Source organism: Bartonella sp. P0282, assembly GCF_048452985.1.
Lineage (GTDB): Bacteria > Pseudomonadota > Alphaproteobacteria > Rhizobiales > Rhizobiaceae > Bartonella > Bartonella choladocola.
In genome coordinates this window covers 230,686-346,028 of the sequence record NZ_WTFO01000002.1, presented here as the reverse complement: position 1 = coordinate 346,028, position 115,343 = coordinate 230,686, and the positions used below count along the sequence as shown (strand labels likewise).

The 115,343-nt window shown below is 45.3% G+C and carries 95 protein-coding genes, 3 tRNA genes and 1 pseudogene (2 of these 99 only partly in view); 37 read left to right on the top strand and 62 right to left on the bottom strand.

The genetic code is table 11. The features are described 5' to 3' along the window. A protein-coding gene (locus GQS64_RS06880; RefSeq protein ID WP_198231081.1) for an O-acetylhomoserine aminocarboxypropyltransferase crosses the window boundary here: on the bottom strand, positions 1–141 show its start. 1,143 nt of this gene lie to the left of the window's left edge; only the first 141 of its 1,284 coding nucleotides appear in the window; it begins with the start codon at positions 139–141; its stop codon lies beyond the left edge, outside the window. A gap of 1,065 nt (positions 142–1,206) precedes the next feature. Between GQS64_RS06880 and rplM the strand changes: the two genes are divergently transcribed. Beyond that, entirely contained in the window at positions 1,207–1,671 is a 465-nt protein-coding gene (gene rplM / locus GQS64_RS06875; protein WP_077992103.1) for a 50S ribosomal protein L13, read from the top strand. Positions 1,672–1,673: 2 nt separating this feature from the next. After that, the gene (gene rpsI / locus GQS64_RS06870) at positions 1,674–2,162 is read left to right on the top strand and encodes a 30S ribosomal protein S9 (protein WP_077992101.1); all 489 of its coding nucleotides are present in this window, start codon (positions 1,674–1,676) and stop codon (positions 2,160–2,162) included. Positions 2,163–2,249: 87 nt separating this feature from the next. Here the strand turns inward: rpsI and GQS64_RS06865 are convergent, their stop codons facing one another. After that, entirely contained in the window at positions 2,250–2,615 is a 366-nt protein-coding gene (locus GQS64_RS06865) for a response regulator (protein WP_077992099.1), read from the bottom strand. A gap of 74 nt (positions 2,616–2,689) precedes the next feature. Between GQS64_RS06865 and GQS64_RS06860 the strand changes: the two genes are divergently transcribed. Both GQS64_RS06860 and GQS64_RS06855 read left to right on the top strand, forming a co-directional pair. Next, on the top strand, positions 2,690–2,983 hold the full coding sequence (locus tag GQS64_RS06860; RefSeq protein WP_077992097.1) for a DUF3572 domain-containing protein: 294 nt from the start codon (positions 2,690–2,692) through the stop codon (positions 2,981–2,983). Continuing rightward, positions 2,974–4,293 carry a DNA polymerase IV gene (locus GQS64_RS06855; protein WP_198231080.1) on the top strand — a complete coding sequence of 440 codons (1,320 nt, stop codon included), beginning with the start codon at positions 2,974–2,976 and terminating at the stop codon, positions 4,291–4,293. The genes GQS64_RS06860 and GQS64_RS06855 overlap by 10 nt, the downstream gene beginning before the upstream one ends. A 329-nt stretch (positions 4,294–4,622) precedes the next feature. Here GQS64_RS06855 and GQS64_RS06850 read toward each other — a convergent pair whose 3' ends face one another. The 6 genes from GQS64_RS06850 to GQS64_RS06825 form a co-directional block, all read right to left on the bottom strand. Beyond that, positions 4,623–5,027, bottom strand: a complete 405-nt coding sequence (locus GQS64_RS06850; RefSeq protein WP_198231079.1) for an SUF system Fe-S cluster assembly protein — start codon at positions 5,025–5,027, stop codon at positions 4,623–4,625. Then, the gene (locus GQS64_RS06845; RefSeq protein ID WP_198231078.1) at positions 5,020–6,261 is read right to left on the bottom strand and encodes a cysteine desulfurase; all 1,242 of its coding nucleotides are present in this window, start codon (positions 6,259–6,261) and stop codon (positions 5,020–5,022) included. Before GQS64_RS06845 ends, GQS64_RS06850 begins: the two co-directional genes overlap by 8 nt. An 11-nt stretch (positions 6,262–6,272) precedes the next feature. Then, on the bottom strand, positions 6,273–7,553 hold the full coding sequence (gene sufD / locus GQS64_RS06840) for a Fe-S cluster assembly protein SufD (RefSeq protein WP_198231077.1): 1,281 nt from the start codon (positions 7,551–7,553) through the stop codon (positions 6,273–6,275). Continuing rightward, a complete protein-coding gene (gene sufC / locus GQS64_RS06835; RefSeq protein WP_198231076.1) occupies positions 7,546–8,319 on the bottom strand; it encodes a Fe-S cluster assembly ATPase SufC in 774 nt (257 codons plus the stop codon). Before sufC ends, sufD begins: the two co-directional genes overlap by 8 nt. A 58-nt stretch (positions 8,320–8,377) precedes the next feature. Next, entirely contained in the window at positions 8,378–9,889 is a 1,512-nt protein-coding gene (sufB, locus tag GQS64_RS06830) for a Fe-S cluster assembly protein SufB (protein WP_077992087.1), read from the bottom strand. 174 nt (positions 9,890–10,063) lie between these two features. Continuing rightward, positions 10,064–11,209, bottom strand: coding sequence for a cysteine desulfurase family protein (locus GQS64_RS06825; protein WP_198231075.1), 1,146 nt, complete (start codon positions 11,207–11,209; stop codon positions 10,064–10,066). Between the two features lie 179 nt (positions 11,210–11,388). On the opposite strand from GQS64_RS06825, the gene GQS64_RS06820 reads away from it, so the two are divergent. Further along, positions 11,389–12,063 (top strand): alpha/beta hydrolase, encoded by a 675-nt coding sequence (locus GQS64_RS06820; protein WP_077992084.1) that lies wholly within the window; start codon positions 11,389–11,391, stop codon positions 12,061–12,063. Between the two features lie 277 nt (positions 12,064–12,340). On the opposite strand, the gene GQS64_RS06815 is transcribed toward GQS64_RS06820, so the two are convergent. Then, the gene (locus tag GQS64_RS06815; protein ID WP_198231074.1) at positions 12,341–13,468 is read right to left on the bottom strand and encodes an anhydro-N-acetylmuramic acid kinase; all 1,128 of its coding nucleotides are present in this window, start codon (positions 13,466–13,468) and stop codon (positions 12,341–12,343) included. Between the two features lie 110 nt (positions 13,469–13,578). On the opposite strand from GQS64_RS06815, the gene tyrS reads away from it, so the two are divergent. Continuing rightward, complete coding sequence (gene tyrS, locus GQS64_RS06810; RefSeq protein WP_198231073.1) at positions 13,579–14,832, top strand: tyrosine--tRNA ligase; 1,254 nt, start codon at positions 13,579–13,581, stop codon at positions 14,830–14,832. 364 nt (positions 14,833–15,196) lie between these two features. Here the strand turns inward: tyrS and GQS64_RS06805 are convergent, their stop codons facing one another. Then, positions 15,197–18,622: a DUF3971 domain-containing protein gene (locus tag GQS64_RS06805; RefSeq protein WP_198231072.1), complete on the bottom strand. Its 3,426-nt coding sequence runs from the start codon at positions 18,620–18,622 to the stop codon at positions 15,197–15,199. A 156-nt stretch (positions 18,623–18,778) separates the two neighbouring features. On the opposite strand from GQS64_RS06805, the gene bcp reads away from it, so the two are divergent. Together bcp and GQS64_RS06795 are read left to right on the top strand one after the other, a co-directional pair. Beyond that, entirely contained in the window at positions 18,779–19,249 is a 471-nt protein-coding gene (bcp, locus tag GQS64_RS06800; RefSeq protein ID WP_198231071.1) for a thioredoxin-dependent thiol peroxidase, read from the top strand. A gap of 67 nt (positions 19,250–19,316) precedes the next feature. Beyond that, positions 19,317–19,538 (top strand): hypothetical protein, encoded by a 222-nt coding sequence (locus GQS64_RS06795; protein ID WP_198231070.1) that lies wholly within the window; start codon positions 19,317–19,319, stop codon positions 19,536–19,538. Between the two features lie 184 nt (positions 19,539–19,722). Here GQS64_RS06795 and prfB read toward each other — a convergent pair. The 3 genes from prfB to GQS64_RS06780 all read right to left on the bottom strand — a co-directional run bounded on the left by prfB (position 19,723) and on the right by GQS64_RS06780 (position 24,884). After that, positions 19,723–20,851 (bottom strand): peptide chain release factor 2 gene (gene prfB, locus GQS64_RS06790; protein WP_198231069.1). Its coding sequence is split into 2 segments (ribosomal slippage): positions 19,723–20,781 and positions 20,783–20,851, totalling 1,128 coding nucleotides; the frame shifts between segments, so codons are not numbered across the junction. A 158-nt stretch (positions 20,852–21,009) separates the two neighbouring features. Then, positions 21,010–23,481: a penicillin-binding protein 1A gene (locus GQS64_RS06785; protein ID WP_369805232.1), complete on the bottom strand. Its 2,472-nt coding sequence runs from the start codon at positions 23,479–23,481 to the stop codon at positions 21,010–21,012. A gap of 167 nt (positions 23,482–23,648) precedes the next feature. Next, positions 23,649–24,884 carry an N-acetylmuramoyl-L-alanine amidase gene (locus GQS64_RS06780; protein WP_369805231.1) on the bottom strand — a complete coding sequence of 412 codons (1,236 nt, stop codon included), beginning with the start codon at positions 24,882–24,884 and terminating at the stop codon, positions 23,649–23,651. 603 nt (positions 24,885–25,487) lie between these two features. Between GQS64_RS06780 and GQS64_RS06775 the strand changes: the two genes are divergently transcribed. Next, on the top strand, positions 25,488–28,253 hold the full coding sequence (locus tag GQS64_RS06775) for a ribonuclease E/G (protein ID WP_198231068.1): 2,766 nt from the start codon (positions 25,488–25,490) through the stop codon (positions 28,251–28,253). A gap of 513 nt (positions 28,254–28,766) precedes the next feature. Here GQS64_RS06775 and GQS64_RS06770 read toward each other — a convergent pair. Continuing rightward, positions 28,767–28,843, bottom strand: a tRNA-Arg gene (locus GQS64_RS06770). 712 nt (positions 28,844–29,555) lie between these two features. Then, entirely contained in the window at positions 29,556–29,939 is a 384-nt protein-coding gene (locus GQS64_RS06765; RefSeq protein WP_198231067.1) for a DUF1090 domain-containing protein, read from the bottom strand. A gap of 235 nt (positions 29,940–30,174) precedes the next feature. Between GQS64_RS06765 and GQS64_RS06760 the strand changes: the two genes are divergently transcribed. Continuing rightward, the gene (locus GQS64_RS06760; RefSeq protein WP_198231066.1) at positions 30,175–30,948 is read left to right on the top strand and encodes an NAD kinase; all 774 of its coding nucleotides are present in this window, start codon (positions 30,175–30,177) and stop codon (positions 30,946–30,948) included. 141 nt (positions 30,949–31,089) lie between these two features. After that, complete coding sequence (locus tag GQS64_RS06755) at positions 31,090–32,562, top strand: DEAD/DEAH box helicase (RefSeq protein WP_198231065.1); 1,473 nt, start codon at positions 31,090–31,092, stop codon at positions 32,560–32,562. Positions 32,563–32,945: 383 nt separating this feature from the next. On the opposite strand, the gene gltX (GQS64_RS06750) is transcribed toward GQS64_RS06755, so the two are convergent. The 7 genes from gltX (GQS64_RS06750) to rpiA all read right to left on the bottom strand — a co-directional run bounded on the left by gltX (GQS64_RS06750) (position 32,946) and on the right by rpiA (position 40,950). Continuing rightward, positions 32,946–34,316, bottom strand: coding sequence for a glutamate--tRNA ligase (gene gltX / locus GQS64_RS06750; RefSeq protein WP_198231064.1), 1,371 nt, complete (start codon positions 34,314–34,316; stop codon positions 32,946–32,948). A gap of 8 nt (positions 34,317–34,324) precedes the next feature. Next, positions 34,325–36,001 (bottom strand): NAD+ synthase, encoded by a 1,677-nt coding sequence (locus GQS64_RS06745; protein ID WP_198231063.1) that lies wholly within the window; start codon positions 35,999–36,001, stop codon positions 34,325–34,327. Positions 36,002–36,045: 44 nt separating this feature from the next. Continuing rightward, positions 36,046–36,399, bottom strand: a complete 354-nt coding sequence (locus GQS64_RS06740; RefSeq protein ID WP_198231062.1) for a diacylglycerol kinase — start codon at positions 36,397–36,399, stop codon at positions 36,046–36,048. A gap of 40 nt (positions 36,400–36,439) precedes the next feature. Next, entirely contained in the window at positions 36,440–37,816 is a 1,377-nt protein-coding gene (locus GQS64_RS06735; RefSeq protein ID WP_077994530.1) for a class II 3-deoxy-7-phosphoheptulonate synthase, read from the bottom strand. Positions 37,817–38,017: 201 nt separating this feature from the next. Continuing rightward, complete coding sequence (gor, locus tag GQS64_RS06730; protein ID WP_077992058.1) at positions 38,018–39,406, bottom strand: glutathione-disulfide reductase; 1,389 nt, start codon at positions 39,404–39,406, stop codon at positions 38,018–38,020. A 177-nt stretch (positions 39,407–39,583) separates the two neighbouring features. Next, on the bottom strand, positions 39,584–40,165 hold the full coding sequence (locus GQS64_RS06725; protein ID WP_198231061.1) for a DUF2059 domain-containing protein: 582 nt from the start codon (positions 40,163–40,165) through the stop codon (positions 39,584–39,586). Between the two features lie 80 nt (positions 40,166–40,245). After that, positions 40,246–40,950: a ribose-5-phosphate isomerase RpiA gene (gene rpiA / locus GQS64_RS06720; RefSeq protein WP_198231336.1), complete on the bottom strand. Its 705-nt coding sequence runs from the start codon at positions 40,948–40,950 to the stop codon at positions 40,246–40,248. Positions 40,951–41,178: 228 nt separating this feature from the next. Here rpiA and GQS64_RS06715 point away from each other — a divergent pair, with 228 nt between their 5' ends. Both GQS64_RS06715 and bfr read left to right on the top strand, forming a co-directional pair. Next, positions 41,179–41,493, top strand: coding sequence for a (2Fe-2S)-binding protein (locus tag GQS64_RS06715; protein ID WP_077992055.1), 315 nt, complete (start codon positions 41,179–41,181; stop codon positions 41,491–41,493). Continuing rightward, positions 41,459–41,953: a bacterioferritin gene (gene bfr, locus GQS64_RS06710; RefSeq protein ID WP_075870748.1), complete on the top strand. Its 495-nt coding sequence runs from the start codon at positions 41,459–41,461 to the stop codon at positions 41,951–41,953. The genes GQS64_RS06715 and bfr overlap by 35 nt, the downstream gene beginning before the upstream one ends. A gap of 547 nt (positions 41,954–42,500) precedes the next feature. On the opposite strand, the gene GQS64_RS06705 is transcribed toward bfr, so the two are convergent. Then, positions 42,501–44,741 carry a ComEC/Rec2 family competence protein gene (locus GQS64_RS06705; protein WP_198231060.1) on the bottom strand — a complete coding sequence of 747 codons (2,241 nt, stop codon included), beginning with the start codon at positions 44,739–44,741 and terminating at the stop codon, positions 42,501–42,503. A 178-nt stretch (positions 44,742–44,919) separates the two neighbouring features. Here GQS64_RS06705 and gltX (GQS64_RS06700) point away from each other — a divergent pair, with 178 nt between their 5' ends. After that, positions 44,920–46,341, top strand: coding sequence for a glutamate--tRNA ligase (gene gltX, locus GQS64_RS06700; protein ID WP_198231059.1), 1,422 nt, complete (start codon positions 44,920–44,922; stop codon positions 46,339–46,341). A 325-nt stretch (positions 46,342–46,666) separates the two neighbouring features. After that, the gene (gene gltA, locus GQS64_RS06695) at positions 46,667–47,959 is read left to right on the top strand and encodes a citrate synthase (protein WP_077992050.1); all 1,293 of its coding nucleotides are present in this window, start codon (positions 46,667–46,669) and stop codon (positions 47,957–47,959) included. A 2,082-nt stretch (positions 47,960–50,041) separates the two neighbouring features. Here the strand turns inward: gltA and GQS64_RS06690 are convergent. Beyond that, a complete protein-coding gene (locus GQS64_RS06690; RefSeq protein WP_198231058.1) occupies positions 50,042–50,884 on the bottom strand; it encodes a hypothetical protein in 843 nt (280 codons plus the stop codon). A gap of 1,213 nt (positions 50,885–52,097) precedes the next feature. On the opposite strand from GQS64_RS06690, the gene GQS64_RS06685 reads away from it, so the two are divergent. After that, positions 52,098–52,316, top strand: a complete 219-nt coding sequence (locus GQS64_RS06685) for a hypothetical protein (protein ID WP_198231057.1) — start codon at positions 52,098–52,100, stop codon at positions 52,314–52,316. Positions 52,317–52,494: 178 nt separating this feature from the next. On the opposite strand, the gene GQS64_RS06680 is transcribed toward GQS64_RS06685, so the two are convergent. Together GQS64_RS06680 and GQS64_RS06675 are read right to left on the bottom strand one after the other, a co-directional pair. After that, positions 52,495–53,262 (bottom strand): glucose 1-dehydrogenase, encoded by a 768-nt coding sequence (locus GQS64_RS06680; protein ID WP_198231056.1) that lies wholly within the window; start codon positions 53,260–53,262, stop codon positions 52,495–52,497. 77 nt (positions 53,263–53,339) lie between these two features. Next, entirely contained in the window at positions 53,340–54,461 is a 1,122-nt protein-coding gene (locus GQS64_RS06675; protein ID WP_077992046.1) for an ATP-dependent DNA helicase, read from the bottom strand. Positions 54,462–54,549: 88 nt separating this feature from the next. On the opposite strand from GQS64_RS06675, the gene GQS64_RS06670 reads away from it, so the two are divergent. Then, positions 54,550–55,626, top strand: coding sequence for an NAD(P)H-dependent flavin oxidoreductase (locus GQS64_RS06670; protein ID WP_198231055.1), 1,077 nt, complete (start codon positions 54,550–54,552; stop codon positions 55,624–55,626). A gap of 59 nt (positions 55,627–55,685) precedes the next feature. Here the strand turns inward: GQS64_RS06670 and ilvN are convergent, their stop codons facing one another. The 8 genes from ilvN to cbiE all read right to left on the bottom strand — a co-directional run bounded on the left by ilvN (position 55,686) and on the right by cbiE (position 64,163). Further along, the gene (gene ilvN, locus GQS64_RS06665) at positions 55,686–56,258 is read right to left on the bottom strand and encodes an acetolactate synthase small subunit (RefSeq protein ID WP_077992043.1); all 573 of its coding nucleotides are present in this window, start codon (positions 56,256–56,258) and stop codon (positions 55,686–55,688) included. Positions 56,259–56,269: 11 nt separating this feature from the next. Further along, positions 56,270–58,069: an acetolactate synthase 3 large subunit gene (locus tag GQS64_RS06660; RefSeq protein WP_198231054.1), complete on the bottom strand. Its 1,800-nt coding sequence runs from the start codon at positions 58,067–58,069 to the stop codon at positions 56,270–56,272. 636 nt (positions 58,070–58,705) lie between these two features. Next, positions 58,706–59,545, bottom strand: coding sequence for a methyltransferase (locus GQS64_RS06655; protein ID WP_369805248.1), 840 nt, complete (start codon positions 59,543–59,545; stop codon positions 58,706–58,708). Beyond that, positions 59,505–60,488, bottom strand: a complete 984-nt coding sequence (locus GQS64_RS06650) for a bile acid:sodium symporter family protein (protein ID WP_198231052.1) — start codon at positions 60,486–60,488, stop codon at positions 59,505–59,507. The genes GQS64_RS06655 and GQS64_RS06650 overlap by 41 nt, the downstream gene beginning before the upstream one ends. 66 nt (positions 60,489–60,554) lie before the next feature. Beyond that, the gene (locus GQS64_RS06645; protein ID WP_077992038.1) at positions 60,555–61,100 is read right to left on the bottom strand and encodes a gamma carbonic anhydrase family protein; all 546 of its coding nucleotides are present in this window, start codon (positions 61,098–61,100) and stop codon (positions 60,555–60,557) included. Positions 61,101–61,128: 28 nt separating this feature from the next. After that, the gene (gene hflX, locus GQS64_RS06640) at positions 61,129–62,475 is read right to left on the bottom strand and encodes a GTPase HflX (protein ID WP_198231051.1); all 1,347 of its coding nucleotides are present in this window, start codon (positions 62,473–62,475) and stop codon (positions 61,129–61,131) included. A gap of 103 nt (positions 62,476–62,578) precedes the next feature. Next, complete coding sequence (gene hfq, locus GQS64_RS06635; RefSeq protein WP_077992035.1) at positions 62,579–62,821, bottom strand: RNA chaperone Hfq; 243 nt, start codon at positions 62,819–62,821, stop codon at positions 62,579–62,581. 127 nt (positions 62,822–62,948) lie between these two features. Continuing rightward, positions 62,949–64,163 (bottom strand): precorrin-6y C5,15-methyltransferase (decarboxylating) subunit CbiE, encoded by a 1,215-nt coding sequence (cbiE, locus tag GQS64_RS06630; RefSeq protein ID WP_198231050.1) that lies wholly within the window; start codon positions 64,161–64,163, stop codon positions 62,949–62,951. 71 nt (positions 64,164–64,234) lie between these two features. Between cbiE and cobG the strand changes: the two genes are divergently transcribed. From cobG to cobJ, 4 genes are all read left to right on the top strand, one after another. Continuing rightward, a complete protein-coding gene (cobG, locus tag GQS64_RS06625; protein ID WP_198231049.1) occupies positions 64,235–65,629 on the top strand; it encodes a precorrin-3B synthase in 1,395 nt (464 codons plus the stop codon). After that, positions 65,622–66,248, top strand: a complete 627-nt coding sequence (locus tag GQS64_RS06620) for a precorrin-8X methylmutase (RefSeq protein ID WP_198231048.1) — start codon at positions 65,622–65,624, stop codon at positions 66,246–66,248. Before cobG ends, GQS64_RS06620 begins: the two co-directional genes overlap by 8 nt. Next, positions 66,245–66,985, top strand: coding sequence for a precorrin-2 C(20)-methyltransferase (locus tag GQS64_RS06615; RefSeq protein WP_198231047.1), 741 nt, complete (start codon positions 66,245–66,247; stop codon positions 66,983–66,985). The genes GQS64_RS06620 and GQS64_RS06615 overlap by 4 nt, the downstream gene beginning before the upstream one ends. 71 nt (positions 66,986–67,056) lie before the next feature. Then, positions 67,057–68,424, top strand: a complete 1,368-nt coding sequence (gene cobJ / locus GQS64_RS06610; protein WP_198231046.1) for a precorrin-3B C(17)-methyltransferase — start codon at positions 67,057–67,059, stop codon at positions 68,422–68,424. A 105-nt stretch (positions 68,425–68,529) separates the two neighbouring features. Here cobJ and GQS64_RS06605 read toward each other — a convergent pair. The 3 genes and pseudogenes from GQS64_RS06605 to folP form a co-directional block, all read right to left on the bottom strand. After that, a pseudogene (locus GQS64_RS06605) lies at positions 68,530–68,988 on the bottom strand (hypothetical protein); the annotation flags it as partial. Between the two features lie 123 nt (positions 68,989–69,111). Next, a complete protein-coding gene (gene folK / locus GQS64_RS06600) occupies positions 69,112–69,648 on the bottom strand; it encodes a 2-amino-4-hydroxy-6-hydroxymethyldihydropteridine diphosphokinase (RefSeq protein ID WP_198231044.1) in 537 nt (178 codons plus the stop codon). A 5-nt stretch (positions 69,649–69,653) separates the two neighbouring features. Next, on the bottom strand, positions 69,654–70,493 hold the full coding sequence (gene folP / locus GQS64_RS06595) for a dihydropteroate synthase (protein ID WP_198231043.1): 840 nt from the start codon (positions 70,491–70,493) through the stop codon (positions 69,654–69,656). A gap of 105 nt (positions 70,494–70,598) precedes the next feature. On the opposite strand from folP, the gene GQS64_RS06590 reads away from it, so the two are divergent. Beyond that, a complete protein-coding gene (locus GQS64_RS06590; RefSeq protein WP_198231042.1) occupies positions 70,599–71,225 on the top strand; it encodes a DUF922 domain-containing Zn-dependent protease in 627 nt (208 codons plus the stop codon). 3 nt (positions 71,226–71,228) lie between these two features. Here the strand turns inward: GQS64_RS06590 and GQS64_RS06585 are convergent, their stop codons facing one another. After that, positions 71,229–71,552 (bottom strand): 2Fe-2S iron-sulfur cluster-binding protein, encoded by a 324-nt coding sequence (locus GQS64_RS06585; protein ID WP_077994525.1) that lies wholly within the window; start codon positions 71,550–71,552, stop codon positions 71,229–71,231. A gap of 199 nt (positions 71,553–71,751) precedes the next feature. Here GQS64_RS06585 and GQS64_RS06580 point away from each other — a divergent pair, with 199 nt between their 5' ends. Next, positions 71,752–76,779 (top strand): hypothetical protein, encoded by a 5,028-nt coding sequence (locus GQS64_RS06580; protein WP_198231041.1) that lies wholly within the window; start codon positions 71,752–71,754, stop codon positions 76,777–76,779. Between the two features lie 646 nt (positions 76,780–77,425). On the opposite strand, the gene GQS64_RS06575 is transcribed toward GQS64_RS06580, so the two are convergent. The 4 genes from GQS64_RS06575 to GQS64_RS06560 are packed head-to-tail and all read right to left on the bottom strand — an operon-like array spanning position 77,426 to position 81,021. Then, complete coding sequence (locus GQS64_RS06575) at positions 77,426–78,037, bottom strand: ABC-type transport auxiliary lipoprotein family protein (protein WP_246798516.1); 612 nt, start codon at positions 78,035–78,037, stop codon at positions 77,426–77,428. Beyond that, positions 78,034–78,999 carry an MlaD family protein gene (locus tag GQS64_RS06570; protein ID WP_077992014.1) on the bottom strand — a complete coding sequence of 322 codons (966 nt, stop codon included), beginning with the start codon at positions 78,997–78,999 and terminating at the stop codon, positions 78,034–78,036. The genes GQS64_RS06575 and GQS64_RS06570 overlap by 4 nt, the downstream gene beginning before the upstream one ends. Position 79,000: 1 nt before the next feature. Next, positions 79,001–79,840 carry an ABC transporter ATP-binding protein gene (locus tag GQS64_RS06565; protein ID WP_077992013.1) on the bottom strand — a complete coding sequence of 280 codons (840 nt, stop codon included), beginning with the start codon at positions 79,838–79,840 and terminating at the stop codon, positions 79,001–79,003. Between the two features lie 11 nt (positions 79,841–79,851). Next, positions 79,852–81,021 (bottom strand): MlaE family lipid ABC transporter permease subunit, encoded by a 1,170-nt coding sequence (locus tag GQS64_RS06560; protein WP_077992011.1) that lies wholly within the window; start codon positions 81,019–81,021, stop codon positions 79,852–79,854. Positions 81,022–81,281: 260 nt separating this feature from the next. Here GQS64_RS06560 and GQS64_RS06555 point away from each other — a divergent pair, with 260 nt between their 5' ends. From GQS64_RS06555 to GQS64_RS06525, 7 genes are all read left to right on the top strand, one after another. Beyond that, positions 81,282–82,061 (top strand): SDR family oxidoreductase, encoded by a 780-nt coding sequence (locus GQS64_RS06555; RefSeq protein WP_198231040.1) that lies wholly within the window; start codon positions 81,282–81,284, stop codon positions 82,059–82,061. A 15-nt stretch (positions 82,062–82,076) separates the two neighbouring features. Further along, positions 82,077–84,392 carry an NADP-dependent malic enzyme gene (locus tag GQS64_RS06550; RefSeq protein WP_077992007.1) on the top strand — a complete coding sequence of 772 codons (2,316 nt, stop codon included), beginning with the start codon at positions 82,077–82,079 and terminating at the stop codon, positions 84,390–84,392. A gap of 234 nt (positions 84,393–84,626) precedes the next feature. Beyond that, positions 84,627–84,914 carry an acyl carrier protein gene (locus GQS64_RS06545; protein WP_077992005.1) on the top strand — a complete coding sequence of 96 codons (288 nt, stop codon included), beginning with the start codon at positions 84,627–84,629 and terminating at the stop codon, positions 84,912–84,914. Positions 84,915–84,923: 9 nt separating this feature from the next. Continuing rightward, complete coding sequence (locus tag GQS64_RS06540; RefSeq protein WP_198231039.1) at positions 84,924–86,117, top strand: beta-ketoacyl-ACP synthase; 1,194 nt, start codon at positions 84,924–84,926, stop codon at positions 86,115–86,117. Between the two features lie 10 nt (positions 86,118–86,127). Beyond that, positions 86,128–87,405: a beta-ketoacyl-ACP synthase gene (locus tag GQS64_RS06535; protein WP_198231038.1), complete on the top strand. Its 1,278-nt coding sequence runs from the start codon at positions 86,128–86,130 to the stop codon at positions 87,403–87,405. Positions 87,406–87,455: 50 nt separating this feature from the next. Beyond that, positions 87,456–88,484, top strand: coding sequence for a zinc-binding dehydrogenase (locus tag GQS64_RS06530; protein ID WP_198231037.1), 1,029 nt, complete (start codon positions 87,456–87,458; stop codon positions 88,482–88,484). Next, positions 88,484–89,416, top strand: coding sequence for a lipid A biosynthesis lauroyl acyltransferase (locus GQS64_RS06525; RefSeq protein ID WP_198231036.1), 933 nt, complete (start codon positions 88,484–88,486; stop codon positions 89,414–89,416). Before GQS64_RS06530 ends, GQS64_RS06525 begins: the two co-directional genes overlap by 1 nt. A gap of 590 nt (positions 89,417–90,006) precedes the next feature. Here GQS64_RS06525 and GQS64_RS06520 read toward each other — a convergent pair. Both GQS64_RS06520 and galE read right to left on the bottom strand, forming a co-directional pair. Then, on the bottom strand, positions 90,007–90,216 hold the full coding sequence (locus GQS64_RS06520; RefSeq protein WP_198231035.1) for a TOBE domain-containing protein: 210 nt from the start codon (positions 90,214–90,216) through the stop codon (positions 90,007–90,009). 23 nt (positions 90,217–90,239) lie between these two features. Beyond that, positions 90,240–91,247 carry a UDP-glucose 4-epimerase GalE gene (galE, locus tag GQS64_RS06515; protein ID WP_077991989.1) on the bottom strand — a complete coding sequence of 336 codons (1,008 nt, stop codon included), beginning with the start codon at positions 91,245–91,247 and terminating at the stop codon, positions 90,240–90,242. Positions 91,248–91,360: 113 nt separating this feature from the next. On the opposite strand from galE, the gene mazG reads away from it, so the two are divergent. Then, complete coding sequence (gene mazG / locus GQS64_RS06510; RefSeq protein WP_198231034.1) at positions 91,361–92,185, top strand: nucleoside triphosphate pyrophosphohydrolase; 825 nt, start codon at positions 91,361–91,363, stop codon at positions 92,183–92,185. A 153-nt stretch (positions 92,186–92,338) separates the two neighbouring features. On the opposite strand, the gene GQS64_RS06505 is transcribed toward mazG, so the two are convergent. Beyond that, the gene (locus tag GQS64_RS06505; RefSeq protein ID WP_077991986.1) at positions 92,339–92,710 is read right to left on the bottom strand and encodes an iron-sulfur cluster assembly accessory protein; all 372 of its coding nucleotides are present in this window, start codon (positions 92,708–92,710) and stop codon (positions 92,339–92,341) included. Positions 92,711–92,885: 175 nt separating this feature from the next. Between GQS64_RS06505 and GQS64_RS06500 the strand changes: the two genes are divergently transcribed. Continuing rightward, complete coding sequence (locus tag GQS64_RS06500; protein WP_198231033.1) at positions 92,886–93,284, top strand: c-type cytochrome; 399 nt, start codon at positions 92,886–92,888, stop codon at positions 93,282–93,284. Positions 93,285–93,941: 657 nt separating this feature from the next. Beyond that, positions 93,942–94,018: transfer RNA gene (locus GQS64_RS06495), tRNA-Pro, on the top strand. Between the two features lie 311 nt (positions 94,019–94,329). Here the strand turns inward: GQS64_RS06495 and GQS64_RS06490 are convergent. The 4 genes from GQS64_RS06490 to GQS64_RS06475 form a co-directional block, all read right to left on the bottom strand. Beyond that, entirely contained in the window at positions 94,330–95,784 is a 1,455-nt protein-coding gene (locus GQS64_RS06490; RefSeq protein WP_198231032.1) for a glutamate synthase subunit beta, read from the bottom strand. Between the two features lie 46 nt (positions 95,785–95,830). Then, positions 95,831–100,528, bottom strand: coding sequence for a glutamate synthase large subunit (gene gltB, locus GQS64_RS06485; protein ID WP_369805247.1), 4,698 nt, complete (start codon positions 100,526–100,528; stop codon positions 95,831–95,833). 519 nt (positions 100,529–101,047) lie between these two features. Then, on the bottom strand, positions 101,048–101,536 hold the full coding sequence (locus tag GQS64_RS06480; RefSeq protein WP_077991977.1) for an Hsp20 family protein: 489 nt from the start codon (positions 101,534–101,536) through the stop codon (positions 101,048–101,050). Beyond that, on the bottom strand, positions 101,524–101,673 hold the full coding sequence (locus GQS64_RS06475) for a hypothetical protein (RefSeq protein WP_188318087.1): 150 nt from the start codon (positions 101,671–101,673) through the stop codon (positions 101,524–101,526). The genes GQS64_RS06480 and GQS64_RS06475 overlap by 13 nt, the downstream gene beginning before the upstream one ends. Positions 101,674–101,999: 326 nt before the next feature. On the opposite strand from GQS64_RS06475, the gene GQS64_RS06470 reads away from it, so the two are divergent. Next, on the top strand, positions 102,000–102,869 hold the full coding sequence (locus GQS64_RS06470; RefSeq protein WP_198231030.1) for an alpha/beta hydrolase: 870 nt from the start codon (positions 102,000–102,002) through the stop codon (positions 102,867–102,869). Here GQS64_RS06470 and hisN read toward each other — a convergent pair. Both hisN and GQS64_RS06460 read right to left on the bottom strand, forming a co-directional pair. Next, on the bottom strand, positions 102,859–103,644 hold the full coding sequence (gene hisN, locus GQS64_RS06465) for a histidinol-phosphatase (RefSeq protein ID WP_198231029.1): 786 nt from the start codon (positions 103,642–103,644) through the stop codon (positions 102,859–102,861). The two genes, GQS64_RS06470 and hisN, sit on opposite strands and share 11 nt — an antisense overlap. A 205-nt stretch (positions 103,645–103,849) precedes the next feature. Further along, positions 103,850–104,728 (bottom strand): N-formylglutamate amidohydrolase, encoded by an 879-nt coding sequence (locus GQS64_RS06460; protein WP_077991973.1) that lies wholly within the window; start codon positions 104,726–104,728, stop codon positions 103,850–103,852. A 197-nt stretch (positions 104,729–104,925) separates the two neighbouring features. On the opposite strand from GQS64_RS06460, the gene cpdR reads away from it, so the two are divergent. Then, a complete protein-coding gene (gene cpdR / locus GQS64_RS06455; protein WP_075870787.1) occupies positions 104,926–105,288 on the top strand; it encodes a cell cycle two-component system response regulator CpdR in 363 nt (120 codons plus the stop codon). A 102-nt stretch (positions 105,289–105,390) separates the two neighbouring features. Continuing rightward, positions 105,391–105,465, top strand: a tRNA-Val gene (locus tag GQS64_RS06450). Between the two features lie 1,036 nt (positions 105,466–106,501). Here the strand turns inward: GQS64_RS06450 and GQS64_RS06445 are convergent. The 5 genes from GQS64_RS06445 to GQS64_RS06425 form a co-directional block, all read right to left on the bottom strand. Further along, the gene (locus GQS64_RS06445) at positions 106,502–107,008 is read right to left on the bottom strand and encodes a MerR family transcriptional regulator (RefSeq protein ID WP_077991968.1); all 507 of its coding nucleotides are present in this window, start codon (positions 107,006–107,008) and stop codon (positions 106,502–106,504) included. Between the two features lie 175 nt (positions 107,009–107,183). Continuing rightward, the gene (locus GQS64_RS06440; protein WP_077991967.1) at positions 107,184–107,495 is read right to left on the bottom strand and encodes an integration host factor subunit alpha; all 312 of its coding nucleotides are present in this window, start codon (positions 107,493–107,495) and stop codon (positions 107,184–107,186) included. Positions 107,496–107,569: 74 nt separating this feature from the next. Next, positions 107,570–108,544, bottom strand: coding sequence for a beta-ketoacyl-ACP synthase III (locus GQS64_RS06435; protein ID WP_198231028.1), 975 nt, complete (start codon positions 108,542–108,544; stop codon positions 107,570–107,572). Positions 108,545–108,603: 59 nt separating this feature from the next. Then, a complete protein-coding gene (gene plsX / locus GQS64_RS06430) occupies positions 108,604–109,662 on the bottom strand; it encodes a phosphate acyltransferase PlsX (protein ID WP_198231027.1) in 1,059 nt (352 codons plus the stop codon). Between the two features lie 133 nt (positions 109,663–109,795). Next, positions 109,796–110,374 carry a YceD family protein gene (locus tag GQS64_RS06425; protein WP_225868155.1) on the bottom strand — a complete coding sequence of 193 codons (579 nt, stop codon included), beginning with the start codon at positions 110,372–110,374 and terminating at the stop codon, positions 109,796–109,798. Positions 110,375–110,595: 221 nt separating this feature from the next. Here GQS64_RS06425 and GQS64_RS06420 point away from each other — a divergent pair, with 221 nt between their 5' ends. After that, entirely contained in the window at positions 110,596–111,108 is a 513-nt protein-coding gene (locus GQS64_RS06420; RefSeq protein ID WP_369805230.1) for an outer membrane protein assembly factor BamE, read from the top strand. 148 nt (positions 111,109–111,256) lie between these two features. Here GQS64_RS06420 and nusB read toward each other — a convergent pair whose 3' ends face one another. The 6 genes from nusB to glyA all read right to left on the bottom strand — a co-directional run. Then, positions 111,257–111,736: a transcription antitermination factor NusB gene (nusB, locus tag GQS64_RS06415; protein ID WP_198231026.1), complete on the bottom strand. Its 480-nt coding sequence runs from the start codon at positions 111,734–111,736 to the stop codon at positions 111,257–111,259. Further along, complete coding sequence (locus tag GQS64_RS06410) at positions 111,733–112,188, bottom strand: 6,7-dimethyl-8-ribityllumazine synthase (RefSeq protein WP_077991958.1); 456 nt, start codon at positions 112,186–112,188, stop codon at positions 111,733–111,735. The genes nusB and GQS64_RS06410 overlap by 4 nt, the downstream gene beginning before the upstream one ends. 206 nt (positions 112,189–112,394) lie before the next feature. After that, complete coding sequence (locus GQS64_RS06405) at positions 112,395–113,003, bottom strand: riboflavin synthase (protein ID WP_198231334.1); 609 nt, start codon at positions 113,001–113,003, stop codon at positions 112,395–112,397. Then, entirely contained in the window at positions 112,988–114,100 is a 1,113-nt protein-coding gene (gene ribD, locus GQS64_RS06400) for a bifunctional diaminohydroxyphosphoribosylaminopyrimidine deaminase/5-amino-6-(5-phosphoribosylamino)uracil reductase RibD (RefSeq protein WP_198231025.1), read from the bottom strand. The genes GQS64_RS06405 and ribD overlap by 16 nt, the downstream gene beginning before the upstream one ends. Further along, a complete protein-coding gene (gene nrdR / locus GQS64_RS06395) occupies positions 114,090–114,575 on the bottom strand; it encodes a transcriptional regulator NrdR (protein ID WP_077991950.1) in 486 nt (161 codons plus the stop codon). The genes ribD and nrdR overlap by 11 nt, the downstream gene beginning before the upstream one ends. Before the next feature lie 20 nt (positions 114,576–114,595). Continuing rightward, a protein-coding gene (gene glyA, locus GQS64_RS06390) for a serine hydroxymethyltransferase (RefSeq protein ID WP_077991948.1) crosses the window boundary here: on the bottom strand, positions 114,596–115,343 show its 3' portion. The gene runs 560 nt beyond the window's last position; only the last 748 of its 1,308 coding nucleotides appear in the window; its start codon lies off the right edge, out of view; the stop codon is at positions 114,596–114,598.

Sequence of the window (115,343 nt, the reverse complement as noted above, 5' to 3'; positions counted from 1 at the left end):
ACGATTTGCCGCCTGATCTGCGTCCTTGAACACATAAGCGGTGGTTTGATAAATCGGTGTAATTCTTGCTCCGGTCGTCGGATCGGGCGCAGTGCCCGCATGGACTGCCAATGTTTCTATTCCGGGTGTCGTTTTTGTCATTTGCTTCTCCATCAAGCATCTCTCAACATTGCATTTTGTTTGAGGCTAGTTGACGCAGAGACAAGTCACAAGAAAACAATTTCTCAAATCCCTGAATTGTTACTATTTCTCTCTCAAATCACCGAAATTTTTGATATTTATTTTCCCGAAAATTGGTTTCCCGCTAAGGTTGAAGAAAAAGAAGGGAAAAAACAAAAGCTCCACAGCAGAAAAACGCCACGATCAAAAAAATTCGTACAACGATAGCCTGATGCATTTCTATCCGTCCGGTAATAATCTCTTAGGTAGCGGGCGTTCGAGTTGTTCAGAAAATTCCGGCTCCCCGAAAATGGCCCCCGATTGATTGGCTATTCATAGCTATTGATTGCCTATTCATAGCTTAGGCCGGCTATCTTCATTGCCGGAATATTAAATGTTGACGCGTTGGAATTTTGTCGGAACTATCCCGATCATTCCGAATAAATGATGAAAGCTTTCGAGCTTTATATCGGGATATTTACTCAAAATATATTTATCATTTATGCAATTATAATAATATGTTACACATTGTTTTTTATATTTTGATTCAAGCAATATAAAATAACGAGTATCAAAACACGTCCGGAAATATTGATTGGAGAACTATTTTTGCGTTCTTCCTGAACCGCAGTCCGGCCAATTCCGGACAGAACAAATTATTCAACCGTTGTTTTATCGTTTGTCAAAAGCTGCTTCCATTATCGCGCTTTGCTGCATTGTCGTGTTTTATTCGATAGTTGCGCTTTATTTTGTAATTTTTTGAGGCTAACCTTATGAAATTTCAGTTTTTCAAGATGAAGTTCTAAGAACGAAAACAGATTCCCGCTTCTGTTAGCAACAATAACAATCTATTTTAAGCGGTATTATAATACCGCTATTGCAAAATATTGGAAATATTGGATTATTTTTCAATTGACGTTATGATTGAGAGCTTATAAGAAGTTCGCACATGTCGCATTCGGCATAAATTGTTGTGATACGATGTCACAACGCAAAGCAACAAAAAACGCCCTTGTTTAACGAGGGATTTAAAAAAGGAAAGCTTCAATGGCAACTTTTTCACAAAAGCCCGCTGAAGTGGCCAAGAAATGGGTCATTATTGACGCAGAGAACCTTGTTTTAGGTCGTCTTGCCACATTGGTAGCCAACCGGTTACGCGGTAAACATAAACCAACATATACACCTCATGTCGACGACGGTGATAATGTTATTGTCATCAATGCCGATAAAGTTGTTCTAACCGGCAAAAAATTTCACAATAAAAAATATTACTGGCATACCGGTTATATTGGCAGCGTGAAAGAACGTACCGCCCGTCAAATCCTCGAAGGTCGTTTTCCTGAACGTGTTATCGAAAAAGCTGTTGAACGTATGATTCCGCGTGGTCCTCTTGGTCGTCGGCAGATGAAGAATTTGCGCGTTTATGCCGGAACAACACATCCTCATGAAGCCCAGCAACCTGAAGTTATCAATGTTGGCGCACTCAACCGTAAAAATAAAAGGATTGCTTAATTATGGCCGAGATTAGTTCTTTTTCTGAACTTGGTGCAGTGACCGAAACGGTTGTAGCTCCTGCAGCACCAGCAGCACCAGTCCATGAACGTAAACTTGATGCGCAAGGACGTTCTTACGCAACTGGTAAACGTAAAGATGCCATTGCACGTGTATGGATCAAACCGGGTAGCGGCAAAATTGTTGTTAACGGTAAAGATTTCGACAAATATTTTGCACGTCCTGTTTTGCAAATGATTTTGCGTCAGCCGATCCTTGCGGCCAATCGCGACGGCCAGTTTGACATTGTTGCATCTGTTGCCGGCGGTGGTCTTTCCGGTCAGGCCGGTGCTGTTCGTCATGGCATTTCAAAAGCTTTGACATATTTCGAGCCGGGTTTACGTTCCGTATTGAAAAAAGGTGGCTTCCTTACACGTGATAGCCGCGTTGTAGAACGTAAGAAATACGGTAAAGCAAAAGCTCGCCGTTCGTTCCAGTTCTCGAAACGTTAAGTTTCAGCATTTTCATTTTTCATGGAAAAGCCCCGTTTTACGGGGCTTTTTTATTGCTCTTCGATTTCCAATTCGGGAACTTGCTTTTTAACCCAGAAAGCGTTTGACCATAGACATGAAATTGACGACCGATATTGGCTTGGACATGTAATCCTCACAACCGCTTGCCCTTATCCTTTCTTCATCGCCTTTCATTGCAAAAGCTGTAACTGCCACAACAGGAATCGATTTCAATTTCTCATCGGCTTTCAACTGTTTTATCACGTCAATTCCTGAAACTTCCGGCAATTGAATATCCATCAGAATGAGTCCGGGATTGCTTTTCCGCGCCAAATCCAAAGCAGCCAAACCGCTGCGCGTCTCCACTGTTTCATAGCCACTTGCTTCGACAAGATCGCGGAACAATTTCATATTCAGCTCGTTATCTTCCACAATCATAACTTTTTTTGCCATTCTACAATCTCCGCTCTTCCAGCTTTGCGCTGACAAGAGTAAACTACTTATGGTTACCACTTGGCTAAAATGATATGAAAAAACAAATAACCAACCGTGAAGAAGCCGAACAATTGGCAGTCGACGCATTATTGTTTATTGCCAACGATCCTGAGCTTATGCCGCGTTTCCTGAACATTACCGGTATTAACGCTTCCGATATTCGTCAAGCTGCGGCCTCCAACGGTTTTCTTGCGGGCGTATTACAATTCATATTGGCGCATGAACCCACATTGATGAGTTTTGCTGAACAATCGGGTTACCCGCCACAGTCAATCGGCGAAGCGATAAACTTTCTTCCCGGTGGAGAACAACCTGTATGGCTATAAACCCGTTTGACCAACCTGATTTTGGTTTTTGTCGGGATTGTTTATCCATTCAACATACATTCAATAAACGTTGCGAAAAATGTGGCTCGCCTCGTCTCATACGTCATCCGGAGCTCTATTCACTTTCATTAGCACATATCGATTGTGACGCTTTTTACGCTTCCGTGGAAAAACGCGATCATCCCGAACTGCGCAACAAACCGGTTATCGTCGGTGGCGGTAAAAGAGGTGTCGTTTCGACCGCTTGTTATATCGCCCGGATTTCCGGTGTACATTCGGCAATGCCTATGTTCAAGGCATTGGAACTTTGTCCGGAAGCCATCGTCATTCCTCCGGATATAACCAAATATGCACGTATCGGTCGGGAAATTCGCCAACTCATGCTGGAATTGACACCGCTCGTCGAACCAATTTCCATTGATGAGGCGTTTCTAGACATGAGCGGCACAGAGAAACTGCATAAAGCGCCGGCTTCCTTTACTCTGGCGCGTTTTGCCAAGCGTGTTGAAAATGAAATCGGGGTTAGCGTATCAATCGGATTATCTTATTGCAAATTTTTGGCAAAAATCGCTTCCGATCTCGATAAACCGCGTGGTTTTTCCATTATCGGTGAACATGAAGCACTACCATTTCTAGCAAAACAGCCAGTTACGAAAATATGGGGGGTTGGCTCGGCACTGGCGCAAAAATTATCACATGACGGAATTACTATGGTGGGAGAACTCCAGCATCTCGATGAAGCATTGCTCATTAAACGCTATGGACAAATGGGACAACGCCTTTATCGACTATCGCGCGGACAGGATAAAAGACAGGTTGAACCCGAACGTGAAGCTAAAAGCATTTCCTCGGAAACAACTTTTATGAATGATCTGTCGAATAGCGAGGATTTGATACCCGTTTTACGCATGCTATCGGAAAAAGTATCAGCGAGATTGAAAGCAAGCGATATTGCAGGCCAAACAGTCGTTCTCAAGTTGAAGACAAAAGATTTTAAAACACGAACGCGGAATGTCGGTCTCGATGACCCGACACAAACTGCCGATCGTATTTTTCGTACCGGATTAAGATTGCTTCAAAAAGAACTTGATGGAACGAAATTCCGTCTTCTGGGAATTGGCGTTCAGCAATTGTCAAAAGCAGCGGGTCTATACGATGGCGATTTTCTGGATCCTTATTCTCACAAGCGGGCTGTCGCAGAAACCGCAATGGATAAACTCCGTGCCAAGTTCGGCAATAAGACTATTGAAACCGGCTACACCTTCGGAAAAAATATTTCCTTGCCAAAAAAGCACGATGATAAATTTTAAGAAATCCCGATTATAGGCGCTGCCGCTCGAAAATTTTTCCATTTCAACAAACGGATAATTCGCTATATGTTGGCCGAAAATGTTTTCGACCGGAAATTTGCATTTTAAGTTCCGCATTGCATCCGGAACCGTCAAGAACAATTCCGCCAACAGAATGCCACTTGCCCGATTTCTGCAATTTTTCGAGACATGGGCGACACACGCCATTGGCGTGTCGTTCTTCACTTAACCAGAAAAACGACTTTCTGTTCAAACGATATTTGACTTACCCAAACGATATTCGAGGAGCCCGCTCGCTTCATGAAACCCGAGCTCCGCTGAACCGACGCTCAATACCAACCAAGAGCTATTTGAGCTTCCTCGGACATTCTGTCAGGTGTCCAGGGTGGATCGAATGTCATATTGACTTCAACATGCGATACCCCCTCCACTGCTCCTACCGCGTTTTCAACCCAGGTCGGCATATCGCCCGCCACCGGACAACCCGGCGCTGTCAATGTCATGTCAATTTTTACCGTACGGTCATCTTCTATATCAATTTTATAAACGAGACCCAGCTCATAAATGTCAGCCGGAATTTCGGGATCGAATACCGTCTTCAACGCATTGATAATATCGTCTGTCATGCGGTCAAGTTCATCGGCAGGAATCGCTGAACCATGTGATGTAACAATATCATTGTCCCATTCGCCTACCGGTTCTGCCGCATGAATTTCGTTGGCGGAGTCACTCATTAAAAAACCTCCTTGCCTTTTCCAACGCTTCGGCAAGCTGATCGACATCATCGCGGTCATTATACATTGCAAAAGATGCCCGACATGTCGATGTCACGTGAAAGCGATTCAATAGCGGCTGGGCACAATGCGTTCCGGCTCGCACCGCTACTCCCTGGCGATCAATATACATCGACACGTCATGGGGATGGATTCCCTCAAGCTCGAAAGAGATAATACCGCCTTTATCAGGTGCATGACCGAAAATTCGTAATGAATTGATCGCTTCAAGTCGTTCATGGGCATAGGCCGTCAAAGCCTTCTCATGTGCTTCAAGCGCTTTTCTGTCTTTCGACATGATGTATTCAAGTGCAGCACCAAGCCCTATAGCCTGAACGATTGGCGGTGTACCTGCTTCAAAGCGATGCGGCGGTTCATTATAGGTGATCTTGTCGATGCTCACATCGTCAATCATCTCGCCGCCGCCCTGAAAGGGATGCATTTCTTGCAGCCGATCTTTTTTTCCATAGAGAACACCAATTCCCGTTGGGCCATAAAGTTTATGGCCGGTCATCACATACCAGTCACAATCAAGATCCTGAACGTCGACGGTGAGGTGAACAGATCCTTGTGCGCCATCAACCAGAACAGGAATATTACGGTCATGGGCTGCCTTTATCATCTCTTTGACCGGTGGAACTGTACCGAGCGTATTGGACATATGCGTGATTGCAACGAGTTTTGTCTTTTCAGTCAAAGCCTTATTGAAATCATCGAGATGTAGAACACCATCCTCGTCGACCGGCACAAAAACCAGCTTTGCTCCCTTGGTTTCCCGAATAAAATGCCAGGGAACAATATTTGAATGGTGTTCCATAATCGTCAGAACAATTTCATCACCTTCTGCAAAACGCGGCATCGCATATCCATAGGCAACAGTATTGATTGCTTCGGTTGCATTTTTGGTGAAAACAATTTCCTCATGAGACGATGCATTGATGAACTTACGAACGCTTTCTCTGGCTTTTTCATAAAGATCGGTTGCTGTATTTGACAAAAAATGCAGACCACGATGCACATTGGCATAACTTGTCTTGTAAACCTCATCCATTACATCAAGCACTTGACGGGGCTTTTGCGCCGAAGCGGCATTATCAAGGTAGGCCAAACGTTTGCCATATACTTTCCGATCAAGAATTGGAAAATCGCGCCGGATTTTCTCAATATCGAAAGGAGAAGGCGGAAGAGTTGACATAATAAATCCCTTTAAAGGTGCTTTTCCAACCATTGATTGATGATTTCGACAATGACATCCTGCATCTGTTCATTATTGACATCGTCTATCAACTGCGAAACAAACGCTTTCACCAGCAAGCCGCGTGCGACCGATTTTTCGACACCACGAGCCATAAGATAAAATAGTTGGTCGCGATCAATTTCCGCGACAGTCGAACCGTGCCCGCAAGCAACATCATCGGCAAAAATTTCAAGTTCCGGTTTTGAATCAAACTCGGCATCATCCGATAAAATAAGACTATTGCATGCCATGCGCGCATCAGTCTTCTGCGCTTCCCGCGCAACCTTTATCATGCCCTGAAATGCGCCGCGTGCATTGTCTGTCACAACATTGCGTACAATTTCAGTCGACGTTGTACTTTCCGCAATATGACGAACGAACATCGTAACGTCGCTATGGCTTGCTCCGGCCAGCAAATTAATCGTTCTGAGCTGGAAATTACCGCCTTCACCAGGCATTTCGACATCAATTTCCTGCCGGTTCAACTGGCTTGCAATATTGACGATATAAAGGGTTAGTTTGGCATTTTCCGCAAGAGTTGCGCGGAATTTTGAAAATTGTGTCGCGTCAAACCCGCGATCACGGATGATGATCCACTTGACATCCGCGCCCTCGCCCACTTCGAGATTTTGAACGGCAGTAACAAATACCGGTTTTTCGCCACCCAACTGTCTTTCAATAAACGTAACCGAAGAATTGGCTCCGACTTTTATATTGGAAAACGCGTGAGCTTGCCCAGCCGGATTAACCATTTGCAATTCGACCGGTTCTTCAATTTTTGCCCCCTCTTCTACTTCAAGAAGCCAGCCATCAGTCATAAAAGCGGTATTGATTTGTCCAACAAAATCATCATCGGCAATATCAGGCTTAAGGGTGAAATGCTCGTTCGCAAGCTCGTCGGCTACACGTTTGACCGTTATGGATTTTATTTCCGGCGCGCTCAGCGTCTTTCCGTTAAAAATAGCCAATACAGAGTTTTTAGCTAAAAGTGGAGCACGTGCCAACCCGTCGCCCTCGTCGCTGAAATTCGGAACAGTCTTCAGCAATGTACGCAAATCGGTATAATGCCAATATTCGCGTTTTCTCGAAGGAACCCCTACCCGTTTGAATTGTTCGACCACACTGTCACGCGTTGACATGACCTCGCTATTACCGGGAAAATCACCCAATTTTTGTCCAAAAATATCGACAATTGCTGTTTCAGCAGCCGTCATTTCCGGCTTTTTATCAGATTTCGAGGTTTCACTCATGTTCTTCCCCCGATTCTGCTTTATCAATAATATCGGCATAACCGGTTTCTTCGAGCTGCATCGCCAATGTTTTATCACCGGTTTTGATTATTCTTCCCTTATAAAGAACATGGACCGTGTCAGGCACAATGTAATCGAGCAATCGTTGATAGTGGGTGATCACCATGAATGAACGTTCGGGCGAACGTAAAGCATTCACGCCATTTGCCACAATTTTCAACGCGTCGATATCAAGCCCGGAATCGGTCTCGTCAAGAATGCAGAGTTTGGGCTCCAACAATAACATCTGGAGGATTTCTGCACGCTTTTTTTCACCACCTGAAAAACCGACATTGAGTGGCCGCTTGAGCATTCCCATATCCATTTCAAGTTCGGCAACACCTGCCTTCACTTTCTTGAGAAATTCGGGTACTTTCAGCTCTTCTTCACCGCGAGCTTTTCTTTGACAATTCATTGCAACTTTCAAGAATTCCATCGTTGCAACGCCAGGTATTTCCATTGGATATTGAAAGGCCAAGAAAATACCGGCTGCCGCGCGTTCGGCCGGATCCATTTCAAGAAGCGGCTTGCCATTGAACAGAATTTCACCTTCTGTCACTTCATAGTCATCACGACCTGCCAGAATGTAGGAAAGTGTCGATTTACCCGAACCGTTCGGCCCCATGATAGCAGCGACTTCACCGTCGTGAATTGTCAAATCCAGACCATGCAGAATTTCGGTCTTGGTTTCGGCGATACGTGCATGAAGATTTTTGATTTCTAACATTTTTAAATCCTATTTTGCGGACGCTAATCGGACTACCGCATAAAAACTATAACTTCTGTCAACCGACACTACCTTCCAGACTGATCCCAATGAGCTTTTGCGCTTCTACAGCAAATTCCATTGGCAATTCCTGGATAACTTCCTTGACGAAGCCGTTGACAATGAGCGCAATTGCTTCTTCTTCCGGAATGCCGCGTTGCATAACGTAAAACAATTGGTCTTCAGATATTTTGGACGTTGTAGCTTCATGTTCAAACTTTGCGGTCGCATTTTTAGCTTCAATATAAGGAGCCGTATGAGCACCACAATTGTTGCCGATTAGCAGGCTATCGCATTGCGTGAAGTTACGGGCATTGGCAGCTTTACGATGCGCCGATATTTGCCCGCGATAGGTATTGTTGGAAAATCCGGCTGAAATACCTTTGGATATAACACGACTGGACGTGTTTTTTCCCAAGTGGATCATTTTCGTACCGGAATCGATTTGTTGATGCCCGTTGGAAACGGCAATCGAATAAAACTCGCCACGGGTATTATCACCGCGCAACAAACAAGACGGGTATTTCCACGTAATAGCCGAACCGGTTTCCACCTGTGTCCAGGATATTTTGGAATTGTCACCGCGACAGTCACCGCGCTTGGTGACGAAATTGAAAATGCCACCTTTACCGTCTTTATCACCCGGATACCAATTCTGAACCGTCGAATATTTTATCTCCGCGTCTTTTTGCGCAATAAGCTCGACCACGGCCGCATGGAGCTGGTTTTCATCACGTTGCGGAGCTGTGCACCCTTCGAGGTAGGAAACGTAAGCACCTTCATCGGCAATAATTAATGTACGCTCGAATTGTCCGGTATTGCGCTCGTTAATACGGAAATATGTAGACAACTCCATCGGGCAATGAACGCCTTTGGGGACATAAATAAACGAACCGTCGGTGAACACTGCTGCATTGAGCGCTGCATAAAAGTTGTCACCAGCTGGCACAACCGAGCCGAGATATTGTTTTATCAGCTCCGGATGCTCGCGTATTGCTTCGGAAATCGAGCAAAATATAACGCCCGAACGTATCAGCTCTTTTTTGAATGTCGTAACCACAGATACAGAATCAAAAACTGCGTCAACAGCAACGCGCCCTGAAGCGTAGACATTATCGTCAAGCTGCGACGGTTCTTGCTGTTTGCGAACGCCGGCAAGAATTTCCTGTTCTTTCAGTGGTATACCAAGCTTTTCGTACGTATTGAGAAGAGCCGGGTCAACTTCATCAAGAGATTTCGGTGCATTCTGGCTTTTAGGAGCCGAATAATATGAAATAGCCTGAAAATCTATCGGTGGAATATCCAATCTGGCCCAGTGCGGTTCCTCCATTGTCAACCAATGGCGAAATGCTTTAAGCCGCAATTCCAACATCCATTCGGGTTCTTGTTTCTTCGCGGATATTAAACGAATAATATCTTCATTAAGCCCTAACGGGGCTTTATCCGCCTCGATCTTGGTTTCAAAACCATATTTATATTGGTCCACGTCAATTTCACGGACCTGACTTATAGTTTCCTGCACTGCAGGCATGGGCTTCTCCCTCCTGGCCGGGTCAAAAACCGGCAGTTGTCGATTATACCAAAATAAGCATAACCTGATTTAGGGTTTCATTCACCAGACTTCAATGAAAAAACATGATAAATCCAGTCAAGCTTATTTGACTTTGTTTAAAACGGTTCTAAAGTGGATTGCAAGTACTGTTTTTCAAATTTTTGAATTTTGGATGATTTTTTGAAAAGCAGCCAGAAAATCGTCAATGTTTTTGAGGCTGGTTCGTGTGCCCGTAGAGACACGAATTGCCCCGTCGGGAACGTGGTAGCCCATCGCTTCGAGAACGCCGCTTTGTTTGACTTTTCCTGAAGAACAGGCAGAACCTGCCGAAACCGCAAACCCCGCCAGATCAAGGCCTATTTGCACTGTTTCGGCCTTCAAGCCTTCTATTGCAAAATAGGTCGTGTTTGGAAGGCGGGGCGCATGTTCTCCGTAAATCACAAGTTTGTTGCTTAATTGACGCAAACCGTTTTCCAAACGCATTTGAAGTGCTTTGGAGTGGTCAAGATCCTGCGTTGTAGGCTTTTGCTCCATTGCTGCTCCGAAAGATGCGATCAAAGGAATGGACTCGGTTCCTGAACGGAAGCCCTTCTCTTGCCCTCCTCCAAGAATCATCGCTTCGGGCATCAGTGCGCTGCCGGTTGCAACAAATGCACCCACTCCTTTCGGGCCCCCGATCTTATGAGCAGCAACAATAAAGAAATCCCCTCCGAAACTCTCGATATTGACAGGAAGTTTACCGATATACTGGACTATGTCGACAATAAGCACGCCACCCGATTGTTTGACGACATCGGCAATTTTTCCGATCGGCTGGATGACACCGGTTTCGCCATTCGCCGCTTGAATGGCAACCATTGGCAAACCTTGGGATTTATCATGTCGGGCGAGTTTTTGTTCAAGCTCCTTAATATTGATAATACCGTTTTCGTCAACTTCGATATGGTCTTGCCGGTCTTTATCAAAACGGCCGCCTTTGCCGATACAGGGATGTTCGGTTGCTCCTATGTAAACTTTGGAAAAAGAGACATCCGAACGACCCATTTTATAATGGGGTGTAAGCAGCGTCATGGCTGCCTCGGTTGCACCTGAAGTAAACACAACGTGATCTGCTTCGGTATGAAGACGTTTGGCTACCTGCCTGCGTGCCTTTTCCAACAAAGCCTTTGCAGCACGTCCTTCCTGATGGACTGATGACGGATTGCCATAAACATCCAGAGCGTCGACAAGCGCATTGCGCGCCGCATCTGATAATGGAGTTGTTGCATTATAATCGAGATAGCATCTTGAAGATGACATAAAAAGCCTCGCAAAATTTATTCTTTCAAATGCATCATTAGCGCAATTTCCTTGAAAAGTGCACCCATAACAGACTATCTAATCTTCAGATATTTTTTTAACATTCAAAACGGTTGGAAGCTGATTATATCAATTTGTCTAATGATGGGCTTTCCAACCGGTATAATAAGGAGTGCTTGATGCCTGAAGTCATTTTCAATGGTCCCGCGGGTCGCCTTGAAGGTCGTTATCAACCCTCACCGGAAAAAAATGCTCCTATAGCTATTGTTCTTCATCCACATCCACAGTTCGGCGGAACAATGAATAACAAGATCGTTTACGACTTGTTTTATATGTTCCAACAACGCGGTTTTACCACATTGCGTTTCAATTTCCGCAGTATCGGTCGCAGCCAAGGTGAGTTCGACCATGGTGCGGGGGAATTATCCGATGCGGCTGCCGCGTTGGATTGGGTGCAAGCCTTGCATCCGGATTCAAAGAATTGCTGGGTAGCGGGTTATTCATTCGGTGCATGGATCGGGATGCAACTTTTGATGCGTCGACCGGAAATTGAAGGTTTTATATCGGTTGCGCCACAACCGAATATTTATGACTTTTCGTTTCTTGCCCCCTGCCCGTCGTCAGGCCTTATCATTCATGGAGATGCTGATCGGGTAGCGCCAGCTAAAGATGTTCAAGGGCTTGTCGACAAGCTCAAAACACAAAAAGGCATTACAATTACCCAGCAGATTATTGAAGGTGCAAACCACTTTTTTGCCGGTCAGGTTGACGAGCTTATCGACGATTGCGCCAACTACCTCGACCGTCGTCTTAATGGTGAATTGTCCGAACCACGTATGAAGCGCCTGCGTTAAAACTTTGCATTTCAGAAAGTTTGTTGAAACCTTGAAGGTAGCGGCCCTTGCGAAACACTCGCAAGGGTTTATTTTTATTTTTTGTTTTCAGAATTTGAAAAATAGACGGGTCCAAAACGAACCAAACAATACACCTGAAAACGCATTTACAATATACCGAAAACGGCGAGAAAAATTTTGATTAATGAAAATGGCGTTTCAGCTATTCAATGATAGAAATTGTCGCTTCGTTGATTATTTCTATGAATTGACTTTACCTTTTGTTTTCCCGTCACAATCAAAACCCGTGCTTTGCCAACACACCACCCGACTGTGGTGACGAGCATCCTGTTGTCGTCGGAAAAGTAATCGGCAAACCGTAACTCGATCTGATTGCAAGATAAGCCCACGCTTCCGCTTCGATAAAATCCGAAGATAGATTTAATGATTGCGCAGTTAATGTGACAATGTCGTATTCTTTAGCGAGCTTTTCCAATGACGCCATAATAGCACGGTTATATGCACCGCCACCCGACACCAGGAGTGTTTTCGGCAATATAGGGAGATGCCTGAATGAATTGACAATTCCATAAGCTGTAATGAAACTCAGTGTTGCCGCACCATCTTCGACAGATATTGTTTTGTCCGACAAGGGTTCAAAACTGCGCCAATCAAGAGAACCGGACTTTTTTTCATTGAAAAACGGGTGATGACGATATGATTCGACGATCGGTTCGATTATCGTTCCGTGAAGTCCGGCTTCGCCATTACGATCGTATGGTTTATCTCTCCTCAAAGACATCCACTGGTCAATCAAAACATTTCCCGGCCCGCAATCAAAAGCATAAAGTTCGTCATTTTTGCCTATGAAAGTCAGGTTGGAAATTCCGCCAATATTGACGAATGCTACCGGAAAATCGATCTTATCTTTCATTTTGTTTATCAAAGCACGATGGTAAACCGGCACAAGCGGTGCTCCTTGCCCGCCATGCTTCATATCATTCGAGCGGAGATCGAAAATCACGTCAATACCGCATTTTTGAGCAAGAAGTTTTCCATCACCCAATTGGATAGTCAGTCCGCTTTCCGGCTTATGAAGAATAGTTTGTCCGTGAAAACCGACAAGATTTACATCGGCTGGCAGCATTCCATATTTCTTGAGTAATTTTTTGACAATATCTGCATGTCTCAGTGTCAGTTCGCGCTCGATAGTCAAAGCAGTTACAGGGAGTTCGTCCCGGCTCTTCACTTCGGTTACATCATCCAGTATATCTTTCAACCGTTTGCGAAAATTTGTGTCATATTGACTCGACAAATGGCCGATAATTTTTATTTCGTTTTCGCCATCGCTTACAAGCACAGCCGCATCAATTCCATCCATCGACGTTCCGCTCATAAGGCCAATGGCCGTTTTTGTCGCGCGCATATTAAGTTTCCCGTAGCGTGTTTCCTTGTGAATCACATCTATTTTATGATAAAGCCCTCAAAACAGTTGAATATTGTTTTCTATGCATGACTTTTTTAGGAAAAAATCTGATGTCCGCTTTTAAATCCGATTTCCTCAATGTTATGAGCGAGCGTGGTTTTATTCACCAAATGTCCGACGAAAAAGGTCTCGACGACCTGTTGTCGAAAGAAGTTGTAACCGGTTATATCGGATTTGATCCAACAGCCGCAAGTCTCCATGCGGGCAGCCTGATCCAGATTATGATGCTCCACTGGTTGCAACAAACAGGCCATCGCCCCATAGCCCTGATGGGAGGGGGAACTGGAATGATCGGAGACCCGTCTTTCAAAGACGAGGCGCGCAAATTACTCACGGTTGATAAAATTGACTCCAATATCGCGGGTATCAAAAAAGTTTTCTCGAATTATATAAAATTCGGTGATGGCGCCACAGATGCAATCATGGTCAACAATGCCGATTGGCTGAGGGATTTGAACTATATAGAATTTTTGCGCGATGTCGGCCGTTTTTTCTCGGTCAACAAAATGCTTTCCTTTGATTCGGTCAAATTGCGGATGGATAGAGAGCATTCCCTTTCATTTCTCGAATTCAATTATATGATCTTGCAAGCCTATGATTTTGTCGAACTCAATAAACGGTTCGGCTTGCGCATGCAGATGGGCGGTTCGGATCAGTGGGGAAACATCGTCAACGGTATTGATCTCGGACACCGTATGGACACACCACAGCTTTTTGCGTTGACGTCACCATTATTGACAACAGCCTCCGGCGCAAAAATGGGAAAATCGCTGAACGGTGCTCTTTGGCTCAATGCGGAAATGCTTTCTCCTTACGACTTCTGGCAATATTGGCGCAATACAGAAGACGCCGATGTTTCACGTTTTCTGAAGCTCTACACGACCTTGCCTATGGACGAAATAAATCGCCTTTCGGCGCTACAAGGTTCGGAAATCAACGATGTGAAAAAAATTCTGGCAACAGAAATCACGGCCATGCTGCATGGCCGCGAAGCAGCAGAAAAGGCCGCCGAAACAGCACGCAAAACTTTTGAAGAAGGTGAGGTCAGTCACGACCTTCCAAAAATCAAGGTTTCATCGGACGAACTTAAAGGCGGAGTGGGCCTTTTGACATTGTTGGTTAAAGCAGGCTTTGCCAAATCGAACGGTGAGGCGCGGCGTCACGTGCAAGGTGGTGGCATACGTGTCAACGACGTACCGGTCGAGGATGAGAAGCGTTCCATAACCGAAAATGATGTTAATGCCGACGGCGTTATAAAATTGTCTTTCGGAAAAAAGAAACACGTCCTCGTGACACCATCGTAACCCCGAACAAAATATAAACTGCTTCCGTTTACGGGCTTTGTGCAGAAAATTTCAGATTACCTCCATTTGTTGCAAATCCGGCTTTGCAACAAATGGATGTCGGTCATAACAATCCCGTGATATTGGCAAAAACTTTTCCCGAAAGCTGACGATAGATCGCCCCTTCGCGTTTATCTCACAGACAAACGCGCCTTCTCGCATGCATAGATAAATTATTTTCGGTTACTCAGCCGAGTTGAGTTTATCAAATGAAACGCAAACTGGAAGAAACTGGCGTCGCACGGAAACCCTTGAACATCAGCTCATCGGCAAGTGAATGAAAACCAACCCTATCTTTGTCGATTGTGGCTTTCATATAGCAGGTTTATTGAAACTCGAAGATTGACCGGAAGATACCCGGAGCAATAACCGAAATCGGATTAACCATGACTTGCGGGTGTTTTGCGTTGCCCTCGATTTTAAATGTAATCCCTATCAAGCCACGATCGCGCCCGTTCCCCAAAACTTGTCCTATGATTGGCAAATCACCGAAGAGGCGGTTCAAACCATAGGCAGGCATGAAAGTTCCGGTAATCGACATATTTCCCGAAACATCATAAAGAACACCCTGAAATGTTGCCCCGACTGTCGGTCCGCGCAAAACACCCCGATCAAGTACAAGATAATTATCACCTTTCCCGATATGGGCATAGGCCAGATCAAAACCGACGCTTGAGCTGTTAATTTTACCCCTCACGGCTTCGTTCAAGCTTTTTCCACCTCCACTTGGACGAGATGAAACAATCGTCGCAAGCCGCGGTTCATCAACAACCTCGAAATTTCTTATACTAACGCGGCCTGACAGCGGTTGACCGGATGATGAATTCAAATCGGCTTTCAAGACACCGCCGCGAATTTTGTCGTAATAATTCATGAACCGCATGAGTGCGCCCGCATCGTTGCTTCTTGCGCTGACAGTCTGGCGACCTTGACTCTTTTGTGTCTCTACATTGATTGACTGGCGACTATGAGTTGAACCGCTTAGTGAAAATTGCACAGCTTTCTGTTGTGTTATCTCGTAAGTTGCATTTACATTTGTCAGCTCTTCACCATAAAAACCTGCAAGATTTCCGATAGAGGCATGCAAGGAAATTGCGGTTTTATCATTTGCATTGTTTTTTGTTGTTTTTCCAAGTTGTTGAATGAGTGCGCGTCCGTCAAAGCTCTTGCCTGTAGCCTCGATATGATAGGATTTTCCGGAACTTATCACTTTCAATGCCAAATCGTCATTCCGGCTTAAATTGGCTTTGGAAAATTCCGCACCGAAAAATTGCTTATCCTTGATATGGATTTGACCCGCTACATCGAGATTTTGCCCCGACAAAGCAAAGTTTTCAATCGAGTAATCCGGTTTATCTTTTATGTTTGAAGGCATATCAAATTGCGCATGAGCCGCCATGCCTTTCCCTTTTTTCCAGCCTGCCCACGAAAATTCAAGATCGGCATTTGTCAGATCGGCGTTAAAATGACGCTTTCCATTATTATCCTGTCCAATTTCGACAGCCACAGGGCCTGAAAGGAAGTTATTGAGAAAAGCAAAGTGTTTCGCCCGAATTGTATCGTCGATATTAAGCGTGATTTTCTCACTTTTTTGCAAGACGGAATTCTCGAAAGGTTGAACAAGCTTTATTTGCGCAGGAAACTCGTTCAGTAAGCCGTTAGCTTCCAGAACAATTCCCGATTTATCGACATCGGCAGTACCTGACGCATTGCTGACGGAGTTGTTTTCGATAGGATCAGGAACGGAAAAATCACTGAAGTTGACATGTGCATTGTAAGTTATTTCTCCACGCGGATTGTCTCGTGTTACCGGAAATCTGAGCTTGATTTCCGCCTCGACATTACCTTGCGCATGATCGGAATTGAAAGGCAGACGATGACGGGCATTTATAGGCGAATATCCGATCATCTCTCCGGCAGCATTTATCTCACCCCGTGCAGTCAAGTCCATATCGGCAAAAACCGGCCGCTGTGGCCCCCATGGTATTACCATAGTTCCTTCGACAGCTTCGATCTTACGACCTTCGGAAAGATAACTGGCACCGCTATCAAGCGTTATTGTCGTCGTCATACCGTCAACCGCAACATTGCCGGAAGCATCGCGTAAAGCAGGCAAATCACCAACGAGATCCGAACGCGTATTGACAATATCGGTTCTGATTTTGACTTCATTGCCGGAAAGTGTGCCTGCCGGAATACCCGATTGGAAATAACCTTGCGGTAAGGCTATTTCAATCGAACCATTTTTTAATTGACCACCAAAAATATGCGACACAACCCATCTTCTCGCACCCGGAGAAATATTGACCGGCCACAATTGTTTGGCTTCTGCAACGTCCATTTGTGGAACATGGAGAACAAAAATCGTTTCCGGAGACCCTGTACCGAATTTCAGGCTGCCCTGCCCCATCAAATTACCATGCGGAGTGTTGATGGTAATTTCATCCATAATGGCTTTTTTATCGGCACTGTTGAATTGGCCTGCAAGCTTCATTTCAAAGCGGAGTGCTATATCCGGCACCTCGTTTGAAGCACTAACCGCGTGTTGTGCTACAATTTCAAAACGGTAATCATTCACCGGTCTATCCGTTTCGGCATTGGCCTGTGTTAGCCCGATAGCTCCGTTAAAGGGAATGACCAATCCACCAATCTGTAGCAGTGACGGCTCGAATTCGATCTTGTTGCTATGGGGCATGTGCAGCAGGTTGAGATTGAACTTCGATGGAATATTCTGTTCGGTGCCGAAATCCATAACCCCTTCGGACATGGCAAGTTGCGTGCGCACAACCGGTTCCTCGTCGATACTGGTGCGATGAGCCTCGACTGTCAGATCTGCTTTACCTTTTAATCTGAAATGCCCGTTATTCGTATGGCCATTTGGTAAGAATGGTGAAACATCGTCGGCAACCCCCAAATGTAGCGGAAGTGATTTAACGTCAAGTGTAATATCCCGTGCATGTCGGTCGATATAATTTGCATTTGCTTCAAGATCTATTTCCTGATCATTCCACGTCAAGGCCGACAACAGCGTGGCCGTTTTCCACCTCATGCGCAAATCGAGATTTTTTATTCCCAAAATAGTGCCATCTGTTCCCGGCATACGCAGAGAAATATTTTTCAATACCAGAACATTGATTGACATTGACCGTAATTTATTGGCGCTCGCGTCAAAAGCGGGAAATAGAATATTGGCGGTTGCATCAGGATCAACCCGACCATAGGAATCTTTCGGTAACTGTGCCAAAAAACCCGGCCCTTGTGACTGCGGCAACAGCACATTCGCATCATGTAGTTCGATCTGTGCTATCTGTAGCTTGCCCAGGAGCAATCCCCAGGATGAAAAACCGACGCGAAACACTCCGATCTGGTCTACCTTTACGCCATCCTTTATATCGTCCAGCATAACATTCTGTGTCTCAAGTGCCAGATGATAATCTTCATCCAAAGATAGTCGTGCATCATTTATTTTGACATGCGCATAATCACCCAGTTGCTGGGACAATGTCGCCTGCATTTTTTGTGTCAGATATTGGCCGCTAATGCCAACTTTCAAAAGCGAGAATATCAAGCCCAGCATTACGATGACTATAAAAGCCGCCCATAGGATGATGTGAAAGCAGCGTTTCAATAATTTTTTACGTTGGCGTGGGGTATCAACTTTCACTCCGTCTCCATGGCGAGACGAAGGAAACTGGTCGAGGCTTTTTATCTCGCTTTTTTTAAAGCGAATCTCTTCATGTGGACCTGTCAAATCACAACCAATCCTGTTTTTCGCTCGCTACATTGAACGGTGTAGAATGAATAATCTGTGACTCGTTATAGCACCGATTAATGTTGATTCATGAGTTTTATAATGTAATTTTACATCTTCTCCCAGAAGAAAGCTTCTATGAAGAAAGGTTATAGAATGACCACGTTGGAAAAAGGCGATATTGCCCCCGATTTCAAGTTGCCGCGCGATAGCGGAAAGATACAAACACTGTCCGGTCTTAGCGGACATCCTGTTGTTCTGTATTTTTATCCTAAAGATGACACAAGCGGCTGCACGTTGGAAGCACATGATTTTACAGAGTTGAAACCCGAATTTGACAAAATCGGCGTTACGATTATCGGAATGTCGCCCGATAAACCTGAAAAACACGATAAATTCAAATCGAAACACGATCTCGACCTTATTCTGGTATCCGACGAAGAAAAAACAACGCTTAACGCCTATGGCGTATGGGTGGAAAAGTCGATGTATGGACGGAAATATATGGGAGTTGAGAGAAGCACTTTTCTCATTGATAAAAACGGCAAGATTGTTGAAATCTGGCGAAAGGTAAAAGTTCCCGGTCACGCAAAAGCTGTTCTTGAAAGTGCCAAAGCTAACGCATGAATTTGCCTGTTAGGGATTTGTTAACTTTTTGGTGCGCAAATAGTTGCCATAAAGGGCATATGGCAAAATGAAATATCTGACAAAAATTCTGGTTTTATCATCAGTTTTCGTTACAGGGATTGTATCCGCTACGATTGCCAAAGACACCACAAATGTAAACATAGGTTCGGGACCGGCTATTCATCAAACGCTTCCCGCATTACCGAAAATGTCGGCACCAAAAACCGAGAACATTGTGTTCAAACCGGATGCGGGTATTGACCCGATCATTACCGGCCCTCGCAGTTAATAGCCCAAAAAAACATTGTCGGCCGTTCAGTTTTGAACAACGTAAGCAATTTGAAGTTTTGCCCCCCTCCCCATTGCCTGTAAACCCAAGTGTTAAGGGCAAATCCTGATTTTCCCCGATAGGCATCGTCACGATTTCGGGGATTACAGATTTTCCACCAAATTCAGCATAGAAAGAGAAGACGTCAGGTGACGTCTTCCACATGTTCGACACCGCCCTTGATCTTTTGGGCAAGCGCTGCTTCCATAAATTCGTCGAGATCACCGTCAAGTACCGCTTGCGGGTCAGTGTTTTCAACACCGGTGCGCAGATCTTTGACCAACTGGTAAGGCTGCAAGACGTAAGAACGGATTTGGTGTCCCCAACCGATTTCTGTTTTGGACGCTTCCAAAGCATTCACTTCGTCTTCTCTGCGTTTCAGCTCCTCTTCATATAAACGCGCTCTCAACATTGCCCAAGCTGTAGCGCGGTTTTTATGCTGCGACCGTTCCGCCTGACATTGAACAACAATACCGGTTTTCAAGTGCGTAATTCTCACCGCAGAGTCGGTGGTATTGATATGCTGTCCGCCTGCGCCCGATGCCCGATAGGTATCAATTCGCACATCCGCTTCCGATACATCCACTTCAATATTGTCATCAATAACCGGATAGACCCAAACACTGGCAAAAGATGTATGGCGTCTTGCATTCGAGTCGTAAGGGGAAATACGCACCAGACGATGCACACCCGACTCGGTCTTCAACATGCCATAGGCATTATGTCCCTTCACAAGTATTGTCGCTGATTTTATGCCTGCTTCTTCGCCATCATGGACTTCAAGCACCTCGACTTTCATGGAATGTTTTTCAGCCCATCTCGTATACATGCGAAGCAGCATTGAAGCCCAGTCCTGACTTTCAGTACCACCAGCTCCGGCGTGAATTTCAAGATAAGTGTCGTTGCCATCAACCTCGCCTGATAAGAGCATTTCAATCTGCCGTTTATCAAGCTCGCTTTTCAATGCATGAATTGACGCTTCGGCATCCCGGATAATGTCTTCATCACCTTCTTCTTCACCCATTGCAATGAGTTCGACACTATCATCGAGTGTCTGCGTCAGATGTTTAATGTTGCTGATTCCATCATCCAGCCGCTGACGCTCGCGCATCATTTCTTGTGCTTTGGCTGCATCATCCCAAAGGCTCGGATCTTCGGCTTTTTCATTGAGGTATTCCAAACGTTTTACTGACTGATCCCAGTCAAAGATGCCTCCTCAGCAGGCCTATAGCCTGCTTGATTTCTTCGACCAAAGTTTCGATTTCTGCACGCATAATGATTTATTTTTCCCGATTTTTTCGTCTTTTATGTTTGTTGAAATGATCGTTTTTCACGCTTTTGGCAAATTTGAAGTGATCTGTCAAAAGGCCTTTTATCAACTGGCAATTCTGTTGCAATATTCACATCGCGAGTTTTTGTCAAAAACCGAAGATCAATAGAGACCGCCGGCACCACTCTGGATTGCTTTATTCACTTGCGGTGAAGTTGGTGCTACCGGCACTCCTTCCTTGAACGAAGTTGACCCGCCAATAACCTGATAAACGTCGGCCGGTCCGGTTCCGGGCTTGAAAGCTTCAACGATAACATTGCTGTTTCCCGGTTCTGCACGCATGCCGGTCTTTCGATCTATTGCAATCTGCGTCATCCCGTCGGGTATCTTGAAATCGACATCCGGTACACCCTTCATGGCATTTTCCATGAATTCTCCAAAGACCGGAACCGCGAGAGAACTACCTGTACCGCCATATCCCAAGGTTGCAGGCTGGTCATATCCGATAAAAACACCAACTACGATATTGGGTGTAAAGCCCATAAACCAGGCATCTTTCGAGTCATTGGTTGTCCCTGTTTTACCGGCGATATGCCGGTTGAGATAAGCAAGACGTGCAGCCGTACCGCGTTGCACAACGCCTTCCATCATAGATGTAATCTGATAGGCGGTCATCGGATCGAGAACCTGATCGCGTTCGTCGACGAGCGTCGGTTCGGGTTGGTTATCCCATGCCCTGACATTGCAGCCTTCACATTTACGCTGATCGTGCCGGTAAATCGTTTTACCGTAACGGTCTTGAATCCGGTCTATCAAAGAAGGCGAAATCGAACGTCCGCCATTTGCAATAACCGAATAGGCCGTCACCATACGCAAAACTGTCGTTTCACCCGCTCCCAAGGCCATTGGCAGGTAAGGTTGCAATTTGTCATAAATGCCGAAACGTTCCGCATATTCCGAGACAATCGGCATTCCAAGATCATTTGCCAATCGTACAGTCATCAAATTACGCGAATGTTCGATGCCATAGCGCAATGTGGAAGGTCCGGCAAAAGTACCGCCATAGTTTTTCGGTCGCCAAACTTCACCATTCGGCTGCTTGATCTCGACAGGGCCGTCAAGAACAACAGAAGCAGGCGTATAGCCATTATCCAGTGCCGCCGCGTATACAAACGGTTTGAACGAGGAGCCGGGTTGCCTGTAAGCTTGTGTTGCACGGTTGAATTCCGATTCAGCAAATGAAAACCCGCCGACCATAGCAAGAACGCGGCCGGTGCGTGGTTCCATGACCACCATAGCCCCTTCGATTTTAGGCGGTTGGCGTAACAAATAGCTGCCATCGTTTCCCGCTTTTTTCTCGACAAAGACGACATCACCCGCTTGCAAAACCCCTGACGGGCTTGAAGCAGATGAACGGCGGTCATTCCTACCGACCATGCGATAAGCCCAACGCATATCGCTGGCGTTGATTGTGGCAACGTCACGCTCCGCCGAAAGTGCACCCGAAACTTCACGTTTCGGCTGTAAACCGATTTTTACTTTGTCAGAAGACACAGCCAAGACGACAGCCAAACGCCATTCCGGAACGTCGCTAAAACCACTCACCTCGCCCAGTGCAACACCCCAATCGTCCGAAATATCAATATGTTTATAAGCACCGCGCCAACCGTGATTCTGGTCATATTTGACAAGACCATCCTGCAAAGCACGACGCGCCATAACTTGTAAATTCGGATCAAGTGTTGTGCGAACCGATAATCCACCCTCGTAAAGTGCCTTCGACCCATAGCGATTTATCAATTGGCGGCGAACTTCTTCGGTAAAATAGTCAGCGGCAAAAATATAGGTGTCGTCGCCCCGCAGAGTAACTCCGAGCGGCTTCAATTTCGCTTGTTCACCCTGCATTTGCGTTGCATAGCTATTTTCGACCATCCGGTCGATCACCCAGTTACGCCGATCAAGCGCGCGTTGGGTATGTTTGAATGGATCATAGTTGCTTGGCCCCTTCGGAAGAGATGCAAGATAGGCGCATTCCTCCAAGGTCAATTCATTCACGGACTTATTGAAATATGTTAAAGCCGCAGCAGCAATCCCGTAGGCGCCCCGCCCCAGATAGATTTCATTCAGATAGAGTTCGAGGATGCGATCCTTGGAATAGGCGCGCTCGATACGCATAGCCAGAATTGCTTCTTTGATTTTGCGTTCCATCGTCGCGTCGGAACTCAATAAAAAATTCTTTGCCACCTGTTGCGTGATGGTTGATGCCCCCTCCGGTCTGCGTCCGGAGCCGATATTTTTGAAATTGCTCACCATTGCGCGGGCAAGTCCTTCCGGATCAAGTCCGAAGTGGGTATAGAAGTTTTTGTCTTCTGCCGAAATAAATGCCGATTTGACCAGATCGGGAACAGACTGGATTGGCAAATAAAGACGGCGATTGGTTGCAAACTCGGCCATAAGGCCACCATCGGCGGCGTGAATGCGTGTCATCACCGGAGGTTCATAATCGGCAAGCACCTGATAATCAGGAAGTTCATCATCTTGCTGTTGGTTCACAGCGGCTGCCGACCCGATCAAGGTTATACCCATGCCGCAAGCAACTCCGGCGGCAAGAAAAAAATTAAAAAACTTCATCATAATACCCGGATGTCGCTTTCTCCCGAACTCGCACAATGCGAGACATTCACTGCTGAGCCTCGTTGCGTGTGCACCGGAATTGCGATAGAAACAAGGCTAAATTGCAATATTTAGTATTTTAATGTCAAAGTTAAGACTATCGTAGCAGTTTTTCTCAAGCATTTTTCTCATGGTTGTGGATTATTTCCGTTGCGGTTGCGATAATTGGCAAATTGTTGCACTGCATTTGCAATCGCGGTTGCAGCGCGTCTGCGCCAAAGCGGATCGGTAATCAGCTTTTCATCTTCCCTGTTCGACAAATATCCGATTTCTACGAGAACCGAAGGAATATCGGGTGCTTTCAAAACCTGAAAACCGGCATAGCGATGCGGATTTTTGATGAGATTTATATTATTTTGCTCAAGGCATGAAATAACCCTGTCGGCGAAGTTTACCGAAAACGAAAGCGTTTCTCTGCGCGCCAGATCAATCAGAATATCCGTAACTTCTGGCGATTCATCGGGTGGCAATCCGTCCACAAGATCGGCTTTGTTTTCACGATCGGCTAAAGCTTTAGCGATATCGTCCGAAGCCTGATCGGAAATCGTATAGACTGTTGCACCGCGCATTGCCGTCATGTTGATTGTGTCTGCATGGATAGAAACAAAAAGATCTGCTCCATAACTTCGCGCTTTTTGCACACGTTCATTCAGTCTGAGAAAAACGTCGGAATCACGCGTCAAAAAAACTTCAAGATTGACATTTTTTTCAAGTTCATCACGTAACGATCTGGCAAATGCCAAAGTCACATTTTTTTCCAACACCCCCGAAATGCTCTCCGCACCACTATCAATTCCGCCATGTCCGGCATCAATCACAATGCGGAAAGGTTTTTGTGCGACTGGCCTGTTTCCGGCTGTCTGTGCATTTTCAGCAATCCCGCTATTCACCAGCTTTTTGAAATTTTGCTCGTTATCTTTGACAAGATCGATAACAAGTTGCCAAAGTCCGCTATCGAGCTGTTCAATGCTGTTTTTTTCGACAGAAAATGGTGCTGTTGTGGTCAGGATAATTCTCGAAGATACCGGACCGGACGAGCCGTAGCGCAAATCGGAAACCATACCGAAGTTTAAAGGCTTTTGTTTCTGTGAAGAAAAATCGACAACCGGAAGGTTGATTACAAGACGGTTCGGATGGTCGAGAAATTGGAGCGAATAGGCAGGATTGGCAGAGAATACCGCAATGAGGCGTGTGCGTGTATTGTCGCCGATCGCCCTTATGTTGATAAGCTCCAGTTTTGCCGGTGCAGCAATACCGGAATTGATAAAACCGGAAAAACACATCAACAAGGCGATAAGAAAAAGAACCCCTCTCGCATTTCCGCTTACAGCAATGAACCCCGATCGCTGTCTTTGTTGATTCATTGCCAAACAATCCTCGTTTCTTTTCGCTTTTGCCCCAAAAACGGGTCGAACAGTAATGCGGCTATTTGGCAATTTTAAGATCGTGCCACTATTGTTTGCAAAAGATGCACATAAACCGCCAAAATCATGTTTTTCAAGGGATAAGTTATGTGTCCCTATAAAGTTACTTGTGTTGGACACAATATCGACTTAAAAGCGTAAATGTCTTGAATGGTCAGGAAAAAATGGATGAACGTTCTTTTAGTCAGTTCATGCAAATAATTTTCCTTCCAAGAAGTCTATAAGCGCCGGGCGTTCTATATCATTTTGTCATAGACTGAATGTATTGGAAACGGGCTTGTAACAGTTAAGTTTCGCTGGTTCGGTTATCCGGACTATTTCAAAAACGTTTTGCCGGAGACTCGCTGGATATGAGTCAAACAAAACTGATAGTGGAAGTTATTTCAATAGCGGCACATGCAAGCTGGAATATGCGCGCCCACTCTTACTATAGTTCGTTGGCAAAGCTTCTATTCATCGGCAGACAGTATTTTTTGCCTCCCAAGAGACTTTCAAGGTCTCTCATCGGCTCTATTATACGTGTCGCCTGCAGGATTTTCTATAATGTCAAACAAAATGCTTATCGATGCCTCCCACCCGGAGGAAACTCGCGTTGTTGTTGTTCGTGGCAATCGTATTGAAGAATTCGATTTTGAATCCGAACACAAAAAACTTCTCAAAGGAAACATTTATCTAGCCCGTGTAACGCGGGTAGAGCCGTCTTTACAAGCTGCTTTCGTTGAATATGGCGGTAATCGCCATGGTTTTCTTGCGTTTTCCGAAATTCATCCCGATTATTATCAAATTCCCGTTGCTGACCGGCAAGCTTTATTAGAGGAAGAAGAAAAAGCAGCTCTTGTCGACGATGAAGACGAACAGGAAAACGAAAAAACTTCCAGAAATAACCGCAGAAAGAAAGTCAAACCGGCTGAAGCTGAAATTGAGAGCGATATAGTCGCCGATTCAGGTGATGAGATTGACGACATTGAACAGGCAGCGGGGGAAGATGCCGAAGACAGTGTCGAGCTTGTCGGTGCTGAAGACGCGTTGGAAGAGGTTCCCGCTCGCGAGCGTGCTCCCCGTCGCCAATATAAAATTCAGGAAGTTATTAAACGTCGTCAGATTTTGTTGGTTCAGGTTGTGAAAGAAGAGCGTGGCAACAAAGGTGCGGCCATGACAACCTACTTGTCCTTGGCGGGTCGTTATTCTGTGCTTATGCCGAATACTGCTCGCGGTGGCGGCATTTCGCGCAAAATCACAAATGTTCAAGATCGTAAACGTCTTAAAGATGTCGTCAAAGACCTTCACGTACCAAAAGGTATGGGGGTTATTTTGCGCACTGCCGGAGCCAACCGCACAAAGGCAGAAATCAAGCGCGATTATGAATATTTGATGCGTCTTTGGGAAAATGTTCGCGCGCTGACGCTTGAATCGGTTGCACCCTGCCTTGTTTACGAGGAAGGTAGCCTTATCAAACGTTCGATCCGCGATCTTTATAACAAAGACATCAGCGAAATTCTTGTTTCAGGCGAGCATGGCTATAGAGAAGCCAAAGACTTTATGCGCATGTTGATGCCCAGCCATGCGAAAGTCGTTCAACCTTATCGCGAACAATTACCGATTTTTGCCCATAATGGTATCGAGGCGCAACTTGATGCCATGTTGCAGCCTGAAGTAACGCTTAAATCCGGCGGCTATCTTGTTATCAACCAGACCGAAGCTCTTGTTGCAATCGACGTAAACTCCGGTCGGTCGACCAAAGAACATTCTATTGAAGAGACCGCCTGTCAAACAAACCTTGAAGCAGCCGAAGAAGTGGCGCGACAATTGCGACTTCGCGATCTTGCGGGACTTGTTGTCATTGATTTCATTGACATGGAAGAAAAGCGCAATAACCGGTTGGTCGAGAAAAAACTCAAAGATTGTCTGAAAGATGATCGGGCACGCATTCAGGTCGGGCGCATTTCGCATTTCGGACTTATGGAAATGAGCCGCCAACGCATTCGTGCTTCTGTTCTTGAAAGCACAATGCAGCCCTGTCCACATTGCAATGGAACAGGCTATATCCGTTCCGACTCGTCATTGGCTCTCCACGTATTGCGGTCAATAGAAGAATATCTGTTACGTAACCCGCATTTCAATATTACTGTTCGGACATCGGTTGCAACGGCACTCTATGTGCTCAATCACAAACGGCAAGCTTTGTCGGATTTGGAACATCGGTTCGGTCTTACAATCAATATCGAGGCTGATGACGAAGTCGGTGCACAAAATCTGGCGATTTATAAAGGAACAGCCGCCGAAGGGACACCTGCGGTTATTCCGCAATTGCCACCGGTTGATGATAGCGAAGATGAAATCATTGTCGAAGAAGACACTTCGGAAATCGATAATGAAACAAAAGATGATAATAATAACGACAATAATCAGAGGCGCAAACGTCGTAACCGCGGCAAATCGAATGACCGCAATGAAGAGAAAGCCCAGCGTACCCGTAATGAGGATGACGTAGTACGCAGCGACGACGACAACAGGCGTCGCCGTCGTCGTGGACGCCGTGGCGGCCGCCGTTATCGTGATGGCGATTTTGAACGTCGCAGAATTCCTTATGCGGAACCGGTTGGCGAATTTGCTGAACGCGCGCTCGCCGAAGTTATTGCCGCCAGACGGCAACGTCGTGTACCGGCTGCCGAACCGGTCGGCTTCTCTGCAACAGAAATTGCAATCAAGGTGACACCTGTAGTTGCAAAAGAACAAAGTGTTCCCGAAATTCCTGCTGAACAACCGAAAATAGATCAGAAGGACAATAAAGACCAGAAAGACCAGGAAGAAACCGCAAAACCCCGCAAGAGACGGACAAAGAAAACGCCTGTTGAAGCCGGAGAAACTGCAGCAGAGAAAAATAGCGAGACAAACTCTCAGACTAACGAAGCGGATGAAACACCAAAACGCTCGTCGCGTGGTCGCAAACGTAAAACAAAAACGGCTGAAACTGTTGAGGCTGTTTCAAATGACGACGCGACAACCCCTGTAGAGACGACGAAAGAACAGGTGCCGCCGGAAGAAGTCGAAAAACCTGCAAAGAAGACAACCAGACGGTCACGTAAAGCGAAAGTCGAGGAACAATCAGACGGAACAGCGTCAGAAACCGAAACGCTTGAGGCGGAAAAATCTGCCAAGAAATCTCGACGCAAAACAACGCGATCAAAAAATAAAACCGACGAGAATGAAAAAACGGTTTCCAGTGAACCGGTTGTAACCTCCTCTGACGAAAATGAAGAAGACAAGCCAAAACGCGTTGGCTGGTGGCAAAGAAAAGGATTTTTCTAAGCGTTTCACTTGAAAATACTTATTTCATCGCTCAAGAACAAGCCTCACAAAGTCCGGAATATAACGGCGTTGTGAGGCTTTTTTGTTGTTGTAAAAGTTAACCAAAATTTTCTCTACAATCCTGCTGTTGACAAAATATCAACGCGAAAGTCTTTACTGCACAACCGACTTTTATTTTATCAGCAATTTTTATCGTTATTTTTGGAAAGGTTATGGGAAGACATAAAATCTTCTGTCTTGCGCCCACTCTTTTTTAATTTTCACGCAATTCTTTCGGCTTCCCTCCCTTTTCCATATTATTGGATAGAGTTGCAAGACCGTAAAAGTCCTGAATGTTGCAGCAAATCGTATTGCCGATTTGCTTGTCACGAACATTGAAAAATCATCGTGACATCAGAAGCAGTTTTATAAAATTCCGGATTGATTTCACATATCGGGAACAACCGGAAATTGGTTCGCGCTAAACGAACGTCTCTCTGCTTATCGAATATTTTCAAGAAATAGATACCATATTGGCGCACCCGAAGAGATTCGAACTCTTGACCTCTGCCTTCGGAGGGCAGCGCTCTATCCAGCTGAGCTACGGGTGCAAATCCGGATTGCAAGAACCCGGTTTGTTTTGAGGTTTTCTAGCCGATCAGAATGATTGGTTCAATGGTGAAAATGCTTTTTGTATTAATAACGTGAAAAAAATCAAAAACTGAAAATATTTTTCGCTTCGCCTTAGGGTATATTATTTGTAGTGCGACAGATGCTTTAGACCGTCATCGCACCATTCCAGAAAACGCGTTCCAATTAACACATCTCATAGATCATGTGGTGCCATGCCTGTTCAAAATGTGATGACAGTTTTTTGCCGCAAACACATTTCTATTTTAATTTTGCAAATGAGAGAATAACCATGCGTCGCAATTGTCGGCAGCAATCAAGCCGCCGAAACATATTTGGATCGAATATCAATCAATTGCACAATAGAACAATCTAAACGCTGAAACCTTTTTGATAAATTTTCTTTGGATGCGGTCGTTTTTTCAGGCTGAAAAGGTCCACCAAACCGAATTTTAGCGAATACCAAACGAAATTCTGGCGAATAGTTGGTTTTGAACGACAAACTACCAACATTCCGCATTTTCAAAATAAGCAACCATAACAGCAGTTAAAGCACACCCTTGAAAACTATTCTGGTGGTGTTTTTGGACTCGCCCGCCCTTTTTACCCGCTCATCAGAACGATCACCTGTAATTTGATAAATGTCGCTATAACAAAACGCAAAACACCAAAATCGGGAGAACAATACCCTTTTTAACGATCGAGTTCTTCCTGCGCAGCTTTCAGCTCTTGTTTTGCCTTTTCAAGTTTTTCAGCTTTACGGGATATTTTTTTCGCGTCACCGCGTGCTTTCGCCTCATTCAGTTCGGCTTCTCTTTCAGAAACCTTGTTCATTTTTTCTGTTATTTTTTGTTTGCGTTCAGCCGCCAGCTTCTTATCGTCACAATTTTCGATATTATCTTCAAGGGCTTTTTCCAACCCCTTTATTTGATGTTTATTGTTATATTGTCGTGCATGTTGGAGTTGTGTTTCGATGCTGTGTTTTTTTGCAGCACAACCTTTCAGAGCCGGTTCTCCATAGGCATAAGAAAAAGAAAAAAGTGCGACAGGTATAATCAAACAAAGTCTCGTTTTCATCACTTCACCTTTTTGGGTAACCGTTTCTTTTCGGCTTGCGTTTCAATTATTTGCTGAACGAATGACAGGAACTTGCCATTATTCATGAACTAAGGCAGCAGAAATTGTCAATGATTGAAAAAACTGTTTTTACAGATTAAGTATCCAATGTTTTGTTTTTATATTGAATCCCAATGTGCGGCCTGCAAATTCAAACTCTTCTGAGACCAGGCTCCCGGAAAAGCGGAATAATTTTATGGATAAATCTATAGAGCGGTTTCATTTTATTGCATCCAGAACCGAACAGGCAAAAAGTTCGATGCAAGCCCTGACTGACCGTTATGGCCAATCGGCAGTGGATGAAGCCGATGTCATTGTTGTATTGGGTGGCGATGGAACAATGCTGGAAGTTTTACGTAACTTCATGAATTCGGGAAAGCCCATTTACGGAATGAATCGCGGGTCGGTCGGCTTTCTTATGAACGAATATAGAATAGCAAATCTGCCGCAACGCATCGCCAAAGCGCACAAAGAAGATATAAAACCTCTCAGAATGATAGCGGATTCGATCTGTGAAGGCCATGTCGAGGCATTGGCGATCAATGAAGTCTCGCTGTTCCGGCAATCATATCAGGCGGCCAAAATCAAAATCAGTATTGACGACAAAGTGCGTATGGATGAACTGAATTGTGACGGGGTCATGGTTGCAACTCCGGCTGGTTCGACTGCTTATAACCTTTCGGCACAAGGGCCGATATTACCTTTACTTGCCCCGCTACTGGCTCTCACGCCGGTTAGCCCGTTCCGGCCAAGGCGTTGGCATGGTGCGCTGTTGCCCAATTCTGTGACTGTCCGTTTTGATATGCTGGAATTGGATAAGCGGCCTGTTAATGCTGCCGCAGACAATGTCGAAGTAAAATCCGTGAGTTCGGTAATTATTTCATTAGCAAAGGGCGTTAAGGCCTCTATTTTATTTGATTCTAACCATTCATGGGATGAGCGTATATTATCCGAACAATTCCGTTATTAAGAAGAATACACGTTAAAACGCGTGGCGAACAAGGGTTTTTGTTGACTTTTTTATGATTGCACCTTAACGCCTTTGTAAGGGGTGTAAGTTGGCTGACTTGTCCTGACCATAGTCATAAAAGTTGGGCGAAAAAGAGAAAGAGTGATAGCGCCTTTGACCAGTTTCAGTGATTTGGGCCTTTCTGAAAAGGTTCTCGAAGCAGTAAAATCCGTTGGATATGAAGAACCGACGCCAATACAACTTGGAGCCATTCCTCATGTCCTGAAGCATGAGGATGTGTTGGGCATTGCCCAAACCGGTACGGGGAAAACTGCTTCCTTTGTACTTCCAATGTTGACGCTTCTCGAAAAAGGGCGCGCAAGGGCACGAATGCCCCGCACCCTCATTCTTGAGCCGACACGTGAACTTGCTGCGCAAGTGAAAGAGAATTTCGATCAATATGGCGCCAATCATCACTTGAGTGTGGCACTTCTCATTGGCGGCGTGTCATTTGACGATCAGGATCGCAAGCTTGACCGTGGAGCGGATGTTCTGATTGCTACTCCGGGACGACTCCTCGATCATTTCGAGCGGGGCAAATTGTTGTTAACCGGCGTTGAAATTCTGGTTATCGATGAAGCAGATCGTATGCTTGATATGGGATTTATTCCCGATATTGAACGTATTTGTAAACTCATTCCGTTTACCCGCCAGACGTTGTTTTTTTCGGCAACCATGGCACCCGAAATTACCAAATTGACCGAGCAATTCCTGCATAATCCGGTCAGGATTGAAATCGCGAAAGCCTCGTCAACCGCCACCACAATTACGCAAAAGCTCGTCGCTTCCGGCCGCAAATCCTGGGAAAAGCGTGCGGTCTTACGCGACCTCATTCATAATGAAGGAAATGAATTAAAAAACGCAATTATCTTTTGTAATCGGAAAAAAGATATATCGGAGCTGTTTCGTTCGCTCGTACGCCATAACTTCAGCGTCGGTGCACTTCATGGCGATATGGATCAACGTTCGCGCATGACTATGCTGGCGAATTTCAAGGAAGGAAAAATTGCTTTGCTGGTTGCTTCCGACGTTGCTGCCAGAGGTCTTGATATTCCGGATGTAAGTCACGTCTTTAACTACGATGTTCCAACCCATGCAGAAGATTATGTTCACCGTATCGGACGAACCGGTCGAGCCGGAAAATCGGGAAAAGCTTTCACTATCGTTACAACGGCAGATAAAAAATACGTCGACGCAATCGAAAAGATGAGCGATCAAAAAATCGAGTGGTATAATGGCGATCTCGCTTCGCTGAAACAGGATACGGGCGAGGAAGAGCCAAACCGTAACGACAAACGCTCCAAATCGGCAGAATCGAAAACCGGAAGAAACGCGAAAAAACGAACAGACAAGGCCGAGCAAAAGCAGGAAAGCAAAAGCCGTGAAAAGCTGCCTGTCGAAAAAATTGAAAAAACAAAAGATGCTGAGCCAAGCCTGAAGCATGCTTCTGCAACGGATGTTCGCTCCAACGACTCTTCAAAAAATTACGCCGGTAAATTATCAAAAGAACCCGCCTCTCCGAAAGGGTTCGGGAACGATATTCCTGCTTTTATGCTGATTGATACGCGGGGCTGATTTAGCCGTAAGCGGGGTGATTTAATGGTACGCGGGGCTGATTATTTGTCGTACGCAAGGCTGATTTAGCCGTACGCGGGATTGATTTAACGGTACGCGGGATTGATTTAGCCGTACAAGGGCTGATTTAGCCGTGGGCTGGGCTGATTTAGCCGTATAAGAGTTGATTTAACCGTTTCTCCGTTCGTTTCATCCGGCATTGTTATAGAGCGGAAAATTCGGCGGTTTGAAGCGGTATTTCGCTGCCAATATAGATTTTATCAAATAAAAATAGCAGCCTTACGTATCGCTAGCTTTTTGCCAAATAGAAAATCTTTGATTAAAGAAAAGGCAGATCAACATCTGCTAATCTGCCTCTATTGGTGTTTCTTTAAACATCAAGTTCAAGCTTTTAAACGCTCAAGAGTTTTGGTTTTTCCCAATAGCGGTAATAATGCTGCCATTTCCGGTCCATGATCGAGGCCGGTGAGCGCCTGCCGCAATGGCATAAAAAGTGCCCTGCCCTTTCGGCCTGTTGCTTTTTTTAATGCTTCCGTCCAGCTTTTCCAGCTTGTTTCGTTAAATTCGCCTTCCGGTAAATAGGAAACAGATTGGTGAACATAATCACGATCTTCCGCTGAAACAGCGTTAAAAGAACCGTTTTTCTCCAATCTTTCCCACCAGAATTTGGCTTCGTTTACCTTGTCAATATTGCCGCGTACTGCATACCAGAAGGGTGAAGCATCTTTTCCGGCTATACCCAATTTCTCCAGACGTGCCTTGACTTCATCAAATTCCAGCAAATGCACAATATGCTTGTTAAGCGTTAACAAATCGGCCGGATCAAATTTTGCCGAAGACTTTGATGCAGATGCCAGATCGAAGTGTTCCAGCAACTCTTCCTGTGTTCTGCATGCTGTTACATTTTCGGAAGTTCCAATCAGAACCGCCAATGACTCGACAGCCATAGGTTCAAAACCTTCTTCCCGTAATGAACGGATTGACAGGTCACCTTTACGTTTAGAAAGACCTTCACCCGAAATGGTCGTAAGCAGATTGATATGGCCGAATGTCGGTGCATGAGCACCAAGTGCCTCAAAAATTGCTATTTGAACGCCGGTATTTGTAACATGGTCATCGCCGCGAATAATATGGGTTATACCCATGTCAATATCATCTACGACAGAAGGCAGGGTATAAAGATAACTTCCATCCTCGCGAATGAGGATCGGATCCGACATAGAGGCAAGATCAATTGTTTGCGGTCCACGCACAACATCATCCCAATGGACATCGGTGCGTCTCGTCTTGAACGGGTCGGAATCGAAATTGGGCAGTTTGAAGCGCCAATGAGGTTTGCGACCTTCGGCCTCAAATGCTTTTATTTCTTCCGGCTCAAGTTTTAAAGATTCACGTCCATAGATTGGCGGAAGTTTGCGAGACAAACGAATTTTACGCCGTCTTTCAAGCTCTTCCTGTGTTTCATAACAGGGATAAAGAAGACCTTGCTGTTTCAACTTTTCAACGACATCATTATAGCGGTCAAATCGCTTGGACTGATAATAGATTTCATCCGGTTTGATACCGAGCCAGTCGAGGTCAATACCGATTCCATCAATATATTCCTGTTTGGAGCGTTCGATGTCTGTATCATCGAAACGTAAAACATATTTACCCTGTTCGGCCTTGGCAAACAGCCAATTAAACAAAGCAATTCTGGTATTACCGATGTGAATATAACCGGTTGGCGAGGGTGCAAAACGAACTTTTATCATAAAACAACTCAATTTTTATCGCGGAAACGATTGGTAATGGGGTAGCGACGATCACGACCGAAATTTTTATGGCTTATTTTTACGCCGGGGGCCGATTGGCGTCTTTTATATTCGGATATATAGAGCAAATGCTCGATCCTTTCGACCAAATCTCTTGGATGTCCACGTTCGACTATTTGGGAAACACTCATTTCTTCATCGACGAGGCAACGCAAAACATCATCAAGTACCGGATATGGAGGAAGCGAATCCTCGTCTTTCTGGTTTTCACGCAGTTCGGCCGATGGTGCCTTATCAATAATATTTTGCGGAATGACCGCGGCTTTTGGTCCCAAGCCGTTCATTGGAAAATGGTTATTGCGCCAGTTTGAAAGTGCATAAACCTGCATTTTATAAATGTCTTTTATCGGATTAAAGCCGCCATTCATATCGCCATAAAGCGTAGCGTAACCAACCGACATTTCAGATTTGTTTCCGGTGGTTACAACCATTGAGCCAAACTTGTTCGATATGGCCATCAAAATTGTGCCACGTGTCCGGCTTTGTAAATTTTCCTCGGTAATATCGGCCTTTGTGCCTTGGAAAAGTGGTTTTAGAGCCTGTTCAAATCCTTCGACCGGTTTGGCAATCGGTACTGTGTCATACCGGCAGCCCAGCATTTTCGCACATTCTTCCGCATCCCTTATCGATTCCGAAGAGGTATAGTTATAGGGAAGCATAATAGCGTGAACACGTTCGGCTCCAAGTGCATCGGTTGCAATGGCCGCACATAAGGCTGAATCGATACCACCCGAAAGCCCCAATACAACGCTCTTGAACCGGTTTTTATTGACATAATCGCCAAAGCCTAGAACGCAAGCCTGATAATCGGCTGCTGCATCATGAAGCATTTTTTCCTGAGGTCCCGAAACACACGACCATTTACCATTCTGTTTTTGCCAGCGACTATATGCAAGCTCGCTTTGAAAATGCTTCATTTGAAAGGCAAGCGTTCCATTTGCATTGACCGCAAACGATCCACCATCGAAAACAAGTTCATCCTGACCGCCGACTTCATTCGCATAAACAATTGGCAGAGAAGATTTCAATACCTGTTTTTTAACGACTTCATAGCGTAATTCCGGTTTTTCACGATTATAAGGAGAGCCATTGGGAACGAGTATGATTTCCGCGCCCGCTTCGGCAAGTCGGGCTGCGACTTCATCATCATTCCAGATATCTTCACAGATTGGCAAACCGATCTTCATGCCGCGGAATTCTACCGGCTGCGGACATGGTCCGGCAGAAAAAACCCGTTTTTCGTCAAACTCGCTATAATTCGGCAGGTCGAATTTCAGGCATTCGGCAACGACCTTTCCCCCGTCAAGAACGACAGCGGCGTTATAGACGTGGCCTTTTCGACGTATCGGAACACCGACGATAATACCGGCACCCGTAGCCGTTGCCGACGCAAGTTTCGACAACGCTTTTTCACAAGTTTCAATGAAAGAGGGTTTCAGCACAAGATCTTCTGGTGGATAACCGCTGATAAAAAGCTCGGTAAACAGTAGAAGATCGGCACCGGCTTCACTCGCCTCGTTATGGGCTTTCAAGGCAAGATTCAAATTGCCTTCAATGTCGCCAACAACCGGATTGAATTGTGCAACAGCGAGCGTCAGATCATTTTCTATCAGCTTTTTGGTCATGGTCTTGATTTAGCCTGTCATCGTTGCCCTTGCAACGGCATATGTTAAACGAAAAACAACGTTTTTAAAATGACCGAAATCCATATACATATCGTTAAGAGAATAGAAAGAAGAACCGCTAGAGAACCCGCATCCTTGGCAATTTTTATATCTTCACGATATTCGCGGGTGATGGCGTTGCAGGTCGCTTCGATAGCGGTATTCAATACCTCGACAATAATGACAAAAACTATAGAACCGCAAAGCAATAAAAAGCTTTGCCAATTATCGGTCAAAAAGAAGGCTACAGGCAGAGAAATCACGAAAAGAATTGTCTCTTGAATAACAGCCTTTTCGTGAGTCAACAAATATTTGACCGCACGGAGGGAATTCAAAAATGCTTTGAATAATCTCTCCATGCGTTTTTCATCCGATGTCAAAAATCGTGTTTTAATTTCTCTAGCGGGCAGTTGCCTGTGTTGTCTCGGCATCCCGTTGTTTTTTCAAAAGCTCTGCAACAAGAAACGCCAATTCAAGTGCCTGATCGGCGTTCAGCCGCGGATCACAATGGGTGTGATACCGATCGGAAAGATGTTCTGCCGAAATGGCATGGGCGCCACCCGTACATTCAGTGACATCACGTCCGGTCATTTCGATATGGATACCACCGGGATAAGTTCCTTCCGCATGATGGACAGCGAAGAAGTTTTCCACCTCTTTCAAAATCCGTTCAAACGGGCGGGTTTTATAACCGTTGGCCGTAATGGTATTGCCATGCATCGGATCACAAGACCAAACAACCTTTTTGCCTTCGCGTTCAACAGCACGAATGAGTTGCGGAAGGTGATCTCCTACTTTGTCGTAACCGAAACGGGCAATCAGTGTCAGTCTTCCCGCCTCGTTTTCGGGATTGAGAATATCAATCAGTCTCAACAAATCATCAGGTTCAAGTGACGGACCGCATTTAAGGCCGATCGGGTTTTTGATACCGCGACAATATTCGACATGCGCATGATCGGACTGACGTGTACGATCTCCGATCCAGAGCATATGCCCCGATGTCGCATACCAGTCACCCGATGTAGAATCTACGCGCGTTAGCGCTTCTTCATAACCGAGGAGAAGCCCTTCATGGCTTGTATAAAATGACGTTTCACGCAATGACGAATTTGTATTGGCTGTTATACCGATTGCCCGCATAAAATCCATTGTTTCTGAAATGCGTTGTGCAAGCTTGCTATAACGTTCGCCCTGCGGGCTGTTGGCAATAAACCCCAACATCCATTTATGGACATTATCCAGATTGGCATAGCCACCTTGAGCAAAGGCACGCAACAAATTCAAAGTTGCTGCCGATTGCCGGTAAACTTCCGACATACGCTGTGGATCGGGTGTACGTGAAGCTTTATCGAACTCTATCCCGTTAATGATGTCACCGCGATAGGATGGCAAGGTAACACCATCCTTGGTCTCGGTGTCGGAAGATCTCGGTTTTGCAAATTGTCCGGCAATGCGGCCGACTTTTACCACCGGCTTTGAAGCGCCGAAAGTCAATGCAATCGCCATCTGTAAAAATACGCGGAAAAAATCGCGGATATTATCAGCTTCATGCTCGGCGAAACTTTCTGCACAATCACCGCCTTGCAACAGGAAAGCCTTTCCTTCTGCAACCAATGAAAGTTCATGCTTCAAATTGCGTGCTTCACCGGCAAATACCAAAGGTGGATAACGGCGCAATTCACTTTCTACATGAGCCAATGCTACAGGATCAGGATAAGTCGGTACCTGCTTAATCGGTTTTGATCTCCAAGATGCAGGCGTCCAATTTTTAGTCATCATTATCTCACTTTACGGTATAAAATATAGTTCCGGTGTTCTTTTATCGGGATTTAAAAATATCCGGGATCAGGTGCACCTACCTACTTTATGATATAAACAGAATTGTTGTTTAAAGCCAAGTCCATGGTCTCTCTAAAAGTGTAATTCCGCTTTTTTTACTACAATTTAACAACATCCGTTCGACTGAACACATTCTATTCAATTCAGCTTCTTTCCGTTCTCGTAAACATAAGTGGGTTGATACATTGTAACCAATTCTTCAGAGGCCGTCGGATGAAGCGCCATGGTTCTATCAAACACATCTTTCGTCAATTGGCCTTTGAGAGAAACACCGAGAAGTTGTGCCATCTCGGCTGCATCATGACCCAGTATATGGGCTCCCACCACCCGTTTTGACGTTCCATCAACAACCAGTTTGGTGAGCATTTTTTCTGTATTTCCCGAAAGTGTATTACGCATCGGACGGAACAGAGCACGATAAACCTCGACACGCAGGAACTTCTTCACCGCCTCTTCTTCTGTCAGCCCTACTGTGCCAATCTCGGGCTGTGAAAATACTGCCGTTGCAATAAGTTCATGATCCGGCTTTGTCGGATTGTTTTTGAAAGCGGTTTCAATAAAACACATTGCTTCATGGATTGCGACAGGTGTTAGCTGTATCCTGTCGGTAACATCACCCACAGCCCAAATATTATCAGCACTTGTCTTCATATAGTCGTCGACAATGATAGCATGACGGGAATTACATTCAACGCCGGCTTTATCCAAATTCAATCCGTCGGTGTTGGGCGAACGTCCAAGAGCCAGCATGACTTTACCCGTTGTCAATGTTTCGCCTGTCGAAAGCTTTACGTTGAAGTTTTCAGAATTTTTCTCAACCTGTTCGATCGTTGCGTTATATAAAATGCGAATACCTTTTTCTTGCATGGCATCGTTTAACAGTTGCCGTAGATCGGAATCGAATTTGCGCAATATCAGATCACCGCGGTAAACGAGTGTTGTTTTCACACCCAGCCCGTGAAAAATGTTTGCAAATTCTACTGCAATATAGCCACCGCCTGCTATCACGATGGATTGAGGCAATTTGTCCAGATTGAAAGCCTCATTCGAGCTGATACACAATTCGTTTCCGATAATTTCCGGATGGCGGGAAACATGACCGCCTGTTGCAATCAGAATTTTCTCGGCAGTTACCCGTTCGCCGGTTGTTTTAATTTCCAATGTGTGAGCATCGACAAAAACGGCACGGCTTTCAAAGATCTTGACATGGTTGTTATCAAGTCCTTTGCGATAAAGCCCTTCGAGTCTGGCAATCTCTTTGTTTTTAGCTTCAAGAAGCCGCGTCCAATCGAATTTGTAATCATCCAGAGTCCAGCCAAAGCCATGACTATCCTTGAACTCCTGTGAATATTGCGAGGCATAGACAAAAAGCTTTTTCGGCACACAACCGCGGATAACGCAGGTTCCGCCCATGCGATATTCTTCTGCAATGCCAACTTTTTTTCCGAGTGCACCGGCCAAACGTGCAGCACGCACACCGCCCGAACCACCACCTATTACAAACAGATCAAAATCATATGATGACACGGGGACTTCCTTTCACTTCAATTGTTGGAACTTTTAATATGGTACCGGAGTGCCTGAATTATAAGCCAATACAATGTTATTTGCTTTAACCGATTTCTGAAATAGCTGTATTTTTAATTTTTGGCAAAAAAAATGGCGACAATAATGCCGCCATTTTCAAAACTTGATGAAAGCCGATTATTGTGCAGGTGCGGGAGCCTTGGGCTTTGCACTCTGTGCGGCTGCCGGTGGATTGGGTGCTGCACGTTTTTGTGTACCAAGCTTTTGAGCCATTGCTTTTCCGACATTTGCAGCCAGATCCTGAGCTACACCTTGACGCCATACGTCATAAGCCGAAAGGATGTCGCGAACGGCAACAGGACCTTCTGTCAACAATTTTTTACCTGTGTCCGATGTATAAAAGGCAGTAATCTGGTCAAGCTCGGCTTGTGAAAAATGCTTGGCATAGGCACGGGCGGCCTCTTTTTCCAAATCGGCGCGACGTTTGGCAAGTGCCATCGCCTGTTCATCAACCGTATCGGAAATAATATTTGCGAGATTGGGGTCTTTACGCATCAACTCGTCTTTCAGATCACGAGCGGTGCTTGGGAGAAATTCATCAAATTGGTCTGTAGCATGGATTGCAGCAATTGCTTTTTGTGCCGATTGCAACTGTGCTTCGCTAATATCGTCAGCATAGGTGAAATTAACGCCCATACCAAGAATTGCGACTGTTCCCAGCGTTGCAGCAAGGCGTCGGATGGAAAATGCCGTGTTCATTCAGTGGTTACTCCATAATTATCGTCAAAAACTTTTAGCCATCTTTTTCGTCAAAAAAAACCGATGGAAAGACATTTACTCTAAAAATCCGCCTCATCCAAAACTTTTATTTCACCATTGGTCATTGCAACCACCGATTTCTTTGCCAAATTCAAAAATAAACCGTGTTCGACAACGCCCGGGATCGAAAAAAGTGCTTCGGATAGAGCTTCTGGATCAGAAATACGGCCAAATGATGCATCAAGAATAAAATGTCCACCATCAGTAACAAAAGGTTTATTATTCTCTTGCCTTAATGAAATGTTGCCAGAAAGGCCAAGGCTCTTTGTTACTTCGACAATTGCAAGTTTTGTTGCTGCCAAACCGAACGGATTGACTTCAATAGGCAAAGGAAATGCACCAAGCGCGTTAACCAGTTTGGAAGAGTCAGCAATCACCAACATGCGGGACGAAGCAAAAGCGACGATCTTTTCGCGCAATAATGCACCACCGCCCCCCTTTATCAAAGCCATATGCGGACCAATTTCATCAGCACCGTCAACATCAAGATCAAGAGCGGGAACATCATCGAGACTTGCTACCGGAATTCCGAGTTCACGGCATAGCTGTTCCGAACGCACCGATGTAGCAACGCCCACAACGCTTAAACCGTCTCTGACACGCTCCGCCAATACACGAATAAATTCATTTGCTGTAGAGCCGGTTCCAATTCCAAGTTTCATCCCGTCTTGGACAAATTCAACCGCTTTTGCGGCGGCTGCTTTTTTCAGTTCCAGAGCATTCATAGCCATTCGCTTTTCCTAACAAGTGTTTCATCTCTTACGGATCGCCGAAAAAAAAGCAATCTCCCGACACCAGAAACCCGATATTTTTACCAAAATTTGCCCTTTTATACCCTGATTTTATAGTTGATAAAAAAAATCCACTTTAGGGGTTGATTCCCGACTTAATGTTTCATATGTTTGTCATGTTTTAGTGAGTCTGATAGGTTTCATTGTAATTGGTTATCGATAATGATTGTTTGTTCGTGTAACGTAATAAGTCAATCAGAGATCGAAGATGTTATCAATTCTCTGTTGGAAGAGGATTGTTGGCAATTGATTGTTCCCGGAAAAATTTATAAAGTATTGGCGAAGCGCGGCAAGTGTTGCTGTTGCTTTCCGAATATACTCGAAACCATTATTCGAGTATCGGAAAATTATCATCGCCTACATAATCGGGACGAGGCTGAGATTATCTCCTATCTTGATCGTGTGCGCGCATTGCGATTGAAATATAGGAGAATAGGTCAACATGAAAGGTCACGAAAAGGTCATCGAGCGGCTTAACCAGGCGCTCTTTCTTGAACTTGGGGCGGTCAACCAATATTGGATTCACTACCGCTTGACTGAAGATTGGGGTTACACAAAGCTTGCCAATAAGGAACGTGAGGAATCCATTGAAGAAATGGGGCACGTTGACAAGCTGGTCAAACGTATTGTTTTTCTGGAGGGGCATCCCAATTTGCAAACCCTCGCCCCTCTTCGCATTGGCCAGAATATCAAGGAAGTTCTGGAATGTGATTTGGCCGGAGAATATGAGGCAAGAGAAGCTTATCGCGTTGCACGTGAGCTGTGCGCCGAATTGTCCGACCATATCTCAAAAAAATTATTCGATGAATTGTTGGAAGATGAAGAAGGTCATATCGACTTTCTGGAAACACAACTTGCACTTCTTAACAAGATTGGCGAAGAAAAATATGGCCAGTTGAATGCAGGTTCAGCTGAACATGCCGAAGCCAAAGAATAAAAAATAACTATCGAAATTGAACCGGCCAGAACCACCAATGGTGTTGTTCTGGCCGGTTTATTTTACCTGAAGCCGTTTTTCAAATTCACATATTTATTTTGAAATAGCTATTTATCCGCTTACACCTTGTTTTGGTTTTCGCCCTCATTGCTCCTTAAACCGACGTTCCGGTATGTCGCAGTTGTCACAACACCACCGCTCATTTCAGAAAGACTAGCGGATTTTGGGAGCCGCATCCATGGAACTAGAAATCTCGTCGATTTATCCATGAGAATAAGAAATCTTGCAGGCATTTTCAGGTTCTGCCTCTATTATATTTAACTGGCTCGATAACTTTTCAAAGCTTCCGTGAAACCGAAAGCCTTAAACTGCGCGACATTTTCTTTCGTTGGTCGCCACTTTCGTTCATTATTGACGCTTCCGGCGAACGTCCAAACGATGTCAGTTGTTAATCTCGAAAAACAAGTGAAAAAAGATGAGCAGAAGACAAGCCGAAATCGAAGAATTGAAATTCAAGAATCCTGATAGTCTTTAACTGTCATTTCATTCAAAATGACCGGTTTGAGGCTTGCAAATATTTTCGATATTCGTTCCAAGGTCGTGTCGGCCCTCCCTTAATAGAGGATATTATTTTACCTTTATCGGTAACCAACATAGTTCCGTATAACATCAATGAAGTTGCAGTAATAATTTTTTGCCCTGAGACACATTTCAATAAATGGATATTTTGATAAACAACCAGAATATCCGCATCAGGGCATGTCATGTCGCTATTATATTGCTCTTCGATTACTGCTATTTTTAAACCGCCATCTTTTTGTGTTCGACAAGTTCCTTCATTACAAATAAATTGCGCTCCTTCCCGCTGTTCAGCGTTCGCGGGGCCTACAACTGTGTTCAATTTATACGACCGTTGCCAAACTTCTGTGACAAATTTCGTCGGCTTTTTATCGGTAATATAAAGATTTCGATTGTCGATGAGGCCGACAGCACCTTTATCCTCCGACACAAGCAATAAAGGCGGTTTTTGTAGAACAACAAAAAAAACGCCAACCAAAAACCATAGAACTGAAAAGAGGCAAAGCCTCGTTTTTAAAATTAAAAGTATAATGAGGCCGGAAGACAGAAAAACCAATGCAACCGGAGGGATGACACCCGGATTGATATCCGGCGAGATTGCCGCAACACTGTAGGCAATTTTTTCAACAAGTTTCACGCCTCCTCCCATGACTTGCAACGGCAGCCATTCAAGACCGAATGGCATAACCAGCGCTGCAACAAGTGCAAAAGGCATGACAATGATCGACATTACAGGAAATGCCAAAGCATTGCTGATAATTCCAAGGGGCGCTGTATTGGAAAAATGGTATGCAGAAAAAATTCCGCTTGCAAGACCGGCCACAAGTGAAGCGATTGCCGTCGAAAGAACCGGAAAAAGAACAATGCGCATTATACCGGCTCCCACGAACATCGGTGTCGTCTGATAATATGATTTCGGTCTTCTGCTCCACCAACCGAACACAGCCACCAATGCGGCTGTTGCCGAAAACGACATTTGAAAGCTCGGTCCCAGCACTTCATGCGGGACAACAAGCAAAGTCATAATGGCGGCAATAGCGAGATTGCGCATTGTTATCGCGGAACGATCAAAAATTATCGCGATAAGCATAACTGCAACCATTACGAAACTGCGCTGCGCCGCGACATCGGAACCGGACAAGACGAGATAGAAGGCGGATGCCAATAATGCCGCTGCGGCGGCAATCTTTTTTGATTGATAGCGCGAGGCAAAGCCGGGAAATATTGCAAGTAATGTCCTGACAATAATCAGAACCATGCCGGCGACCATCGCCATATGCAAACCGGAAATTGACAAAATATGCGAAAGTCCTGCAACCCGTAAAGCATCATTGGTTGTCTGCGAGATGCCGCCTCTTTGGCCGGTAATCAATGCTGCCGCTATGCTACCGGTTTCCCCGCCGATCGCCTTTATGATCCTTACTGTCATTGCCACACGTAAACGCGAAATTCCCAGAGAAACCCGCTCGACCAACGAGTCCGGCGGTTCGACAATAATTTTCTTGGGCTTGCCTACAAAATAGCCTTGACCACCGATAGACTGGAAATAATTGGAAAATCCGAAGTCATAGCTGTTTGGCCTGATTGGTCCGGAACTTGCCCGTAATTTCACCCGTCCCTCGACCCCGTCGCCCGGCTCGATTTCCATATTGCTCGTCGAAGCGGATAACTTTACTCTTTCGGGAGCGTAATGGAGATGGGGATTATTCGTCGCCAATATATCCACAACCAAACGCGATTTTGCATTTGTTGCCTTTTCGACTGCAATAACTCTCCCCCTTATTGTTGTCGAAATATCGCTTCCAAGCATTGGTGTCGCTATACGCCACGCCTCTATTTTGGAACAAAATGCTCCGACAACAATACATGTCGCAAAACCGGCAACAAAAAAGGCCGGCCGATAATGACGGGACAGGATAAAAAACCCGATCGCCAAAGCGCAATAAGCTGCAAGTTTTGAACCGTCGGGTTCATATGGAAGTGTAAAATAGATTATCGCACCGACAGCCATGAACACCGGAATCAACAGAAACGCTAACCCTTGCTCAAATTCATGAACAAACGAGTGATAGACCCACAAAAGCGCATCCTTGAGCTTTTTAGAGAGCGAATTTATCCCTGTTTTATGTGGATTGATAAATGGTATATCATCGGGCAGACTCACAACATGCCGCTCGACCGGGCTGTAAAGCTGCGCAGCAGACGCCATCCTCTTCTTTCCGGATTGCCTGTTCAATCCTTGCGCATTTGATTTGCTTTCTGGTGCATTTCTCTGCTTTATAATTCTATCTGTCCCCGTTGGTATGACTGGCACACGTGAGTGAGTCTATGCTAATGGTTCGACACCATACTGACAATGGAATACTCGTAGAAATCTGGAGACATTTATGTCCACGCCTGTAGTTACACGTTTTGCCCCTTCACCCACCGGTTTTCTTCACATCGGGGGAGCGCGTACCGCCCTGTTCAACTGGCTTTACGCCAAGCACACCGGTGGCAAAATGCTGCTTCGTATCGAAGACACCGATCGGGAACGCTCCACCAAAGCAGCGGTCGATGCAATTATTGACGGATTGAAGTGGTTGGGATTGACATGGGATGGCGAGCCTATTTCGCAATTCTCACGTGTTGACCGTCACCGTGAAGTTGCCGAAGAACTCGTCAAAAAAGGGCAAGCTTATTATTGCTACGCCACACCGGAAGAATTGACAGAAATGCGTGAAAAAGCACGAGCAGAAGGAAAACCCCCGCGTTATAACGGCATCTGGCGCGATCGCGATCCTTCCGAGGCTCCGAAAGGAGTAAAACCGGTTATCCGCATAAAAGCACCCCTTCAGGGCGAAACAATCGTGCACGATCGTGTACAAGGGGATGTACATTTCCCCAACAAGGATCTTGATGATTTTATTATTTTGCGTTCGGACGGAACACCTACTTATATGTTGGCGGTGGTGGTTGATGACCACGACATGGGAGTAACCCATGTTATCCGTGGCGATGACCATCTGACCAATGCTGCACGCCAGACAATTCTTTTTAATGCCATGGGGTGGGATGTTCCGGTAATGGCTCATATTCCACTCATTCACGGAGCTGACGGTGCAAAACTGTCAAAGCGCCATGGCGCCCTCGGCGTTGATGCCTATCGCGCAATGGGTTACCTGCCGATAGCCTTGCGCAACTATCTTGTACGTCTTGGCTGGAGCCATGGCGATGACGAGATTATGTCGACTGAAGATATGATTTCTTGGTTTGATATTGATGACATCAACAAAGGTGCTGCCCGCTTCGACTTCAAGAAACTTGAGGCGATCAACGGCCAATATATGCGCATGAGCAATGACAAAGAACTGTTTGATGCCGCGCTTTCCATTCTACCGGAAATCGAAGGCGGTAAGGAACTTCAAACGAAGCTCGATGATAAAAACCGGGCTGAATTTCTAAAAGCAATGCCGGAATTGAAAGAACGCGCCAAAACGCTTGTAGAACTGATTGACAATGCCGCTTTTATCTTTGCCGATAGGCCTTTGAAACTTGATGAAAAGGCTACCAACCTTTTGAATGAGGAAGGAAAGGCGATTTTGAGAGCTGTCTATCCGGCTCTTGAAGCTTGCACCGACTGGAACAAGGAACAACTTGACCACATCATCAGGCAATATGCGGAAGGTGCCCAATTAAAGCTCGGTAAAGTTGCACAGCCCTTGCGGGCAGCATTAACCGGTCGGGCGGTTTCACCCGGTGTTTTTGATGTGCTCGTTATTTTGGGACGCGAAGAGTCGCTGGGTCGGATAAGAGACCAGATCGCCTGAGACTTCACGCCGTATTAGCCGGTATCTTGATTTTTATTATTGTGCCACAGCTCCTTTCAAAGCGCTGTGGCATTTTTTATCAAATTAGTTTGGACATTTTGCGACCGCGGGCAATGCCGATCTTTGATACGCGCATTTTCCTGTGCTTGAATCACACAAGATTGACACCGGTAACATAAAAATACACAACTTAGAGATTGCAAGCCGGCGCTTTTTGGATAATCTGGAAAGTAACACAGGCATTAGACATGAGCCGCAATTATTACCTGTAGTGTGAACGCGGCACCTCATCTTTTTGGGGTGGAGGGTCTGAAAGGGAAGATACATGATAGACAATAAAGCACATATAACCGTTGACGGTAAAAGCATTGAACTTCCGGTACGCAAAGGCACAATGGGCCCGGACGTTATCGAGATTGCACCGCTTTATAAGCAAACGGGAACGTTTACTTACGACCCCGGTTTTACATCAACGGCTTCTTGCGAATCCAAGATTACCTATATTGACGGAGATGCCGGTGTATTGCTCTACCGCGGCTATTCGATAGATCAGCTTGCCGAGCAAGGTGACTTCATGGAAACTTGTTATTTGCTGCTTTATGGAGAACTCCCCAGCAAAAAACAAAAAGAAGATTTTGACCGGACTGTGCGCGAGCACACCATGGTTCACGAACAGTTCTCGCGATTCTTCCATGGCTTCCGTCGTGACTCACACCCGATGGCTGTGATGGTAGCCTGCCTTGGAGCAATGTCGGCTTTCTATCATGATTCACTTGATATTGCCGACCCGCGTCAAAGGATGATCGCGTCCATCCGGCTTATTTCAAAAGTGCCGACACTTGCCGCTATGGCCTACAAATATTCAATCGGCCAACCGTTCGTATATCCAAGTAACAACTTGGGTTACGCCGCGAATTTCCTGAAAATGTGTTTTGCTGTGCCTTGTGAGGAATACAAAGTCAATCCGGTATTGGCACGGGCAATGGATCGTATTTTCATCCTTCATGCCGATCACGAGCAGAACGCTTCAACATCGACTGTCCGTTTGGCCGGTTCTTCGGGAGCCAACCCGTTTGCTTGTATTGCTGCCGGCGTCGCTTGCTTGTGGGGTCCTGCCCACGGCGGAGCTAACGAAGCATGTTTGAAAATGCTTCAGGAAATCGGATCAGTTGAAAGAATTCCTGAATTTATCGCACGTGCGAAAGATAAAAACGATCCGTTCAGACTTATGGGATTTGGTCACCGCGTCTATAAAAATTATGACCCGCGTGCAAAAATCATGCAAAAGACATGTCATGAAGTGTTGACGGAACTCGGCATTAAAGACGATCCGCTTCTCGACATTGCTATGGAACTCGAACATATCGCTCTCCATGACGAGTATTTCATCGAGAAGAAGCTTTACCCGAATGTTGATTTTTATTCCGGCATTACTTTGAAAGCCTTGGGCTTCCCGACCGATATGTTCACAGTTCTGTTTGCTTTGGCACGTTGTGTCGGCTGGGTTGCTCAATGGAAAGAAATGATTGAAGATCCGGCACAGAAAATTGGTCGTCCGCGTCAGCTCTATACCGGTGCAGCACGCCGCGAATATGTACCGCTGGACAAACGCAAATAATTTGCTTCGGAAATATTCAATTTCCGGAAAAACAAAAATTAAAACCCCGTCACAAATTTTATGGCGGGGTTATTTTTAACTTACAGCGGAATATCCAATCTCTTTAATTTAGGTTCGGGACACGTTAATTTAGAAGCTGACGATAAGTTAAGCTGAGACAAACTTGCACAGTCATGCCATATAACTCTAAGCTGCCAGTTCTTGAACTCGTCGAACAGATTCTTGGTCTCAAGTCGCCATCGGTAAGTTTGATTGTGAAAACGAATTCCAATTTGCCCTGCCCTTTAAGTGTGAAATGCAAGTCTTAATGTTGCTGCCAAAACAACGCCTAGCGAAAACAACCGATACCCCACTGTACGCAAAGAATTGCAGTGATCTGGAAAAACCGGCAGAACAGGAGAATCGGTCCTCTATAACTACTCACCCTCGATTTTTGCAAAAACAGGCATATCAACTTTTCATCTTGGCGAACGACCATATGCAGGATTGAATTAAAGAGGTCTTTTGCAGCCGAAACGGTCGAGGTATATTGCCGTTTTCAATATACATCTTAGCTTATGATGCACCTTGGGGGGGGTGCATAGGTCCATAATTCATTGAAGTCCTTAGCTTTTCGGATAAAGGCAAAAAAGCTGTCGTCAAACACGCCAGTCCGGCTCCTGCATATGAAGCAGTTTTAAAGCATTTATCGCAGCTAACTCTCATCCAACCAATGTCTGCTCTTGCTGAAACAACCAATACTGATGAGAACATGCTGGTCTTTATACAGACAACGATTTGAGACAGTGAAAAACAACGAAATATTCGCATCACTCCTTCCTCGCTCGGAAAAACAACCAATTTATTGGTGTCACCCACATTAAAAATCAGCGAATAACTAACCGGTTAAAACTGAGTTTCATAAAAGTAATAAGTCCTGAACTCGGAAAAAAATAAAGCTGTATCTCAGCAATGATTATACGACTAGTGCATTATGAAAATAGGTAATATAAATTAAATAAAGTGAAACGAAATATAGTCATTCTTTTGATTAATTTGAATTGGAATGTTCTTGGAATACAAAAATAGTAACACGTAAGCCGATAGCGTGACAATCTACCGTTGAGTACAAAATGTTAAGAAATTTAGCTTGATATGTGCTTATCCGGTAAATATTTTTAATACTGGTAATGTATTCGCCAACGATCACAAACTTATATAAAATTTCTCGTTTAATTTTTCGACCTGAAAAAACCAAAAATATAAGGCCACGTCTTGATTAGACGTATGTTGCCTCAACAAATCAGATTGGTTAATTATTCATTTTTGCGATGAAATACGCAATTGCACAAAGATGCAAAATCTATGATGTCCTATGCTTTAAGCAACTTGCGTATCAAACATTTTGTGCCTTAATTAATACTTATGCTAACCTCTTATGCACTCTTAAGCGATCACAGTTAAAAGATATTTTCATTGATCTTCTGAAAAAAATTCATTTTTTCCAAAATAATTGTGGATTTTTGATTCATTTTATCGTTCCGAACCATAGGAAGAACAATTACTTTCGTTTAGCACTGACAGCTATATGTTATTTAGTTGGCTTGCCAATTGGTTTGCGCTTAGAATTTGCAACTAATGTCAGGACACCACAAGTCAGTTCACCAAAATTTTTTTTGGGGATTGATATCACCAAACTGGTGACGTTTTTGCATAATGATTAGCCTATTCCGCTCTCATATCAACGTGACAAATTCAATCATATCCCAACCAAGGAGAGAACTCACATAGACTAACAATGTATCAATAACACCGAACTTCAGTTTTTCGGTCATCTCCAAACAGACTGAACCTCTCTCGACAGAAATGTTATGCCTAACATATTTCAAGGTGCAGATGATACATGAAGCCTTTTAAAGGAAACTTCTAATTTTCTAAGCAGGATATAAATAATTTATTTTTTGTTTCGGAAACCTTAATACATACAATTTTTGTTACCATGTTTGATTTAAATTACGATCTTATTAAATACTCTAAGCAAAAACAATAAACATCGACTTTTAAAATGCGTTCAAATATTTTTTCATGTTGTTAAATTTTATTTCAAACCAAATCATTTAGTTCTTTTCGAGCTTTTTGAATAGTTAATTTCTTAACTCTCCCGGCTCTATCCATTATACAGGTATATTTTAGAGCTATAGACGAATTCACTATTTGGTTTAAACGTCTTTTCTTTGTATATTCGTGCATGCTATGAATTAAGAAATTAATAGATTTTTCATCAAAATCATTACTAACATTAAATGGAATTGTCCTTTTTTCCTGAAGATCGAATGCTCGTCCAGTTCCTTCATTAGCATTGAAACTGCTAATACTAAAAAGTTTTACTCTCGGTGATTTATCTTCAATATAGTCATTAAGATATGCTTTCGACCGAGAATCGAAATTAATGATATTATCGCGTGGGGAATCTCCACTAAAAATTTGAATATTGAGCACACCATTGTTGACGATGTTATGGGCTTGTCGTATAGATGATTCAACCGCATCTACAATTGCGTTAACATCTCCCGAGTGTCGTTCTTCAAGTTTAGATATCTCTTTGTTTTCTACAGTTTCTTTTTTTCCTAAAAGTCGTTGGTATATATACTTCAAGAAATCAATCATAAATTCAGCTGTGATCGTTTCGCCCAACTCTATTGCAATACTTGCTGAAGTTGGCAAGATAACTTCATACAAAAATTCGAAGCTACCTTTTCTCTGTGCCACAAGATTAAATTCAATAGGCAGAGCTTGAAATTTTTTTCGGCGAATTCGGCCTTCAACCAAAAAACTCGAAATAATTAACAATGAACACGATATATGCTCAACTGATTTAATTCCTTCGTAAGCTGGTAGTTTATTTTTATTTGCGATATCTCCAGTAAATGAAATTCCAAGTTCCATTTTATAACTCCAATTTCGTAAAGAATCATTTTCAATTTTATAAGTAAATGGCGCGATTCGGAATTATTTTATAATAATGTTTTCATTATTTTTCTAGAATTGTAACAAAATCTATTATATCCTTTCCCACATATCGACGTTAGCTTACGAGTTACATTCATTTCTAACACAGTCCATTTTCGGCTCTGGTAGTTGATCGGCGCTAAAAAGACCCGATTTGGTGAGAACCAGATGATTTGAGTATCAGAACGACATGAAGGCGGTTGAGTTAGGATAGCAATGCAGAATCAGCAGTTGGATGTTTTGTAGAAGATACTTAAAATATGTTTTATTAACGTTTTGGATACAAAAATAATGAAATAAAATTATAATGTAAGTACATTTTTTATTTTTACAGAAAATATTGTGTATTGAAAAATACTTATTTACATGAATTATGATTTAAAATTTATTAAAAATGGAAAATTAATTATATTTATTTATAATTATATATTTTTATATTATATTCATTATATTTGTTTGTAATATTTTTATGGATTAACATCATAGTATTAAACCGCCATTACATTTAATTATATTAGTCGTACTGATTCGATTGAACTTATCGTTATTTTTGGGGAGATTTGTAGGCCATAGACTCATTAATTAACATAGATGATAACGGCAAGATTGCGGAGACAAATATATGTGCGCATCAGTCGTAAAGTCCAGCTTTACCTCGCCAATCATAAATTTTAGCGATCACATTCATGATTTTAAGACAGTGCCGGTAAGTTTGTTTGTAAAAGAGTAAATTCACTTGTTCTGCCCTTTTGAGTTGGCGTGCAAGCCATTATATTTTGCTCCGATAGGGACCTATCGGAACCAGTCTTATTCAGAACTCCTGTCGGTAAATGAGCTCCCATGTATCCGACAAAACCGACAACAGCCCCACCTTCTTGGTGGGCGCCACTATCAGTCCTGTTGATATAAATCGGCATATCGCTTCTATTTTGATTAGAGGAGATATGCAGTTTTAACTTCAATCCACCTTTCGTGACACGGATAGTGCTAGAGGAATATGTGTTTTTTTACAGACATATTACTGAACAATGCAATTCAAAGTTTGTTACATTGGTCAACCCGTTGAGAACATGAGATCAGTTCAGCTAAAATTGCAAAGATACGGTTCATCCATCCGGTTCGAGCATGTCAAGCGGCGATAAACTATTTTATGCTGCTCACAGCCGAAAAGATCATTCGCCAATTAGAAGCCATGTTTGATGACATAAACGAACTGGCTGAAAATTCATTGGTCATGAATATGGACAATGTCATAAGACAGCGTGACAAAGGACGACATTCGCCCCATATGTTCTATTCTCAACAAAAAAGAAAACAACCATTAGATGCACTTCCACTAAAACCGATATATCAACAAAATCAAAACTGAAGTTCAAAAAAGTTCTATATCTAAATGCAAAAATCTATATTAACTTGTTATTCAATTTAATGTCATGAATTCCCATAACTTATCGGTTTGCATTCAATAATTGTTAAGAGCGGCAAAAATAGCCGCCCTTTAACCAATATTTAGGTTTAACAATTACACGGTGCATTTACTAAATCTTCTATTGAGCGGTATAACCGCCATCAATAACCAGTTCCGAACCGGTGACAAAACCGGATTCATCGGAAGCAAGATAGAGAATGCCATAAGCAATATCGTCCGGTACACCTAATTTTCCAATCGGGTGTAGAGCTGTTAAGGCTGCTTTTCTTTCCTCGACATCGCCGCTTTCTTTGGCACTTTCTTCAACCATAGGTGTCCAGATATAGCCCGGATGAACCGAATTCACACGAATTCCATAGCCCGATTTTGCGCAATGCAATGCGGCAGACTTGGTGAATAGACGAACCCCGCCCTTACTTGCGTTATAAGCAGCAAGCGTTGGATCTCCAACCAATCCCTCAATGGACGAAAGGTTGATGATCGAACCGCTCTTCTGGTTTTTCATGACACGGATCGCTTCTCTTGTACCCAGAAATACGGCATCAAGGTTGATCGATTGCAGAAAGCGCCATTTTTCCAACGTTTCGTCTTCTGCAGAAGCCGAGTGTCCGACACCCGCATTATTGACCAGAATATCCAGTTTCCCGAATAGCTTGACAGTGTCGTCGACGACTTTTTTCCATTGCTGTTCATTGGCAACGTCGTGTTTCATATATTTCGCAATGCCGCCGGCTTTGTTAATTTCTGCTTCGACTTTCTTGCCTTGGACTTCATCAAGATCGGTCAAAACGACTTTTGCACCTTCTTTCGCCAGAAGACGTGACGTCGCCTCGCCCAAACCTTTTGCGCCACCGGTAACGATCGCTACTTTATCTTTCACCCGCATAATAAATTCTCCTCATGCCTATATTTTCTTGCTATTACATTTTAATAGCAATCACATATCGGTATCAGATGAAATGATTATCTTACAATTGTCAACCGTTCTGCGGCACGTGTAATTGCTGTATAAAGCCAGCGTTCGCGCGTATCGCGAAATGCAAAACTTTCATCAAACAATACAACATTATCCCATTGCGAGCCTTGGGCTTTATGGACGGTCAACGCATAGCCGTAATCGAAATCGTCATAACGGCGCTTCATTTGCCAGGAAATCTCGCTTTCCGGATCGTCAAAAACTGCTTTCAATAATTTTATTTTTGCAACACCGCGATCGTCATCTTCCGGTGTAATAAGCAAACTGATACCGGGTTTGATTGTTTCCTTCGAGGCTGTCATGACTTTCCATAACGAGCCATTCAACAGCCCCTTTGCGGGATCATTGCGCAAGCAAACAAGTTTATCACCTGCCTGCGGGTAATCGGCCGAAAAACCTTTAAGCTCCCGCAACCGTTTATTATAAAGCCGTCGCGTCCGGTTAATACCAACCAGCACCTGATCGGCTTCAAGAACCAATTGCTGATCCACTTGCTTTCTGGTAATTACCTTGGCACTACCGTAATCACCATAATCAATATTGCGGCCTTCCCGAACATCCATAGCCAGACGGATAATCGGATTATCCCGCGCCTGACGGTGTATTTCCGTCAATAGAAAATCCGGCTCGTGCTCGGTAAAAAAACCGCCACCCGATATTGGCGGCAATTGACCGGGGTCACCCAATACGAGGATAGGCGTTCCAAAGCTCATCAGATCACGCCCCAATTGTTCATCGACCATCGAACATTCGTCAATGACAACGAGCTTGGCTTGAGCAATGGGACTCTGCCGATTGAGCGAAAACATCGGAGCCATCGAAGTTTTTCCGGTGGTTTCGTCTGCCACTTCTTCTTCACCGCGTGGACGATATATCAAAGAATGGATGGTTCGCGCATTCGTTGCACCCTTCGAGCGCAAAACTTGCGCCGCTTTACCTGTAAAGGCAGCAAATTGAACCGTACCATCAACACTTTCGGCAAAATAGCGGGCGAGCGTTGTTTTGCCTGTTCCCGCATATCCGAACAAACGAAAAAGCTGCGACTGACCATTCTTGAGCCAAGCCGATACTTTTGTAAGCGCTTTATCCTGTTCAGGTGAGAATTGCATGATTTAACCAAACAGGATTCGACGATCAAGGGCAAGTTAATTATAGTCCTGTTACCATAGAATATTCGTGTTTTTACGGGAGGTACACATGCCGCATACCGGTTTTTGCGATCGTTTCAAAATAGATATTCCGCTTATTCAAGCTCCGATGGCCGGCGTTTCAACGCCCGAATTGGCAGCGAAAATCTGTAATAGCGGCGCAATCGGTTCACTCGGTTTGGGGGCGTCATCTGCTGAAATCGCCTATAAAGCAATCGAAAGCTTGAAAAAAGCGACAACGCGGCCTTTCAATGTCAATTTTTTCTGCCATAAGCCTGCGTTGATCGCAAAACAAGTTGAAGAAAACTGGCTACAACGTTTGAGCCCTCTGTTTCAAAAATTCAACGGCCAACAGCCCGCGAGCCTGCGAGAAATCTATACAAGTTTTTATTCCAATGATGAACTTTTCAAACTCGTTATGAAAGAAAAGCCGGCAATTGTAAGTTTTCATTTCGGTCTACCGGAACCGGAAAAAATCAATGCTATGAAAAGTGCCGGAATCTTTTTGCTTGCAACCGCCACCAACCTTGACGAGGCTTTGGCAATCGAACATGCCGGTTTCAATGCGATTATCGCCCAAGGTTACGAGGCCGGTGGCCATCGCGGAATATTTGATGAAAACTCTGTCGATCAATGCCTTTCGCTTGCACCACTTTTAAAGATCATTCGTAAAAATGTTTCTATTCCGGTCATTGCCGCCGGAGGCATCATGGACGGGCGTGACATCGCAGCCTTTATAAAACTCGGGGCCAGTGCCGTACAAATGGGTACGGCCTTCATCGGCTGTCCGCAATCGCAAGCCGACAGCGGCTATCGACAAACTCTCGCAAGCAACTCGGCCTATCATACGGTAATGACCCGCACATTTTCCGGAAGACCGGCGCGTGCACTTGATAATGCTTTTGTTGAATTTACCCGAAACGTTCCGAATAAGGAGGTTCCCCCCTATCCTTTTGCCTATGATGCAGCAAAGCAACTTGCAAAACTTGCGGCAGATAAACAGAACTTTCAATTTGGTGCTTATTGGGCCGGACAAGGTGCCCCGTTTTCACGCCCGATGGACGCAGGCGAACTCGTTGATTGTCTAAAAAAAGAATATTATCAGGCAATACAATCTGCTGAATAAAAATCCGGTTTAATAAAAAAGCCACCGGCATTTTACCGGTGGCCTTCTATCGAGCCTCATTACATACCGTCCGGCCCTCGGTTCATGGCGGAAACACCTGTCCGGCAAATTTCAACCAATCCCAATGGCCCCATAATTGCGATGAATTGATCGACTTTCGCAGTGCGTCCGGTAATTTCAAAAATGAAATGTTCAACTGTGGCGTCAATCACTTTGGCATGGAAAGCGTCTGCCAAACGTAAGGCTTCAACCCGATCAGCGCCTTCACCAGCGACTTTGATAAGTGCGAGTTCCCGTTCAATCGGAGCATCCTGACCCTGCTCGCGAGCGCGAAGTGTGAGGTCGACCACTCTGTGAACAGGGACAATGCGCTCCAACTGGTGGCGAATCTGATCGAGCACCTGAGGGGTTGCCCTTGTTACAACGGTAATGCGGGATAACCGCTGCTCATGTTCTGTTTCGGAAACCGTCAAACTTTCAATATTATAACCGCGCCCTGAAAACAATCCGATAACACGGGCAAGCACACCCGGTTCGTTGTCAACCAGAACCGCAAGCATATGGGTTTCCATCGGGTCATTATCCGGCTCGATAAAATAAGCTGAGCCAAAACTTAAATTCTGTGCATTCATCATCCTATTCCTTATACGAGCGAGCGACCTTTTGCATCTATGGCGTTGCGGACTGCTTCATCATTTGCTTCATCGGGAAGCAGCATATCGTTATGAGCACGACCGGAAGGTATCATCGGGAAACAATTTTCCAGTTTGGCAACAATGCAATCAAACAAAACCGGTTTGTCGCATTCAAGCATTTCAACGATTTTATCATCGAGTTCCTCAGGTTTGGAACATCTGATCCCGACAGCTCCATAAGCTTCGGCAAGTTTTACAAAATCGGGCATAGCATCTGTATAGGAATTGGAGAGCCTGTTTCCATGAAGCAATTGTTGCCACTGACGAACCATTCCCATGTAATGGTTGTTCAAAATAAACACCTTGACCGGCGTCTTGTGTTGCATAGCCGTTGCCAATTCCTGAATATTCATTTGAATGGATGCATCACCGGCCACACATATAACAAGTGCATCGGGATGGGCAATCTGAACGCCAATCGACGCGGGGAAACCATAGCCCATTGTGCCCAATCCGCCGGATGTCATGAAGTGGCGCGGCTCCTCGAAACCATAATATTGCGCCGTCCACATCTGGTGTTGACCGACTTCGGTCGTGATATAGGCGTTCTTTTCTTTCGTCAGCTCGTATAGCCGCTTTATTGCATATTGCGGCATAATGACATCGGATCTGTGTTTATAGGCAAGCGAGTTGCGTGCTCTCCAATGATTGATCTGATCCCACCAGGTCTTTCTTGTTTCTTTATCAGGAACCGGCTTCAGAGCACGCAAATTCCGTGTCATATTTTCCAGAACGTGGGCAACGTCGCCAACAATCGGCACTTCGACTTTGACAATCTTGTTGATTGAAGAGGGGTCTATATCAACATGGATTTTACGCGCATTGGGTGCAAAAGCGTCAAGCCGCCCTGTAATACGATCATCAAAGCGCGCACCGATTGCCAACATAACGTCGCACTCATGCATCGTCATATTGGCCTCATAAGTGCCATGCATTCCGAGCATACCCAACCAGTTTTTCCCTGATGCCGGATAGGCTCCAAGCCCCATAAGCGTCGAAGTGATCGGAAAATCTCCGAGCGCAACAAGCTCGCGCAACAGGCGCACGGCGTCGCTTCCGGAAGATATTACCCCGCCGCCCGTATAAATAACCGGTTTTTTGGCTTCCGCAAGCATTCTGACTGCATATTCGATTGCTTTGCTGTTGCCATCCAATTGCGGTCGATAACTTTGACGCGGCATTGATCGGGGTGCGGTATAAACTCCGGAGGCAAATTGAACATCCTTCGGAATATCAATGAGAACAGGACCCGGACGCCCCGTCTGCGCAATATAGAAAGCTTCATGAATAATGCGAGACAGGTCATTTACATCCTTGACCAGCCAATTATGCTTTGTACACGGGCGGGTAATTCCGACAGTATCGGCTTCCTGAAAACCGTCTGTACCGATCAAGGTTGTCGGAACCTGACCTGAAAAACATACAAGCGGAATCGAATCCATCAACGCGTCCTGAAGTGCAGTCACTGTATTCGTAGCACCCGGCCCTGACGTGACCAACATAACACCGACTTTACCGGTGCTGCGGGCATAACCTTCCGCTGCATGTCCGGCCGCTTGTTCATGCCGAACGAGTATATGCTCGAATGAATTCTGTTGATAAATCTCGTCAAAAATCGGGAGCACCGCTCCCCCCGGATAACCAAAAACACGCTCCACCCCTTGGTCGATAAGTGCCTGCACGACCATTTCCGCACCAGACATTGTTTTTCCATCGAAACTGTCTTTTGGTTTTGGTTCTTCTGTCATTTTTCCTACTCGCCAACTGAATTCATTGAGGTAATAAAAAAGGCCCCCAAGGGAGCCTGTTTCGCGTATGAGTGGCTATAAGCCGAATGGTTACACCATTTGCCCCATACGCGTTCGCACTACTAGAATAATCTGTTTCATGGGTGAAACATTATTATGGAGAAAACAGCTCGTCAATCCAAAAATTTCAATTTTTTAAGCAAAACAGGAAGTTTATGAAGCTGAACTTGAAAGCTCATAAAATTGAGCCTATCAGACAGTTTCAGTGAAAAGTAAAAATTGTTGAAGTTTGACGGCAAATTGAACCGGAAACACAAGTTTGCTTTCACGTGTCGTTTTGGCCTTGAAATGACGGAATTGGTTGACGTCGGCAGATTTTAAAAATTTTATCCCGATCTTGAACCGTCTACTCCACACGGGTTTATATTTTTTCAATTCCGATTGATTTCAAATGACTGCTATGGGCAACATTACCGCTAAGAGAGGATCGGAAGTTTCAAGCCCTCTTCGTCTTAACCCTGTACAAGGCCTCGACATTCCCGATAGTGACGAAATCGGAAATCCGGATTTTTGCCCATTAAACAATAATCATAAAACGAATTTTTATAGCTTGGAAAACCGCTTTTTCAATAAAACTCAGGATTGCTTGCGAGCAATAAACAAATGCCCTTTTACAGGTTCGCCCTGCTCGGCACGCACAATGATGTTATTGATACTCACACAATTCATGCCGTATTTTTTCAGCTCCTTGCTGATATAGGATACATCATGCGCAAAGCGTTGATGGGAACCGACTTTATAGTCGAGACCATTAAACTCGTTTTGGGCAAGAGTTTCAGTTGAAAATCCGAAAACGCCGTTTTTGGAGAGTCGGCAAGCAACTTTGTCAAAGAATATATCAATGTCTCCCATATAAGGGAGGACATCGGTGGCTACAATCAAATCCCATTGACCGGACGAACGGCTCACAAATTCCACTACATCTCCCACAAACAAATGTTGGTAATCACCCTTTTCGTGGGCTATTTCAATCATGTTTTCCGAAAGATCAACACCGGTTTTTTCATTTGCCAGATCATCAAGCGCATCGGCAGAAAGTCCTGTTCCACAACCGAGATCAAGCATTTTTTCATATTTCACGTCGGGAAAGTTTTTTATCAATTGTTCGCGCAATTGCAGCGGAACATCGTAACCCAATTGGTCGACAAGAATATAATCGAACATATCGGCATTCTGATCGAACAGAGTTGCAACATAAGCCTTGGGAGCTGTTTTCGGTGTTTCGCCGCGGTTGATAGAAGCAAGCCTTACTCTTATTCCACCATGATCTTCCGGATCCGCTTCGAGCGCCTTTTTGTAAGCTTCGGCCGCTTTATCGAAATCACCCTGTTTTTCAAGCGATAATCCCAAATTATAAAAATGTTCCAATCCGGATTTATTCGTCTTGTCCAATTTCTTTTCTTCTTTCCGATAAATGACGGGCAATAATGGTACAAACCATCAACTGTATCTGATGGAACAACATAAGCGGTAAAACAATAGCTCCGATTGCTCCGCCCGACCCCGCAAAAATAGCGTTTGCCATAGGTGCGCCACTTGCCAAACTTTTTTTCGACCCACAAAACGTAATTGTAATACAGTCTTTCTCGTTAAAGCCTAAAAGTTTGGAGCCATACCAGGTTATCGCAAGCACGATAGCAAGCAAAACCACGTCGATAACCACCATCACGATAAGGTCATGCCAACTTGTCGTATGCCACAATCCGCTTGTTGTAGCCTCGCTAAATGCAAGATAAACAACCAGAATGATCGACCCTCTATCGACAAGCGAAGTCAAAGATTTGTGCCGGATAATAAAATTGCCTATCCACTTTTGGCAAATTTGCCCAAGCACAAATGGAATAAGCAATTGTACCATAATACTTTCAAAAGCAGTTGCCGATATTGCAGCTTTACCACCGCCCGCAAAAAACAACAAACCGACGAGAAGTGGTGTCAAAAACATGCCGAAGATATTGGATGCCGAAGCAGAAACAATTGCGGCGGGGATGTTGCCACCCGCAATAGATGTAAAAGCGATTGATGATTGCACCGTGGAAGGTAACACACATAAATAAAGGATACCGGCATAGAAAGCCGATTCTTTCAGTCCCGGAACAATTGCCCCTGCAACGATACCCAGAACGGGAAAAAGAACAAAGGTTGCAAGGAAGACCGTCAGATGAAGCCGCCAATGAACAATACCTGCGAGAACTGCGTGCCATGGCAATTTCGCGCCATGCAAGAAGAATAACAAGCCCACAAAAAACTGCGTCAGCAACGAAAACCACTCTGCGGCTTTGCCTGAAACAGGTGCAATGCTGGCAATAATAATGGCCAGAATAAGTGCGCTTAAAAATTTGTCGGGCAAAAACTTCATTGTCGTTATTCTTCTTGAAAAACGAAGGCACAAAATCGGGAAAATAGCGCCATCCCTATCTGGCTTCTATAGTTGTTCAGGCAAAGACAAAGGAACAAGATTATTTTTGAACCTTTGAGCATTGTCATAATAATGGGAGGCGGATGCTTTTATGCCCTCGATTTCCTTATCCGTCAGGTTTCTCACAACACGTGCCGGATTGCCGAGAATAAGTGATCGAGGTGGAAACTGTTTTCCTTCGGTAACGAGTGCACCGGCGCCAACAATTGACTCTTCCCCAATAATGGCGCGGTTCATGATGATTGCCCCCATCCCGATCAGACTTCCGTCACCGATGGTGCAACCATGAAGAAGGGCTTTATGGCCGATCGTACAATTCTTGCCGATTGAAACAGGAATTCCCGCGTCCGTATGGATAACTGACAAATCCTGTATATTGGTTCCCTCGCCGATTATTATCACGTCGTTGTCCCCCCTCAAAACACTGCCAAACCAGACACTTGAGCGCGGTTTTAATGTGACTTTTCCGATAACTTCGGCACTTTTCGCAACCCAGGTTGCGCCCGTGTCTTCAATTACAGGATCAATGCCATCAAGCCGATAGAAAGCCATTTGCGTTCCCCTTCACAGGTAAATATTATTAATCTGAAGGTTTTGTTTTTATCATATTATTCAGCCGATCATTCGCCTGAACAGTTAAATTTGCCGTAACAATAAGCGATCCATCGTCTTCCGGCTTTTTTTCAAGGACTTCACCATTATTGTAAAGCCAATCGAGCAAACCATATTCGGCCGGTTTGAGGACGATCCGGCGTTTGACCATTTCACCCGAAATCTGTTTTTCAATCATGCCGAGAAGTCTGTCAATGCCTGCTCCGGTCAAAGCAGAGACCGTTACAACCGGATTAAGAGAAGCGCGTGCTGAATCCTCAAGCGCAGCCCGCGAAACGTCATCCAGTAAATCTACTTTATTCCAGACTTCTATGATATGGTCAGGATTGTCGATATTGACGCCGAGGCTTGAAAGAATGTTCAACACATCCTGAGCATGGGCGTGGTTATCAACGTCCGACATATCTCTTACATGAAGAATAAGATCGGCTTCAACGACCTCTTCCAATGTTGCTCTGAATGCTGCAACCAGATGGGTCGGCAAGTCAGAGATGAAACCGACCGTATCGGACAACATCACTGTCTGTTCATGTGGCAGAATGATTTTGCGCAATGTCGGATCGAGTGTCGCAAATAACATGTCTTTTGCGAGCACATCGGCACCCGTCAAACGATTGAACAGAGTCGATTTGCCGGCATTTGTATAACCGACAAGAGCGACAACAGGATAAGGCACTTTTTTTCTTTTCGCACGATGAAGCGCGCGCGTTCTGACAACCGTATCAAGCTCGCGCTTTATGCGTACAATTTTACTCTGCAGGATACGCCTATCCGATTCAATTTGCGTTTCGCCCGGTCCGCCCAGAAAGCCGCTACCACCGCGTTGCCTTTCAAGGTGCGTCCAGCTTCTGACCAATCGACCTTTCTGGTAATTGAGGTGGGCAAGTTCCACCTGAAGAACGCCTTCTTTGGTTCTTGCCCTGTCACCGAATATCTCAAGAATGAGTGCGGTACGATCGATTACTTTGCAACTCCACTCTTTTTCGAGGTTACGTTGCTGGATCGGCGTCAGGGAGGAATCAATAATGGCTAATTCAACATCTTTTTCCGCAATGATTTTTCCGATTTCGGCGACTTTTCCTTGTCCCAAAAGAGTTGCCGGACGCGGTTTATCAATATTTACAGAAAGTTTTTCAACCACTTGTAACCGGATAGCTTCGGCAAGCCCTACGGCTTCGTCAATGCGCGAACGTGTTGAAGCTTCATAGGTTTTTTGGGCATTTTCCCGTTCATAAATCACGGGAACAATGACAATTGCCCGCGTTGCTACAGTTTGTCTCGAAATAAGCTTATGAGCCTTGTCATCATCCGTCATGACGCGTCAACCGATTGACAGGCCGGAAAACGGCAATGCCCCATCTTTTCAAGCCTATACAGTTTTTCAAACAAAACACCTTCCCGACCGGAATAAATGTAGCTTATTCGATGTCTTCTTCGTCATCAAACATTTGCACCGGCTGGCTGGGCATAATCGTGGATATGGCATGTTTATAAACCAGCTGTGAATGTCCGTCACGTCGAAGCAACACACAAAAATTGTCGAATGATGTTACTATACCTGTAAGCTTGACCCCATTAACCAAAAAGATTGTGAGAGAAATCTTCTGTTTACGCACTGCATTCAAAAATAGATCCTGCAGGTGCTGCGATCGTTCCGTCATTGTTCTTATACCTATATTTCGAACCGCAAAAATTCTGTTCTGTTCATATCGAACAAAAAACCATCGATTGTCAATGTGAAACTACAACCGCTCCCACAGCTTTAAGTAGAACGCCGTATCAAGCCGTTCACGGTTTCCGGGCTATCATCATGGTAATAGGAAGAGCGTTACGCCAGACATGGAAATGACCTAAAGGAGCCGCTTCCGAAAGTGCCAAATGAATAAGTCGCGCATTCAATTTCGGCGCCTCGGCGGCAAGAATTGCAGCGGTTTCAAGGGTGACAGCATTGACCACCATCCGACCGCCCTTTTTCAAATTCTGCCAGCATCGACTGAACAGATCGGGATGGGTAAAACCGCCACCGATAAAAATGGCATCAGGGTGTTCAAGTCCATCAAAACAAAACGGCGCTTCGCCTTTTATCAAATGAAGCCCGATAACACCAAAGTGATCGGCGTTTTTTAAAATAATATCCTGCCGTCTGGCATTTCTTTCGATTGCATAGGCACGGGCACCTTTTGTGCCACGCAGCCATTCGATTGAAATAGAGCCGCTTCCCGCCCCGACATCCCAGAGAACTTCCCCCCACCTTGGCGCAAGATGTGCCATGGTGACCGCACGAATGTCCTGTTTCGTTAATTGCCCGTCATTAAAAAACGCACTATCTGCCAAGCCGGAACAGCACGAATATCCTGCATCGGCATTATCCGCTTTGCAATCAACCGCCACAAGGTTGAGATTTTCGCAGTCTTCGAGACTGAACGTATCGGCTTTTTGCGAACGGATACGCTGTTTTGTTCCCGCGAGATGTTCCATAACCACCATGGTGCTCGCACCAAAACCTTGTTCAGTTAATATTTTCGCAAGTGCTGAAGGACTTTCGCCATTTTCGGAAAGGATGATAAACCGGCTGTGAGGCTGTAAATGTGACACAATCGAGCGAATAGGACGACCGTTAACCGAAAGGCAAATGACATCCTGTAATGCCCAGCCAAGATGCGCAGCAGCCAAAGAAAATGATGACGGATGAGGCAAAACCAGAACCTCGTCAACGGGTAGATAACGTAAAAGAGTAGCACCTACCCCGAAAAACATGGGGTCTCCGCTAGCCAATACGACAATATTTTTCCCTTTGAGCGAAAGTATCTCGTCTATCCCTTTCAAAAAAGGAGTCGGCCAGACTTTCAACTCCGCTTGCAGATTGTCCGGTAAAAAATCGAGATGTCGCTTGCCACCAAAAATATGCGTAGCGCCAATGATGATTTCTTGTTGGCGGTGAGTGAGACCATCCCAACCATCATCACCGATACCTATAATTTTAAGCCAAGGTTTTTTGTTCATTCACGTTGATCGGTCAGCTATTTGTTCCTATTTAGTTTTATTAGATTCCGCACGGTTGAAGAGCAAGCAAAATGATGAATTCCCCCGCCACCGAGATTGAAAACAAAATTAAAGCCGTTCAAGACAGGAGATATGCCTGTCCGGGATTGTTTCGCATGCCCTTAGCCAATGACGGCGGCATTTGCCGGATAAAGCTTCCACTCGGTTGTGTGACAAGCGACCAATTGAATGGTTTGGCTGATGCTGTAGATGCGTTTTCAACCGGTTTTATCGAGCTTACGACGAGAGCAAATCTTCAAATTCGGGCTATTGAAAAAAATAATGAACAAAAGCTGATCGACAAACTTCTAAAGCTCGGCCTTGGTCCCTTAACGCCGGAAGGAGATGATATTCGCAATGTCATGGTTGCACCAACTGCCGGTATAGATGTGGATATGTCATGCGACACAACAAAATTGGGAAAAGAACTTCTGGAAATGTTGCAACTTGAAAAAGAGTTTGCGGTTCTGTCTCCCAAATTTTCTTTTCTGATTAATGGCGGAGAAACCACCCGCGTTCTCGACCACATTGCCGATATATGGCTCTCTGCCCTACCCGATGGTAAAACTTATAATTTCGGTTTTGCTTCATCTGCTCTTGATAATCAAAAACAGAATTCCAATGCCGTTGGAAATATCAGCGCTTGTCACGCTTTGGAATTTATCCGCTCTGCACTCGAAGCATTCATTGCCGTGGCCAGAGCCAATCCGTCAATCAGCCGGATGAAACATCTCTGTTCCGGTTCCACATTCAAGGCGTTTTTAACCGATCTGTCCAATCGCTTCGGCGGTGAAATTTCCAAACCTGTGTTTTCAATCAACAGAAACAACGCCAAATCAACACTCGCCGGAATTTTCCCCCAAAAGCAGGAAGGACGTTTTTACGTCGGAGCGCGGCCGGAACTTGGCCGCCTGACATCTGGCGCATTGCGCGAAATTGCTAAACTTGGCGAAAAACGGAATATCGCCACGCCGGTGCGCCTTACCCACCATCAGGGAATAATCATATCCGATTGTTCCAAGACGGAAGCCGAATCTGTAAAAAATGAACTTTCGCGAATAGGCCTTGCGACGGATGAAAACAGTCCGGCACTCTATGTTTATTGTTGCGCCGGTGCGCCATTTTGCCGTTCCGCACTGTCAGACGTTCAGCGCGACGGAAAATACCTTGTCGATCATCTCTCATCTTCGCAAAACGCTTCTATACATTTAACCGCGTGCCCGAAATCATGCGTAGCAACGGTCGCTTTTCCCTTTACGTTACTGGCTGTCAAAGATGGCGTTTACAATCTCTATCGGGCAGATTCGGATGAGAAAACCAAATTCGGAAAACTTTTATTCGAGAATGCGGGCATATCCGATATTGTGCGCTATATAGAACAATCGAAAAACGAAACACAAAATAAAAAGGCGCAGGTGAATGCTTGATTACATCAAAGACGGTCAGGAAATATATAATCGTTCTTTTGCAACGATCCGTTCGGAAGCGGATCTTAGCACTGTACCGGCCGATCTTGAAAAAGTGGTTGTCCGCGTCATCCATGCCTGCGGCATGATTGATATTATCAAGGATATAGCATTTTCAGACCATGCCGGCATTGTCGGCAGAACAGCACTTGATGGTGGTGCTGCAATATTATGTGATGCAAAAATGGTTGCCGAAGGCGTTACAAGAAAACGCTTGCCGGCGAATAATCGTGTGATCTGCACACTTGACGACGAGACTGTGCCTGCTCACGCGAAAGAAATTCACAATACGCGCTCGGCCGCTGCCGTCGAGCTTTGGAAACCTTATCTGTCAAATGCTGTGGTGGTTATAGGAAACGCACCGACCGCGCTCTTCCATCTTCTTAACTTGATTGAACAAGGCTTTGATAAACCGAAGTTAATTATTGGTTGTCCAGTAGGGTTTGTAGGTGCAAAAGAATCGAAAATAGCATTGTCGACGAACAAATTTTCTATTCCCTATATTGTTGTCCATGGAAGGCGCGGCGGTAGTGCTATGGCTGCGGCTGCAATCAATGCTTTGGCGAGTGAACGCGAATGAGCGATCAAAAAGCAAAGCTTGTCGGTGTTGGCGTTGGTCCCGGCGATCCTGAACTTATCACTGTCAAAGGTGTGAAGGCCATACAGTCGGCCGATGTCATCGTCTATCACGAAACAGATTCGCATAATAGCAACGCACTCAAAATAGCTAGTCGCTGGATTTCTCCCTCGGCAATCCTTCAACCCCTGACTTATCCGGTAACCGTACAATCGGATAGCAATTCTGATGACTATAAGGAAAAGCTAAATGATTTTTATAAAAAATCCGAACAACTTATTGAAACATTTTTAAAAAATGGAAAATTCGTTGTTGTTTTAGCCGAAGGCGACCCACTTTTTTATAGCTCTTTCATGTATATTTATGACCGGCTTGGGAAAAGCTATAAAACAGAAATCATTGCGGGTATTTCGTCTGTTTTCGGTGCAGCATCGGTTCTTCAGGTACCATTATGCTACCGCAATCAAAGTTTCACCGTCTTGTCCGGTGTTCTCGAAAAACAACAGCTTATTGAGCGCCTCAAAAACGGCGATGCTTTTGCCATTCTGAAAGTCGGTCGCAATGTCGAAAAAATTCGACAAGCGCTCGCAGAAACGGGACTGATCGAACGTGCTCTATACATTGAACGGGCTACGATGGAGGAACAAAAAATCGTTCCGCTTAAGGAAGTTGATAGTGAACAGGCGCCATATTTTTCGCTTATCTTGATACCGGGGCAATCGCATCAGAAAAAAGGTTGATATTATTGTTTAACGATTCTTCCCAACATATTGCGATATTTGTTTTTTCTGACTTCTCTTCTCGACACGCAATGGCGATAGGCGAAGGTTTCAGGAACGCCACAATTTATCGGACAAGTCGCGTTAAACATAGCGGATTTGTGCTTACAGAAAATATCTCCGATAAAATCAGGGACGCGTTCAAGTCCGGTCGGCCGATTGTCGCATTCTGTGCCTGCGGAATCGTTATCCGCATTCTCGCCCCGCTATTGAAAGACAAATTCGATGAGCCACCGGTTTTGTGTATTGCCGAGGATGGTTCGTCCATTGTACCGCTTTTGGGAGGGAACGCCGGAGCCAACGAACTCGCCGGTGAATTGGCTGATATTCTTCACGGACACGCGGCAATTACCACAAGTGGATATTTGCGTTTCGGGTTAAATCTGCTTTTGCCTCCTGCCGATCTCGAACTTGTCAATAAAGAAGATGCTGCAAGTTTCATTTCATCGCTTTTAAACGGACAAAAAGTCGCCTTGGTCGGGGACCATCAATGGTTTCATACCGGTTCGCTGCCTCTGGTCAATGATGCACCATTAAAAATCGTCATTGATGACGTGAATAAAGAACAGAATGGCTCCCCGACAAAATTGGTTTACCGGAAACGGGAAGAACATGTCTCTTTACCAGCGCAAGAGCGTGGACTGCTTACAATCATCGGCCTTGGATCGGGAAGCCCCGAAGGCATAACTCTTTCTGCACGGAATGCGTTGAAAGAAGCGACAGACGTGTTCGGCTATGAATATTATTTAAAATTGGCCGCTCCGTTTCTAACAAACCAGATTGTCCACCCAAGCGACAACCGCGAGGAATTGGTACGGGCAAAAGCCGCACTTGATCTTGCAGCAACAGGCAAAAAAATTGCGATGATCTCATCGGGAGACCCCGGAATATTTGCAATGGCTGCTGCCGTTTTTGAAACATTGGATCAACATTATTCACCGCTCTGGAATAATGTCGACGTGAGAGTAGAACCGGGCATTACAGCCGCACAATCCGCTGCAGCACGTTTTGGAGCACCACTTGGACATGATTTTGCGGTTATTTCGTTGTCGGATAATCTCAAGCCATGGAAGATTATAGAAAAACGGATTATTTCAGCAATAGAAGCCGATCTGGTTCTTGCTCTTTATAATCCTGTCTCGCGGGCGCGCCCTACAAAAATAATGGATGTCATCGACATGCTTAAAGCACATTGCGGGGCGGAAAGATTAATCATGATTGGCACCGATATTGGCCGAACTGGCGAGCAAACGTTGATTACGACGCTCGCCAATGTAAACGTTCAAGATATAACAAGCCGTTCTGTTGTCATTATCGGTTCAAGTCAGACACGAAAATTTACACAATCCGGTAAGACGTGGAGCTATACTCCACGGTCATATCCCATCCCGAAGGAATAAACAGGCTTAATTTTAGTAGAGCGATTGTCCTGAAGAGGCTGTTGCTTGCGACCGCTTTTTATTACCGGACGACACGTTGGTTGCAGAAGTGGCTTTCCGCGTAGTTTTAACAACCGTGTTTTCGGTACGACTAGGTGAAACTGTCTTGGCTGATGCTGCTTGTGCTTCTGCTGCTATCTGGTCAGCACTTTTCGGAGATGTATCTATAACCGATTTCACAACACCTCCTGCGCTGACAGTGCAGACCGCGTCACGTAAATCGACTTTCAAGATTACTTGTGTCGAGCCATCGCCGGGTTTGCGAGAATCAACCGCTTTGATAACCCGTGTCGGTAAAAAGTATTTATTTGCCGCGCTGTTGATACATGCTTGTGCAAGATCGGGTGCAACGCTCCGTGCCGACGAGGTGAATGACGGAAATTTCGGCGCCGGATTGCTTGCTATAGGGGTAACCAAAGCATTTGTTGAAGCCGTCGATTTTGTCGTCGAGGTTGTAGTACATCCCGATACAGCAATTGCTAAACCGGCAACAATAAGAAATGATTTCGGGAAAACGCTTGACATACGAACACCTCAGCTTGCGAACACTTCAGCTTGACCAATCGACAACGCTCGCAAAGTTATCGAATTATAATGCCCTTTAACGATTTTTTCTGCCCGCGTCACCACTATAATGAAAAACCATTGTCATCTGATTGTGAAGTGTGTCGGAAGTACCACAATACCTTCATTCTGACATTCGTTTTTCCACGCTTTGACTTCGCGCCCGTTAATAACGAGATCCGGAGCTATTTCATTTAACGGCTCCAACACAAATGCCCTTTTCGTCATCAACGGATGGGGAATATCCAGAGTTTCAGAGTGATAATGGTCGATATTTTCATATGCGAGCACGTCAATATCGAGCGTTCTCGGACCCCATTTGACTTCTCTTAGCCGTCCATATTTTTTTTCAAGATTCAGACAAAATTGCAAAAGCTCTTCTGGAGAGAGGCCGGTCGCGATCACGCAACAGACATTGACGAATTGATTCTGGTCGGTTTTTCCCCAAGGAGGCGTGCGGTAATAGGAAGAAACCGCTTTCAACCGGATAGCCGGTGCATGCGCCATATCTTCCAGGGCATTGCCAAGTGTTTTGATAACATCTCCGATATTACCGCCAAGTCCGAGCCACGCCCTCTTCCAACCGTTATCTCGAAGCTCTTCCGCTTTCGGCTTGTTCATCAGCGTTAATCACTCTCTTCAATATTCAATAATGCATCAACAATTGCCAATGCATCCTTATTATCTGTCACATTATGCACCCGGAAAAGTGAAAAACCGGCTTTCCTTAACAGAACCGAAGTTGCAGCGGTTGCAATGTCGCGCATTTTCGGATTTTCGTAGCCTGTTATTGTTCCGAGAAACCTTTTTCGGGAAGTAGCCGCCAATAACGGAAAACCGAACATCCGGAGTTCGGCGGCGCGCTGAAGTAAAGCGAGATTATCGTGATAATTCTTACCGAAGCCAAATCCCGGATCAAGCACGATCGAATTGTCCGGAATTCCGGCCTTTGTGGCTATTTCCAATGATTTATCGAAAAAGAATTTCTGGTCTTCGATCATATCGGGAAGCGGAACGCGTTCGCGCGAATTGTGCATGATGATGATACCGGCCTGCTCTTCGGCAATTATTTCTGCCATCTCCGGATCTTTCTGCAACCCCCATATATCGTTGATTATATGTGCTCCCGCTTTCAAGGCAAGGCGCGCCGTTTCGGCGTGATAGGTATCGATTGACAACAGCCCTTTACCCTGCCCGCTCAAACTCTCTACAACAGGTAAAACACGTCTCTGTTCATCATCGCAGCCTATCTCGCCAAATCCCGGTCGGGTGGATTCCCCCCCGACATCTATAATCATGGCTCCGTCATGCAACATTTTATCAGCGTGACGAATAGCATCTTCAAACGAATTGTGTTCGCCACCATCCGAAAATGAATCCGGCGTTACATTCAAAATCCCCATCAATACAGATTTTGTACCAAGGAAAATAGTTTTATTATGTCCAATAGACCAGCTACTTTGCATGTCGTATTTTGCTTGCTTTAAATTTATCCGATTTTGTAGATGCTTTTTTAGCATATTCATGTAAATGTCTAGAATAACTTACGACATTTAACGACAGAGATTAAAATGTTCAAAAAAACTTTTGGTATTTTAACTGCTACATGTATTTTCTTGATACCGTCCTGTTTGACGGCCAATGCGGCCAGAATTTATAAAACTGTCAGCTACTACACTTTATCGGGCACAACCCCTGAACAATTGGATAAAGGACTGGCACATAAAGGCCCCTATCTGAAAAGCACAGGCAGCCATCATCCCGGTGCTACGACAATTTCGTTTGATCCACGCTTGAAACTGGTTCAAGAGGGGCGTTATTGCAAGGTTGCTTCTGTCAGTGTCGATGTGCACGCAAAAATGTCTCTGCCACGCTGGAAGCAACGCAGAACCACCAAGTCAATCGAAATGGCACTCGTCTGGGACACTTTGTCCCGCGATATTCAGCGTCATGAAGAAAGCCACATTGTCATTGCGCGAGCCCATGCCTCGCAAATCGAAAGAGCGGTAAAAAGTTTACCCTACAGACCCGATTGCAATCTCTTGAAAGACGACATTGAAAAAACAACCTATAAAATATTGGCAAGCCACGAAAATGCGCAAAAGGAATTTGATCGGGCTGAAGCAGTAAACTTTGAACATCGTTTCATAAATTTGCTCGTTGCAAGGTTGCAGAAACTCGAACAATCGCAAAGATAATTCTCACCCCTGTCGTTCCGGAATATAAACAACAAGACCGTCCAGACTTTCGTCAAGAGTTATTTGGCATGAAAGTCTGGAATTTTCACGTCTGTCATAAGCAAAATCGAGCATATCATCTTCCATCGGGTTCGGGTCTCCGACGCGTGACAACCAGTTCTCATCTATATAAACGTGGCATGTTGCACATGAACACGCTCCGCCACATTCAGCAACGATTCCGGGAACATTATTTCCCAATGCTGCCTCCATCAACGTCAAACCTGACGGGCTATCCACAACAAATTGCTGTTGTTCACGCGTGTTTACGAAACATATCTGTACCAAACCAATCACCCTATCTCATTGTTTCTTCGGATTTTTTTACCGAATTTTCGAGTCTTGACGAAGTTCCGTTAACTTTATCTTAAAACTTTTCAAACTTTAGCCAAGAACGTATTCCTTTCTAATTCCTTAAAGGTTAGGATAGGCAAGCTTTATTGAAAGTACCACCGTCTTTCAATGTGTATAGAGTAAAGAGGCTAAGATGGCACGCAGAACCAAGGCAGAAAAGATTGATGTCGAAGTAGAAGAAGCACTTGAACAGGCTTTAGACTTCAACTTCGATAATGCCCCGACAAAAGACAATGCTGCCCAATCAAACAACGGGCTCATAGATCTTGATGACCTTGCCGAGCAGATAGCGCAAGCGACAGAAGAACTTGCCGCCGAAAGTGCACCGTCTGCGAAACGCAACGGTCCGGCGGGACCGGCTGTTGACGAATCTGTGGCAGAAAGCCTTTTCGGTAAAAAACCGGTGCGCGAATCAACTGGTGGTACGGTTCACGACACACTGATCGCCAATCAGCCTCGCCCTGCCAATGACGACCTCAATCTTGTTGCCGTTCGTGGAACCTATACCAACAAACCATCGCGCATTTATTGGAGCACAACAGCTTTAAGTGCACTTTGGGCAGCCGGTGGTGCTTACGTTGCAAATACATTGGCACCGGCAGGACTTGCCGCATTTGCTACCACTCCTGTCGGTCTTGCGGTGGCTGCGGGAACGGCAGTGCCTATTTTGATGTTCTGGGGATTTGCACAATTATCGAAACGTTCGAGCGAACTCAAGAATATCGCGGCCGCGGTCAGCGATGCTGCATTACGACTAAGCCATCCGCAATCGACAGAGGAACACGCTGTTTCGTTAGGCAAGACGATCCGTCAGGAAGTCGCCGCTATGAACGAAGGCATCGAACGGACGTTGTCGCGTGCGGTAGAACTTGAAGCACTTATTCAGGGTGAAGTACAAAACCTTGAACGCGCTTATACAGAAAACGAATCACGCATTCATAATCTTATCAGCGAATTGAGCACAGAACGCGAGGCGATTCTTGGCCATGCCGATCGTGTACAATCAACCATTCGCGGAACGCAAAACGAGCTAGGCAAGGAATTTAGCCTCATTACCTCCAACATTTCCGCCAATGTTGAAAACGTCACAAAAACACTGACAAAATCACTCCAGCAACAGGGAGAAGATCTCGTTGCACGCCTTGCCGAAGTCGGCGAAGGTGTCAGTGGTGAACTTGCCGAAAAGTTCCGTCAGACTGCCGAGGAATTGCAAAAACAGAATTCCGAACTCTACAATAATTTAGAGCAAAGCGTGAATAACGCAACCGAACGGCTTGAATCCAACAGTGCGAAAATATCGTCAAGTTTCAATCAGGGAGCCGAGCAAGCAGAACAGCGAGCCGAAGAACTCGGACAGCGGATGCAAGCTGCAACCGAACGCGTATTATCCACGTTCGACGAAAGAATATCCAAGCTGGGCAGCCATGCAAACACATTGTCGGCCGAATTTGACAATGCAACAACAGCAGCTATCGCAGCATTTGAAAAACGCTTGTCCGACGTCGACAAATCGTTGGACGAACGAGGCAACACGATAATCGATTCATTTATTAAACGCGCTCAAGAACTTGAAGAAAACACCGAGAAGCTTGGCGGAGTACTCGATTCACGTGCGTCAGAAATAAATGAGACACTTAAAGCCCGTGCCATTGATATTGCCAATGCGTTCACATCCGGTCGTAATGATTTTCTCACGACTGTTGATGACGGTAAAAAAATACTTGCCGACCAGATAGCCGGTTTGGACATTTCGCTTGGCGATATGCTCAAGAACCGCGCCGAAGCGTTCAAATCACAGATCGCCGAAGGTCGTGAACTCATCACCGAAATGCTGGGTGGCGAGACAGATAAGCTTTCTGCGATTGTAAAAGGCCAGATCGACGTGCTTTCACAACATGTAACCGGTATTGAAGAAGTTATGGTTAAAAATGTTGAAATGCTCGACAAACGTTCGCAAGGCTATGTCGAGGGTATTGAACAACGCACCGGAGCACTACAAGCGGCTATCGAAAAAAGTTTTGAGACAGCCAACGAATTGCTGGATACGCAAACGCGCAATATCGACACCAGAGCTGATGCTTTGAGGGATTCCCTCACCGTCAACAGCTCTGCGCTCAATGAAGTTCTGGCCGATCAAGCGCGTGTACTTGAGGAACGCATTGATTACATCAAGGATGTCATTGCAAAAGGTGATGCAACTTTTAACGAAACCGTCGGTAATCAGGTTTTGAAAGTTCAGGATGCTATTAGCAGCAATAGTGAATCGTTGAAATCTACGTTCACAAACCATCTGGATACTTTGAAAAATCACACCGAAATGCTCGAAAAAGCATTGGCTGTTTCCAATGATTCATTGTTGGCATCCGTCGACGAGCGTATCGGTTCTATGAATAAAAGCCTGACAACCAGCTCCAATACGATAACCGAACGCGCCAGAGAGTTGGAAAACAGCCTTACCACGACCTTGGGCGAAGTCACCCGTTCGTTGGAAGTCCAAAGCAATTTGCTGGGGCAAAGGTCCGATGAACTGAAAAACATTGTGACGGAGAACAATGAAGGCATTACACGTTCATTCTCTGAACAGACGGCGATCCTCGACGAACGCACCCAGACCATGCAAAAAGCATTGGAAGTCGGCGTTCATAATGTCAAAACAACTTTGGAAGATTCTGCTGTCTCTCTCGCGGGAGATTTGCGTGACAATATAGCGGCCGCATCGGAAGTTTTCAGTAATGAAGCTAAAAAGACCGCCGAGTTGATTTCCCAGTCGAGCGGTAGTCTCGTTACGAATTTGTCGAGCCAAACAGACAAGGCACATTCCTTGCTGACAGAGGCCAATGACAAACTTGTCAATAGCCTTGGAGAGGCAACACAAAAAGCTTCAGACGTTCTTTCGGCGGCCGGTAACGGATTGACAACGTCAATCGCCGAAGAAACTGAAAAAACCCGCAACGCCATCGAAAATTCAAATGAAACATTAAAGGTTTCACTCACCGAAGTGACAGACAAGGCTTCTGCCATGCTCTCCCAATCGGGTAATCAGGTACTTTCCTCTTTCAATGACGAAGCGGCAAAACTCCAATCGACACTTACCAATATGAGTGATGGTATTCTTTCGACATTGAATAGCGAGACAGATAAGGTTCATTCGAGAATTTCCGACATAAGTCAGGAATTTGTCTCGTCCTTTGCCGATGTTGCAGTAAAAGCCGAGGGCGTTCTCACGGCTTCAGGGCAACGTGCTGTAACCAGTCTTACAGAACAGTCGGATAATGTTGGCAAGGCACTTGCCGAAGCCGGAGATAATATTCTCTCTTCACTCGATTCCAGAATTAATGAAGCAGCAAGCCGTTTCAACGAAGCCGGACAGACATTGACAACAACTTTAGATACGGAAATGTCTCGCGCTGAAGGGATTATCAACCAGCAAGCCGAGCGTTTTAACTCTGTCGTCGAAGCTTCAGCCCAGTCCATCGAACAGTCGTTGTCGGAACGTTCTAATCTGCTGAACGAAACGATGCAGCAATTGCAGAATAATATCGGTTATCAATTGAATAGCGTTGGCGAAAACGTCAACAATGTATTCGCCAATGCTTCGAGCCAAATTGCCGGTAATGTTCAGCAACTGGCAAGCGTTGCAGAAAATCTCGGTCAGACAGCTCAGCAAGCCACACAATCAATCGGTAATATGGCCACGCAGTTTAACGACCAACTCAGCTCGGCGACACAAGAAACCGAGCAACGCATGCAGGCGCAGAACGACGCATTACTGAATGCACTGGCACAACGTACGTCGGAAACGCTACAGGCTGTTTCGGGTGCAAAAGATGACTTCCTTGGCAATGTATCCGGTCTACTGGCGCAAATGGATCAATCTGCGCAGAATATCGGTGCCAATGCCAATTCGTTGATCGCTTCAATCCAGAACATTGACGGTCAACTCAGTGAAACGGCAAATGCGTTCTATCAAAACAGCAACCAGATTGCCGAGAATATCAACAATTCCAGCCAGATGCTCAGCAATAATTTCGAGCTTCTACAAGGTTTGTCAGGCAATACTCTCGAACAAATCAACCAGATGTCGCAGAATATCGATCAACATGCGGGTGTTCTCAGTCAGGCAGTTCAAATGCTTGAACAATCCCAGTCGTCGTTCAGCGGCACAGTTGAAGAGAAGCAGAATGCTTTGGCTCAATTGAGCAATGCCTTGATGGCAAAGTCGGAAGAAATCAGTCAAGTTATCGCCCATTATGAAGAAGCAATCGGGGCAGCATTGAAAGAAACCGACCAAAGCACACGCGATTCAGCATTCAGACTGCAACAGAGTCTCAATGAAATGGTGGTCGTTGCTTCTTCAAAATTCTCCAATGCGACTGATGAAATTCGTCACGCTACCCAATCAATCAAGGACGAACTTGAAAAAACAAGCGACAGTTTGAATAACACGATTCGCCAACTGCCGGTACAAACGAGGGAATCTGCAGACCAGATGCGTCACGCGGTAACCGACCAGATCAATGCGTTGCAAGAACTTTCGGTATTGATGCAGCAAACTGCACAAAGCAATAATTTTTCGCGCCCTGCCTCTTCCAGCGCGAATTTAAGGACTGCGGCTCCGTCTTTTGACGAAAAGCCTCGTACAATGCCGATGTTCAAGCAGAATTTCGCTGCAAAGCCGGCTCCTGCTGCTGCAAAGGTAACGACAACACCTCCGGCGAGAGATGGGTGGGTTTCAAACCTGCTGGCTCGCGCATCACGTGGAGATGAACCCGATGTCGCAACACTGACCAAAGTCGAGCAGCCCCGCCCTGCCGATCATGTGATTGAATCGCTGAATTCGCTTTCTGTCGATATTGTCCGCGCGATAGATCATAATGCAGCAGTTCAGCTTTGGGATCATTATCGTCGCGGTCAACGGAACATCTATACACAACGTCTCTACACTTTAAGTGGTCAGAAGACATTCGAGAAAATTCGCCAAAAATATCTCGTTGACAGTGAGTTCCGCCGTTCGGTCAATCAATATATTGCCGATTTTGAAAAATTGTTACGTGATGTTTCGAGAGAAACCGGTGATCGTGAAACGATACGTAAATATCTGACTTCGGATACAGGCAAGGTTTATACAATGCTTGCCCATGCAAGTGGACGCATCCAGTAAGTTGAAAAGAGGGGAGCCTTCGGCTCCCTTTTTTATCTTAGGCTGATCCGGTTAAAAATATCGCTTGAACGTTATTCTTGAAGCCGAGAACCGGAATCTTTATTAATTCGGCACGATATACCGCTTTTTTGCGCTCTTGAAAATCTTCAAGCTAGTTGTTTTTTAACGAGATAATCAAGCTCTCTGGTTTTTGGCTAGCAAATTGTGCAGCCGTTCGGCTCCAGCGCACCGGAAATCTGTTTTTTGGAAATGCACAAAAATACCTGAAAAATCGAAGTCTCCGAAATGAAATATTTTGTTTGAAACCGGTATTCCCGCCGGTTTTCAGGAAGGATGAATATTTATTCTCCAAAAGGCAATTCAACAGTCTTTAATCCGTGAGTGATGGCTTCATCATCTACCCCGCCACTATCCGTATTTTGTAGAGATGTTAAGAAAACTGCGGCTTTATAATAGCGGAAATCCGCCTGCGTAAGCGTGGTATTCGCCTATTCTAACAATATCTAACAATATGCATTACGCCACGCTGCCACAGCAAAATCTCTTTTTACCGGATTTTCAGCCATATCACGAAAAAGCAGGCGCAAGCTCGTTGAGCGAGTGGCTTGCAGCATTATGATTTGCGAAACCGGCTAAAAACCCTTGGCTAAATAGACGAAACTGTCCAGTTGACAATATCATTGGTAATTTTTTTGAAAGCATTATCCAGAGCGGCAGCATATTGATTGTTGTTTGTACCCGAAACAGGTGAATTGGCTGTGAAAACTTTCTGCGCTTTTATATTACCGTTTCTGTCATCCATAATTTTTACGGCAATCTCAAGGGTCGCCACATTATGCCCATTCATAACATTGACGTCAAATGAACGAATGTCCGAGAGGATTCGATAATTGATAGCCAAGCCGTCTCCCGGACGCCCGACACCACCGAAATGATTGCTATTGTCATAAGCTTGAATGAGACGTGCCTGAACAAGATCGGGAAGACGGTCGCTCCATTGGGCCCGTTTCAGATAGGAAATAGAACCGCCCTGTTTGACAACAATGTCCTGTCCGTCAAGCGCTTTAACAGCATCCGGTTGTTCAACCAGAATTTGTATTTTCGGATGTTTTTGCGCGCCCTCAAGCGTGGCATTGCCGATTGATAGATCATAAGTGTCGCGTGAAGGTGTACCACAGCCGGAAAGAACCGATGCAGTAAACATGATTCCCAGAGAAACCGAGAGAAACCGGCTGACTTTTTTCCGTTCTGTTATCATCGACGTGTTCTCCCGTCATATTGTGGAACAGTCCCCGTCCCGCCGAATAACACGCGTTGTGGATCACGTTCCAAATCCGAAATGGCTCTTTCTATCCGGTCAACCGAACGACGGCTATCACTGACAAGAGCCTCGACATTTCGTAACCCCTGCCCCGAAAAACGTTCCAGATTATTGGCGATAGGTCCTATATGTTCGTTTATAGTATCGGCCGCCTTTTGAATAGAGGCCAAGGTTTGTTGAGCCTGAACAATGACACTGTTCCGGTTATCCGGCGAGAGCATATTGTCAAGCTTGGCCATAATGGAATCGGCTTTTTCCGAGGCGGTATTCAGTCGCGCCATCATCTGTCTGGTATCATCAAGAATTTTTTGAACATTGTCGGTGTTGTTGTTCAACGTCGCAGAGAAATTGCGGGTATTTTTTATCGTTTCTGTAAGCGGCTCGCGTGAATCCTTCATAAATCGTTCCATTTCGCCCAATGTCGAATTTGCACGGGCAAAAATATCTTGTGCGGTTGCCAGAAGATTGTTGAATGTTGAAGGATCGGCATCAATACGTGCAACTGTATCTTCTTTCTTTGCCTCTTCGAGAAGGTTCGGTTCTTTCAGGCTACCACCTTTAAGTTCGATAAAAGCAAGTCCCGTCAACCCCTGAAATCCCAATGTTGCAACTGTCGAGCGGGTTATCGGCGTTGTGCCGTTAATCTCTGTTTTTGCGATAACCATATTGGGGTTGGTGTCATCGAGAACAAGGCGGCGCACGGTACCAACCCGTATACCGTTAAAGAATACCTGACTGCTTTCGCCCAATCCGGTAACAGAGCCGGGAATGCGGACATCCAAAGGTTCGAGCTGGTGGGAATCACCCATTCGGGCAATAAAATAAACAATCATAAAAGCAGCGATAAGCGTCACCACAGTGAAGATACCGACTGTCACATAATCTGCTCTGGTTTCCATCTTACTCTGCCGTCTCTTTTATTTCAGGTTCAGGGTGGCGTTTATGCGGAACAATCTGCCTTGCCCGTTTTCCACGAAAATACGATTGAACCCATGGATCGTCAAACTTCAACATATCCTCTATCGTACCTTCAACCATAACCTTTTTATGACCGAGAACCGCTATTCTGTCACAAACAGCGTAGAGGCTATCAAGGTCGTGTGTTACCATATATACAGTTAATCCCATAGTGTCGCGTAAATCTTCAATAAGAAGATCGAAATCTGCCGCACCGATCGGGTCAAGGCCGGATGTCGGTTCATCAAGAAACACAATATGCGGGTCGAGTGCCAAAGCGCGCGCAAGTGCTGCACGTTTAATCATACCACCTGAAAGCTCGGAAGGATATTTTTCGGCCGTATCGGCCTCCAGACCGACCAGAGAAATTTTCAATCTGGCAAGTTCGTCCATCAATTTCGGCGATAAATCCAGATATTCGCGCATGGGAACCTGTATATTTTCCAAGACATTCAATGCCGAAAACAAAGCGCCATGTTGGAATAATACGCCCATACGCATATCAATCTCGACTTTTTCATTGTCTGAAATTTCATCAATATCCTGTCCCAGAATTTTGATATGTCCGGATACTTTTTTATTAAGCCCCAGAATTGTTCTCATTAACACGGATTTTCCGGCACCCGATGGTCCTATGAACCCGAGAATCTCCCCACGGTGAATATCGAGATTAAGCCCATCGAGAACTTTCTTGCTGCCGAACTGCACTGTAACATCACGAACCGAAATGATTTCATCGGTTGTGAGATCCAGTGTCGAATGGTTTCGTTTGGCTCTTTTCACCTTAAAACCTCTTAAAAATTGATCGCAGCATAGAAGATTGCAAAAAAACCGTCGATGACGATAACAACAAAAATGGACTTGACGACCGAAGATGTTACGCGTTGCCCCAATGATTCTGCACTGCCACCAACCTTCATCCCCTCGACCGAAGCAATGATTCCGATAATCAGTGCCATGAAAGGAGCCTTGATAAGACCGGCAAAGTAGGTTGTCGTATAGACAGCGTCATTCAGACGGGTAATAAAGGCCGCATACGAAATATTGGAATAAAGGTTTGCAACAACGCCTGCGCCGATCAATGCTGCAAGATCGGAAATAACTGTCAGGAGTGGCAAAATAATCGCCAAAGCGACGAGTCGCGGAAAAATCAGAACACCTATCGGGTTAAGCCCCATAACTTTTAATGCGTCGGTTTCTTCGCGCATTTTCATAGAGCCGATTTCTGCGGTGATCGCACTTCCCGATCGTCCGGCAATCATAATCGCCGTTAAAAGCACACCGAGTTCACGAAAAACAAGGATACCAACCAGATCGACAACAAAAATTTCTGCACCGAAAAGCCGCAACTGGAATGCACCTTGCTGGGCAATAATCGCTCCCACAATAAATGACATAAGAATGATAATCGGAACGGCCCCTACCCCCATCCGGTCGATCTGTGTCACAACAGCAGGCAGGCTTACCCCGGACCCTCGCCCTTTTTTCATCTGGGAACCGCGAATCGTCGCACCCAATATATCCATTGCCAATAAAAAATCGTGGTAGCTGTTAATGACCCTTTCACCCAGGGCGGAAAAAAAGCGGATATAAGCAGGTAGCTTGGGTTCGTTCAGTGTATCATCTTTATTGGAAAAACTTTTACCGACAGTAATGAGAAGCGAATGCCACGAATGCTTGGTTCCCGTCAGCTCGACCTCTATGTTGCGTTCTTTGAGCTTGACATAAAGGCGTTCGAGCACCCATGCACCGGCTGTATCCAGAGTTTCGAGACCGGAAGCATCCAATACAGCTTTTTTGCACTCGGCGTGTTCGAGTTTGCGTAATTCATCGTCGATAAGATATACCGTATGCGTATTCCAATAGCCAAGACACGAAACAGACAGAACTCCGTCCTCTATATCATGTCTAACCATTGCCGGTTTATTTAATTTCTGTTGTGCCGACTTCATACGATCACTCATTCAACCTGTTCATTTCCCCCTGAAATGTCGATTCTTCTCAATACATTCCTAAATATCATCGAGAAAGATTAATCTCCAATTAACTATGTTTTTCTGGACATAACACATTCGTGTAAGCTACACATTCCTGTAGCTCATGACAGTTGCGGATAGTTAGACTATATCTCAACAACTAAAAATGAAAAACAGCGGCATCCACTTAAAAAAGCCGACATAATCGCGTTCTTATATTATAAAAGGTGGATTGAAAGAAAAATACTATGGATTTGGGTTTAACAACACGTAAAGCGATTATATGCGCGTCAAGTAAAGGATTAGGCAAAGCTTGTGCAATCGCTTTGGCTAAAGAAGGATGTGAAGTCGTCATTAACGGACGACATGGCGAAAGTCTTCACGAGACAGCGAAAGAAATCAAATCGCTTACTGGTGCAACTGTGATCGAAGTGGTTGGCGACGTTGCAACTCAAGAAGGACAGAGAGATCTCTTCAAAGCATGTCCGGATCCCGATATTCTTGTCACAAATAATCACGGTCCTGCCTTTCGTGATTTCCGGGAGCTTGATCGCAACACAATTATTGATGGTGTAACGCAAAATATGGTCACACCTATCGAATTGATAAAAGCGGTCATTGATAAAATGGTTGCCAAAAAATTCGGCCGCATTGTCAATATAACATCGACATCGGTCTATGCTCCTATTGCCGGTCTCGATCTTTCATCCGGAGCCCGCGCCGGTTTAACATCTTTTCTTGCCGGAATTGCGCGTACAGTCGTTGCAGACAATGTCACGATCAATAATCTTTTGCCCGGTCCGTTCTTGACTGACCGTTTAAAACAAAGTTTTGCCGCAGCATCGGAAAAGACCGGAATTCCGGTTCATGAAATCGTAGCGAAAAGGCAAAATCAGAATCCGGCTAAACGTTTCGGAAATCCGGAAGAATTCGGGCATGCTTGTGCGTTCTTATGCTCGACAAAATCCGGTTTTATAACCGGCCAAAACCTTATCATTGATGGCGGCGCTTATTTAAGTGCTTTTTAAATTTGGATTAACCCGATGTCACAAAAAAACAAATCCCCCCGTCAAGTAGAACTCGAACAAGCAGCTCTCTTTTATCACCGTTATCCGAACCCCGGAAAACTTGAAATACATCCGACCACACCTTTGGGAAACCAGCGCGATTTGGCGCTTGCCTATTCTCCCGGTGTAGCTGCCCCTTGCGAGGCTATCCACGATGATCCGAAAACCGCCGCCGAATATACTGCACGCTCAAATCTGGTTGCTGTGGTCTCTAACGGTACGGCAGTCCTCGGCCTCGGCAATATCGGACCGCTCGCAGCCAAGCCGGTTATGGAAGGCAAGGCTGTACTCTTCAAAAAATTTGCCAATATTGATGTATTTGACATTGAAATAGATGCCAATGACATTCCCCATATTGTTGATACTGTTGCAGCATTGGAGCCGACTTTCGGCGGTATCAATCTCGAAGACATAAAAGCACCCGAATGTTTTGAAGTTGAAGAGCAACTCAGGGAGCGGATGAATATTCCGGTATTTCACGACGACCAGCACGGTACTGCCATTATCGTTGGCGCGGCCGTTATTAACGGACTTGAACTCGCTCACAAGAACATCAAAGATGTAAAAATTGTCGCTTCCGGAGCCGGAGCGGCCGCCCTTGCCTGCCTCAATCTATTGGTTCGCCTCGGAGCAAAAAAAGAAAATATCTGGGTGAGCGATCTTGAAGGCGTTGTTTATGAAGGGCGTGAAGCTTTGATGGATCGCTGGAAAAGCGTCTATGCGCAGAAAACCGATGCGCGCAAGCTTGACGACATCATCGGGGATGCCGACATTTTTTTGGGCGTTTCTGCCGGTAATGTTTTAAAACCTGAAATGGTAGCAAAGATGGCTAAAACGCCACTCATTCTTGCTCTTGCCAATCCGACACCTGAAATTATGCCGGAAGAAGCGCGGAAAGTACGCCCCGATGCAATGATATGTACCGGTCGTTCAGACTACCCCAATCAGGTCAATAATGTTTTGTGCTTTCCTTATATTTTCCGTGGTGCACTTGATGTCGGGGCAACGGCAATCAACGAGGAGATGAAAGCGGCGGCTGTCTATGCAATTGCAGCTCTCGCCAAAGAAGAACCTTCCGATGTGGCAGCTCGCGCCTATTCGGGCGAGGCCTTGAACTTTGGTCCGAATTATCTGATCCCCTCGCCTTTTGACCCCCGGCTTATTCTGCGCATCTCGCCAGCCGTTGCAAAAGCAGCGATGGAATCGGGTGTCGCGACACGACCGATCACGGATATGAATGCTTATATAGACAAGCTGAACCGCTTTGTTTTCCGCTCCGGACTTATCATGAAGCCGGTTTTTGCTGCTGCCAAATCTGCCCAACATAAGCGCGTTATTTATGCTGACGGTGAAGACGAGCGTGTACTTCGTGCCGCCCAAATTGTTCTTGAAGACCAGACTGCTGTTCCGATTCTGATCGGTCGTCCGGAAGTTGTCGAAGCACGATTGAAACGTTTTGGCTTAAGAATTAGGCCTGGCAAAGATTTCGAGCTGATTAACCCGCAAAACGACCCGCGCTACCGCGATTACGTTGATCTGCTTCTCCATTACACAGGGCGGCGTGGTGTCACACCGGAAGCAGCTAAAACCATTGTCCGGACATCTACAACCGCTATTGCCGCGCTGGCAGTCATGCGTGACGAAGCAGACGCGATGATTTGCGGCCTTGGCGGGCGTTTCAGCCGAAATCTCCAGCTTGTGGACCAGATTATCGGCCTTGAAAACAAAGTCGGGCAATTTTCTGCCTTGAGCTTGTTAATTTCACAGCGCGGAACGCTGTTTCTTACCGATACTTATGTGAATACCGATCCGACGGCAGAACAAATTGTCGAAATGGCCGCGCTTGCTGCCGAAGAGGTTCGCGGCTTTGGTATAGAGCCGAAAGTCGCACTGCTTTCACATTCCAATTTCGGTTCCAAGGATACAGATTCTGCGAAAAAGATGCGTAAAGCTTCGGAAATTCTCGCCGAACGTTTTCCCGATCTTGAATCGGATGGTGAAATGCATGGTGATGCTGCTCTCTCACAAATATTGCGTGATCGTGTTTTTCCCGGTTCCCGACTGAAGGGGGAAGCAAATCTTCTTGTTTTTCCAAATCTTGACGCTGCCAATATCACGCTCAACGTCGTGAAAAATCTGACAGATGCCCTGCATGTAGGGCCAATTCTGTTAGGTACGGCACGACCGGCCCATATTTTAACAACCTCGGTTACCTCGCGCGGCGTTGTCAATATGACTGCATTGGCTGTCCTTGAAGCAAATACAAAAAGGAATCAAAAACAAAACGGATAGGTTTCATCCTGTTCATTTTTTACCCGACTTGTCTTTGTAAACCGTATTCCGTCTCTTTTTTCATAAAAAAGCCTAATTGGAACGGGCTTTATAGTGGAAGAGGCGGAATATTGTTTCCGTGAAGCAATAAGAAATGTTAATTCTGCTTTCAGTCTTTTTTTTAATCGAGAAAGACGCTAGAAAGATTCGCTAAGAGGCTGGTTGACAGCCATAACAATTAAAAGGAATTGCACATTGACCTCTACGTTTGACAGAGTTGCCGACATCATCGCTGAAACAAGCGAGATCGATCGCAATACGATTAAGCCGGATAGCCATGCCATCGACGATCTGGGCATTGATAGTCTTGACTTTCTGGATATTGTTTTTGCTATAGACAAAGATTTCGGTATCAAAATACCGCTGGAAAAATGGACGCAGGATGTTAATGAAGGCAAAGTCGGAACTGATGAATATTTTGTTCTGGAAAATCTTTGCAAGAAGATTGACGAACTCGTTGAAGCCAAGAAAAACGCCGGATAATCTTATATAATGCCAAACAACCATTCTGTCGTCATTACCGGTATAGGTCTGATAAGCTCCCTTGGAGAGGGTGTCGAGAAACATTGGGAGATGTTGAATGCGTCTCCGCTCGCACCACACCTCGATCAGGAAAGCTTTGCTCCTTATACAGTTCACGCTCTTGGTGAAGTTGACTGGAGCCTGCAAATTCCCAAGCGCAGCGATCAGCGACAGATGGAAACATGGCAGAGATTGGGCACTTATGCAGCCGGTCTTGCATTGGAAGATGCCGGTGTCAAAGATGACCTTCCGGTAACTTCGACCATGGATATGATTGTTGCTGCCGGTGGCGGCGAGCGCGACATCAATGTCGATGTTGAAATTCTCAACAAAGGCAGGACATCAACAAACCGTGGTGTCATGTTGAATGAAACGCTTTCAACCGAATTACGGCCAACTCTTTTTTTGGCGCAATTATCCAATCTTTTGGCTGGTAATATCTCTATTGTTCACAAGGTTATCGGTTCTTCCCGTAGTTTCATGGGGGAAGAGGCAAGCGGTCTTGCGGCTTTTATGGTTGCAACTGCAAGAATTCGATCCGGCCAGAGCACCCATGCTCTTGTTGGAGGGTCTTATAATTCCCAACATTATGATATGCTTTTGGGACAGGAACTGGGACAACTTTTGAAACGGGACGGGTGGTCTCCGGTCTGGCAGCGGGAAAATTCCCAAGGCGGCGGGCTTGTTACCGGCTCAGGCGGTGTTTTCCTCGTTCTTGAAAGTTTGGAATATGCCAAAAAACGCGGTGCAAAGATTTACGCCACTGTTTCCGACTTTGTGACCGATCAAACAAACCGAAAAACCGCTTCCCTTGATAAAACATTGGAGAGAATGTTTGAACATGTCAAAGGAACCGGCGGGTCAGGACAAAATGATCTGGTTGTATCGGGTGCGTCAGGTGTGAAAGGCATCACCGGAACCGAAAAAGCTTTATGGGATAAAAGCGGACTTCCTTATCGTGGCGTTTCCACTTTGTTCGGTCATTGGCGTGAAGCCCAGTTTCCTCTGGCTTTGGCTCTAGGTGCTATAGCGATAAAGAAAAAACAAGCGTTCAAAGCCTTGAGTGAAGATGAAAAACCGTTCGACGGTAATCTTGAAAGCGTCATTGTTTCAACAGTTGGCACAACGAGAGCCGAAGGTATGGCACGGCTTATAGCTGGCTAAAGGATTTGTAATGGACAAATATACCGATCATCTGGGGCGGCCACTTGTCGCAATTACAGGGGCTGGAGTCATCAGCTCTTTAGGCCAAGGTAAAGAAGAAAATTGGCAAAAGCTTATCAATGGTGTCAGCGGTATCCACCGGATAACACGTTTTCCGGTTGACGGATTGACAACACAAATAGCCGGCACTGTCGATTTTCTTGAAGAAAGCCATGTCGGTGCTTCCGCTTTATCGGAAAAACTGGCAACTATTGCAGCAAGCGAAGCAATCAACGAAGCAGGGCTTGATGAAGCTGCATTTAACGGTCCATTGTTTCTGGCTGCTCCGCCGGTAGAACTGGATTGGAAATCACGTTTTGCACTTGATGCTGAAGTCGATCACGAAAAAGCTCCCTCCTATCAGGCTATTTTGGAAGTTTGTGCCAAAAATCCCCATCACAGTTTCTTCGAGACAACCCAATTCGGATATATAGCCGAACGATTGAAAGACCGGTTTGGAACAATTGGTTTGCCAATCACCTTATCGACCGCCTGTGCGTCCGGAGCAACAGCAATTCAACTTGGTGTTGAAGCGATAAGACGCGGCGAAACCGATCGTGCTTTGACTATCGGTACCGACGGTTCGGTGTCTGCCGAAGCGTTGATACGCTTTTCTTTGCTATCGGCTTTATCAACCCAGAACCAGATACCTGAAAAGGCTTCAAAACCTTTCAGCAAAGGCCGTGACGGTTTTGTCATGGCTGAAGGTGCGGGAGCACTTGTTCTTGAATCTCTCGAAAGCGCATTAAAACGCGGCGCGAAAGTTCTGGGGCTGCTTGCCGGATGCGGTGAAACGGCTGACGATTTTCATCGCACCCGTTCCAAACCCGACGCTTCGCCCGCAACCGGTTCAATGCGCAAAGCATTGGAAGATGCAGGCATCGGCATTGATGATATTGATTATATCAACGCCCATGGGACTTCCACGCCGGAAAATGAAAAAATGGAATATCTGGCTTTGTCGAATGTATTTGGCGAACATATCCATAAGGTTCCGGTGTCATCGAACAAGTCCATGATCGGCCACACATTGACCGCGGCCGGCGCTATAGAGGCTGTTTTTTCGCTTTTGACCATCCGGACAGGAATTATGCCACCGACCATCAATTATGATGAACCTGATCCGGCAATTCAGCTTGATGTTGTTCCAAACAAATGCCGCAAGGCGAAGGTGACATCTGTTCTTTCAAATTCTTTCGGGTTTGGTGGTCAAAACGAAAGTCTTGTCATCAGAGGCTATAACGGGTAACTCACCGTTTAGTTTTCTTCTCTGGCAAATTATTTTAAGAAGGATTGGTCATGCGCGCATTGCAATTGCTTGACGACAAACGTCTTGAATTAACCGAAATAGCACCACCTCCGGCTCCTGGTAATGGTGAAGTTACGGTCGAGATAAAAGCGGTAGCACTCAATCATATTGATGTTTGGGGCTGGCGCGGAATGGCCTTTGCAAAGCGTAAGTTACCACTGACGATCGGTGCTGAAGCTTCCGGAATTATCCGGTCAGTCGGTTCGGGCGTCGGCAATCTTCAGGTTGGCCAGCTCGTTTCCATTTACGGGGCAAAAACTTGTGGACTTTGTAAAGCTTGTCGTGAAGGACGTGATAATCTTTGCACGCATGTAAGTGGTGTTCACGGCTTTCATATTGACGGTTTTGCCTGCGAAGCGGTGAATTTGCCTGCTCGTTTATTGGTACCGGCACCACTTGATTGCGACGAAATTGACGCAGCCGTTGCTCCCATCACATTCGGTACAGTCGAACATATGTTGTTCGACAATGCCAAACTTCAACCCGGTGAAACCGTTCTTGTCCATGCTGGCGGCTCCGGTATCGGTTCTGCGGCGATCCAGTTGGCAAAGCGCATGGGCTGCACCGTCTATACGACGGTCGGCTCCGACAGCAAAATGGAAAAAGCAAAAGCTCTTGGCGCAGACGTTGTCATCAATTATCGCGATGATCGTTTTGAACATGTTGTGCGGAAATTGACCAAGAAAAAAGGTGTTGACGTGGTCTTTGAACATGTCGGTGCCGATACCTGGGCCGGTTCCATGCTTAGTCTGAAACGGGGCGGTCGTCTTGTCACCTGTGGTTCGACTTCCGGCGTCTCCACACAAATGAACCTGATGCAGCTCTTCCAACAACAATTGAAGATTTTCGGTTCTTTTGGCTGTCGCATGGAAAATATGGCCAATGCCATGCAAAAAATGGCGCAAGGTATTGTCCACCCCGTTATCGATACAATTGTTAATTTTGACGATATTGAAAAAGCACTGGAACGGATGGAAAGTCGTGAAGTGTTCGGTAAAATCATCCTGAAAATCAATTGATGCAGAAATTGCGTTTAAAGCTTATCCTTTTTCGTTTGCGGGCAAAGCTGAAAGACTGGTGGGACTGGTCTTGGGCCCATTTTGTTTCCGGATTGATGGCGCTTGTCAGCCACCTGCCTGCAAAGGCCGGCATCGGCTTTTTCGCGTGGTTTGCCCGCACTGTCGGGCCGTTACTGCCGCGCCACAAAATAGCGCTGGAAAATCTGCGCAAGGCATATCCTGAAAAAGATCCGCAATGGATCCGCAAAACCGCCCTTGAAATGTGGGAAAATATGGGGCGGTTATTTGCCGAATATGTGTTTCTTGACAAAATTTTTGACTTCAATCCGAATGATGAAAAACCGGGCCTCGTTGAAGTTGATGGAATTGATATTTTTGTCCGGCTTCGGGACGAAAAAAAGCCGCACATATTTTTCACAGCACATACCGGCAATTTCGAGCTTTTACCCATTTGTGCCGCAACTTTCGATCTCAATGTTACTGCGCTTTTTCGCCCCCCCAACAATCCCTATATTGCCAAACGCGTTTTAAAAGCGAGACGGACTGCAATGGGGCATCTCGTTCCCTCGAAAGCCGGTGCGGCCTGGGCGCTTGCGGGCAAACTTGCCGAAGGTGAAGATGTCGGTATGCTGGTCGACCAGAAATTTCGGCGCGGTATAAAAGGGACATTTTTCGGCAGACCTGTCAGAACAAATCCGCTATTGATTAAGCTTGCGCGCCAGTATGATTGCGATGTCTACCCTGCCCGCTCTATCCGGCTACCCGGAGGGCGTTATCGCCTTGAGCTTTATGAGCGTTTCGACTTACCCAAGGATGATGACGGTAATATTGACGAGGTCAAAGCCGCCCAGAAACTCAATGATATTGTCGAAACCTGGGTGCGTGAATATCCCGGACAATGGATGTGGTTTCATAAACGCTGGGACGATTAAAGCCGTCAGGGATAAGCGATATATCGCCTTTCCTTTGGTTTTTTATTGTCGTGTCGGAAAGCCGCCTTTAACCATCCGGATATTGCTGCTATTTCACAAAACCCGAAATCCTTTATGGTGACTAATAAATTTCACTCAGGCGGATTTAATAATTTTTGTAATTTCCCGCAAACACACCATCAGAATGTTCAATGATGACCTGACATTTTATCGTGCTTCGTTTTTGTTATATCGTGCTGTGCTTTTTCGTCGTTCCGACTGCAATTCAAACACACCGGCTCAACAGCGTGCCGGAACATAAAGAATAGCCAAGCTCCGGCAAGAAAGCTTGGTCTTTTGTCTGGTTACAAAACCCCTTATCCGGAAACAAAACCGGTTGTCGTGAGACGAAACCGCTTGTCAGAAGACAAAACCGCTTGTCAGAAGACAAGGCCGATGACAGCTTCACTGCGGGCAAACACAGCCATTTGCCCGCTATGAAACCCGCCCGATTTTCCGGATGAAAGCTGATAACCGGAAACTTTTTTAAAGTAAAACGGGCGAGCCGGGAGCGTTACATGTGACGGGCTGACGAGTGAAAATAAACCGGCTCAGTCAGCAACAGCGACCATGACATCGGAAGATTTTATAACAGCAGCGGCTTGTTCACCTTCCTTCAACTGTAGATCATCAACCGCTTCGTTGGTGATGGAGGCTGTTACAATTGCGCCACCAATATCAATCTGGACATGGGCGGTTGTAGCACCCTTTTTGATGGCTACAATCTTACCCTTCAATATATTACGTGCACTAATTTTCATGATATTTCCTTCTTAATAAAACCCTATTTATAACCATCTGGGTTCTTGACCTGAAAATTCCACATATCGGTGCACATTTTTTCCAAATCTTTTTCGGCACGCCAATGAAGCTTTTCAAATGCGGTTGATGGATTGGCAAAAAATTCCCCAATATCACCGGGGCGTCTTGGCCCGACTTCATATTTTATTTTCCTGTTGGATATATGTTCAAATGCCTTGATAACATCCATCACGCTATAGCCGCGCCCACGCCCAAGGTTGATGACATCGCAACCGGGATGTTCCAAGGTTTTCAAGGCTCGTAAATGCCCCTCTGCCAAGTCACTCACATGAATATAATCACGCACTCCGGTTCCATCTTCGGTATCATAATCATTCCCCCAGATCATCACTTTATCGCGTCTTCCGGATGCAGCCTGAGCAATAATCGGCATAAGATTATTGGGTGTTCCTTTAGGATCTTCACCAATCAATCCGCTCTCGTCGGCGCCGACGGGATTAAAATAACGCAGAATCGAAAATGCCCATGTCGGATCACTCGCGTAAAAGTCACGCAACATATTCTCGACTGTCAATTTCGTGCGACCATAAACGCTTACAGGATTGAGGGGATGTTTTTCATCGTAAGGGAGATATTTCGGAACACCATAAACAGTAGCAGTTGAAGAAAAAACCAATTTCTTGACGCCGGTTGATTTCATGGCTTGCAATAGCCTTAAACTGCCAACAACATTGCAATCGTAATAGAGGTCAGGTTTTTTTTCCGATTCGGCAACCGATTTTAGCCCCGCGAAATGCATAACAGCATCACACTTATGATGCTCCAGAACATATTCAACAAAGCTTCGATCCCTTATATCGCCAGACTCATTGATCGGAGCACGTCCGGTAATTTTTTCTATCCTGCGCAATACTTCAGGATGACTGTTGCCGAAATTATCTAGAATAACGACGCGATAGCCGGCCTTCATAAGTGCGACACAACAATGCGACCCAATGTAACCCGCTCCACCAGTTACCAGAATATTCATAATAAAACCCGTAAAACACAACAGATGTGACTTTTATGAAAGAATTCTCTATCACTGACAAGCCGCAACAAGGAATATTTTAGAACGCTTTTTAACTTCCGAAGGATAATAAAATGGAACCTTCCAAAAATATAAACCGGCTCATCGAAATCATGAAGTCTTTACGTGATCCTGAAACCGGTTGTCCTTGGGACAAAGAACAGAACTTGAAAACTATCGTTCCTTATACAATCGAGGAAGTTTACGAGGTCGCTGACGCTATTGAACGCGACGATAAATATGATCTTTGCGAGGAATTGGGCGATCTGCTTTTGCAGGTCGTTTATTATGCCCGAATAGCGGAAGAAGAAGGAAGTTTCGACTTTGGTGATGTCGTTTACGCAATCACAAAAAAGATGATACGCCGTCACCCGCACGTTTTCGGAACAGCCGAACAAAAAGAGCGCGGACTTATCAAAGGCGAATGGGAACGTATAAAAAAAGAAGAAAAAGCCGAAAGACTGGAGAAGCGCAACAAGGCAGGTCTTCCCGATGACACTAAAAAAGGCTACCTCGCAACCGTAAAAACAGCTCAACCGCCGGAAAAGGAAGCCATTGCTTTACAAGAAAGAGCAGCACAAACCGGATTTGACTGGGTAAGACCGGAGCCTGTTTTTGAAAAAATTGACGAGGAATTATCAGAACTCGAAGAAGCGCTGCAAACGGGCGAGAAAAAAAATATCGAAGACGAATTTGGTGATGTCTATTTTACCGTTCTCAATCTGGCACGAACGCTCGACATTTCACCGGAAAATGCTTTGAAAAAAGCCAACAAAAAATTCCGTTATCGTTTCAATTTTATTGAAAACGCATTGGCAAAACAAAATAAAACCTTGTCAGACGCGAACCTCGAAGAGATGGAGAATTTTTGGAACGAAGCCAAACTTGTAAAGCGGTGAACGCCTGATTGTGTGATCGGAAAAAGAACACCTTTGGCGGCGAAACTGAAGGAATTAGAACCGTCAACCGGCAAAACAAGCTTGAACAACGACACCACTTGGCGACGGTGATAACCGAATAACACCTGATAATTCAGGTTGTTATTATTCGGGTTATTTCTGCGCCATCTCCAGATCGGCTTGGGCGACAGGCCGAATTTCCACTGATAGCCCGCAACCGCAAGCAGATGTCTGATTGGGGTTATTGAAAACAAAACCCGTGTGCAAAGTCGTTTTCTCGAAATCTATCTGTGTTCCAAGAAGAAACAGCGTCGCTTCGCGGGATACAAAAACACGAGCACCATCATCCTCTGCGAGATCGGCATTTTCAACAGCCGATTCGGCAAGATCCACGGTGTATTCCATGCCCGCACAACCACCTTTTTTTACGCCGACGACAATTCCATATGCATTATTGTCATGCATAATATCTTTGATGCGCTCCTTGGCAGCATCAGTCATGGTGATTACTGAAAATCCGGCCATAGAATGGATAACTCCTTTAAAATCCTTGCTGCTAATCTGGTGTCTTAAACGTTTTCCGTCAAGGTACAGTTCTACTTTGATGCGAAACTGAACGAATGTTAGAATACCAAAAAACCGAAATTGGTGCTAATCACTAATGGGTTCAAATTGCTTCAGCTGAAATCTGATTATTCCGATGCGTCATTTTACTATTTTCTGTTTCACAATTATTGCTTTTGCCAACATCATTACGGGAACACATGCTGCCGACATAGAAAACGGCAAAATTGTTTTTAAACGATGTGCCGCCTGTCATAATGCCGACAAACCCGATAATCGTATTGGTCCGACGCTGCAAGGCATCATAGGCCGCAAAGCGGGATCGCTGGACGGTTACCGTTATTCTCCCGCAATGATAAATGCCGGCCGGAATGGTCTTGTCTGGAATAGAGAAACACTCATAACCTATCTTCATAATCCGCAAGGAATGGTGAAGGGAACCCGCATGGCGTCAATCCGTCTCAATGATGATTCGGATATTGATGACCTTATCGCATATCTCGAATCTGTTTTGCCGCGTCAAAATGAAAAATAAGGAACGTGACGAAAATCCGGTATAATGGAATAGCTGTTCAGTAGGTTACGGAAAGTCGCTTACGAAAAATCGGGCAACCGTCACTTAAAGCTAAAGAACCATTCGACCAGCAAAAACAGAGTAGCCAAACTGACTTTTCAACCGGAAAATCCCCTGTTTATCAAAATTTTATACGGCTTCCGGCCAACAAACCGGAACTGGTATTATAGGGATTAGACTTTTTGAAGTGCTAATTCAAAATTTTAAAAATTTCCCTTTACTGAAACTCCCTTTTGCCCCCTTTTTTTAGCAGCGTCCCATTTTGCCAGAACTCCCCTTTGTCAGAAACCTGTTTGGTGTCCCCATTTTGTCGGAACTCCCCGTTGTCGGCAACACGTCTGGCAGCCTCGCTTGCCGCCCCCCCCGTTGCCAAAAACACTATATCACCGACAGAGCTCCAATAATGCGATCAACGAAGTTAACGGCAAGCGCGCGTTCGCAAGCCGAGAGCTTTCAATCATAAAATTCCACAGGCTCGATAGCTCGTGTTCCGGCCAGTTTTGCGGCCAATTTAACCCTCAATAATGAATTGGGATCGTGTTTTTCCCGATTTTGATATTTTTTAAGAATTTTTCACTTGCCTTTGTAACGCTAGTATTTTAGGCCATCTTCACGGCTCGGAGCGTAGCGCAGTCCGGTAGCGCACTTGACTGGGGGTCAAGGGGTCGTGGGTTCGAATCCCGCCGCTCCGACCATTCTTCTTCCAAGATATTAGTCGTTGTTCTGACAGATAGAATCGTTTTCGATTACCAGCGGTAAAACGGTGCTGCAGACGCAAAATTCATTATTCTTTCTTTATTTCAATCAGTTTCTGATATGCGCATGAAACAATTGTAGCATCCGCTTGGCCGACCACATATAACTGCGGTCAGGTCAATCCCGTGGCTCCGGCGTAGTCAAGTAAACAAAAACTTCCATTAAAAATTTTCAATATAAAAAGGCTCCGGAAATTCCGGAGCCTCGAAGCACTAGATATATCGCGGCTAGCCCGCTTGTTATCGTCGATTTAACGAGGCAGCAACGTCTCGCCCATCAGGAATTCATCAATGGCACGGGCAGCCTGACGCCCTTCCCTGATCGCCCAGACAACAAGTGACTGGCCACGTCTGACATCGCCGGCGGCAAAAAATTTATCGATACTGGTTTTATAATTATTCGTATCAGCCAGAACAGAGTGCGCACCCCGACGGTCGACTTTCAGCTTCAAACGGTCTCCCAATTCACTGCAGACGCCTGCTTCAAACGGTCCGGCAAAACCGATAGCAATAAATGCAAGATCGGCACGAATAAAAAATTCGGTACCGGCTATCGGCTTGCGGTGCTCGTCGACATGACAGCATTTTACATGGGTCAACTCGCCGTTTTCGGCAATAAATTCAAGCGTAGCAATCTGAAACTCGCGCTCGGCACCTTCTGCCTGACTTGTCGATGTACGCATTTTTGTTGCCCAATATGGCCAAACACTGAGCTTGTCTTCTTTTTCCGGAGGTTGCGGGCGAATATCAAGCTGGGTTACTTTAACCGCCCCCTGACGGAAGGCAGTGCCCACACAATCGGATGCCGTGTCACCACCGCCAACAACAACGACATGCTTTCCGTCGGCAGTAATAGACGGTGAAGGCCAACCGACCGATTCAATATTTTCACGACCGACCCGTTTATTTTGCTGCACAAGATAGCACATAGCATCATGTACACCATGAAAATGAACGCCGGGTATGTCAATTTTGCGCGGAGTTTCGGAACCCCCGCAATAAAGCACGGCATCATATTCGTTCAACAGATCGTCGACAGCCTTATCCACGCCAATATTGACACCGCAGTAAAAAGTGACACCCTCACCTTCCAATTGCTCGACACGGCGGTCGATGTGATGTTTTTCCAACTTGAAATCGGGAATACCGTAACGCAACAGCCCACCGGGGCGGCTTTCCCTTTCGTAAACGTCGACCATATGGCCGGCACGGGCAAGTTGTTGTGCAGCAGCCAAACCTGATGGTCCCGATCCGATAATCGCAACCCTCTTTCCCGTTTTTGATTCATTGGGTCGGGGCGCAAAAAAACCGAGTGCAAAAGCTTTGTCAGCAAGTGTTTGCTCGATTGTTTTGATGGTGACCGGCATATCCTCAAGGTTGAGCGTGCATGCTTCCTCACAAGGTGCCGGACAAACGCGACCTGTAAATTCAGGAAAATTGTTGGTGGACAAAAGATTGCTGATCGCTTCTTTCCAATTCCCCTTATAAACGAGGTCGTTCCAATCGGGTATCTGGTTATTGACCGGACACCCTGTCGAACCGTGGCAATAAGGAATTCCGCAATCCATACAACGTGCAGCCTGTTTTTGCACCTCTGCCTCGGACATCGGAATTGTAAATTCACGAAAATGGCGGATGCGATCAGAAGCTGGTTGATACTTCTGCGATTGGCGATCTATTTCAAGAAAACCGGTTACTTTACCCATTTGTTGTTTCCGTATCTGACTTTTGAACGATGTATCTGGCTGCCGATTATTCGGCAGCCGTTTCCATACGCATCTGTTCCATTTCTTCCAAAGCGCGGCGATATTCGACCGGCATGATTTTGACGAATTTCGGGCGATATTGATCCCAATTATCAAGGATCTCTTTTGCCCTTTCAGAGCCTGTATAGTGAAGATGATTGGCAATCATCTGCGCCAGCCGTTCTTCATCGTGGTGGGTCATATTGGCCGATACGTCGACACGGCCTTTATGCATAAGGTCACCACCATGATGGTGAAGTTTTTCAAGCATATCGTCTTCTTCGGGAACCGGCTCAAGTTCGACCATAGCCATATTGCATCTTTGTGCAAAATCGCCTGCCTCATCAAGCACATAGGCAACACCGCCCGACATACCTGCTGCAAAGTTGCGTCCGGTTTTGCCGATCACCACAACAATGCCACCGGTCATATATTCACAACCGTGGTCGCCGACACCTTCAACAACCGCAGCCACACCGGAATTGCGTACAGCAAAACGCTCTCCCGCAACGCCACGGAAATAGCATTCACCTTCAATGCCGCCATAAAGTACGGTGTTACCAACGATGATCGAATCTTCGGCGACAACATTGCTATCTTCCGGAGGACGAACAATTATCCTGCCGCCAGAAAGCCCCTTGCCGACATAATCGTTACCATCACCAATGAGATCGAAGGTTATCCCCTTGGCAAGAAACGCACCGAAAGATTGACCGGCTGTGCCTTTGAAGTGGATGTTGATTGTATTATCGGGCAAACCTTTATGGCGGAAATGCCGCACAACTTCTCCCGACAACATGGCACCAACCGATCTGTCAACATTGCGTACCAATGTCTCGAATTCGACAGGCTTTTTATCATTCAAAGCGGCCTGTGCTTTCTCGATAAGCTTGCGATCGAGAATATCCTCGATCGGATGATGTTGACGTTCGGTATGCCTTATCTGCTTCTTCTCGGCATCCGGTTTATAGAATATCCGGCTGAAATCGAGCCCCTTTGCCTTCCAATGATCGATTGCCGGCTGTTTATCCAACAAATCCGACTGACCGATAATATCATCAAGCTTTTTGAAGCCCATATGTGCCAGAATAGCGCGCACTTCCTCGGCAAGATAGAAGAAGAAGTTGATAACGTGTTCAGGCGTTCCTTTGAAACGCTTGCGCAATACAGGATCCTGCGTCGCAACGCCGGTCGGGCATGTGTTAAGATGGCATTTCCGCATCATGACACAGCCTGCCGCAATCAGCGGAGCTGTAGCAAAGCCGAATTCATCTGCCCCCAGAAGTGCGCCGACAATAACGTCCCGACCGGTGCGCAAACCGCCATCGACCTGCAATGCCACACGCGAACGCAAACCGTTAAGTACCAAGGTTTGCTGGGTTTCGGCGAGCCCCATTTCCCAAGAAGAACCGGCATTTCTGACCGATGTCAAGGGAGCTGCCCCTGTACCGCCATCATAACCCGATATGGTGATATGATCCGCACGTGCTTTTGCAACGCCAGCAGCGACTGTTCCAACACCAACCTCGGAGACGAGTTTGACAGAAATGTCAGCGTATTCATTAACATTTTTCAAATCGAAAATCAGTTGTGCCAGATCTTCAATCGAGTAAATGTCATGGTGAGGGGGCGGTGAAATCAGGCCGACACCTTGCGTCGAGTGACGGGTCTTGGCAATTGTTGCATCAACTTTATGTCCCGGCAATTGTCCGCCTTCTCCGGGCTTTGCTCCCTGAGCCACTTTAATCTGGATGACATCTGCATTCACCAGATATTCGGCAGTAACACCGAAACGCCCCGACGCTACCTGTTTGATAGACGAACGCTCGGGATTTTGTGTGCCATCAGGCAAGGGATAGAGGCGATCGGGTTCCTCTCCACCTTCACCGGTATTGGATTTTCCGCCAATTTTATTCATGGCGCGAGCCAATGTGGTATGAGCTTCACGAGAGATAGAGCCAAAAGACATAGCGCCCGTTGAAAAACGCTTTACAATTTCAGATGCCGGTTCGACATCCTCGATAGCAACCGGTTTAGCACCACGTTCCTCGGCACTTTTGATCTTGAAGAGACCACGTATCGTCTTGGCACGCGCTGTTTCACCATTGATACGTTGTGAATAAGCCGTAAACAGTGCCGGATTGGATGTGCGAACAGAATGCTGTAAGCTTGCAACCGCATCCGGTGTCCAGATATGTGTTTCACCGCGGATACGATAGGCATATTCACCACCGACATCCAGAGAGTTGAGAAGAACAGGATCATTGCTGAACGCCGACGTATGCCGTCTTACCGTTTCGGTTGCAATCTGATCGAGATCAACACCTTCAATTGTTGTGGCTGTTCCCGTAAAGAAACGGTCTACAAAAGACTGCTTCAGACCGACCGCATCGAAAATTTGCGCTCCACAATAGGACTGATAAGTCGAAATGCCCATTTTGGACATAACCTTGAGCATGCCTTTACCGATCGACTTGATGTAACGATAGATAACTTCATGCTCTTCCACTTCCTTCGGAAACTCGCCGCGCTCGAACATATCAATCAAAGTATCAAATGCGAGATAGGGATTGATTGCTTCCGCGCCATAACCGGCAAGACAACAAAAATGGTGGATTTCACGCGGCTCACCGGTTTCGACAACCAAGCCGACAGAAGTGCGCAACCCTTTTCTAATCAAGTGATGGTGTACGGCAGCCGTTGCAAGCAATGCAGGAATCGGTATGCGATCCGGTCCAATCTGGCGATCGGAGAGGATGATAATATTGTAACCGCCGTGAACTGCAGCCTCGGCGCGCTCGCAAAGCCGCTCGACCGCACCTTCAAGACCGGCTGCGCCTTCCTGTACAGAATAGGTAATATCGATTGTCTTGGTATCAAAATGATCTTCCGTCTGGCCAATCGCTCTGATTTTCTCAAGATCACCATTGGTCAAAATCGGTTGGCGAACTTCCAGTCTCTTCCTACGGGATGTTCCGATCAAATCGAATATATTCGGCCGCGGACCGATAAATGAAACCAAACTCATCACCAGTTCTTCACGTATCGGGTCAATCGGGGGGTTCGTTACCTGCGCGAAATTCTGCTTGAAATAGGTATAAAGCAATTTCGACTTGTCGGACATTGCCGAAATCGGCGTATCAACGCCCATCGAACCAACCGGCTCCTGTCCGGTTGTTGCCATGGGAGAAAGCAAAAATTTCTTGTCTTCCTGCGTATAACCGAATGCCTGCTGACGGTCGAGGAGCGAAACATCCTTACGCAGTGATCTAGGTTCGACCGGAGCCAGATCTTCCAGAATAAGTTGGGTATTATCAAGCCATTTGCGATAAGGATGTTTGGAAGCAATTTCCGACTTTATTTCTTCATCGGAAACAATGCGCCCTTCTTCGAGGTTGATAAGCAGCATTTTTCCCGGCTGCAAACGCCATTTGCGAACAATGTGCTTTTCCTCCACCGGAATAACACCGGCTTCGGAAGCCATAATGACATAATCATCATCTGTGACAATATAACGTGCAGGACGCAAACCGTTACGGTCAAGGGTAGCACCAATCTGGCGGCCATCTGTGAATGCTATTGCGGCAGGTCCATCCCATGGTTCCATCAGCGCTGCATGATATTCGTAAAACGAGCGTCTTTCGACACTCATCAGACTATTGCCCGCCCATGCTTCCGGAATAAGCATCATCATTGCATGTGGAAGCGAATATCCACCCTGACAGAGAAATTCCAAAGCATTGTCGAAACACGCAGTATCCGACTGGCCTTCATAAGAGATAGGCCAGAGCTTGGAAATATCGTTACCGAAAAGCTCCGAGTCGACGGAAGCCTGACGGGCAGCCATCCAGTTCACATTTCCCCTCAACGTATTGATTTCACCGTTATGGGCAATCATACGGTAAGGGTGGGCAAGCTTCCATGATGGAAACGTGTTGGTTGAAAAGCGTTGGTGAACAAGCGCCAAAGCACTTTCAAAACGCTCGTCCTGCAAGTCTTTATAATAAGCACCGACCTGAAAAGCCAGAAACATGCCTTTATAGATAACCGTGCGCGATGACAAACAAACAACATAAAAGCCGTTATCCCTGCCACCGGTTTCATGGAAAATGCGGTTTGATATGACTTTACGTAATACAAAAAGACGACGCTCAAAATCATCATCCGACTTGATCGACGGATCACGAGCAATAAAGACCTGCCGGTGAACAGGTTCGGTTGCAACAATAGCCGGAGCCTTGGAAAGCGAAGAATTATCAACCGGCACATCGCGAAACGCTATGAAATGCTGCCCTTCGGAAGCAATCACTTCCTTGACGATCTGTTCGATATGGGCGCGCATGGCTTCGTCACGTGGCATAAAAATATGTCCGACAGCATATTGGCCGGCCTTCGGTAATTCTACACCCTGTTCAGCCATAACTTCGCGAAAAAAACGATCCGGTATCTGCACCAATATACCGGCACCATCGCCGACTAGCGGATCAGCCCCGACAGCGCCGCGATGGGTCAGATTTTCGAGCATGAAAAGCCCGTCTTCGATGATTTTATGCGACTTTACATTTTTTAACTGGGCAATAAATCCAACGCCACAGGCATCATGCTCATTGCGGGAATTATACAACCCCTGCGCAGCAGGAAGTCCATAAGCGGCCGTAGCACCCCCACTCGATAATGATGACGTTATCGACCCCTTTTGAGTAATATTATTACCTGAAGTAACGCTATCCGACATTTAGAAAGCCCTTTTTACGAAAACCGATCCAGAAATTATGACAGAAAATTGCTGATCCATTCTGCAAAAACTGTGAATGGCACTGCATAATCTCTCTTTTTTTAAGCTATGTCAGAAAGGTTCTAAGTTTTCAACTGGCAAATGTTAAAATTGAAATTTTATTTCAATAATTTTAATTATTTTTTATTTTTATTGTTTTAAAATTGATTTTTAATTCATATTATTTTTTTAACGCGTTTTTTAGACGGTGATAATAACAAAATTCTGGAAGTTCGCCCCGGTTTTATCCGGACTCCTTCTCTTCCGGCATGGTGTTGCAACGGGCCGATACATGAAGAGACACTATACACATCCTAATACCCGATAAATCTGTTTCGGAGATTGTTCGGGACATTTTCTAACTGTCCTCCCAGAATGGCAGAAATAAAAAAGGCGTGCCCCATGTTAAACACATGGGACACGCCCTTAAAGAACAAAGTTCAAGAATAATTATTCAGCAGCTTCAACTTGAATATCGTGTTTTTGTGCACGTTTATTGCTATTGGAAGCTTTCGGAGTTTCAACCGTAATTTTACGTGGCTTCATCTCTTCGGGAATTTCCCGTTTCAATTCGATATGAAGCAAACCGTTTTGAAGTTGCGCACCAACCACTTCAACATGATCGGCCAATTGGAAACGCCGTTCAAAGGACCGCGATGCAATTCCGCGATAGAGGAAATCGCCTTCGTCATTTTCTTCCTCATGCGATTTCTCGCCCTTGACAGTGAGTTGATGACTTTGTGCTTCAATATCAATTTCATCTTCGGAGAAACCGGCAACAGCCATAGAAATCCGATAAGAATTCTCGCTCAACCGTTCAATATTATAAGGCGGATAAGTCTGAACGCTTTCCGGCTGGGTCATTGTATCAAACATATTGAACAAACGATCAAAACCGACAGTTGAACGATATAATGGTGAAAAGTCTACTTGACGCATAATAATTGCCCTCCTTCAGAGCGACGATTTGTTTGGTTATCACGATCTCCAAAAAGGCAGATCAATATAACCAGCGACCCCGTATCGGCGATCGCATTAATGATGTGGTTATCCGTTAGCCGACTTTCAAGAGCCATTATTTGTCCTGTTAATTTTTTTCAGAGAAAATGTTGAAAAAATCTTGTAACTATAAGCTGTTACCGCAAAATTCTGCGATCAGGTCGGGCTTATCGAAGTGCGGGTTCATGGAGCTTCAAATTCCGCACGTCAATCCACGTATTCGGCCCACGTCTTCGGCAGGCAATTGCAACGGCAACCGGATATTTCCGGCAAACAAGAAATGCTTTTTTAAATTTTGCGGAATAGATAATTGTTGTTCGTCAATGACCAGCAAAGAAAGATGCGATAATTGCCTGCCTGCCTTTTGAAAGATGAAATGCCGTTGCCGCTCCTGCATACTTCTATGCTTGAGACGTCGGATAACAGACAATTACGAGTTATCAAATATACAAGAAAATCCGGCTATCAAAAAGGTACGGTTATTTTCCTGCAAGGTGTAGCCGACAATATTGCAAGATATAAAGAACTGTTTTCAAAGCTTGGCGAGCGTGGTTTTTCCTATGCATCATTAGACTGGTACGGGCAAGGCGGTTCTCTGCCGCCGAATAAAGGCAAACACGAAAATTTCCGACACAGATTCGACATTAACCGGCATATAGGTGACCTTGATGAATTCCTCCATCGAATTGTTTATACCGACTGCCCGCCTCCTTATTATTTTCTCTGCTATGAAACGGGATGTCTCATCGCTATCTCGGCGATAGATGTCATTAACAATCAATGCGACCGCCTCATCGGTATTTCACCCCTTTTTAGCCCGTTAGGCTATAGAATCGGCGGCATTCATTACAAAATCAACAAAACACTGAGCGATTTCGGTTTGGGCAGGATGAAATTGAAACAAAGCGCATGTCTGGTTCGTAAATCCTGTTCCCCTTTAACCGCTGGATCGGATCATAATGAACAAAAACAGCTCCCGCTGCTTGACAGGCACTGGCTGGCAGACATCTTTGAAACGGCTGCTTACGCGAAACAACGTTTACAAAAAAACGACCAGCGCTTTCCGGCATTGTTTGTGACCAGCCATAATGACAGCCTGGCTAGCGCATCTGAGGTGCGCAGATTTTGTCATGATGTCAGGCTTGCAGATACAATCACACTATCGGGAGCAAGCCACGACCTATTTCACGCAAGTGATTGGCACAAAAAACAATTCTGGGCTTTATTCGATGCCTTTATACCGGGCACCAATGCTTACGATATTAACCGTTGAGGATAGATGACGCTGCATCGAACAATTCCGGCGTTGAAGCTGCAATAATATTTCCGGCCTCTTCCGCACCACCACCGTTCCACTGCCTGATAACGCCGCCTGCCTGCTCGACAATAGGTATGAGCGCCATAATGTCATATGGCTCCAGCCCTGTTTCCACTACCAGATCGACAAAACCGCAAGCAAGCATAGCAAAGGCATAACAATCCGAACTGTAACGCGTTAAGCGGACTTTCTTCACCAGCTTTTCAAAACGTGTCTTTGCTTCACCTTCAAACAGCTCCGGAGCGGTTGTAAACATTGTGGCTTTATCAAGTATTTTACAATCACTGACGGCCAGTTTACGATGGCTACCATCAAGCAGCGTATTCAGATAAGCTCCCTTGCCACAGCTATAATATATTTCACGGGTGAAAGGTTGAGCCATCATGCCGGCAACAGCTTTTCCACTTTTCATGAGGCCGACGAGACTTCCCCAAATTGGCATTCCGGTAATAAAAGAGCGCGTTCCGTCAATCGGATCAATGACCCAGACATTATCATTCAGTCCTTTCAAGGTGGGAAATTCCTCTCCCAATATTCCATCATCCGGACGTTCCTGATGAATAAATTCCCGTAAAGCGATTTCGGTTTTGCGATCGGCAATTGTAACCGGATCAAAACCCTCTTTATCCTTATTGTCTATCGACAGCGAATGCCGAAAAAAGGGAAGCGATGTATCAGCAGCGATTTGCGCAAGTTTTTCAAAGAAATCAAATCCTGGAAGATTGGTCATCATCTGCTCCCGATCACTTGTATTACGGTCATTACGGCACGGATTAGACAAAAAGTTTTAACCGGCTTTGTCGGAAAACTCAATGTCGGGCATTACATTTCCGATTGCACGTGAATTTCCACCTGCAATATTCTTATCCCGACAATTTGCCATATTATTCAACCGCTCGATCGATTTGAAAATCTGTCTCAAATTTAAAAAATAATTATTCTGCCGCCACTTTCGTGGTCATGAAATGACCTTCGGGAAAGGCCATAATATCCGAAGCAAGCCCCGTAAGGTCATTTTGCAGGACCGGAAAATTATGATTGGGTTCCAACGTAATTTCATCCAGATAAAGGCTTCTATTAATTTCTATTTGAAGAGCATGAATATTTTCGCAAGGTCGACCGTAATTTGCGGTAATGAAACCTCCGGAATAAGGCCGATTGAGAGCGACATTATAACCCTTTTGCTCCAATCTATCGGTTACATATTCAACGAAAGCATTCGCACAGGATTGGCCATATTGATCGCCCAGAATAAAATCGGGTTGTTGGCCGCCATTAAAAAATCTCAGTTTTCCCGGCATCGAATGGCAGTCGATAAGAACTGCAAATCCGAAACGTTCTCGCATCTCATCGAGTTTCCTTGCGAGATGTTCATGATAAGGTACATAAAGCCCGTTGATACGTTCCAAAGCATCGCTCAAGTGAATACGCCCGTCATAAATCGGAACGCCTGTTGCAACAATCCTCGGTATGATTCCCAAGCCCGCAAGAACACGTGTCGAAGGCTTCGGAACATCTTCCGGCAATGGCTCGAAAAACATGTCGCCATCAAGTTCATCGCGCTCGCGATTGACATCCAGAAAGGAGCGCGGGAAATTTGCCGCCATGAGAGCTGCACCAAGCTCGACGACATTGCGGAAGAGAAGATCGACAAAACAATCTTCCGATATGCGTATTGTAAAATTGTCCAGACTCGACTGCTTTAAAAAGCTCTTGGGGTAAACACGCCCCGAATGGGGCGAGTTGAAGAGAAACGGAACTCTGAGTTCAGCCGGTTCAAAATATTGGAACGCTGCAACACCATCTAAATCCATTTCCAAAACCTGCAATCAATGTCTTTTTCAATAAAAACCGTAAACCGAATGCACCTTCATTCGCAACCGCGAATTAACCATTATGAAAAACAAAGTTGCACCGACAGCCTTTATCGCTTTTTTTACGAACCTAATTTATTGTATGAATACGAAAGAGATAAGCATCCAATTCAAATAAACAACTGCTGGACACTATAATGAAACGAATTTTGCTTGCCGAAGACGATAACGATATGCGTCGATTTTTAGCAAAAGCCCTGGAACGGGCCGGTTACGAAGTTACCGATTTCGATAACGGTGCAAGCGCTTATGAACGCCTACAGGAAGAACCCTTTTCGCTGCTCCTGACCGATATTGTTATGCCGGAAATGGATGGCATCGAACTGGCGCGCCGCGCAACCGAAATAGATCCGGATTTACGAGTCATGTTCATTACCGGATTTGCAGCGGTCGCACTCAATTCCGATAGCAACACACCACGCGACGCAAAAGTACTATCAAAACCGTTTCATTTGCGAGAACTCGTCTCGGAAGTCGAAAAAATGTTGATAGCAGCCTAGGAAACAGGTTTTAAATTTCCACTTTTTCCGGATTATGAACTATTTTTTTTAAAAAGGCATTGACCTGACTGAATTGATATGGTGTATGCACCAACATCAGATGGGCGTGTAGCTCAGAGGGAGAGCACTACATTGACATTGTAGGGGTCACAGGTTCAATCCCTGTCACGCCCACCATCTGTTTTCCATTTATCCGTTTTTCCGATTGTGTTTCGACACCATCCCGATTATCGGTTCTATTGCTTCCCGACTTTAAAAGCTTTTTTTGAAACCCCCTCTTCAATTGCTAACGAGGCAATTCCAACAATTTTAAAATTCAGTCTCTCGACATTAAAAAGTCGCATTAAAACTGCGACTGTGCTCCCGAAATCAGTAACGATTCTTGCCGATGAAGAACGGTCGAACTTAAAGACATATCGGATTATCACGGAATAAGATTGCTGATAAATTTTCAACTTTTTCTCAAAGCTACCACCGGTTTTTTCGCAAAATATCAGCCGGTCGGAACGATAACGAGCAAGACAACGACGAATACAAAAATTGGTGAGAGGTAACGTTTATATAAAGAATGAGCCTTCAGAATGCTTGATTGCAAAAATCACCGAGTTTTCACCGCTGTGACAGGACTAAAATAATTTTCAATAGAAAGAATATCGGAACCGGTTTTGATCCGCTGATAGTTGTCAGAACAAGTAAATGACTTTTTCACCCGCTTACTTGCGGCCAAATCGAACCGGATGGCTGTTATTACGTTTTTGTCCGGTTTATTTCATAAGGTGCATATTTTAAAAACTTTTAAACGCTTACCAGTAAATAAAAATACATTTTTCAATATAAACAACAATTTTATAAATTTACATTATAAATACTTAATAACACAATATAAAATAAATTATATTATTTTTTATTATACATGTTTTATAATGGTATTTTTTAAACAATAACCTCTAATTGAAATGGATAATGCCTGCTTAAATCCTGCGCCTATAATGCTATTAAAATATATTGTTATTGAAACTGTTTCATGAATGACAGAACTGAATTATTCATTGCCGAGACTGTAGCGACTGTTCGGAAAAATTAATTTTAAAGAACGGTGGCGGCTGCTTGCAAAAACCGTGAATTCAGAACGAAAGCAGCCTTTCAATGCAAAAGGGGGAGATTTCAATAACAGGAAACCGTTTAGCTGGAGGTTTCTCGCCCCTGCCCTCATTTAACGGGCGCGGTCAAGCACTCTTTTGCATTCAATCAATTCAAACAGCGCTTCTTGCAGTAGCGTTTTGTTATCTTTGCCTTTTCCGATATTGCTGCCCCCCACTTCCGCATCCGAATCGGACTTCATGAAGCTGAATAAGCCTTTGGATTGCTGCGGTTTGGCTGGAATCGGGGTATTTTCAGCCTCTTCCTCGGCTTTCTTTTTTTGCGTAATCGCATCAATCGCCGCAATATCACCGTTACCCAAGGCGACAACAAAAGCGATACCATTGTCCTTTAACAGACGTTGCGCGCCTTTAATGGTATAGCCCTGTTCATATAAGAGTTGGCGAATGCCTTTCAGTAAATCAACATCGGCCGGACGATAATAACGACGGCCACCACCGCGCTTTAACGGTTTTATCTGTGAAAAACGTGTTTCCCAAAATCTCAAAACATGTTGGGGGAGATCCAACGCTTCAGCAACTTCGCTGATGGTACGGAAAGCATCCGGACTTTTATCCATTTTTTGCCCTTTGCCGACTGCAACTTGATGTTTGGCCTGATATTAAGTTCCGGCGTCTTCAAACGCTTTCAGCCTTTCAAGCCTATGTGAAAGTCTTGCAGCTTCATTGATAGATAATTATCACAATAGCTATCAATAACACGAACTTTAGCAAAACTGAAACTGTTATGCCGATCTAGGATTTTTTTGAACGATGGCCATCCAGAATTTTTTTCTTCAAAACATTGGATGCTTTGAATGTCATGACGCGACGCGGTGAAATCGGAACTTCTTCACCGGTTTTCGGATTACGGCCAATGCGTTCGGTTTTATTGCGAACATGAAAAGTTGCAAATGAAGATAATTTGACAGTTTCACCCTTAACGATTGCATCGCAAACTTCGTCAAGGATCATTTCAACCAACGAAGCCGACTCTGTACGTGACAGGCCAACTCTTCTGCAAACTGCATCCGCCAAATCTGCGCGCGTCACTGTAGTACCAGACATAACTATCGCCTTCTTTAAATTGAAGTACAAAAAACATATACGTTATATTTATGATCGGTCAACCCGTCTTGCGGTTACCAGCGGATAAGAATTGCTCCCCATGTGAATCCGCCACCCATCGCCTCCAACATGACAAGATCACCTTTTTTAATTCTACCATCATTAACAGCGACTGCAAGTGCCAGGGGAACCGACGCAGCAGAAGTATTCCCGTGTTGGTCGACAGTGATAACAACTTTTTCGTCGGCAATGCCGAGTTTTTTAGCCGAAGCATCAATAATACGTTTGTTAGCCTGATGCGGAACAAACCAGTCAAGTTCCGATGGAGAAATGCCGGTTGCCGAAAAACAATCGTCCACAACGTCGGTAATCATTCCGACCGCATGTTTGAAGACTTCGCGCCCCTCCATTCGCAAATGACCGGTTGTTTGCGTTGTTGACGGCCCCCCGTCAACATAGAGCTTGTCAACAAATGCACCGTCAGAGCGCTGTTTACAAACAAGAATACCCCGGTCACTATTATCGCCATTTCCGCTTTCGATTGCTTCAAGGATAACAGCACCGGCGCCATCACCGAAAAGCACGCAGGTCGAACGATCATTCCAATCAAGAATGCGGGAAAATGTCTCCGCACCGATAACCAATATCCGCTTTGCCATGCCGCCTTTTAAATAAAGGTCGGCAGTTGTGAGCGCGAAAATGAAACCCGAACAGACAGCCTGCACGTCAAAAGCAAAACCGTGTGACATCCCCAAGGCGTTCTGGATTTCGACAGCAGACGCAGGAAATGTGTGGTTTGGCGTAGCCGTGGCAAGGATTATACAGTCAATATCGGCAACTGTAAGCCCTGCATTATCAAGAGCGGCCTTTGCGGCGGCAGTCCCCAGAGAGACCGTTGTCTCGCCTTCACCGGCTATATAGCGCTGGCGGATTCCTGTTCGTTGAACGATCCATGCGTCGGATGTCTCGACAATCCCCTCAAGCTCGCTGTTCAACATCTTCTTTTTTGGCAGCGCACTGCCTATGCCGCATATGGCAGATCGAATCATTCAGTTCTATCCTTAACCAGCGAATCAATGTTCAGTTATCAATACGTTTGTTTATGTTTTCAATCATGTACCGTGTGGTCACCATGGTCGAGAAGTTCCGGTTTTTTATCGTGAAAATGCCTCAAATCCGCTGCAATTTTCTCCAAAAGCTTGTTGTTAACCATTTCATAGCCTACACGCAAAGCAGAAGCAAACCCATCTGCATCGGTTCCGCCATGACTTTTGATAACAACTCCGTTAAGTCCCAGTAATACACCGCCATTCACGCGGCCAGGATCCATTTTCTGTTTGAGTTTACGAAAAGCACTAATTGATAAAAGATAGCCGATCTTTGTCAACAATGAACCGGACATGGCTTCCCGCAAAATTTTTGCCATTTGCCGCGCTGTTCCTTCAGCAGCTTTCAATGCGATATTTCCGGAAAAACCTTCTGTCACCACAACGTCGACTGTTCCCTTACCTATATCGTTTCCTTCGACAAAGCCCTTATATTCCAGTCCATCAAGACCAATCTCGCGTAACATCATACCGGCTTGTTTGATTTCATCCAGACCTTTGACTTCCTCGACACCAATATTGAGTAAGCCTACCGTTGGCCGTTTGACATTATAAAGTGCGCGGAACATACCTGCCCCCATCACTGCCAGATCAACGAGCTGATCGGAGGAAGCACCGATCGTCGCACCAATATCGAGCACAATGCTTTCACCGCGCAAAGTCGGCCACACGCCCGCAATACCCGGCCGATCGGCTTCCTCCATCATTCTTAGACAAAAATAGGACATTGCCATTAACGCGCCGGTATTACCGGCCGACACACAAGCATCCGCCTCGCCTTTTTTAACCGCTTCGATTGCTGCCCACATGGATGATTTGCCACGGCCGTTACGCAAAGCCTGACTGGGTTTTTCATCCATCCGTGTGTAGGTTTCGGTTGCAATGAATGTCGAAGAAGAACCAAGCTCCGGATAACGTTTCAAAACCGGTTCTACCGCACTTGCCACACCATAAAAAATAAAACGTATTTCAGGAAAACGCTTCTGCGCAATTGCAGCACCGGCAATTGTGATCTCAGGGCCGAAATCGCCGCCCATTGCATCCACAGAAATTCTGATCACTCTCAAATGTCCTATTAGTTTCTAATTCTATATAAGGCTGCGTCACTTGGTTGCGATGGCGCATGAAACTTTAAGCCGAAAATACCGGTTTTAAGCCATTATACAACTATAAAATTTGTTTTTTCGACGACCATTACGATTTCAGTTGTTTCAAAACAGCAAAAGGGGAAGGTTCTTTTTCTTCATTTCCGGTGTCTTCAATATAGTTGCCATCAACCCCTTCCTTTCGCGGATAGGGATTTAAAGAAAGCTCGAAGAATTCCTCCAGAAAAGCACCGACATCTATGCTATCGCCATGAAATACTTCCGGCGTATCAGGCCCTTCCGCATCAATGAAGACTTCACCCGTATGATCCAGCTCTTCATATTTCACAAGCTTGGAGTCTTCGGGAATAAAAACCGATTGAACTTCCTCTTCAACATGTTCGGGAATTGGTTCCAATGTAACGACACAGGCCTGGACAATGTCTGCTTCAAACTTTCCCTTGATACGAACGCCCCGTTTTTTCCACGGCGAAACATGGACATCCGCATGAAATGAATCGACGCTTAAAAGACCATGGTTTTCCTTGAGTTTTTGGCGTTCTTTTTCGTCTGCATCAATTTTTATTCGCACACCTTTCACCGGCAATGAACGAACATTGACCGGATAATGGATTGCAAAACTCATGAGGTGGCAATCGTTTTCGTTTGTGTGGTCATTATTGTGCATAATGGGCCTCATTCCAGTGTTCAACTTTAAAACTGTGTTTGATACATGCATCTTTTTCTGCACAGGCAAGATGAGGTGTATAAAACGACGTAAAATGTTTCCTGTTTTCCATACTCATTGTTAATAAATAGAAGTCGGCAACGATGCAATCTATTGCAAACGGCTTTAAGGTGGTTTAGGCAAAAAGATTGAAGAATAGTTTTTCCCCCGCCATGCGTTAGATGGAGATGTCATTGTTTCACACGATCCGCATTAAAACCCAAGCTAAGCATGGGTTACTTATCGGTTTAATCGCTGCTACGGCAATCACATTGAGTGGCTGCAAATCCCATGATTTCCTCAAGACAAGCCAAACTTACAATGAAGGTTATGTGCTCGACGAGTCGGCACTTGCTTCTGTGCCGGTGGGTTCAAGCCGCGATCAGGTTTTGCTCGCCCTCGGTTCACCTTCAATGACTGCAATGTATGATAACGAGGTCTTCTATTACATCTCGCAAACGCGCTATCGCGGTGCACAATTCATGAAGCCCAAGATTGTTGATCGTAAAATTCTGGCTATCTATTTCAACAAGAACGGTCAGGTTGAACGGATAGCGAATTATGGCCTGCAAGACGGAAAAGTTATCGATACGATCACCCAGACTACGCCAACAGGTGGTCATGACCAGTCGTTCCTGTCGCAATTGATTAAAGGCTCGAAGGGCGTTCCCCAATTACCACAAACGGGCAGGTAAATTTTTCTGCCCGCAAAGCCGATTTCGACAGTAAATTAAGGCTTTCATCCCGTTTACTGAAAACGAAAAACCGGCAGACAAAAATAAAAGCTCTATCTTCCGATAGAGCTTTTTTTAAATATTGAATGCAATTTCAGCTTTTGCAACTTTATGGGTTGCGCAATTCTTTTGCCATTCTATCAAGCACGGCATTGACCATCCTCGGTTCATCACCATCAAAAAATGCTTTGGCAATATCGACATATTCGCTGATTGCGACAGCAACCGGTACATCTTTACGGTTTTTTATTTCCCAGGCACCGGCCCGCAATATCGCACGTAAAGTTGAATCAATACGTGACAGCGGCCAGTCTTCAGGCAAATGTTGACGAATCATAGGATCAAGTTGGCGTTGCTCTTCCACCACACCGGCAATAATAGCACGGAACCATTGCGGGTCGGCTTCAAGATATTGTTCGCCATCGACTTCCTGTCCCAACCGATAAGTTTCATATTCCGAGGTTATTTCAAGAATACCGGTACCGGCAACATCCATCTGATAGAGAGCCTGGACAGCAGCCAAACGTGCCGCGCCGCGTTTATTTGCACGGCGCGACCCATTACGATTATTGGCATAAGTGTTACTCAACGATTTGCTCCGAATTTGTCTTTCAGTGCGATCATATGCAATGCGGCTTCGGCGGCAAAGCCACCCTTGTTCTTCTTATCCGGCAAAGCGCGAGCCCATGCCTGTTTTTCATTTTCGACTGTGATAATACCGTTGCCGATAGCCAATCGTTTGCGAACGCTCAAATCTGCAATGCCCCGACATGATTCGTTAGAAACGATTTCAAAATGGTATGTCTCACCCCTGATAACACATCCCAATGCGACATAACCGTCGTATTTTTTTTCACCCTTTTCGGCAAATGCAATCGCTGCCGGAATCTCCAAAGCTCCCGGAACAGTTACAACATCAAAATCTGCGTTAGCCTGTTCAAGTGTTTCTGTTGCGCCTTTCAGCAAGGCGTCCGAAATTTCTTCATAAAACCGGGCTTCTACAATAAGGAGATGAGCCTTTTTTACGTTTTTCTTTGTCATAATCTGATCCTATAACTCAACAATCGGGTTGGCACTTTACGTCCCTCAAAGCCCATCACAACAATGAGGTTGAGCCAATATCCCTTCATTTAGAACAGTTTTTGAAAATGCGAAAGCTGCTTTTCTTAAATTGCTTCCAACGAAAAGGATATTTAAGGACTAAGGGTAAATGGATACAAATGAATATCGGACTGTGTAGTAACCGGTTACCTGACAAATTCGGAAAGTCGCGCGGCGTAACGCGCTAACTGGTCTATTTCCAGATTGACGAGATCACCCGTTTTCCGCTCGCCCCAGGTCGTTACATTCAGCGTATGACGAATAATCAATACATCGAACAAATTGTCTTTGACAGCATTGACTGTCAAAGATGTGCCATTCAAGGCAACAGAACCTTTACGGGCAATAAAACGGGCCAATTCGTCCGGTGCTTTTAGTTGAAACCTTCTGGCGTCGCCTTCTTCCGAAGTTTCAACAATTTCAGCCAAACCATCAACATGGCCGGAAACAAGATGCCCACCCATTTCATCGCCAAGCTTCAATGAACGTTCAAGATTGACATGACTTCCAACCTTCCAGCTTGAAATGTTGGTAAGGCGCAAAGCTTCTTCCCATGCTTCAACAGTGAATGACGATTCTGGCGCATGATCTCCGGATTTATCGACCACCGTCAGGCAAATACCGGAACAGGCAATCGACGCACCAATATCGATTGTCTTTACATCATAATGATTGCGGATTTTGATCCGCAGTCCCTCATTGAGAGGCTCTAAATCGGCTATTTCGCCTATATCCGTTACTATTCCGGTAAACATTCGCGACGACATCTCCATTCACTGTAACTATCCTCGCCAAAATTGGCCTCATTGACCTTGTTGAAGTTCACAAGGTACTTGCTGAAATCGGGAGCAGCTATTTCTTTTTTTCCCAATATAAGTTTTGAACGGAAGAGTGCAATCCTGTCAACCAGCCCATGATCGAGAAAAGAACATGCTGTTGCCCTTCCCCCTTCCAGCAAAAGGCTTGAAATACCTTTTTGATACAATGTGTTAAGAATATCTCGCGGTGCAAATTCACCATCCGTATCATCAAGTTCAAAAATATCGATTCCACGCTTTTCAAGGCCAGCCTTTTTCTTGGGATCCACATTTTTGCCTGCGATAATCCAGGTTGGTACATGCTTTGCCGTCTCGACCAAGCGGCAATTCTCACCAATCGAAAGCTTGCGATCAATCACAACGCGTATTGGCGAGCGTTCTTCCAACCCCGGCAAACGACAGGTAAGTTCGGGATTGTCGGCAAAAACAGTCCTTATTCCGACTGCGATTGCAGCATTTTCAGCGCGCATTATGTGGCTTATGGAATGCGATATTCCATTGCTGATCTGAACATTTCGCTCGCCTTCCACACCGATACCGTTATCTGCCGAAATAGCCATCTTCAAAGTGACTTCGGGACGGGCCAATTGTCTTGTTACAAGATATGCACTCAGTCCTTCATAGGTCTGATTTGCCAATATGCCGGTTTCAACAACAATCCCAGCATCTTCCAACATTCTTATCCCGCGTCCGGAAACTCTTTTATCCGGGTCGCGAATGGATATGACGACACGTTTTATTCCTGCATTTATCAATGCATTCGCACATGGCGGCGTTTTCCCGTAATGTGAACAAGGCTCAAGCGTTACATAAGCTGTGCCGCCACGCGCATTTTCACCGGCCATTTTTAACGCTTGTGTTTCCGCATGTGGTCGTCCACCGGTTTCCGTTACGCCATGGCCGACAATCGTTGTGCCATCAGTCCCGACAATAATAGCACCCACAGAAGGATTTTCAGCCGTTTCGCCAAGATGCCGACGCGCCAGACGAATGGCAGCCGCCATAAAACGATAATCGTCAGCTCTATCTGCCATTTTTAATGTTGTCTTTATCTCCGTCACGATCCGACAGCTCATCAATTACGTCGTGAAAATCACTGGCATTGCGAAAATTGCGATAGACCGAAGCAAAACGGATATAGGCAATGTCATCAATGCCCTTCAAAGCTTCCATGACAAGGTGACCGATCTGTTCGGTCGATATTTCCGGTTCTCCGGAACTTTCAAGCTGGCGAACTATACCGGATATTGCCCGTTCAACCCGTTCGGGATCAACATTCCTCTTGCGCAACGCAACTTCGACAGACCGCATCAACTTGTCTCGATCAAAGGGGACGTGTCGTCCACTTTTCTTTGTCACCATCAATTCGCGCAATTGCACACGCTCGAATGTGGTAAACCGCCCGCCGCATACAGGACATATGCGACGGCGGCGGATAACCGAGCCATCTTCGGCCGGACGCGAGTCCTTTACCTGGGTATCTTCCGATTGACAGTAAGGACACCGCATTTTTTACTCCGTTCAAATCATTAACCAAGATAAGGATATAGCGGAAAACGTTCAGTCAATGCATGAACTTTTTCGCGTACATGCGCTTCAACAGCAGCATTGCCTTCGTCCGAATTTGCAGCTTTGAGGCCATCCAGAACTTCCGAAATCAGCTCGCCTATCTCATCAAACTCTTTTTCACCGAAACCGCGTGTTGTTCCAGCCGGTGTACCAAGTCTTACACCCGATGTAACGAACGGTTTTTCGGGATCAAAAGGAATGCCGTTTTTGTTGCAAGTGATATGCGCCCTGCTCAAAGCACTTTCCGCACGCTTACCTGTAGCGTTTTTCGGCCGCAAATCAACCAGCATCAAATGGTTATCAGTGCCACCCGATACAATATCAAGGCCATTTTTAATCAAGCGGGCTGATAATGTTTTCGCATTGGCAACAACATTTTTCGCATAAGTTTTGAAAGAGGGGCGCAATGCTTCACCGAATGCAACAGCCTTCGCAGCAATAACATGCATGAGCGGCCCGCCCTGAATACCGGGGAACACAGCCGAGTTGATCTTTTTGGCTATCGCTTCATCATTGGTCAAAATCATGCCGCCACGCGGTCCACGCAAGGATTTATGTGTTGTCGAGGTTACAACATGGGCGAAAGGTACCGGTGAAGGATGGACACCGCCTGCAACCAAGCCCGCAATATGTGCCATATCGACCATCAAATAAGCGCCGACTTCATCGGCAATTTCACGAAAGCGCTTCCAATCCCAAAAGCGGGAA

Excerpts from the sequence above, each read along its gene's own strand:
- rplM (WP_077992103.1), top strand. The coding sequence starts at position 1,207 with ATGGCAACTTTTTCACAAAAGCCCGCTGAAGTGGCCAAGAAATGGGTC.
- rpsI (WP_077992101.1), top strand. The coding sequence starts at position 1,674 with ATGGCCGAGATTAGTTCTTTTTCTGAACTTGGTGCAGTGACCGAAACG.
- GQS64_RS06865 (WP_077992099.1), bottom strand. The coding sequence starts at position 2,615 with ATGGCAAAAAAAGTTATGATTGTGGAAGATAACGAGCTGAATATGAAA.
- GQS64_RS06860 (WP_077992097.1), top strand. The coding sequence starts at position 2,690 with ATGAAAAAACAAATAACCAACCGTGAAGAAGCCGAACAATTGGCAGTC.
- GQS64_RS06855 (WP_198231080.1), top strand. The coding sequence starts at position 2,974 with ATGGCTATAAACCCGTTTGACCAACCTGATTTTGGTTTTTGTCGGGAT.
- GQS64_RS06850 (WP_198231079.1), bottom strand. The coding sequence starts at position 5,027 with ATGAGTGACTCCGCCAACGAAATTCATGCGGCAGAACCGGTAGGCGAA.
- GQS64_RS06845 (WP_198231078.1), bottom strand. The coding sequence starts at position 6,261 with ATGTCAACTCTTCCGCCTTCTCCTTTCGATATTGAGAAAATCCGGCGC.
- sufD (WP_198231077.1), bottom strand. The coding sequence starts at position 7,553 with ATGAGTGAAACCTCGAAATCTGATAAAAAGCCGGAAATGACGGCTGCT.
- sufC (WP_198231076.1), bottom strand. The coding sequence starts at position 8,319 with ATGTTAGAAATCAAAAATCTTCATGCACGTATCGCCGAAACCAAGACC.
- sufB (WP_077992087.1), bottom strand. The coding sequence starts at position 9,889 with ATGCCTGCAGTGCAGGAAACTATAAGTCAGGTCCGTGAAATTGACGTG.
- GQS64_RS06825 (WP_198231075.1), bottom strand. The coding sequence starts at position 11,209 with ATGTCATCTTCAAGATGCTATCTCGATTATAATGCAACAACTCCATTA.
- GQS64_RS06820 (WP_077992084.1), top strand. The coding sequence starts at position 11,389 with ATGCCTGAAGTCATTTTCAATGGTCCCGCGGGTCGCCTTGAAGGTCGT.
- GQS64_RS06815 (WP_198231074.1), bottom strand. The coding sequence starts at position 13,468 with ATGCGCGCGACAAAAACGGCCATTGGCCTTATGAGCGGAACGTCGATG.
- tyrS (WP_198231073.1), top strand. The coding sequence starts at position 13,579 with ATGTCCGCTTTTAAATCCGATTTCCTCAATGTTATGAGCGAGCGTGGT.
- bcp (WP_198231071.1), top strand. The coding sequence starts at position 18,779 with ATGACCACGTTGGAAAAAGGCGATATTGCCCCCGATTTCAAGTTGCCG.
- GQS64_RS06795 (WP_198231070.1), top strand. The coding sequence starts at position 19,317 with ATGAAATATCTGACAAAAATTCTGGTTTTATCATCAGTTTTCGTTACA.
- GQS64_RS06785 (WP_369805232.1), bottom strand. The coding sequence starts at position 23,481 with ATGATGAAGTTTTTTAATTTTTTTCTTGCCGCCGGAGTTGCTTGCGGC.
- GQS64_RS06780 (WP_369805231.1), bottom strand. The coding sequence starts at position 24,884 with ATGAATCAACAAAGACAGCGATCGGGGTTCATTGCTGTAAGCGGAAAT.
- GQS64_RS06775 (WP_198231068.1), top strand. The coding sequence starts at position 25,488 with ATGTCAAACAAAATGCTTATCGATGCCTCCCACCCGGAGGAAACTCGC.
- GQS64_RS06765 (WP_198231067.1), bottom strand. The coding sequence starts at position 29,939 with ATGAAAACGAGACTTTGTTTGATTATACCTGTCGCACTTTTTTCTTTT.
- GQS64_RS06760 (WP_198231066.1), top strand. The coding sequence starts at position 30,175 with ATGGATAAATCTATAGAGCGGTTTCATTTTATTGCATCCAGAACCGAA.
- gltX (WP_198231064.1), bottom strand. The coding sequence starts at position 34,316 with ATGATAAAAGTTCGTTTTGCACCCTCGCCAACCGGTTATATTCACATC.
- GQS64_RS06745 (WP_198231063.1), bottom strand. The coding sequence starts at position 36,001 with ATGACCAAAAAGCTGATAGAAAATGATCTGACGCTCGCTGTTGCACAA.
- GQS64_RS06740 (WP_198231062.1), bottom strand. The coding sequence starts at position 36,399 with ATGGAGAGATTATTCAAAGCATTTTTGAATTCCCTCCGTGCGGTCAAA.
- GQS64_RS06735 (WP_077994530.1), bottom strand. The coding sequence starts at position 37,816 with ATGACTAAAAATTGGACGCCTGCATCTTGGAGATCAAAACCGATTAAG.
- GQS64_RS06725 (WP_198231061.1), bottom strand. The coding sequence starts at position 40,165 with ATGAACACGGCATTTTCCATCCGACGCCTTGCTGCAACGCTGGGAACA.
- rpiA (WP_198231336.1), bottom strand. The coding sequence starts at position 40,950 with ATGAATGCTCTGGAACTGAAAAAAGCAGCCGCCGCAAAAGCGGTTGAA.
- GQS64_RS06715 (WP_077992055.1), top strand. The coding sequence starts at position 41,179 with ATGATTGTTTGTTCGTGTAACGTAATAAGTCAATCAGAGATCGAAGAT.
- bfr (WP_075870748.1), top strand. The coding sequence starts at position 41,459 with ATGAAAGGTCACGAAAAGGTCATCGAGCGGCTTAACCAGGCGCTCTTT.
- GQS64_RS06705 (WP_198231060.1), bottom strand. The coding sequence starts at position 44,741 with ATGGCGTCTGCTGCGCAGCTTTACAGCCCGGTCGAGCGGCATGTTGTG.
- gltX (WP_198231059.1), top strand. The coding sequence starts at position 44,920 with ATGTCCACGCCTGTAGTTACACGTTTTGCCCCTTCACCCACCGGTTTT.
- gltA (WP_077992050.1), top strand. The coding sequence starts at position 46,667 with ATGATAGACAATAAAGCACATATAACCGTTGACGGTAAAAGCATTGAA.
- GQS64_RS06690 (WP_198231058.1), bottom strand. The coding sequence starts at position 50,884 with ATGGAACTTGGAATTTCATTTACTGGAGATATCGCAAATAAAAATAAA.
- GQS64_RS06685 (WP_198231057.1), top strand. The coding sequence starts at position 52,098 with ATGCTGCTCACAGCCGAAAAGATCATTCGCCAATTAGAAGCCATGTTT.
- GQS64_RS06680 (WP_198231056.1), bottom strand. The coding sequence starts at position 53,262 with ATGCGGGTGAAAGATAAAGTAGCGATCGTTACCGGTGGCGCAAAAGGT.
- GQS64_RS06675 (WP_077992046.1), bottom strand. The coding sequence starts at position 54,461 with ATGCAATTCTCACCTGAACAGGATAAAGCGCTTACAAAAGTATCGGCT.
- GQS64_RS06670 (WP_198231055.1), top strand. The coding sequence starts at position 54,550 with ATGCCGCATACCGGTTTTTGCGATCGTTTCAAAATAGATATTCCGCTT.
- ilvN (WP_077992043.1), bottom strand. The coding sequence starts at position 56,258 with ATGAATGCACAGAATTTAAGTTTTGGCTCAGCTTATTTTATCGAGCCG.
- GQS64_RS06660 (WP_198231054.1), bottom strand. The coding sequence starts at position 58,069 with ATGACAGAAGAACCAAAACCAAAAGACAGTTTCGATGGAAAAACAATG.
- GQS64_RS06650 (WP_198231052.1), bottom strand. The coding sequence starts at position 60,488 with ATGAAGTTTTTGCCCGACAAATTTTTAAGCGCACTTATTCTGGCCATT.
- GQS64_RS06645 (WP_077992038.1), bottom strand. The coding sequence starts at position 61,100 with ATGGCTTTCTATCGGCTTGATGGCATTGATCCTGTAATTGAAGACACG.
- hflX (WP_198231051.1), bottom strand. The coding sequence starts at position 62,475 with ATGACGGATGATGACAAGGCTCATAAGCTTATTTCGAGACAAACTGTA.
- hfq (WP_077992035.1), bottom strand. The coding sequence starts at position 62,821 with ATGACGGAACGATCGCAGCACCTGCAGGATCTATTTTTGAATGCAGTG.
- cbiE (WP_198231050.1), bottom strand. The coding sequence starts at position 64,163 with ATGAACAAAAAACCTTGGCTTAAAATTATAGGTATCGGTGATGATGGT.
- cobG (WP_198231049.1), top strand. The coding sequence starts at position 64,235 with ATGATGAATTCCCCCGCCACCGAGATTGAAAACAAAATTAAAGCCGTT.
- GQS64_RS06620 (WP_198231048.1), top strand. The coding sequence starts at position 65,622 with ATGCTTGATTACATCAAAGACGGTCAGGAAATATATAATCGTTCTTTT.
- GQS64_RS06615 (WP_198231047.1), top strand. The coding sequence starts at position 66,245 with ATGAGCGATCAAAAAGCAAAGCTTGTCGGTGTTGGCGTTGGTCCCGGC.
- cobJ (WP_198231046.1), top strand. The coding sequence starts at position 67,057 with ATGGCGATAGGCGAAGGTTTCAGGAACGCCACAATTTATCGGACAAGT.
- folK (WP_198231044.1), bottom strand. The coding sequence starts at position 69,648 with ATGAACAAGCCGAAAGCGGAAGAGCTTCGAGATAACGGTTGGAAGAGG.
- folP (WP_198231043.1), bottom strand. The coding sequence starts at position 70,493 with ATGCAAAGTAGCTGGTCTATTGGACATAATAAAACTATTTTCCTTGGT.
- GQS64_RS06590 (WP_198231042.1), top strand. The coding sequence starts at position 70,599 with ATGTTCAAAAAAACTTTTGGTATTTTAACTGCTACATGTATTTTCTTG.
- GQS64_RS06580 (WP_198231041.1), top strand. The coding sequence starts at position 71,752 with ATGGCACGCAGAACCAAGGCAGAAAAGATTGATGTCGAAGTAGAAGAA.
- GQS64_RS06575 (WP_246798516.1), bottom strand. The coding sequence starts at position 78,037 with ATGATAACAGAACGGAAAAAAGTCAGCCGGTTTCTCTCGGTTTCTCTG.
- GQS64_RS06570 (WP_077992014.1), bottom strand. The coding sequence starts at position 78,999 with ATGGAAACCAGAGCAGATTATGTGACAGTCGGTATCTTCACTGTGGTG.
- GQS64_RS06560 (WP_077992011.1), bottom strand. The coding sequence starts at position 81,021 with ATGAGTGATCGTATGAAGTCGGCACAACAGAAATTAAATAAACCGGCA.
- GQS64_RS06555 (WP_198231040.1), top strand. The coding sequence starts at position 81,282 with ATGGATTTGGGTTTAACAACACGTAAAGCGATTATATGCGCGTCAAGT.
- GQS64_RS06550 (WP_077992007.1), top strand. The coding sequence starts at position 82,077 with ATGTCACAAAAAAACAAATCCCCCCGTCAAGTAGAACTCGAACAAGCA.
- GQS64_RS06540 (WP_198231039.1), top strand. The coding sequence starts at position 84,924 with ATGCCAAACAACCATTCTGTCGTCATTACCGGTATAGGTCTGATAAGC.
- GQS64_RS06535 (WP_198231038.1), top strand. The coding sequence starts at position 86,128 with ATGGACAAATATACCGATCATCTGGGGCGGCCACTTGTCGCAATTACA.
- GQS64_RS06530 (WP_198231037.1), top strand. The coding sequence starts at position 87,456 with ATGCGCGCATTGCAATTGCTTGACGACAAACGTCTTGAATTAACCGAA.
- GQS64_RS06525 (WP_198231036.1), top strand. The coding sequence starts at position 88,484 with ATGCAGAAATTGCGTTTAAAGCTTATCCTTTTTCGTTTGCGGGCAAAG.
- GQS64_RS06520 (WP_198231035.1), bottom strand. The coding sequence starts at position 90,216 with ATGAAAATTAGTGCACGTAATATATTGAAGGGTAAGATTGTAGCCATC.
- galE (WP_077991989.1), bottom strand. The coding sequence starts at position 91,247 with ATGAATATTCTGGTAACTGGTGGAGCGGGTTACATTGGGTCGCATTGT.
- mazG (WP_198231034.1), top strand. The coding sequence starts at position 91,361 with ATGGAACCTTCCAAAAATATAAACCGGCTCATCGAAATCATGAAGTCT.
- GQS64_RS06505 (WP_077991986.1), bottom strand. The coding sequence starts at position 92,710 with ATGGCCGGATTTTCAGTAATCACCATGACTGATGCTGCCAAGGAGCGC.
- GQS64_RS06500 (WP_198231033.1), top strand. The coding sequence starts at position 92,886 with ATGCGTCATTTTACTATTTTCTGTTTCACAATTATTGCTTTTGCCAAC.
- GQS64_RS06490 (WP_198231032.1), bottom strand. The coding sequence starts at position 95,784 with ATGGGTAAAGTAACCGGTTTTCTTGAAATAGATCGCCAATCGCAGAAG.
- GQS64_RS06480 (WP_077991977.1), bottom strand. The coding sequence starts at position 101,536 with ATGCGTCAAGTAGACTTTTCACCATTATATCGTTCAACTGTCGGTTTT.
- GQS64_RS06475 (WP_188318087.1), bottom strand. The coding sequence starts at position 101,673 with ATGGCTCTTGAAAGTCGGCTAACGGATAACCACATCATTAATGCGATC.
- GQS64_RS06470 (WP_198231030.1), top strand. The coding sequence starts at position 102,000 with ATGCTTGAGACGTCGGATAACAGACAATTACGAGTTATCAAATATACA.
- hisN (WP_198231029.1), bottom strand. The coding sequence starts at position 103,644 with ATGACCAATCTTCCAGGATTTGATTTCTTTGAAAAACTTGCGCAAATC.
- GQS64_RS06460 (WP_077991973.1), bottom strand. The coding sequence starts at position 104,728 with ATGGATTTAGATGGTGTTGCAGCGTTCCAATATTTTGAACCGGCTGAA.
- cpdR (WP_075870787.1), top strand. The coding sequence starts at position 104,926 with ATGAAACGAATTTTGCTTGCCGAAGACGATAACGATATGCGTCGATTT.
- GQS64_RS06445 (WP_077991968.1), bottom strand. The coding sequence starts at position 107,008 with ATGGATAAAAGTCCGGATGCTTTCCGTACCATCAGCGAAGTTGCTGAA.
- GQS64_RS06440 (WP_077991967.1), bottom strand. The coding sequence starts at position 107,495 with ATGTCTGGTACTACAGTGACGCGCGCAGATTTGGCGGATGCAGTTTGC.
- GQS64_RS06435 (WP_198231028.1), bottom strand. The coding sequence starts at position 108,544 with ATGATTCGATCTGCCATATGCGGCATAGGCAGTGCGCTGCCAAAAAAG.
- GQS64_RS06425 (WP_225868155.1), bottom strand. The coding sequence starts at position 110,374 with ATGCACAATAATGACCACACAAACGAAAACGATTGCCACCTCATGAGT.
- GQS64_RS06420 (WP_369805230.1), top strand. The coding sequence starts at position 110,596 with ATGGAGATGTCATTGTTTCACACGATCCGCATTAAAACCCAAGCTAAG.
- GQS64_RS06410 (WP_077991958.1), bottom strand. The coding sequence starts at position 112,188 with ATGACAAAGAAAAACGTAAAAAAGGCTCATCTCCTTATTGTAGAAGCC.
- GQS64_RS06405 (WP_198231334.1), bottom strand. The coding sequence starts at position 113,003 with ATGTTTACCGGAATAGTAACGGATATAGGCGAAATAGCCGATTTAGAG.
- ribD (WP_198231025.1), bottom strand. The coding sequence starts at position 114,100 with ATGGCAGATAGAGCTGACGATTATCGTTTTATGGCGGCTGCCATTCGT.
- nrdR (WP_077991950.1), bottom strand. The coding sequence starts at position 114,575 with ATGCGGTGTCCTTACTGTCAATCGGAAGATACCCAGGTAAAGGACTCG.